This is a genomic window from Bacteroidia bacterium (assembly GCA_023228875.1).
Lineage (GTDB): Bacteria > Bacteroidota > Bacteroidia > NS11-12g > UBA955 > JALOAG01.
In genome coordinates, this window is record JALOAG010000002.1 from 115,344 (window position 1) to 230,686 (window position 115,343).

General features: G+C 36.7%; 97 protein-coding genes and 1 tRNA gene (2 of these 98 cut by a window edge). 54 read left to right on the forward strand and 44 right to left on the reverse strand.

What is annotated here, in order from left to right:
* From M0R38_03535 to M0R38_03545, 3 genes are all read right to left on the reverse strand, one after another.
* A protein-coding gene (locus M0R38_03535) for a CTP synthase (protein MCK9480819.1) crosses the window boundary here: on the reverse strand, nt 1–1,037 show its 5' portion. Its footprint begins 577 nt before the window's first position; only the first 1,037 of its 1,614 coding nucleotides appear in the window; the start codon lies at nt 1,035–1,037; the stop codon falls past the left edge of the window.
* A gap of 55 nt (nt 1,038–1,092) precedes the next feature.
* On the reverse strand, nt 1,093–1,839 hold the full coding sequence (gene kdsB / locus M0R38_03540) for a 3-deoxy-manno-octulosonate cytidylyltransferase (GenBank protein ID MCK9480820.1): 747 nt from the start codon (nt 1,837–1,839) through the stop codon (nt 1,093–1,095).
* 112 nt (nt 1,840–1,951) lie between these two features.
* On the reverse strand, nt 1,952–3,754 hold the full coding sequence (locus M0R38_03545) for a hypothetical protein (GenBank protein ID MCK9480821.1): 1,803 nt from the start codon (nt 3,752–3,754) through the stop codon (nt 1,952–1,954).
* A gap of 138 nt (nt 3,755–3,892) precedes the next feature.
* Between M0R38_03545 and rfaD the strand changes: the two genes are divergently transcribed.
* Nucleotides 3,893–4,855, forward strand: coding sequence for an ADP-glyceromanno-heptose 6-epimerase (gene rfaD / locus M0R38_03550; GenBank protein ID MCK9480822.1), 963 nt, complete (start codon nt 3,893–3,895; stop codon nt 4,853–4,855).
* A 14-nt stretch (nt 4,856–4,869) separates the two neighbouring features.
* Here rfaD and M0R38_03555 read toward each other — a convergent pair whose 3' ends face one another.
* Both M0R38_03555 and M0R38_03560 read right to left on the reverse strand, forming a co-directional pair.
* Nucleotides 4,870–6,411: a sodium:solute symporter gene (locus M0R38_03555; GenBank protein MCK9480823.1), complete on the reverse strand. Its 1,542-nt coding sequence runs from the start codon at nt 6,409–6,411 to the stop codon at nt 4,870–4,872.
* Between the two features lies 1 nt (nt 6,412).
* Nucleotides 6,413–8,848 (reverse strand): hypothetical protein, encoded by a 2,436-nt coding sequence (locus M0R38_03560; GenBank protein ID MCK9480824.1) that lies wholly within the window; start codon nt 8,846–8,848, stop codon nt 6,413–6,415.
* A 115-nt stretch (nt 8,849–8,963) separates the two neighbouring features.
* On the opposite strand from M0R38_03560, the gene M0R38_03565 reads away from it, so the two are divergent.
* Nucleotides 8,964–9,581: a LysE family translocator gene (locus M0R38_03565; GenBank protein MCK9480825.1), complete on the forward strand. Its 618-nt coding sequence runs from the start codon at nt 8,964–8,966 to the stop codon at nt 9,579–9,581.
* A 7-nt stretch (nt 9,582–9,588) separates the two neighbouring features.
* Here the strand turns inward: M0R38_03565 and M0R38_03570 are convergent, their stop codons facing one another.
* Genes M0R38_03570 through rpoN form a run of 3 tightly spaced genes read right to left on the reverse strand, consistent with a single transcriptional unit; the run spans nt 9,589 to nt 12,449 of the window.
* Nucleotides 9,589–10,371 (reverse strand): enoyl-CoA hydratase-related protein, encoded by a 783-nt coding sequence (locus tag M0R38_03570; protein MCK9480826.1) that lies wholly within the window; start codon nt 10,369–10,371, stop codon nt 9,589–9,591.
* On the reverse strand, nt 10,368–10,976 hold the full coding sequence (locus tag M0R38_03575; GenBank protein MCK9480827.1) for a hypothetical protein: 609 nt from the start codon (nt 10,974–10,976) through the stop codon (nt 10,368–10,370). The genes M0R38_03570 and M0R38_03575 overlap by 4 nt, the downstream gene beginning before the upstream one ends.
* Nucleotides 10,977–10,985: 9 nt before the next feature.
* Complete coding sequence (rpoN, locus tag M0R38_03580) at nt 10,986–12,449, reverse strand: RNA polymerase factor sigma-54 (GenBank protein ID MCK9480828.1); 1,464 nt, start codon at nt 12,447–12,449, stop codon at nt 10,986–10,988.
* 74 nt (nt 12,450–12,523) lie between these two features.
* Between rpoN and M0R38_03585 the strand changes: the two genes are divergently transcribed.
* Nucleotides 12,524–14,038 (forward strand): asparagine--tRNA ligase, encoded by a 1,515-nt coding sequence (locus tag M0R38_03585; GenBank protein MCK9480829.1) that lies wholly within the window; start codon nt 12,524–12,526, stop codon nt 14,036–14,038.
* Nucleotides 14,039–14,056: 18 nt separating this feature from the next.
* On the opposite strand, the gene M0R38_03590 is transcribed toward M0R38_03585, so the two are convergent.
* The 4 genes from M0R38_03590 to M0R38_03605 all read right to left on the reverse strand — a co-directional run bounded on the left by M0R38_03590 (nt 14,057) and on the right by M0R38_03605 (nt 17,483).
* A complete protein-coding gene (locus M0R38_03590) occupies nt 14,057–15,028 on the reverse strand; it encodes a chorismate-binding protein (GenBank protein ID MCK9480830.1) in 972 nt (323 codons plus the stop codon).
* A gap of 1 nt (nt 15,029) precedes the next feature.
* Entirely contained in the window at nt 15,030–15,473 is a 444-nt protein-coding gene (locus M0R38_03595) for a PaaI family thioesterase (GenBank protein ID MCK9480831.1), read from the reverse strand.
* Between the two features lie 123 nt (nt 15,474–15,596).
* Nucleotides 15,597–15,893 carry a septum formation initiator family protein gene (locus M0R38_03600; protein MCK9480832.1) on the reverse strand — a complete coding sequence of 99 codons (297 nt, stop codon included), beginning with the start codon at nt 15,891–15,893 and terminating at the stop codon, nt 15,597–15,599.
* Nucleotides 15,894–15,995: 102 nt separating this feature from the next.
* A complete protein-coding gene (locus M0R38_03605) occupies nt 15,996–17,483 on the reverse strand; it encodes a hypothetical protein (GenBank protein ID MCK9480833.1) in 1,488 nt (495 codons plus the stop codon).
* Nucleotides 17,484–17,519: 36 nt separating this feature from the next.
* On the opposite strand from M0R38_03605, the gene M0R38_03610 reads away from it, so the two are divergent.
* The 3 genes from M0R38_03610 to M0R38_03620 are packed head-to-tail and all read left to right on the forward strand — an operon-like array spanning nt 17,520 to nt 19,667.
* Nucleotides 17,520–17,939 carry a DUF423 domain-containing protein gene (locus M0R38_03610; protein MCK9480834.1) on the forward strand — a complete coding sequence of 140 codons (420 nt, stop codon included), beginning with the start codon at nt 17,520–17,522 and terminating at the stop codon, nt 17,937–17,939.
* A gap of 55 nt (nt 17,940–17,994) precedes the next feature.
* Nucleotides 17,995–18,651: a thiamine diphosphokinase gene (locus M0R38_03615; GenBank protein ID MCK9480835.1), complete on the forward strand. Its 657-nt coding sequence runs from the start codon at nt 17,995–17,997 to the stop codon at nt 18,649–18,651.
* Nucleotides 18,651–19,667 (forward strand): class I SAM-dependent methyltransferase, encoded by a 1,017-nt coding sequence (locus M0R38_03620; GenBank protein ID MCK9480836.1) that lies wholly within the window; start codon nt 18,651–18,653, stop codon nt 19,665–19,667. The genes M0R38_03615 and M0R38_03620 overlap by 1 nt, the downstream gene beginning before the upstream one ends.
* Nucleotides 19,668–19,672: 5 nt before the next feature.
* Here M0R38_03620 and M0R38_03625 read toward each other — a convergent pair whose 3' ends face one another.
* A complete protein-coding gene (locus tag M0R38_03625; GenBank protein MCK9480837.1) occupies nt 19,673–20,332 on the reverse strand; it encodes an outer membrane lipoprotein carrier protein LolA in 660 nt (219 codons plus the stop codon).
* A 5-nt stretch (nt 20,333–20,337) separates the two neighbouring features.
* On the reverse strand, nt 20,338–22,878 hold the full coding sequence (locus tag M0R38_03630; GenBank protein MCK9480838.1) for a DNA translocase FtsK: 2,541 nt from the start codon (nt 22,876–22,878) through the stop codon (nt 20,338–20,340).
* 165 nt (nt 22,879–23,043) lie between these two features.
* Here M0R38_03630 and fabD point away from each other — a divergent pair, with 165 nt between their 5' ends.
* The 7 genes from fabD to M0R38_03665 all read left to right on the forward strand — a co-directional run bounded on the left by fabD (nt 23,044) and on the right by M0R38_03665 (nt 29,451).
* Nucleotides 23,044–23,901, forward strand: coding sequence for an ACP S-malonyltransferase (fabD, locus tag M0R38_03635; protein MCK9480839.1), 858 nt, complete (start codon nt 23,044–23,046; stop codon nt 23,899–23,901).
* Between the two features lie 29 nt (nt 23,902–23,930).
* Complete coding sequence (locus M0R38_03640; GenBank protein ID MCK9480840.1) at nt 23,931–24,713, forward strand: glycosyltransferase; 783 nt, start codon at nt 23,931–23,933, stop codon at nt 24,711–24,713.
* An 84-nt stretch (nt 24,714–24,797) separates the two neighbouring features.
* Entirely contained in the window at nt 24,798–25,478 is a 681-nt protein-coding gene (ccsA, locus tag M0R38_03645) for a cytochrome c biogenesis protein CcsA (GenBank protein MCK9480841.1), read from the forward strand.
* Between the two features lie 8 nt (nt 25,479–25,486).
* Nucleotides 25,487–25,702, forward strand: coding sequence for a hypothetical protein (locus M0R38_03650; protein MCK9480842.1), 216 nt, complete (start codon nt 25,487–25,489; stop codon nt 25,700–25,702).
* Nucleotides 25,699–26,091 (forward strand): cytochrome c maturation protein CcmE, encoded by a 393-nt coding sequence (locus tag M0R38_03655; GenBank protein ID MCK9480843.1) that lies wholly within the window; start codon nt 25,699–25,701, stop codon nt 26,089–26,091. Before M0R38_03650 ends, M0R38_03655 begins: the two co-directional genes overlap by 4 nt.
* Before the next feature lie 7 nt (nt 26,092–26,098).
* A complete protein-coding gene (gene ccsA / locus M0R38_03660; GenBank protein ID MCK9480844.1) occupies nt 26,099–28,684 on the forward strand; it encodes a cytochrome c biogenesis protein CcsA in 2,586 nt (861 codons plus the stop codon).
* Complete coding sequence (locus tag M0R38_03665; protein MCK9480845.1) at nt 28,672–29,451, forward strand: F420-dependent NADP oxidoreductase; 780 nt, start codon at nt 28,672–28,674, stop codon at nt 29,449–29,451. The genes ccsA (M0R38_03660) and M0R38_03665 overlap by 13 nt, the downstream gene beginning before the upstream one ends.
* A gap of 8 nt (nt 29,452–29,459) precedes the next feature.
* Here the strand turns inward: M0R38_03665 and M0R38_03670 are convergent, their stop codons facing one another.
* The 4 genes from M0R38_03670 to M0R38_03685 form a co-directional block, all read right to left on the reverse strand.
* Nucleotides 29,460–30,722, reverse strand: coding sequence for an asparagine synthetase B (locus tag M0R38_03670; GenBank protein MCK9480846.1), 1,263 nt, complete (start codon nt 30,720–30,722; stop codon nt 29,460–29,462).
* Between the two features lie 52 nt (nt 30,723–30,774).
* Complete coding sequence (locus tag M0R38_03675; protein ID MCK9480847.1) at nt 30,775–31,968, reverse strand: leucine-rich repeat domain-containing protein; 1,194 nt, start codon at nt 31,966–31,968, stop codon at nt 30,775–30,777.
* 99 nt (nt 31,969–32,067) lie between these two features.
* Nucleotides 32,068–32,778 carry a bacillithiol biosynthesis deacetylase BshB1 gene (bshB1, locus tag M0R38_03680; GenBank protein MCK9480848.1) on the reverse strand — a complete coding sequence of 237 codons (711 nt, stop codon included), beginning with the start codon at nt 32,776–32,778 and terminating at the stop codon, nt 32,068–32,070.
* Entirely contained in the window at nt 32,771–33,592 is an 822-nt protein-coding gene (locus tag M0R38_03685) for a DUF4294 domain-containing protein (protein MCK9480849.1), read from the reverse strand. Before M0R38_03685 ends, bshB1 begins: the two co-directional genes overlap by 8 nt.
* On the opposite strand from M0R38_03685, the gene prfB reads away from it, so the two are divergent.
* The 3 genes from prfB to hutU all read left to right on the forward strand — a co-directional run bounded on the left by prfB (nt 33,536) and on the right by hutU (nt 36,714).
* A protein-coding gene (prfB, locus tag M0R38_03690; GenBank protein MCK9480850.1) for a peptide chain release factor 2 occupies nt 33,536–34,631 on the forward strand; the annotation gives its coding sequence in 2 pieces (ribosomal slippage) (nt 33,536–33,595 and nt 33,597–34,631; 1,095 coding nt in all). The two genes, M0R38_03685 and prfB, sit on opposite strands and share 57 nt — an antisense overlap.
* A 104-nt stretch (nt 34,632–34,735) precedes the next feature.
* Nucleotides 34,736–34,930, forward strand: coding sequence for a hypothetical protein (locus M0R38_03695; GenBank protein MCK9480851.1), 195 nt, complete (start codon nt 34,736–34,738; stop codon nt 34,928–34,930).
* Between the two features lie 140 nt (nt 34,931–35,070).
* Nucleotides 35,071–36,714, forward strand: a complete 1,644-nt coding sequence (gene hutU, locus M0R38_03700) for a urocanate hydratase (GenBank protein ID MCK9480852.1) — start codon at nt 35,071–35,073, stop codon at nt 36,712–36,714.
* A gap of 124 nt (nt 36,715–36,838) precedes the next feature.
* Here hutU and M0R38_03705 read toward each other — a convergent pair whose 3' ends face one another.
* The gene (locus tag M0R38_03705; GenBank protein MCK9480853.1) at nt 36,839–39,565 is read right to left on the reverse strand and encodes a 2-oxoglutarate dehydrogenase E1 component; all 2,727 of its coding nucleotides are present in this window, start codon (nt 39,563–39,565) and stop codon (nt 36,839–36,841) included.
* Between the two features lie 170 nt (nt 39,566–39,735).
* On the opposite strand from M0R38_03705, the gene M0R38_03710 reads away from it, so the two are divergent.
* The 9 genes from M0R38_03710 (at nt 39,736) to rnhA (ending at nt 51,468) form a co-directional block, all read left to right on the forward strand.
* Nucleotides 39,736–42,846 carry a gliding motility-associated C-terminal domain-containing protein gene (locus tag M0R38_03710; protein ID MCK9480854.1) on the forward strand — a complete coding sequence of 1,037 codons (3,111 nt, stop codon included), beginning with the start codon at nt 39,736–39,738 and terminating at the stop codon, nt 42,844–42,846.
* Between the two features lie 502 nt (nt 42,847–43,348).
* The gene (locus M0R38_03715) at nt 43,349–45,235 is read left to right on the forward strand and encodes a tetratricopeptide repeat protein (protein ID MCK9480855.1); all 1,887 of its coding nucleotides are present in this window, start codon (nt 43,349–43,351) and stop codon (nt 45,233–45,235) included.
* Nucleotides 45,236–45,317: 82 nt separating this feature from the next.
* Nucleotides 45,318–46,571, forward strand: a complete 1,254-nt coding sequence (locus tag M0R38_03720; protein ID MCK9480856.1) for a pyridoxal phosphate-dependent aminotransferase family protein — start codon at nt 45,318–45,320, stop codon at nt 46,569–46,571.
* Between the two features lie 34 nt (nt 46,572–46,605).
* The gene (locus tag M0R38_03725; protein MCK9480857.1) at nt 46,606–47,706 is read left to right on the forward strand and encodes an SPOR domain-containing protein; all 1,101 of its coding nucleotides are present in this window, start codon (nt 46,606–46,608) and stop codon (nt 47,704–47,706) included.
* A gap of 3 nt (nt 47,707–47,709) precedes the next feature.
* Nucleotides 47,710–48,420 (forward strand): MotA/TolQ/ExbB proton channel family protein, encoded by a 711-nt coding sequence (locus M0R38_03730; protein ID MCK9480858.1) that lies wholly within the window; start codon nt 47,710–47,712, stop codon nt 48,418–48,420.
* A gap of 27 nt (nt 48,421–48,447) precedes the next feature.
* Complete coding sequence (locus tag M0R38_03735; protein ID MCK9480859.1) at nt 48,448–48,852, forward strand: biopolymer transporter ExbD; 405 nt, start codon at nt 48,448–48,450, stop codon at nt 48,850–48,852.
* A 34-nt stretch (nt 48,853–48,886) separates the two neighbouring features.
* Complete coding sequence (locus M0R38_03740) at nt 48,887–49,714, forward strand: hypothetical protein (protein MCK9480860.1); 828 nt, start codon at nt 48,887–48,889, stop codon at nt 49,712–49,714.
* A gap of 11 nt (nt 49,715–49,725) precedes the next feature.
* Nucleotides 49,726–50,994 carry a Mur ligase family protein gene (locus M0R38_03745; protein MCK9480861.1) on the forward strand — a complete coding sequence of 423 codons (1,269 nt, stop codon included), beginning with the start codon at nt 49,726–49,728 and terminating at the stop codon, nt 50,992–50,994.
* The gene (gene rnhA, locus M0R38_03750; protein ID MCK9480862.1) at nt 50,995–51,468 is read left to right on the forward strand and encodes a ribonuclease HI; all 474 of its coding nucleotides are present in this window, start codon (nt 50,995–50,997) and stop codon (nt 51,466–51,468) included.
* 1 nt (nt 51,469) lies between these two features.
* Here the strand turns inward: rnhA and M0R38_03755 are convergent, their stop codons facing one another.
* The 5 genes from M0R38_03755 to M0R38_03775 all read right to left on the reverse strand — a co-directional run bounded on the left by M0R38_03755 (nt 51,470) and on the right by M0R38_03775 (nt 56,762).
* The gene (locus M0R38_03755) at nt 51,470–52,396 is read right to left on the reverse strand and encodes a GSCFA domain-containing protein (GenBank protein ID MCK9480863.1); all 927 of its coding nucleotides are present in this window, start codon (nt 52,394–52,396) and stop codon (nt 51,470–51,472) included.
* Between the two features lie 5 nt (nt 52,397–52,401).
* Nucleotides 52,402–53,835 carry an Asp-tRNA(Asn)/Glu-tRNA(Gln) amidotransferase subunit GatA gene (gatA, locus tag M0R38_03760; GenBank protein ID MCK9480864.1) on the reverse strand — a complete coding sequence of 478 codons (1,434 nt, stop codon included), beginning with the start codon at nt 53,833–53,835 and terminating at the stop codon, nt 52,402–52,404.
* A gap of 18 nt (nt 53,836–53,853) precedes the next feature.
* Nucleotides 53,854–54,057 (reverse strand): twin-arginine translocase TatA/TatE family subunit, encoded by a 204-nt coding sequence (locus tag M0R38_03765; protein ID MCK9480865.1) that lies wholly within the window; start codon nt 54,055–54,057, stop codon nt 53,854–53,856.
* Between the two features lie 111 nt (nt 54,058–54,168).
* Complete coding sequence (gene uvrC / locus M0R38_03770; GenBank protein MCK9480866.1) at nt 54,169–55,965, reverse strand: excinuclease ABC subunit UvrC; 1,797 nt, start codon at nt 55,963–55,965, stop codon at nt 54,169–54,171.
* A 224-nt stretch (nt 55,966–56,189) separates the two neighbouring features.
* Entirely contained in the window at nt 56,190–56,762 is a 573-nt protein-coding gene (locus M0R38_03775) for a fasciclin domain-containing protein (protein ID MCK9480867.1), read from the reverse strand.
* A gap of 157 nt (nt 56,763–56,919) precedes the next feature.
* Here M0R38_03775 and M0R38_03780 point away from each other — a divergent pair, with 157 nt between their 5' ends.
* The 3 genes from M0R38_03780 to M0R38_03790 are packed head-to-tail and all read left to right on the forward strand — an operon-like array spanning nt 56,920 to nt 59,204.
* Complete coding sequence (locus tag M0R38_03780) at nt 56,920–57,579, forward strand: hypothetical protein (protein MCK9480868.1); 660 nt, start codon at nt 56,920–56,922, stop codon at nt 57,577–57,579.
* Nucleotides 57,576–58,709: a hypothetical protein gene (locus M0R38_03785; GenBank protein ID MCK9480869.1), complete on the forward strand. Its 1,134-nt coding sequence runs from the start codon at nt 57,576–57,578 to the stop codon at nt 58,707–58,709. Before M0R38_03780 ends, M0R38_03785 begins: the two co-directional genes overlap by 4 nt.
* Nucleotides 58,710–58,712: 3 nt before the next feature.
* The gene (locus M0R38_03790; GenBank protein ID MCK9480870.1) at nt 58,713–59,204 is read left to right on the forward strand and encodes a dihydrofolate reductase; all 492 of its coding nucleotides are present in this window, start codon (nt 58,713–58,715) and stop codon (nt 59,202–59,204) included.
* Nucleotides 59,205–59,313: 109 nt separating this feature from the next.
* On the opposite strand, the gene M0R38_03795 is transcribed toward M0R38_03790, so the two are convergent.
* On the reverse strand, nt 59,314–60,084 hold the full coding sequence (locus M0R38_03795; protein ID MCK9480871.1) for an SAM-dependent methyltransferase: 771 nt from the start codon (nt 60,082–60,084) through the stop codon (nt 59,314–59,316).
* 56 nt (nt 60,085–60,140) lie between these two features.
* Between M0R38_03795 and M0R38_03800 the strand changes: the two genes are divergently transcribed.
* The 5 genes from M0R38_03800 to M0R38_03820 all read left to right on the forward strand — a co-directional run bounded on the left by M0R38_03800 (nt 60,141) and on the right by M0R38_03820 (nt 67,787).
* Nucleotides 60,141–65,180, forward strand: coding sequence for a C25 family cysteine peptidase (locus tag M0R38_03800; protein ID MCK9480872.1), 5,040 nt, complete (start codon nt 60,141–60,143; stop codon nt 65,178–65,180).
* Nucleotides 65,181–65,329: 149 nt separating this feature from the next.
* On the forward strand, nt 65,330–65,620 hold the full coding sequence (locus M0R38_03805) for a prolipoprotein diacylglyceryl transferase (GenBank protein MCK9480873.1): 291 nt from the start codon (nt 65,330–65,332) through the stop codon (nt 65,618–65,620).
* 5 nt (nt 65,621–65,625) lie between these two features.
* Nucleotides 65,626–66,702, forward strand: a complete 1,077-nt coding sequence (locus M0R38_03810; GenBank protein ID MCK9480874.1) for an Mrp/NBP35 family ATP-binding protein — start codon at nt 65,626–65,628, stop codon at nt 66,700–66,702.
* A gap of 11 nt (nt 66,703–66,713) precedes the next feature.
* Nucleotides 66,714–66,956 carry a NifU family protein gene (locus M0R38_03815; protein ID MCK9480875.1) on the forward strand — a complete coding sequence of 81 codons (243 nt, stop codon included), beginning with the start codon at nt 66,714–66,716 and terminating at the stop codon, nt 66,954–66,956.
* Nucleotides 66,957–66,959: 3 nt separating this feature from the next.
* On the forward strand, nt 66,960–67,787 hold the full coding sequence (locus tag M0R38_03820) for a hypothetical protein (GenBank protein MCK9480876.1): 828 nt from the start codon (nt 66,960–66,962) through the stop codon (nt 67,785–67,787).
* 66 nt (nt 67,788–67,853) lie between these two features.
* Here the strand turns inward: M0R38_03820 and M0R38_03825 are convergent, their stop codons facing one another.
* Entirely contained in the window at nt 67,854–68,735 is an 882-nt protein-coding gene (locus M0R38_03825; GenBank protein ID MCK9480877.1) for a DUF2911 domain-containing protein, read from the reverse strand.
* A gap of 91 nt (nt 68,736–68,826) precedes the next feature.
* A complete protein-coding gene (locus tag M0R38_03830; protein ID MCK9480878.1) occupies nt 68,827–70,080 on the reverse strand; it encodes a competence/damage-inducible protein A in 1,254 nt (417 codons plus the stop codon).
* 223 nt (nt 70,081–70,303) lie between these two features.
* Between M0R38_03830 and M0R38_03835 the strand changes: the two genes are divergently transcribed.
* Nucleotides 70,304–71,077, forward strand: coding sequence for a TIGR02757 family protein (locus M0R38_03835; protein MCK9480879.1), 774 nt, complete (start codon nt 70,304–70,306; stop codon nt 71,075–71,077).
* On the opposite strand, the gene M0R38_03840 is transcribed toward M0R38_03835, so the two are convergent.
* The 5 genes from M0R38_03840 to M0R38_03860 form a co-directional block, all read right to left on the reverse strand.
* Nucleotides 71,072–72,265, reverse strand: coding sequence for an rRNA pseudouridine synthase (locus M0R38_03840; protein ID MCK9480880.1), 1,194 nt, complete (start codon nt 72,263–72,265; stop codon nt 71,072–71,074). The genes M0R38_03835 and M0R38_03840 overlap by 6 nt on opposite strands.
* Before the next feature lie 79 nt (nt 72,266–72,344).
* Nucleotides 72,345–73,022 carry a (d)CMP kinase gene (cmk, locus tag M0R38_03845; protein ID MCK9480881.1) on the reverse strand — a complete coding sequence of 226 codons (678 nt, stop codon included), beginning with the start codon at nt 73,020–73,022 and terminating at the stop codon, nt 72,345–72,347.
* A 6-nt stretch (nt 73,023–73,028) separates the two neighbouring features.
* Nucleotides 73,029–74,039, reverse strand: coding sequence for a type IX secretion system protein PorQ (gene porQ / locus M0R38_03850; protein MCK9480882.1), 1,011 nt, complete (start codon nt 74,037–74,039; stop codon nt 73,029–73,031).
* Nucleotides 74,040–74,152: 113 nt separating this feature from the next.
* Nucleotides 74,153–76,642: an endopeptidase La gene (gene lon, locus M0R38_03855; protein MCK9480883.1), complete on the reverse strand. Its 2,490-nt coding sequence runs from the start codon at nt 76,640–76,642 to the stop codon at nt 74,153–74,155.
* Between the two features lie 50 nt (nt 76,643–76,692).
* A complete protein-coding gene (locus M0R38_03860) occupies nt 76,693–78,420 on the reverse strand; it encodes a Na+:solute symporter (GenBank protein MCK9480884.1) in 1,728 nt (575 codons plus the stop codon).
* A gap of 101 nt (nt 78,421–78,521) precedes the next feature.
* On the opposite strand from M0R38_03860, the gene M0R38_03865 reads away from it, so the two are divergent.
* The 3 genes from M0R38_03865 (at nt 78,522) to recN (ending at nt 82,154) form a co-directional block, all read left to right on the forward strand.
* Entirely contained in the window at nt 78,522–79,412 is an 891-nt protein-coding gene (locus M0R38_03865) for a hypothetical protein (GenBank protein ID MCK9480885.1), read from the forward strand.
* A gap of 91 nt (nt 79,413–79,503) precedes the next feature.
* Entirely contained in the window at nt 79,504–80,475 is a 972-nt protein-coding gene (pfkA, locus tag M0R38_03870) for a 6-phosphofructokinase (protein MCK9480886.1), read from the forward strand.
* A 2-nt stretch (nt 80,476–80,477) separates the two neighbouring features.
* Nucleotides 80,478–82,154: a DNA repair protein RecN gene (gene recN, locus M0R38_03875; protein MCK9480887.1), complete on the forward strand. Its 1,677-nt coding sequence runs from the start codon at nt 80,478–80,480 to the stop codon at nt 82,152–82,154.
* Here recN and M0R38_03880 read toward each other — a convergent pair.
* The 5 genes from M0R38_03880 to M0R38_03900 all read right to left on the reverse strand — a co-directional run bounded on the left by M0R38_03880 (nt 82,147) and on the right by M0R38_03900 (nt 88,290).
* Nucleotides 82,147–82,515, reverse strand: coding sequence for a T9SS type A sorting domain-containing protein (locus M0R38_03880; GenBank protein ID MCK9480888.1), 369 nt, complete (start codon nt 82,513–82,515; stop codon nt 82,147–82,149). The two genes, recN and M0R38_03880, sit on opposite strands and share 8 nt — an antisense overlap.
* Nucleotides 82,516–82,734: 219 nt before the next feature.
* Nucleotides 82,735–84,231, reverse strand: a complete 1,497-nt coding sequence (locus M0R38_03885) for an NFACT RNA binding domain-containing protein (protein ID MCK9480889.1) — start codon at nt 84,229–84,231, stop codon at nt 82,735–82,737.
* Nucleotides 84,232–84,262: 31 nt separating this feature from the next.
* The gene (locus M0R38_03890; GenBank protein ID MCK9480890.1) at nt 84,263–84,451 is read right to left on the reverse strand and encodes a DUF4834 family protein; all 189 of its coding nucleotides are present in this window, start codon (nt 84,449–84,451) and stop codon (nt 84,263–84,265) included.
* A gap of 2 nt (nt 84,452–84,453) precedes the next feature.
* Entirely contained in the window at nt 84,454–87,279 is a 2,826-nt protein-coding gene (carB, locus tag M0R38_03895) for a carbamoyl-phosphate synthase large subunit (protein MCK9480891.1), read from the reverse strand.
* Between the two features lie 90 nt (nt 87,280–87,369).
* Entirely contained in the window at nt 87,370–88,290 is a 921-nt protein-coding gene (locus M0R38_03900; protein MCK9480892.1) for a J domain-containing protein, read from the reverse strand.
* A gap of 143 nt (nt 88,291–88,433) precedes the next feature.
* Here M0R38_03900 and M0R38_03905 point away from each other — a divergent pair, with 143 nt between their 5' ends.
* From M0R38_03905 to M0R38_03975, 15 genes are all read left to right on the forward strand, one after another.
* Nucleotides 88,434–89,768: a dihydroorotase gene (locus M0R38_03905; protein MCK9480893.1), complete on the forward strand. Its 1,335-nt coding sequence runs from the start codon at nt 88,434–88,436 to the stop codon at nt 89,766–89,768.
* Between the two features lie 3 nt (nt 89,769–89,771).
* Nucleotides 89,772–92,006 carry a S8 family peptidase gene (locus M0R38_03910; protein ID MCK9480894.1) on the forward strand — a complete coding sequence of 745 codons (2,235 nt, stop codon included), beginning with the start codon at nt 89,772–89,774 and terminating at the stop codon, nt 92,004–92,006.
* 116 nt (nt 92,007–92,122) lie between these two features.
* Nucleotides 92,123–92,195, forward strand: a tRNA-Lys gene (locus tag M0R38_03915).
* Nucleotides 92,196–92,824: 629 nt separating this feature from the next.
* A complete protein-coding gene (locus tag M0R38_03920) occupies nt 92,825–94,417 on the forward strand; it encodes a type I restriction-modification system subunit M (GenBank protein MCK9480895.1) in 1,593 nt (530 codons plus the stop codon).
* Nucleotides 94,417–95,649, forward strand: a complete 1,233-nt coding sequence (locus tag M0R38_03925; GenBank protein MCK9480896.1) for a restriction endonuclease subunit S — start codon at nt 94,417–94,419, stop codon at nt 95,647–95,649. Before M0R38_03920 ends, M0R38_03925 begins: the two co-directional genes overlap by 1 nt.
* Entirely contained in the window at nt 95,650–96,249 is a 600-nt protein-coding gene (locus M0R38_03930; GenBank protein MCK9480897.1) for a hypothetical protein, read from the forward strand.
* On the forward strand, nt 96,249–99,161 hold the full coding sequence (locus M0R38_03935) for a type I restriction endonuclease subunit R (protein MCK9480898.1): 2,913 nt from the start codon (nt 96,249–96,251) through the stop codon (nt 99,159–99,161). Before M0R38_03930 ends, M0R38_03935 begins: the two co-directional genes overlap by 1 nt.
* A 10-nt stretch (nt 99,162–99,171) precedes the next feature.
* Nucleotides 99,172–99,513 (forward strand): hypothetical protein, encoded by a 342-nt coding sequence (locus tag M0R38_03940; protein ID MCK9480899.1) that lies wholly within the window; start codon nt 99,172–99,174, stop codon nt 99,511–99,513.
* 55 nt (nt 99,514–99,568) lie between these two features.
* A complete protein-coding gene (locus M0R38_03945) occupies nt 99,569–99,877 on the forward strand; it encodes a transposase (protein ID MCK9480900.1) in 309 nt (102 codons plus the stop codon).
* Nucleotides 99,874–100,773, forward strand: a complete 900-nt coding sequence (locus M0R38_03950; GenBank protein MCK9480901.1) for an integrase core domain-containing protein — start codon at nt 99,874–99,876, stop codon at nt 100,771–100,773. Before M0R38_03945 ends, M0R38_03950 begins: the two co-directional genes overlap by 4 nt.
* An 89-nt stretch (nt 100,774–100,862) precedes the next feature.
* Nucleotides 100,863–101,771, forward strand: a complete 909-nt coding sequence (locus tag M0R38_03955) for a DUF1837 domain-containing protein (GenBank protein MCK9480902.1) — start codon at nt 100,863–100,865, stop codon at nt 101,769–101,771.
* A complete protein-coding gene (locus M0R38_03960) occupies nt 101,768–104,326 on the forward strand; it encodes a DEAD/DEAH box helicase (GenBank protein ID MCK9480903.1) in 2,559 nt (852 codons plus the stop codon). Before M0R38_03955 ends, M0R38_03960 begins: the two co-directional genes overlap by 4 nt.
* Nucleotides 104,327–105,144: 818 nt before the next feature.
* Nucleotides 105,145–106,329, forward strand: coding sequence for a hypothetical protein (locus M0R38_03965; GenBank protein ID MCK9480904.1), 1,185 nt, complete (start codon nt 105,145–105,147; stop codon nt 106,327–106,329).
* Nucleotides 106,330–106,518: 189 nt separating this feature from the next.
* Entirely contained in the window at nt 106,519–106,989 is a 471-nt protein-coding gene (locus M0R38_03970) for a GAF domain-containing protein (GenBank protein MCK9480905.1), read from the forward strand.
* Entirely contained in the window at nt 106,983–107,564 is a 582-nt protein-coding gene (locus tag M0R38_03975; protein MCK9480906.1) for a tRNA-(ms[2]io[6]A)-hydroxylase, read from the forward strand. Before M0R38_03970 ends, M0R38_03975 begins: the two co-directional genes overlap by 7 nt.
* A gap of 17 nt (nt 107,565–107,581) precedes the next feature.
* Here the strand turns inward: M0R38_03975 and M0R38_03980 are convergent, their stop codons facing one another.
* A complete protein-coding gene (locus tag M0R38_03980; GenBank protein ID MCK9480907.1) occupies nt 107,582–108,814 on the reverse strand; it encodes an ABC transporter permease in 1,233 nt (410 codons plus the stop codon).
* A 32-nt stretch (nt 108,815–108,846) separates the two neighbouring features.
* On the opposite strand from M0R38_03980, the gene lipB reads away from it, so the two are divergent.
* The gene (gene lipB, locus M0R38_03985; protein ID MCK9480908.1) at nt 108,847–109,509 is read left to right on the forward strand and encodes a lipoyl(octanoyl) transferase LipB; all 663 of its coding nucleotides are present in this window, start codon (nt 108,847–108,849) and stop codon (nt 109,507–109,509) included.
* Between the two features lie 2 nt (nt 109,510–109,511).
* On the opposite strand, the gene M0R38_03990 is transcribed toward lipB, so the two are convergent.
* The 6 genes from M0R38_03990 to M0R38_04015 are packed head-to-tail and all read right to left on the reverse strand — an operon-like array spanning nt 109,512 to nt 114,685.
* A complete protein-coding gene (locus M0R38_03990) occupies nt 109,512–110,348 on the reverse strand; it encodes a UbiA family prenyltransferase (GenBank protein MCK9480909.1) in 837 nt (278 codons plus the stop codon).
* A 7-nt stretch (nt 110,349–110,355) separates the two neighbouring features.
* On the reverse strand, nt 110,356–110,910 hold the full coding sequence (def, locus tag M0R38_03995) for a peptide deformylase (GenBank protein MCK9480910.1): 555 nt from the start codon (nt 110,908–110,910) through the stop codon (nt 110,356–110,358).
* Nucleotides 110,907–111,323 (reverse strand): Holliday junction resolvase RuvX, encoded by a 417-nt coding sequence (gene ruvX, locus M0R38_04000; protein ID MCK9480911.1) that lies wholly within the window; start codon nt 111,321–111,323, stop codon nt 110,907–110,909. The genes def and ruvX overlap by 4 nt, the downstream gene beginning before the upstream one ends.
* Nucleotides 111,320–111,697: a hypothetical protein gene (locus tag M0R38_04005; GenBank protein ID MCK9480912.1), complete on the reverse strand. Its 378-nt coding sequence runs from the start codon at nt 111,695–111,697 to the stop codon at nt 111,320–111,322. Before M0R38_04005 ends, ruvX begins: the two co-directional genes overlap by 4 nt.
* Nucleotides 111,698–111,712: 15 nt before the next feature.
* Nucleotides 111,713–113,911: a S8 family peptidase gene (locus M0R38_04010; GenBank protein ID MCK9480913.1), complete on the reverse strand. Its 2,199-nt coding sequence runs from the start codon at nt 113,909–113,911 to the stop codon at nt 111,713–111,715.
* 54 nt (nt 113,912–113,965) lie between these two features.
* Nucleotides 113,966–114,685 carry a carboxypeptidase-like regulatory domain-containing protein gene (locus M0R38_04015; GenBank protein MCK9480914.1) on the reverse strand — a complete coding sequence of 240 codons (720 nt, stop codon included), beginning with the start codon at nt 114,683–114,685 and terminating at the stop codon, nt 113,966–113,968.
* A 238-nt stretch (nt 114,686–114,923) separates the two neighbouring features.
* On the opposite strand from M0R38_04015, the gene M0R38_04020 reads away from it, so the two are divergent.
* Nucleotides 114,924–115,343, forward strand: partial view of a gliding motility-associated C-terminal domain-containing protein gene (locus M0R38_04020; protein ID MCK9480915.1) — the beginning only. 2,538 nt of this gene lie beyond the right edge of the window; 420 of the gene's 2,958 nt are visible here — the first part of the coding sequence; it begins with the start codon at nt 114,924–114,926; the stop codon falls past the right edge of the window.

Genomic DNA, 115,343 nt, shown 5'->3' on the forward strand with positions numbered 1-115,343 from the left:
AGTTTTGAAGCGATGTTTTCCATTGTGAGTAATTCTGAATTTAGGTATTGAAAATTTACTTTACACTCATTCGAAACGCCAGCATGTATCATTGCTTCGTTGATAGATTTGTAGGCATCGGGAAGTTCGGTGTATTTGCCAATAAGGGCAATCTTAATCTCTGTTTGTGGATGTTGCAGTTTGAATAAAAACTTTTTCCAATCCTCTAATGCAGGTTCATTTTTTCCGCTAAGCTTTAATTTGCTGAGTACAACTTTGTCCAACTTCTCTTTGTACATCATCATAGGAACTTCGTAGATAGTAGGCACATCAATTGATTCAATTACTGCATTTTGTTTTACATTACAAAATAGAGAAACTTTTCTACGTATGTCATTTCCCAAGGGTTGTTCGGTCCTACAAACTAAGATATCCGGTTGTACACCGGATTCTAACAAGAACCTAACACTGTGTTGAGTAGGTTTTGTTTTAAGCTCTCCGGCAGCAGCCAAATAGGGAATAAGAGTTAAGTGAATTACCACCGCATCATCTTCACCAACATCCATTTTCATTTGACGTATGGCTTCTACAAAGGGCAGGGACTCAATGTCTCCGACAGTACCACCAATTTCTGTAATTACAATGTCATAATCTTCCGAATCGCCTAGCAGGCGCATTCTTCTTTTGATTTCATCTGTAATGTGTGGAATTACTTGAACAGTTTTGCCTAAATAGTCACCTCTACGTTCGTTGTTAATCACCGTTTGATATATCCTGCCGGTGGTAACATTGTTTGCTTGGGATGTATTGACATTCAGAAATCTTTCGTAATGCCCTAAGTCTAAGTCGGTTTCTGCGCCATCTTCGGTTACAAAACATTCTCCATGTTCGTATGGATTGAGTGTGCCTGGATCTATATTGATGTAAGGGTCAAATTTCTGAATCGTTACTTTGTACCCTCTTGCTTGTAGCAATTTGGCTAATGAGGCTGCGATAATTCCTTTGCCCAAAGAAGATGTAACTCCGCCCGTTACAAATACGTATTTATTTTTACTCATGAATTAAAATCGGAAGATATAACGGGCTTCAAAGTTAGCCATAAGATTTCACCACTCATTGAAATTGAGGATAGTCTTTTAAAAAGATTTCAACATATTGTAAATCTGTTGGGCTGTCAATTGCAGGACTCTGAAAATCTGTTTCTGATACCATAATTTTATACCCGTTTTGAAGCCATCTGAGTTGCTCTAATTTCTCAATCTGTTCTAGATTGCCTGGTTGTAATTGTTTTATGCTATCAATAATTGCTTTCTTAAAAGCATATATGCCTAAATGCTTAAAATAAATACAGTTGTCTGTATTGTCTCGGTTATATGGTATTGCACTGCGGCTAAAATAGAGAGCATTGTTGTTGTAGTCACAAACTACTTTTACTGAATTAGGGTTCGAGATTTCTTCAATGGATGAAATTGTTCTTTTGAGTGTGCCAATGGATGCGTCTGAATTCCAAAGATTATTGGCAAGTGTTTCAATTTGCGAAGGCTGAATAAATGGCTCGTCCCCTTGGATATTCACGAGAATATCAAACTCAAATCCGGATTGTGTCGCAGCTTCAAAACAACGATCAGTGCCTGAAGGATGTTTTGGGTCGGTTGCAATTGTTTGTGCTCCAAAACACTGTGCAGCTGTGATAATGCGTTCATCATCTGTTGCTATAACAACTTTAGTTTCAAAACCTGTAACTTTATTTGCTTGTTCCCATACTCTTTGAATCATGGTCTTGCCTGCAATGTCAATTAAGGGTTTACCGGGAAACCTTGTAGAAGCGTATCGTGCCGGAATTACTATCAGAAGCTTTATCATGGGTTTGCAAATATAGAAAACAACTGAACTATATGATGACGCATAGTACTTAACACCCTAACTCTCAAAATTGTTTGGGTGTGTTTTGGTGTTAAATGAGCAAAATTGGCTATGCTGTAATATGAGTAGGGATGTTGAGCAGTTGCAGTCTTTGATTGTAGTGCTCCAACTCGCTCTTCCATTGAGTGTGTGTGTCAAACAAGGGGAGGGTGGTTTTGTAATAATCAATCCCTGCCAATAGATTGTCTCTAAAAGTGTTGAAATGTTTGATTTGCTTGTCGGTCATTTCATTGATTGAACATTCGGCTATCTCTTTTTCTATGTAATCTACATACATTCCAAATTCTTTCATAAACATATTAGGTCTGTATGTGTCATTTAAAATATTGATTCTGCCGTAAATATGCCCCACCATTTCTTCTAATGATGAAATTTTTGAAAAGTATGCAATATTAGGACCGGGGCAAATAGAGACCCCATCCTCGTCAGATGACTTTAAGATTTTATTTTCTGAGTAAGCGGTTCTCACTAACCCTGTGCAAATACAGGTCTTCTCTGTGATTTTGTTATAGCGTTTTTGATATTCACGCACATCTGTAATATGCATAGCATTCAATTCTTGAATTTTTGATTTTTGATATTGAGAAGATGCTTCGCAAATTGGTTTTTCGGTAAATTCTGTATTGTACAGTTTTAGAAACTGGCTTTTGCATGGGCTACCCGGCTTCCCTTTTTTTATTCTTTCATCTCGTTGTTTGTCTTTTGAATTTCCTCTGACTGAGTTAAAAGGAACGCCTAAAGGCGAAATACCGCTTAAGTAGAGGTCTTCTTCTTTTGCATTTGTCAAAAGTGAAAGGTTTTCTTTGTCAATATTCACAACCTCCGGTACTAATAAGAATGGTGTTCCCCAGCCAACACTATCAATTCGGTAATATTCAGACAGAAAACGGTGTTCGTTGAAGTTTCCGACACCGCCTTGTGCAGATATCTTCATCTCCAAAGGAGTATTTAATACCGGTCTTCCTATTGATTTTAAAGCCTCATTCAGTAATTGATGGGTAGTATCAATTAGATCTTGTCTGTTTTGTTTAAACTCTTCTAAGATTAATCCTAAGGTGTATCCCTCACTTGCAAATGCATGTCCTCCGCAGTTTAAGCCGGATTCTATACGATATTCGGATACCCAAATGCCTTTTTTTGCTAACATTTTACCTTGTACCAAAGCAGAGCGATAATCACTCACTTTTAAGATTATTTTTTTTGTCAGATTTCCATTTTTATCAGGAAAGAATGACTCAAATGTGGCTATGTAGCTAAAAAGTCTGGGACTAAGACCTGCTGATAACACCAGACTTGATTGAAGTTCACTGTTTGCAAAACCTCGTACTGCTGCATGCGCATCGTTATATTCGACTGGGTATGCCTCTCCTTTGGAATTGTAATTTATTCTATCCAGTTTTGTCATTACGTTGACATCAATAGAGCCTGGTTGGATACTCTTTTTTATGCTGTCCTGTAATCGTTTTCTTGTTAATGGTTCTTGCTCTTGCAACATTCTATTGTATTCTTGTTTAAGAGATGAAACATCAGGGAGCATTTCCATGTATTTGCGTAGTTCAGTTGCTTTTTCAAAAACGGAATTGCGTAGTTCTTGGAATTTTACATTGACAATTTTGTTGACTAAGTTTAAATACTCTGTAATTCTTTTAGCTCTTTTGTCAATATCTGATTTGCTAATAGGGGTAAAGTCAAAATTAAATTTTTGGGCATAGTGTTCTCGTAACCTCTCAAGAAGCATATCGTCTCCAAGTGATAAAACAGATGAAATTCCAAGGTGAGCAACTTTAATCGGTGTGTCAATTGTATATCCTATTCCCATAACGGGAATATGGAAAGTGTGGGTTAATGTCATAAAAGGGCTAAACTAACAAGTGTTAATATTGCGCAATATTAGGTATATTAATTAATACGTGTTGTGTTTTGTGAGGAATTATCTTTTAGCATGCACACAAAATATTTACATTTGCCTTCTGAATTTATTGCACACGTTATGATTGTTGTTACCGGAGCAGCGGGTTTTATTGGTAGTTGTTTGTTAAAAGAACTGCGCAACAGAGGGTATGTAGATTTGATTGCGGTTGATGATTTTTCTAATATAGATAAGGAACAGAATCTACTTGCTGTTGACAATGCAAAGCGAGTAAATAGAGATGATTTTCATCTCTGGTTAAAAGAAAATCAACAACTTGTGCAGTTTGTTTTTCATATCGGAGCCAGAACCAATACGGCTGAGTTTGATATGCAAGTGTTAAACAAGCTTAACTTAGATTATACAAAAGAGGTATGGAAACTATGCTCAGCATTTTCTATCCCCTTGATTTTTGCTTCCTCGGCTGCAACCTATGGAATGGGTGAACTAGGCTTTGATGACAATACAGCACCTGAAGACCTTATTCCATTGAACCCGTACGGAATTTCAAAGAATGAATTTGACAAGTGGATGTTAAAACAATCCTCAACACCCCCTTTTTGGGCAGGATTTAAGTTTTTTAATGTTTATGGTCCAAATGAATATCACAAAGGAAGGATGGCAAGTGTTATTTTTCATGCTTTTAATCAGATAAATAGCACCGGCAAGGTCAAGCTTTTTCAGAGTCATCATCCACAGTTTAAGGATGGAGAGCAGGAGAGGGATTTTATTTATGTAAAAGATGTGCTCAGTGTCTTGATTTATATGATGGAACAGCGCACTCATTCCGGATTGTATAATTTAGGAACAGGAAAGACAGGCACGTTTTTGGAATTAGCTTGTGCTGTCTTTGATGCACTTGGAAAACCACATAATATTGAATACATACCGACACCAATTGATATTCGTGATAAATACCAATATTATACTTGTGCCAAAATGGATAAATTGAGACAGGCAGGTTATATCGCGCCCTTTACCAGCCTTAGGGAAGGCGCGATGGAGTATGTAGTAAAATATTTAATAGACGGGAAAAGATACTAAAAATTGACAATCGCCTAAGGCGTATTTTGTCTTCTTAACAACATTAAACCTATAAAGGTAATGATTCCGTTTACAATCAGAATCTCAAATCCAAAAACATAACCGTTAAACAGCAGTTTACTGTTTGCGTCTAAGAAATAACAAATGACAGGCGAGGCTATGCAAATCAGTGGAATTAGTTTGTCTTTGACTTGAATGTTGGTGAACAATCCGAATGCAAACATGCCTAACAATGGTCCGTAAGTGTATCCTGCAATTTTGAATAATTCATTGATAACGGCATCATTGTTCCAAATTTTAAAAATTATAATGATAAAGTATGTTACAATAGATACGCCAATGTGGACAAACATTCTAGTTTTTCTTGAACCTTTGGTTGCATCAAATCCCAAAAAGTCAACACAAAAGGAAGTAGTCAATGCAGTTAGCGAAGAATCTGCAGTGGAATATGCAGCAGCAATCAGTCCGATAAAGAAGAACACTGAGGCAATGCCGGGAAGGTTGTTTGCAGCTAACATAGGAAAAAGTTGGTCGGTTTTTATAAATTGGGTGTTGCCATCTGCGAAAACATAGGTCAAATGTTTGCCTTGAGCCATCAATTCCGGGTTTTGAAAGTTCTCAATAATGATCCCTGATTGAGTGCCAAAAACATAGAGCAGACCGCCAAGTAGAACAAAAAGAAAATTAACGGGAATTAACATAGAGCTCATCCAAAACATGTTTTTTTGTGCATCTTTAAGGGTTCTACATGTAAGATTTTTTTGCATCATGTCTTGATCAAGTCCGGTCATTACAATCGTAATAAACATACCGCCTAGAAAATGTTTCCAGAAAAAATTCTTTAGGTTGGAATCCCACACAAACATTTGTGCATAATGAGAGGATTGCAGTTGTTGCCATACGGAGCCATTACTGTTTATCCCAATTTGATTCCAGATGTATATAAAAGAAATACAAAGCGCAATCAGCATGAAAGTAGTTTGGATGGTGTCGGTATATACGATTGTTTTTATTCCACCTTTAAATGAATACAGCCAAATCAATGCAATGGTGATAAAAACTGTGATTTCAAACGGTATGTGTAAATTGTCAAAAATGAAAGTTTGCATTACTACAGCAGCAAGAAACAATCTCAACGCATTGCCGATAGAGCGTGACAGTAAGAAATAAGCTGCACCTGTTTTGTAAGCTACATTGCCAAAACGCTTTTGTAAATATGTGTAAATGGAGGTTAGGTCTAATTTGTAATACATTGGCAATAAAACCCTGGCAATAACTTGATAACCCAGAAAATAACCAAGCACCATTTGCATATATGAAAAACCGTCTCTGCCTACCGCTCCGGGTATTGAGAGAAATGTTACTCCCGACAATGAAGCGCCAATCATGCCAAAAGCCACCAAAAACCAAGGAGAACTTCGATTCCCCCTAAAGAATGTTGAATTGTCGCTATTGCCTTCTGTTAGTTTTCCAATAATTATAAGAATCAGAAAGTACACAGCAAGTATTACCGGGAATACTAAAGGGTGCACTGACGACTGTAAAAGTATGTGCATGTTATTTTATTTTGTCGTACTTGATAAGTTTCTTAAAGTCATCAATACTTCTTGGCGGATGAACCATTGAATTTAATTGCAGAAAATAAATACTTCCATCACTAAAGCCGTACGTTCTAAGTGCGTCTCCCGTTATGTAGTGCAATTGACCTTGATAGTCAACACAGAGAACTAAACTGGTGTTCTTGAGATTGATGTATGTGTTGCCTTTGTTGAATTGATATACATTTCTGTTAAACTTATCAATCATAAATAAGGATTTAACATCGATGGGAATGCCATTTATATCAAGGTAGTTGATAAAACATGAAATTCGCTCGCTTTGTTCGGTTTCTATACTCATAAATCCGTATATGCCGGTGTTCTTTATAAAAACTGTTTTGAAATTAGCCTTCCGTTCCCATGTTGATTGTCTGTTTTGATAAAATAAACTATAGTCGGTTAAACGTTGGTTAAGATAGTTCTCAAAAGACTCCGCTCTTTGTTTCTGCATCTTGTAAAATTTCTCCAACAATTTACGGTTCTTCTTTTCGGAATATGGTTTGCCGTTTTTCTTAAAAAATGAAGGCGCTACTTCAATTACTTTATATCCCTCGTCACTTTTGAGAATGATATTCCATTTGCCGTTTGCTTTATCTTGTTCCAACCTAAAATCAGAGTAACGTTTGTTGCGTGTAAAAGCTGCATTAAATTCTCTATTGGAAAGCGTGTCAGTATATTTGAAAATGGCTTTTTTAATAATTGACAACTCATTAAATAATTCATGCTTATCTTCTAATTGAAAAAACAATTCTCCTTTGTTTTTAATCTTAGGAGTTACTTTGGTGATTTTGAGCAAATTGCGTCCTTCTGTAATTTTGTAGTTAGTGCCAATATTATTATTGCTTTTTTCCCATTGATATTCTTTAGAGGTGAAGAATCGTCCATTTTTAATATACCTTTCCACCTTGTTTCCTTCGTCAAAAAGGAAATATGATTCAGGGTTTCTAAATCTTTCATTGCAATTTCTATTGTCAAGCATATAGACATGCTTAGCAAGATTTTGTCTAATCCATTCGTCATATCTGATGGGTATTTCTTGTGACTCAGAATTGGAAAAAACAGTTTTAAATAATTCATAATCCATAAATCCCTTTGTGTCGTTGTCATAAGTGTAGAACACCGAACTCGTATCAGAAACAGGTACATCTAAGCGAATGTTCATGTTGCCATTAAACTGTAGAGGAAAAACACCGTCAGAAATTTCAATTTCAATCATTATATCTGTTTTATAAAGAGGACTGTTGCGGTATTTGGTAACTCTGAGGTCAAGTCCTCTAAAAGCAGTGTTTACTAAATCCTGTATGTAACGCACAGAAACGTATGCATTCCCATTATAAACAGTACCGTCTTTTTTAATCAAACTTCCTGCAGGTATATAAAGGTTGCAACCGGATTCAGTATGAATGATGGAATTTTCAGCAGCGTTAATGTTAAAGGTTTCAGAACGAGGATATAAATCTTCCAATAATGGCTCTACATTTACATTTGGCAGAAAAATCGGTTTGGGTTTAAGAATGTACAAATTGCGAGTTCCTCTACTGCTCGCCATCAAACCGGCAGGAGGGTCATATACATCTCTTTTGCCATTCCAAATAGAGGCAATCCATCTGTTTTCGCGAGGAGTTAACCCATAATCTTCAGAGTAGAATAGAACAGAAAGACTTGTGGGTTTATCACTGCCTAACACTCCATTGATATTAAATCGCTCAGGTTGTACTTGGGCTTGATGATCATAATTCAGGCGTGTGAGATTGTCATACAGTTTCAATATTTGCAATTCGCCCAGTAAATTCATATTGCTTGGTAGGTCTGTGGCGTAATCTATACTTAATCCAAGTTCTTTGAGATTATTAAAGGTCATTAGTTTCTCTACAATTTCGTAAAAGGTTTCGGATAAGAAAGTGCCATAGATATGTAGGTTCTGTATTTTCCTGTAATAGAATAAGAAATCCCAGTCTTTGGGTTCTTCATTAAAAATCAAAGTGATTTTTTCTAAATTAGGTGTCTTGTAAATGTTTTCAAGAAGATTGGTATCATTAGGATTACATTCAACAATGATGTGTTCAACATTCATTAGTTTTTCAAAGTCAGAACCTAGGAGATTGCTGCCTGAGTTTTTGAGATATAGTTCAGTAATGTCGTTCCATTGGTTGATGAGGTTTAGGATGTTGCCGGGAGATTGAATATTGTCTATTTTAACAGAATAAGCGTCATATAGAATTGAGGGTTGTTTGGCAATAGTAACATAATCCGCTTCTGAAGCGAACAATACTTTGTTAGGTCTGCTACCTTTTTTTATATCCTTGCTTGATGTCCATGTCCCTGAAAACTGACTTAGTCCGGTCATCGGACTAACGATGATAAGCAGTAGCAGGACATTGAGTATTTTTTTCATAAAGTGCTTTGATGAATAAGAGTGTAAATAAAAACGCATTATTATTGATTTTATGAGGGCTTTTATCAACGGGATGTGCAAATTTCCAGCCTAAATTTGATTTTCTTTGCAGCCCATGAATTTTGTAATGCCGGTTGTTGAGGGTTTTGTAACAGGGATAGGTCTAAGTTTGACTTTAGGTACTGTGTTTTTTGCATTAATTCAAAACTCGCTGATTTTTGGATACAAAAAAGGAATATTAATCGCTTCCGGAGTGGCATTCAGTGATATTGTCCTGATTTCTTTAGTGCTGTGGAGTGATTCGTTTATTGGGTTTTTACAAAATTGTGCTAAGGAAGTTACAATAGTAGGCGCGATTTTGTTGATTGTCTTTGGTATAGCTCAGTTTGCTAAAAAGGTTGCCAATAAAGAGGGAATTAAAGACTATTCTGGTTCTCTGTTTGGAGATATTTTTTTTGTGGGCAAAGGGATATTTTTAAATGTAATTAATCCTGTCAATTTCTTTGTTTGGCTTTCTATCTCAGCCATGCTGTCTGCAAAATTTCACTATGTAATTGATGAAAAATTAGCGTTTTTTATTGCTTCCGTCATTGCAATATTTACAGTGGAGTCTTTATTGGCAATATTTGCAGCGCGTGTACGCAAGCTAATGAATGATAAACGCATACGCTGGGTGAACCGAATTTCAGGAACTATCTTTATTGGGATAGGAGTGTATTTACTATGTTCGTAAGAGTATTTTATTCTCCCTTGAAATTGGGTAGTCTTTTCTCATTAAATGCACTCACACCCTCTTTATAATCAGCGGATTTGCCTGCAATCTCTTGGCAGAATGCTTCATACTCTAACATTGTGTTCAAATCTGAATGAAAGGATTTGTTGAGCATTTTTTTCATCAAGCCAATTGCTTTGGTTGGTGCAGCAGCATAGTATGCTACAATTTTTGATACTTCATTATCTAATTCTTCATGTGGGACAACTCGATTGACCATGCCCCATTCTAATGCTTGTTGTGCAGAAACTTTAGACCCCATTGTAGCAAGTTCAAAAGCTCGGTTGCCTCCCACTATTCTTGGTAAAAAGTAAGAAGATCCGCTATCTAAAACCAGCCCGACATTGATGAATACTTCAATTAAAGAGGCTTTTTCGGATGCAACAATAAAGTCGCTTGCTAATGCCAATGAACAACCGGCTCCTGCTGCAACACCATTGAGTTTGCAGATAATGGGTTTAGGCATTTCGCGCATTGCCCTGATGATTGGGTTGTATCTTTTGTATAATGAATCAGACAAAGAACGATTTTCACTTTTTGCAATTGCTTTTAAATCTTGACCCGAACAAAATGCCTTGCCTGCCCCGGTTAAAACAATGACCCTGCAATTATTGTCGCGCGTTACGTCTTTCAGAGCATCTTGTAATTCATAACTCTGTTCGTCATTGAAAGCGTTAAATACATCTTCTCTGTTGAGGGTAATGGTGGCTACGTTGCCATTTTTTTCTAATTTGATTGCATTATAACTCATAGCGCAACACTAAAGAAAATCACACAAAATCCCAACAGAAAACCCCAATAAATTTCCTTGAAACTGTGTGCCTCTAATGCAAGACGTGCTGTCATGCTCAAACCCGCAAAAAATATAAACGGAATGAGCCAATAAATCATCACGCCTTCATTTAGTCCGATGATAGTATATAAAAAGAGGGCAATAACACCGGCTATGGCGGCTGCATGTGAACTTATTTTGAACCAAAAATTAATTAACATGATTAAAAATATCAATGTAGCAATGCCAAAAAGATAGCGATAGCTTAAAGCTCCTAAATCAGTGTCCATAATCTGCCATGCAGTTACGAAACACAGAATTGAACTTATTAAATAGGGGAGAAAGCGTTCTGTTCTTTCTTTGAGATAAATATTTTTAACAAATTTTAATTGTTGGAGAAGGAGCACAAGTATGACTGGGATTAAAAAAGTATTGGCGAAAATAAACAGCAGCAAAAAGGAAATATCTTCGTCATAAAAGCGTGCCTTGTAATAGGGTAGAAAGTAAAAAAGAATAGTAAATGAATAGGAGATTAATATCAGCGGATGAAATAGAAAAGAAATAAGCAGCCAGAAATTTTTCATACAAGTTGATTACAACTGCTTTCTCATTCTAGACACAGGAATATTAAGTTGTTCGCGGTATTTAGCAACGGTTCTGCGGGCAATGTTGTACCCCTTTTTTGTCAATATTTCCATTAACTCTTCATCTGTCAAGGGTTTTGATTTGTTCTCCTTGTCAATTTCGGTTTGCAGTATTTTCTTGATTTCTTTATTAGAAACTTCGTCTCCGCTATCTGTTGTTAAGCCCTCTGAAAAGAAATATTTAAGTGGATATAAACCAAAAGAAGTTTCAACATATTTACTATTGGCAACACGTGAAACAGTGGAGATATCCATTCCGATTGCATCTGCGATGTCTTTCATAACCATAGGCTTGAGCATGGTTTCATCTTCGTCAATAAAGAAATCCCTTTGTTTGGCAACGATGGCTTTCATGGTTTGCAATAAGGTGTTTTGCCTTTGTTTAATGCTATCAATAAACCATTTTGCACTATCAATTTTGTCTTTTGCATATTGTGCTGATTGCTTTAGTTGCTTGTCCTCTGTGTTGGCAGAATACGCTTTCAGGGTTTCTTGAAAATTTCTGCTGATGCGCAATTCAGGAGCATTTTTTGAATTTAATGTTACACTTAAATTTCCTTCGTCATTGATGACTTTAAAATCAGGTATAATATACTGCTCATTATAGTTGGAGTTTGATGTTTGACCGGGCTTGGGATTGAGTTTCTTGATTTCCAATATAGCTTCTTTCAACTCTGTTTCACTGATTTTTAAACTTCGGGTGAGTTTGTCGTAGTGCATTTTAGTGAACGCCTCGAAATGTTCGCTCAGAATATGTATGGCAAGTTCAATAGGCTTTTTATTTGTTCTTTCTGTTAATTTCCTGTTGAGTTGTAAGAGTAAGCATTCTTTTAAGTCTCTGGCTCCTACACCTGCCGGGTCAAATTTTTGTATCTCATGTAAAACTTTTTCAAGTTCTTCTACTGACGTAGAAACATTTGCCGTAAACATCAAATCGTTTACAATGGCTCTGAGTTCTCTTCGCAAATAACCATCGTCTTCAAGGCTTCCAATCAAATGATGGGCGAGTTCGAGTTCGTGGTTGTTGTATATATTGGTATCGGCTTGTTCGATAAGGTATTCATAAAAACTCTGAAAAGTAGGAATAGGGATTTCTTTCCGTTCTTCTTCAGCATAGTCATCATTCAATCTAAATCCGCCATCATCATTAGAATCGGATAAATAGTCAGAGATGTCTTCATCAAATGTGTCTTCTGTATTGCTGATAGTTTCTCCTTCAAAATCATCATTTTTTTCATACTCCTCATTATCTATGTCTCCTTCGGAACTTTTTTCTAATGCCGGATTATCCAATACTTCTTGTTCAATTTTTTCCAAAAAATCAGATGTGCCTAACTGCAACATTTTCATAAATTGAATTTGTTGTGGCGACATTTTCTGTTGTAGTTTCTGACTTAGACTTTGTTTGAGCATAAAAAATAAGATGTTTTTAAAGCTTGTGTACTATTTGTAATTTCGCAACCCGAAAAACATCACAAAAATAGGCAATGCAAATTAAAGATTTAACACAAAGTGAAGGTAAAATTGTTACTTTGAACGGCTGGGTTTCTAACAAGAGAGACAGCAAAGGTTTAGTATTCATTATTTTAAGAGACGGCTCAGGTTATTGCCAATGTGTTATATCGATTGATATTGTTGGGGATGATGTGTATAATCAAGCAATCGGATTGACACAAGAAAGTTCTGTTTCTTTGACAGGCAAGGTGATTAAAGATGAAAAACAAGTGGGAGGTTTTGAATTGCAAGTTGAAAAATTACATGTATTTCAAGTTTCTGAACCATACCCGATTACAAATAAAGAACATGGTGTTGAGTTTCTGATGGATCATAGGCATTTATGGTTGCGCAGTAAAAGACAGTGGGCAATTATGAAGATTAGAAACACCATTATTTTTTCTATTCATAAATTTTTCCAACAACATGACTTTGTGCAAGCGGACGCACCTTTGTTTACAGGAAATGCAGCAGAAGGAACAACCACCTTGTTTGAAACTGATTTTTACGGACAACCAGCATATTTGTCTCAATCAGGACAGCTATATGGAGAAGCTATGGCAATGGCTTTAGGTAAAATTTATACTTTCGGACCTACTTTTAGGGCTGAAAAGTCTAAGACCAGAAGACACTTGTCAGAGTTTTGGATGATTGAACCTGAAATGGCTTTTTATGATAATTTCCAGAACATGGATTTAATTGAAGAGTTTCTTCATTTTGTTGTCAAAGAAGTCATTGATACAAATCAATCTGAATTGGAAATTCTTGGACGTGATGTATCTAAATTAGAAGCCTCTTTAAAACCATATAAAAGATTGACATATACTGATGCGGTGAAGCTTATCAAAGGCGAAGATGCGGTAGAAGGGAAGACCTCGATTCAATTGTTAGAAAATGATTTAGTTGAAGCCAAAGCAAAATATGCTGCAATTCAACAAGAAATTGGCGAACGTGAAGCTAAAATTGCACAACCAGGTATGAAGAAAGGTGAACTCAACTTTAATGTTGCAAAAATTGCAAAACTCAAAGGTGAGTTGAAAGACCTTGAAGAAGATATGCGCAATATTCCACAATGGATTGAGTCTGCAAATAGCTTTGTCTATGGAAATGATTTTGGAGGAAGTGATGAAACAGTTCTTACCCGTCTGTTTGATGTGCCGGTTATGGTATATGACTGGCCCCACGAAGTGAAAGCTTTTTACCTGAAACGCAACCCGGATGATGAGAGATTTGCGAGAGGAGTGGATGTGCTTGCACCGGAGGGTTATGGGGAAATTGTGGGAGGAGGAGAAAGAGAAACAGACATAGAATTGCTCAAAGGAAAAATTATAGAACATCAACTTCCTATGGAAGTTTTTGAATGGTATTTGGATTTGAGACGTTTTGGTTCAGTACCTCATGCAGGGTTTGGACTGGGATTAGAAAGGCTTGTTGCGTGGGTGTGCAAATTACCACACGTACGAGAAACTATTCCGTTCCCAAGAATGTATGGCAGATTGAAGCCATAGACACAGTCTATATTGTTGTTAAAGCAGCTGCTCTAATGTCTGCATTTTTTCCTCTGTTTCTATCCATTCACTTTCAGGATTGCTGTCCAATGTAATGCCTGCTCCTGCTTGTAACAACGCTTTGCGACCGCTAATTAACATGCTGCGTATATTGATGGATAAGATGTTCAATCCTTTTGGGTTTAATATTCCCGAATAGCCGGCATAAAACCCTCTGTTCCAATCCTCATTATTTGTAATAAAATCAATACCTGCATGATGCGGATAAATTCCAACTGCGGGAGTCGGATGAAGAGATGAAATGAGTGAAGGTATATTTGTTTGTTCTATTGTAAAAGAATAGGTGTTTACTAAATGAGCCAAATGTCCTGCTCTTACTATTGTTTGGTCGCTTTCGTTGAAAAGAATTCCTGCATTATGCAGCACTTCTCTGATGTGTTTTGCTGTGATTCCTTGTTCAGCACTCTCTTTGCTGCCTAATTTTTCTTTTTGCTCCCATGGGGCTGTCCCTGCTAATGCCACTGATTCCGCTGTTCCGTTTGCGTTTTTGCTGATAAGTAATTCCGGGCTGGCTGAAATGAATGTGCAATTTTTGTTTTGATAGGCTGAAATATAGGCATTAGGATAGTTGACCTTCAATTTCTGGATGAAGGCATTAATTTCAAAGGATTTCGGTAAGTCAATTTGTTTGCAACGCGCTGCTACTACCTTACTTACCCTGCCTGACTTGATTTCAGATTGAATCTTTTCAATGAAATAAATAAAATGAGCTTTGGAAATAGTCCGGTCAAGATTATGCGATTGTTGAGTGTTGTTTTCAAACTGACAAGGTGTGGTATCAGGCTCTGCTTGTATGAATTGAAATGAGGTTCCTGCAAAATTTGAAATTATGTAACCAGTTTTATGAATGGGCATTTCAGACAGTTTTTCTTCATGTCCATTAAAATAAAACGTCTCACCTCCAGGAATCCTATAACAAGCTTTTGCCATTTCAATCTTTCTTTTTGGGTCTGATTGCCATTGTTAATTGACCGGAGAACACCAATTGCTCTTGTTCATTTTTAATTTTTATATCCCAAATATGACTGGTTGCGCCAATGTGCAGTGCAGAGGCGTATCCATACACAGTTTCACCCTCTTTAGCCGTTTTGATATGGCTTCCAACAAGGCTTTGACCAAATGCAAAAAATGACTCCATATCAATGACAAGATTCGCTGCCACACTGCCAATATGTTCAGCAAGGACAAAAGACGCACCGCCATGCATCATCCTAAATGGGTGAATAGTCTTTGTATTGATTGGCATTTCGGCTTTGATGTATGTGGGTGCAACTTCTGTAATTTTAATACCTAAGAAGTCAGACATCGTACCTGTACAGAATTTGTTTAACTCTTCAATTGAGTGTTGATTCGGAGAAAAAAATTGATCCTTCATTCGGAGTGCGAATGTAAATGTTAATCCTAAACTTGCTTGTATATGAAAGTGTATTTAGTGTTTCAAAAGGTGTAGAAGAGGGCAGAATTATTAAGAATCTAAGCAAGAATCTCTCCTTGCCCTTTATTTCTTATTCTCGACAATGATAAAAACGTCCTCATCATCTTTTTTCATCATGTATTTCTCTCGTGCGAATTTCTCCAGATTGTCAGGATTGGAGAATAAGTATGTTCTTTGTTGTCTTGCTTGTTCAATCTCTTTTTTATAGAATGCAGCTTCTTTTTTCAGTACACGTACATCTTTATTGATTTTGATTAAGGAAGTCAGACTATTGAAATCAAAGAAAGTCATCCATATTCCAAATGCTCCGAAGATGAAGTAGTATCGGTATTTGAGCAAAAAAGCTTTATCTAATTTCACCTTGACAAAATTAGGCTGAATGTGATTGGTACAAATGGTGTTTTACACACAAATATCATTGTGTTCCATTTTCTAAAACAGTATTAGATAACCCCAAGATTCTTAATTGTTCCTATCGTCTTTTTTAGAGTTGCTAAAACCATAGCTCACTCCAAAATAGTAGTTAAAATCTTTGAATGAAGCACGACTGATAGAGGTAACAAGGTTGTCAGTTCCAAAGAAGAAAGGCCCCAATTTGATAAATGCACCCAAGTTGGCATTTTTATAATCGTTGTATAAGGACATCGGTACCGCCACTTCTACGCCTTTCATTTCAAATCTTGGGATAAGCGTAATCGAAGATGGTTTTCTAAAACTCACTGATTCACGGCTTCTTAAACTCTGAATGATTTGTGCACCAATAAAAAACTTTGGAACTATTTTTAAATCACCGTGTAGCATAAGTGTAGTAGGGAGGGATGCTTTGATTTCGTTGAGTTCGGTAACTTGGAACATAGACTTTGTGAGACTGTCCATGTAGTGTAATCCACCTTCCATGCCGGTAGCCCATGCTTGAGCAAATTCGATTCCCGGTACCCAAGTTTTTGGGGTATTGTTTTGGATATGTCTTGCAATTACACCATCGCTATAGGTAATACTACCTATGTCTTGCAACGCAATTCCACCTCTAAAGAAATAATCAACATCAGGAATTTCTACATAACTGCCTATTTTATGATTGGGTTTTTTGAGTTCGATATAAGCAGAAAGGTCAAAGCCGATACCGCTGCCGGTAGGTCTGCCATTCATAAAATTAATCATGTTGAGATTGGAAAAGTATGAAGGCTTTACATATCCATATTCAAAGTCGGCCTTGCCAAAGTTGATAGAGTCATAGCCGTTTACTTTAAATGAAGTACCATTATTTTTTACATAACCGGTACCCATTCCCATTAAATATTTCACGTTAGCTCCTACACTCACAGTCATATATATACTGCGCACCAATGCAACCGCTCCACCCACTCCGATTTCGGAAAATGAATTCATGTTTACACTAAATGAATTGTCAGTTATTTCATCTCCAAATTGAATCTGGTTTGGTGGGTCGAAGATGATATTGTTTGAACTGTCAAGTCCGTGCCTGAATATACGTGCCAAGTCTTCGCTAATTCCAAAACCTTGTAAGCCGATACGGGTACGAGAAAAGAAGCCTATAGCAAATTTTCTGTCATAATTGTAAATGGATGCAGGACCACGATTTTCAATATTCAAATCAAAGTTTTTTGGATTGCCATCCAAATTCTCCTCAAACCATTCATTTTGGAATTTTATTTTTCCATTGTTGTCCTTGTAGTTTGAGGGAACAGTTCCTCGTACCCATTGAGTGATGGTAAAAGGTAGTTTGTAAGTTAAATAATTGTTGTCAAAGTTCATGCCCATGGAAAGTCCATTTGCACTGACCATGAATGGGCTGGAAACAGCCATTGCGGTATTGAAATAAAAAGCGTTTGCTCCGTTGTAATTACTTTGGTTAAGTCCTGTCCAATTTTGCGCTGATGATGTAAGGGTAGAAAGGATAAAAATAATGCTGATATAATGTAATTTCATGAATCTCTTTAATTTTGCGCGAAAGTAATATCATACATGAATGAAAACTCAATAAAATATTCACAGTTTCAAAAATACGCACTTGCTTGTGCCGCATTTGGCTTAGCTATATATGTGATGCTTACAGCCTTAGGAGCACATGCACTTAAGGAAGTATTGGAAAATCCTGATTTGAATAGGGTCTTTGCCGCAGCAACCAAGCATTTAATGCTGGGGTGTATTGGTATTTTTGTTGCTATATTTTTATCCGTATTGTTGTCTATCAATACTCGTATCCCTGTGGTGCTTATGTTGTTGGGGTTGCTTTTGTTTTCGTTGAATCTGTTGGTATATTTCTTTTTAAAAATCAATGATATTCACATTGCTTTTTTGGGAATGTTAGCTCCAATCGGAGGGACTATGTTTGTACTTGCATGGACTTGGTTGGGAATCTTGATAGTCAAGGGGAAAAAATGAGGTTTCAAAGTTTTACATTCTTGCATTTCCATGATAATAATTGAATTTTGCCATCATGTCATCACACCATTTTGTTAGAGAAGGTCAAGAACCCGCATTGGTATTAGCAAACGGATTGCCTTGCAGCACAGAACTTTTAAATCAATTGGTGGCATGGAGTCCCACAATTATGGTGTTGGATGGAGCATATTATAAGGCAATGGAACGCAACATTAATTTTGATATCCTGCTGGGTGATTTTGACAGCATAAAAACCACTTCGATTGAACTACCATTTCCTGCAGAGATTATTCACACACCTGACCAAGAGAAAACAGACTTGCAAAAAGGGCTGGAATTGCTGATAGCCCGAAAAACAGAAGCAGCAAACTTACTTTGGGCGACAGGTGCCAGGGCAGATCATTTTATGAGCAACCTCAATGTTATGGCTAAGTTTAGGAATGACATAACGCTTAAAATGATTGATGATAACTCAGTTATTTATCCTGTCAAAAGTCCTTTTGTGAAATATTTCCATGCAGGTGAAAACTTGTCTTTGATACCGCTGAATGCAGTTAAGAACATTCAGACCAAGAATTTGCAATATGAACTGCATGGAGGTTTGTTAGAGCCTGGTGGGAGATTTGGCTCAAGTAATAGGGTAAAAGAATCAGGGTTAGTTGAAGTTACCTTTGATGATGGAATATTGCTGTTAATGGAATGTAAAGATTAATGAAAGAGCAAGCATTTATTCAACATGTCAAGAATAAACTGGCGGTATTGCCTGATATTTCAGCATATAACAAGGTTTACCTCTCGCGATTAATTGCGGAGTTACCATACAGAACCAAGATTTTTCATGCAGTCATTGCTGAAGTGTGTTTGCAAACTCACAAACCAGTGCAAGATATAGTATTGGTGGACTATGGCGGAGGCACAGGCTTGTTGTCATGTTATGCACGTTGGGTTGGAATTGGTAAAGTGATTTATATTGATATTTTTGATCAATCAGCAAAAGATGCCATGACCATAGCTGCTCAATTGGATTTGTCAGCCGACACTTATTTGGTGGGAGAGGTAAGTGTGTTACAAACAAAACCCCATGCGCTGGTTAGTACTGATGTGATTGAACATATATATTCATTAAATGATTTTTTCGCAACGTGCTATAGATTGAATCCTAAGTTAATACAAGTGCATATTACGGGAGCAAATCCATATAATCCAATCATCAGGAGACGATTGATGGCTTTACAAAAGAGAAATGAAAATGAATATCATGCTCCGGCTGTTGGTGCAAAGCCTTCTGATGATTATAGAGCTTATAAAGAAATAAGGCAGATTTGGTTGCAGGAAAATTATGCTCAGGAGTTGAGTGTAAATGAAATTCAGCAATTGGTCTTGCTATCAAGGGGATGCAATTTTGATGATATCAGAGTCATGGCAGATGATTATCTAAAGAATAAGCAGTTTCCGGTCAGGACATTGCACCCTACAAATACATGCGATCCCAATACAGGAAACTGGTCAGAACGGTTATTGTCACAAGAAGATTTGCAATCATTTTGTACAGAATTTGGTTGGCAATGTACGTATGAGGCATTTGAATTTAATAACCGTCAAGCCAATATGATCAAGAACTTTGTTTGGTACATATTGAATCGAATAGGGAAGATGTTGGGCGGTTCTGCAAAATGTTTGTTGCCCTTACTAAAAATTACAATCAAAGAAAAAGAGTCCTTAAGATAAAGCCTCTATCTTAAATCATCAGTGCTACCGGCAGGATACAACACAGGGTCATACTCAAAGAATTTTGATTCTAACACTTGGGTTGCGGTTTGAGTTGTTATGTCAATAGTTTGGCGAATACCGCTCTTAAAACTGATATCGACTTGTTTGATATTTGATTTTGCCTCATTGACATGCAATGTAATGTAGAAATAAGGTTTTTTCTTATCAGTAGGGTTGAGAGCTACCCTGTCATATGTTATGTTGTCTTTAGTATATGAGCCATCAAATTTTGATAGGAAACCTGTTTTATAAAAACTAAAAATAGTAGCGGGACTGATTTCTACATCCTTAGCGTTATAATTTTCAATGGTCAATTCCTTCGTTTTTGGAAAATATGTCCAAATGGTTTTGCCATTACAGATTATAATCTGTTCGTTAAACTCCAATTTGTATTTATCACCTTTTACCCAAATTTTACCTGTTTCAGAAACCCGTTCCATTTTTTCCGCTTTGTTCTCAGTTGTAATTGTGAACTCTGAGTATAAAGCCTTTTGTGCCTTGTACGTTTTAGTAACCTTTTCGAGGATTTCTTTTGCTTTTTGTTCTAAGTCAATTTGAGTGAAAGCTAAACCGCTAATTCCAAAAATAAGAGTTGCAGTTGTAATTGCTTTAAGGTATTTCATTTCTATTAATTATCAAGATTCATATTATCCAAAAAATGTTCCAAACTCTCTATGTCATGAATCAGTACATCGCGTGCCTTTGAGCCACGACTTCCGCCCACAATGCCTGCTGCTTCGAGTTGGTCTATCAGTCTTCCTGCACGATTGTATCCAATTTTTAATTTACGTTGAATCATCGAAGTGGAGCCTTGTTGTGTTTCTACTACTATGCGTGCAGCTTCGTCAAACATAGGGTCTTTGTCTGATGAGTCAAATTCAGCACCACCTTCTCTTTCTTCACCGGGAGCCTCGGGCAGAATAAATGCATGGCCGAAACCTTTCTGTTGTTCAATAAAATCAGTAACGGCATCCGCCTCGGGAGTGTCAACAAAAGGACATTGCAAACGGATTAAATCACTTCCTGAATAGAACAACATATCTCCTTTACCGATGAGTTGGTCTGCGCCATTGCTGTCAAGAATGGTTCTGCTGTCAATCTTGGATGTTACTCTAAAAGCTAAACGTGCAGGGAAATTTGCTTTGATTGTTCCTGTAATAATATTGACAGAAGGTCTTTGTGTTGCCAAAATAACATGAATACCGACAGCACGTGCTAATTGTGCCAATCTGGCAATAGGCGTTTCTACTTCTCTGCCGGCAGTCATCATTAAGTCTGCGACTTCATCAACTACTACAACGATATAAGGTAAAAATACATGTCCTTTCTCAGGATTAAGTCTTCGTTCCTTAAACTTGTTATTGTATTCAATTATGTTCCTACATCCCGCATCCTTCAATAAGTTATAACGATTATCCATCTCAACACAGAGTGATTTCAGGGTGTCTGTAACTTGTGAAGTATCGGTGATAATGGCATCGCCATCACCGGGTAGTTTTGCCAAAAAGTGTTTTTCAATTTTATTGTAGAGAGAAAGTTCTACTTTCTTTGGGTCAACCATTACAAACTTTAGTTCAGTAGGATGCTTTTTATATAACAGAGAAATAATTAAACAATTAAGCCCAACTGATTTTCCTTGTCCGGTCGCTCCTGCAACCAATAAGTGAGGCATCTTGGCTAAGTCTGCAATATAGAGTTCGTTAGAGATGGTTTTACCTAAAATAACCGGTAATTCAAATTTACTTTCTTTAAATTTCTTGCTCTTAATAACAGAACTCATTGGCACCATTTCAGGTTTTTTATTTGGTACTTCTATACCAATCGTACCTTTGCCGGGTATTGGTGCAATAATCCTGATTCCTAATGCTGCCAAGCTAAGAGCGATATCGTCCTCTAAATTTTTAATCTTAGAAATGCGAACTCCTGTTTCAGGTATAATTTCATACAAAGTTACTGTTGGACCAATGGTGGCGTTTATTTTCTTGATGCCGATATTGTAGTTTTTGAGTGTATCTAAAATGAGGGTTTTGCTACTTTCTAATTCTGCAATATCAATTTCTGCTTTATTTATCTCATATTCTTTTAGTAAATCATCGGTAGGAAACTGATATCCCGGCAAATAGAGCCATGGGTCATACGGTTCGTCAATGCCAAAATGCTCTTTACGTATGGGAGTATTTTCATTGTCCTCAGAAACTTCTAAAATCGGGGTTTCTTCTATCGCAAAAGGAATGTCATCTTTATCTGCATTGTTATTGTCTTTCGGGTTGTCATCCACTTCGTTTGTGAGTTCTAATGGCTGAATAACAGCTTCCGGCTCTTCTTCAATAGGAGTTTCATTTTGAAGGTTTAATTCAACACTGTTGTCCTGTTCTTCTTCCCATGGGACATCTTCAGTAAAAGAAGCTTGTGTGTCGTTGTTCTCTTCATCAGCAATTTCATTAGTAAGAGGTGTGTTTTCTATTGAAGCTGAGTTAGAATTGACACTGGATTCATCGGGTTTTAAAGAAGGGAGTATGTTTAATTTTAGGTAGGTTACCATAAAGATAACGCCAACTAATACTAATAAAATGACTGCACCAAATCCTCCAATAATTCCACTTAGCCACTCACTGCCAAAATACCCGATTCCACCGCCTAAATACAAAGAACCGGTGGGAATTATACCAAGAACCAGTGTGCCCCAGAGTAATATAAATAGGGTGATACGAGACATTTTTTTTTGGGCAAAAAGAAATTTCCCTGTAAAAAACTTGAATCCAAAGTTGAATAGCAGAATGAGGGGAAGTATTGCAAAGATTCCAAACCATTTGTAAACCAACCAATAAGACAAAGCAGCACCCAAAAAACCCATAAAATTATGAGCCATGATAGGCTGATTGATTTTAAACCAACTCCAACTTTTGCCAATCACTAAAGCTTGGTCAGAATTGTTGCTAATTAAATTAATCCAATAAGAAAAATAACTTAGAATAGCATAAACAGCAAAGCCCATGAATACTAACCCTGCCAACTGTCTTGTTTTGGGATCTTTAATAATTTCTGAAAACTTGGGAGTATTACCGTCTTCACCCACTAAATTCTTTTGGTTGGGTGCGGTTTCTACAAAATCATCTAATCTTTTGTTTCCTCTTTTTTCGTTTGTGATATCTTTCTTTTTACCAAACACGATGTGTAGTATAATTCTGCGCAATATTCGGTATTATGGTTGTGCGGTAATGCGAAAAGATTTCCTTATAATGTTTAAAACATTGTGTCAAGTGTAAAATATTGAGTGCATTTTGTTTGATTGGAATTGTACTATTTTCGCAGTTCACAACCAAAAAAAGAATCAATGAGCAAAGCGTATGTTTTTCCCGGTCAAGGGGCACAGTATTCAGGAATGGGTAAGGAGTTATATCATGCTAATCCTGTTGCAAAAAAATGGTTTGATAAAGCCAATGAAATATTGGGATTTGAAATTACCAAGACTATGTTTGAAGGTACAGATGAAGAATTGAAGCAAACCAAAATAACACAGCCGGCAATTTTTTTAGACTCTGTTATTCAGGCACTTACTTTATCTGATTTTTTACCATCAATGACAGCAGGACATTCATTAGGAGAATTTTCTGCATTGGTAGCATCAGGTGCAATGAAGTTTGAAGACGGTTTGAAATTGGTGTCTGAACGAGCGTTGTCTATGCAGGCTGCTTGTGAGGCAAAACCCTCTACAATGGCTGCTGTATTAGGATTGGATGATGCTGTTGTGGAAGAAATATGTGCCGGTGTACGTTCAGGAATAGTAGTACCTGCTAATTACAATTGTCCCGGACAGTTGGTGATTTCAGGAGAAGTAGATGCTGTAAATGAAGCATGTGAGAAATTAAAAGCTGCCGGTGCAAAACGCGCTTTGGTGCTGCAAGTTGGGGGGGCTTTTCACTCTCCTTTAATGCTGCCTGCACAAGAAAGATTGGCAAAGGCAATTGATGCCACTGAGTTTCAGGATCCGGTTTGCCCTGTTTACCAAAATGTAACTGCAATGCCGGCAACCGATCCGGCTGTTATTAAAGACAACCTTTTAAAACAATTGACTGCTCCCGTGAAATGGACTCAAACTGTTCAACAAATGGCAAAAGATGGAGCCGTTGAGTTTATTGAAGTTGGTCCGGGCAAAGTGCTAAGCGGGTTGGTGAAGAAAATTTTAGGGTAATTGCCTTGCTTACTATGCTGAAAGCAAGTGTGATTATAAGTGTTTATAAAAACATGGATGCTTTGGAGTTGATTTTGCAAAGCTTGGCAAATCAACAATTGGAAGGCAGTTTTGAAGTCATCATTGCCGAAGATAATGATAGTCCACAGATGCGTGAAAGGGTGGTGGAGTGGAAATCGCAATTCCCTTTTAGCTTATTACATGTTTCTCATGCAGATAGAGGATTTAGAAAGTGTGTAATTCTCAATCAAGCAGTTTTAGCGAGTAATGCTCCATATTTGATTTTTGTAGATGGTGATTGTATTTGCCATCCCAAATTTATTGCCGCTCATTTGAAGTATCAACAAGGCAAATGTGTTGTGTATGGACGTAGGGCGATGTTGTCAAAGAAGTTTACAGAGTATCTTTATAAAACAAGAAAAATGCCTCCATATTCTTTTGTTAAACTGTGGTTAAGCGGATGCTCACGATTAGATGCTGCTTTGTATTTGCCTTTGGTTAAACCGGAAAACAAAAAAGGTTTTTGGGGGCACAATTGGAGTATTCAGAAAACTGATTTGATGATGGTTCATGGTTTTGATGAACAATATACTCAGCCCGGAATAGGCGAGGATACTGATATTGAATGGCGCTTGGAACAATTTGGTGTTAAATTTCTAAGAGTGAAAAATTTAGCTGTACAATATCATCTTTGGCACAATCTGAATTATCAGAGTACAACAGATATGGAGTCGGTGTTGACGAGCAAAAAACAAGATTGGGAAAAAGAAAAGCGGAATGAAATATTAATGGGTAGTTTGCGCCCTGCATAAATTCGCCCAACGCCTTTATGCATCAGTTTTAAAGTAAAAACAAACCGTCAAAACACAAGATTAAATTTTAACTTTGCGCCCGTTATGTCAAAACTCAACTGGTGGAAGTATTTAACTATAGGGCTAATGTTATATACATTGGTAGGAGGGATTTTAATCAAAGTACCCGTCAATGTTGGGATGTTAGACCAGACAATTCGTAATTTGTTTTATCATGTGCCTATGTGGTTTTCAATGTTTTTATTGTTATTGGGTTCGTGGGTTTACAGTATTAAATATTTGAACACAATGAAGGTTGAGTATCACAGATGGGCGTATGCGCTTGGAGTAGCCGGTACTTTGGCAGGTTTTAGCGGAATATTTACCGGCATGTTATGGGCAAGTTCGACTTGGGGAACTCCTTGGACTCGTGACCCCAAACTGAATGGTGCAGCCGTTGGATTACTAATTTACATTGCATATTGGCTGTTGAATAGGTCAATCACAGACCCCGTTAAACTGAGAAAAATTGCAGCTATTTATAACATATTTGTCTATCCTGTTTTTATTGCTTTGATTTGGATTATTCCTAAATTATCAGATTTCTCTATTCACCCCGGAAGTGGTGATACCGTTGGGTTTAATGAATATGATTTAAACCATAATATGAGATTTGTGTTTTATCCTGCAATTATTGCCTGGTCAATGTTGTTTGTGTGGATAGCAAGTCTTAAAGTAAGAATAGATAAAATCGAATCAGAACAGATTAATAAACCAATAGAATAAAATTTTACATGAAATCAATATCAAAATTCGTCCTATCTTTATTTATGATGCTTGTAATAAGTCAAGAAATCTTTGCTCAAACTGCCGAAGAACATCCACAATCAAAAATTGAAATAGTGATTGGTGTTATAGTGATTATCTTTACTTTGATTGTGCTGTATTTATTAAGACTAGAGAAGAAAATAAAAGCATTAGAGAAAAAGCATAAGGAGGTGTCACAATGAAATTAGGACATATCATCACCATCATTGTGTTGGGTGTGGTTTTGGCTGTTGTACTAAGTTTTTATGGAGACCGAAGTTACTATGTAACATTTGAGCAAGCTGAAGTTTATGCTTCGAAAAATTCACAGAAGGATTATCATGTTGTGGTTAAAATTGACAAAGAAAAACCTCAAGAGTACGATCCCATCAAAGACCCTAATTATTTTTCATTCTATGCCTCAGATACATTAGGGGTAGAGCGAAAGATTGTATATAATGGTGCAAAACCAACTGACCTTGACAGAACAGATAAAATTGTAGTAATTGGCAAGGCGGAGAAAGATTATTTTCATGCTGTTGATATATTAAAAAAATGTCCTTCTAAGTACGAAGCAGAAGGAATAAAGTAATGTAAATATGTACGAGACCATCCAATTTAAGGGAGAACATTTATTATATGGCAATTTAGGCAACATTGCGGTTGTATTGTCTTTTGTGTTCTCAATTCTGGCGTTTATAGGCTTTTATTTTAAGGAAAAGAACAACGATGAATTTTGGGGTAGAATAGGGAAGATTTCTCTCTGGATTCATGCAGTGTCTGTGCTTTCAATTTTTGTTATTTTATATTGGCTTATTCACGGACACTATTATGAATATCAATATGTTTGGAAACATTCTTCGAATAGCTTGCCGAGCTATTATATGATTTCCTGTTTTTGGGAAGGTCAAGAGGGCAGCTTTTTACTGTGGATGTTTTGGCATGTCTTACTCTCATTGATTATTTTCTTTAGACCGACCACACTCAGCTTTGGTGCAATAGCGGTCATTATGCTTGCGCAAGCTGTTTTGGCTTCTATGTTGTTAGGAATAAATTTTTTGGGTATGAAGATAGGCAGCAGCCCTTTTGCTTTGTTGCGCGATGCTCAACCTGATATTCTTGACATTCCACGCTTGCAAATGATTGGCAAGGAAAACTACCTCTCTTTGATTGAAGATGGTTCAGGATTGAATCCTTTATTGCAAAATTATTGGATGGTGATTCATCCTCCAACTTTGTTTTTGGGATTTGCTGCCATGGTGGTTCCGTTTGCTTATATGATTTCATCATTTTGGAAAAAAGACCATACTTCATGGATTAAACCAATGATTCCATGGGCATTGTTTTCTGTGATGATTCTTGGTGCAGGCATTATTATGGGAGGTTTCTGGGCTTATGAATCATTAAGTTTTGGAGGTTATTGGGCTTGGGACCCGGTTGAAAATGCATCATTAATGCCTTGGATTTTAATGATTGCAGTAATACATCTGTTGTTAATTCTAAAGAACACAGGAGAATACAAAGTGTTAACCATCATGCTGATTTGTTTCTCTTTCTTTTTGGTTTTGTATGCTACTTTCCTAACCCGCAGTGGAGTGTTAGGTGAAGCCAGTGTTCATTCTTTCACTGACTTAGGGCTTTCAGGACAACTTCTGTTGTTCATCTTTATGTTTATTTTCCTTGCTGTGTATGCTTCAATAAACAGTAAGCGCAAGGCACTCATTTTCCTTGGATTATGTGTTCTTCTGCTTGCAGTCAATGTGGTTTCTGTGAAATACAAATTACTCTCTAATCCGGTAATGAACATTGTAAATCTGATAGCATTAATTGGATTTATTTATTGGTGGGCAAAGGAGTTAATGGAAGTTTATCCATCCAAGAAAGTGGAAGAAAATATCTGGAGCAGAGAATTCTGGATGTTTATAGGTTCTTTGGTATTATTGCTCTCAGCATTTCAAATTATCTTTTATACTTCAGCACCTGTTTTCAATAAGCTTTTTAACCTGAATTTAGCTGTTAACAAGCCTGAATTCTATAATAAATTTCAATTGCCATTTGTTATTATCATTACCTTGTTGTCTGGGTTAGGACAGTTCTACAATTATAGATTCACTGATAAACGTACTTTCTGGAAAAGTCAATTATTGCCAATTGGGGTTTCAATTTTGATTGGACTCATTCTTTTCTTTGCATGGCGCATGTACTATTTTAATTATGCACTGATGTTGTTCCTTGGAGTCTATACAATTGTGGCAAATGTGTTTTTCCTTGTTCAAAAATTGAGAGGTAAAATCAAAATCGGTGGAGCTTCTATTGCCCATGCAGGGTTTGGATTGATGATGGTGGGGGTGCTCGCTTCTTCAATCAATAAAGAAGTGTTGACTTATAATAATATCAACAGGGATTTTGTTGATGGCAGTGCCGGTGAAAAAGCCCAAGAGTTCAACAGAGATAATATGTTGCTCAAAAAAGGCGATACGGTTAGAATTGCCAATTATTTGGTGTATTATGACACGATTTCTAATGAGCCTCCCGATAAATATTTTCATGTTCATTGGTTGAGAACAAATGAACGTGGTGAGATTATCGAGAAATTTACCCTCAAACCCAATGCCCAAAATAATCCTAAAATGGGTGGTTTGATTTCAAGTCCTGATACAAGACATTATATTAGCCATGATATTTATACTCATGTGAACCATGAAAGCGGTTTAGAAACGGTAGAAGAGTTCAAAAATTTTAAAAGGGATACGGTGCTTGTTGGACAATCATTCACCACAAGTTCCGGAACCATTAGTGTAAAGGTCGCTAATCTTGAGAATTTTAAAAGCGAAGATGACAAACAAATTCGTTTGGTTGCAAATTTAGAAGTGCAATCTTTGGGTAAGGTACACACTGTGCCTGCAAGTTTGATTATCAATACGGAAACTAATCAGATTGAATATGAAGATGCACAGTCCAATGAAGATGGCTTCCTGGGAAGATTGCTTTCGATAATCCCTTCTGAAAAGATGGAACTGGTTATTTCTACTGCTGAACGCAAACCGATGTTTGATTATATCATTATGAAAGCGGTTAAATTTCCTTGGGTAAATTTGTTGTGGAGTGGTACAATCATTTTAACAATCGGCTTTTCTTTGAGTATTGCTCAACGTATAAAAGAGATGAGAAAGTGGAAGCCCTAAGCAGCCATATCACTTTTTTGATGATTGGTTCGGGAAATATGGCTTTTTCCTTAGGAAAAGCGCTTGTGCGGCATGGGCACAAACCGTCAGGTGTTTTTTCTCGCAATGCAACGACCGGCACAGAACTCGCTAAAATTTTAGAAACTACTTTTTATCCAGACTTACATCAAGTAAAAGAACCTGACATGGTTTTCTTATGTGTATCTGATACACAAATTGCAAGCGTATCAGAATTGCTAAAAGATTGGAAAGATTGTATAATCTGCCATTGCAGCGGAGCGATGCCTTTGTCTGTGTTGGTAAAATCTGTATCTCAATGTGGGGTGTTTTATCCTTTGCAGACTGTGCAAAAGAATGTTCCAATGAATTGGAACTCAGTACCAATCCTGATTGAAGGCAAAGCAAAGGAAATTGAAATTAAACTGCTCACACTTGCTAATACATTAAGTGGGAATGTTGCAGTTTGTGATTCTAAGATGCGCGCTCAGTATCATTTAGCTGCGGTGGTAGTCAATAATTTTACTACACATTTGATTGCTCTTGCTCAAGATTACTGTTCAAATCATCAATTAGATTTTAAGATTCTATTGCCTTTGCTCAACGAAACCATGTTGCGTTTACAAACCGGCAATGCAAAAGACCGTCAGACCGGACCGGCTGTGCGCAATGATAATGTTACGATAGAAAGACATTTGCAGTTGCTAAAAGAACAGCCCGCATTAGAAAAACTGTACCGCTTGTTTACAGATTCTATTCAACAGAAATAGGGTAGAGCTTATGTTTTAATCTCTTTTTTCTTGGCAGAAGGAAACAGAATGTTATTCAAAATCAGTCTATAGCCGGGTGAATTTGGGTGTAATGCTAATTCAGTAGGAGGTTCTCCAACAAAATGTTGATAGTCTTCCGGGTCGTGACCTCCAAAAAAAGTCCATGTGCCTTTGCCCATTGTGCCGTGAATATATCTTGCTTCACCAAGCGAAGCATTTTCTCCTAATATAATGACATTTGGTTTCAGGTATTTCTTTTTAAAAGCAGTAGTTTGCCCATAAAATCCTTTGATTGTTGTAGTGTGGTCTTGGGTTAATATGGTTGGAATAACATCGTATTTCGCAGAAAACTCAAATAAGGTAAAAAAATCATTAGCTTCAGTAATTCCGCGCCTTTCATTGGGTTGAACATCTATTGAACTAAATTCATAAATGTATGGATTTGTAATCAAATCAAAATTTTCAAAAGCAAAGGTGTTATCAAAATCTAATTTACTTTGTGCCGAAGGGTCAATAGCATCGCCATCAAACATGCTTTCGCAAATATCTACTCCTTCAGCAGCGAGCGCAATGTCATAGCTGTCTGTGGCAGAACACATGGCGAACAAAAAGCCACCGCCTAAAACGTAGTCTCTAATCTTTTTGGCAACAGCAAGTTTGAGCTGAGAAACTTTTTGGAAACCATACTTGGCTGCAGTAGCTTCATTGACCCGTACTTCCTCTTTGTACCAAGGCATGTTGCGATAATTAGCCCAAAATTTACCATATTGTCCGGTAAAATCTTCATGATGCAGGTGTAGCCAGTCATAGAGTGCGAGCTTGTCATTCATTACCTCATCGTCATAAATCACATCATAAGGAATTTCTGCATAAGTAAGTACCAATGTTACTGCGTCATCCCAAGGTTTCTTTTCTTTTGGAGAATAAACCGCGATTTTGGGTGCTTTCAGCAGTTTCAACCTCTCCATGTTGATTTCTGGATTTGCAATGGTGGCATAAATGGCATTTGCCGTAGCATCAGGTACAATCTCATAGGTTACACCTCTAATCAGACATTCTTTTTCAATGTTTTTCAGATAATCAAACATAAAACTGCCTCCTCTGTAGTTGAGCAACCATTCGCCTTCTCCACCTTGCGCCAGCACCCAATATGTAATGCCATAAGCTTTCAGGTGTTCTTTTTGTACGTCATCCATTGGGATTAACAGCTTGGCAGCATGTATGTTCAGCTGCAAGAGTATGAGACAGATTAAACCTAATGCGCGTTTCATTGCAACAAAGATAAACTTTTCAAAAGTTTAGAAACGTAAAACACGATTAAACTTAAAATGTGATGGAGCATTTAGGGTCGTTATCTTTCAACCATTCTTGAATGAGTTCTTTGTTCTTTTGGTCAAATTGGTTGTTGTATAAACTCAATATTTCTAACCACTTTAACTCTTTTATTTCGCTTGGAAGGGATTTGAGCGAATTATCGCCAAGCCACAATTTGGACATAAAACGAATTTTACCTATTTCTTTAGGAACAATGCTGATGTTGTTTCCCCGCAAATCCAAGTAGTTTAACTTGTTGAGTTTGGCTATTTCAGAAGGGATTTCGCTAATTTCATTATAGCTCAAATCTAAGTAGGAAATAGCAAAAATTGAGAACAGTTCTTTTGGAATAGCGGTGAATTTGTTGCCCTCAAGTTCAAGATGTTGGAGTTGACGCAGTTTGGGAAAGCTCTTAGGTAATTCTGAAATCTTGTTTTTATTGAGTTGAAGACTGGAAAGTTGATAGATGTCGCCAAAGTTTGCGGGTAGATATGTCAGTAAATTATCGTTTGCTTCAATTTCTCTGAGTTGTCTTAAGTTGCCAAAGTTATCCGGTAGTTTAATGATTTGATTTTGTGAAATCTTAATTTCAATGAGCGTAGTGATGTTACAAACTTCATTTGGAAGTGAAGATAGTCTGTTGTTCGCGAAGCGTAAATAATAAAGTGTTTGCAAAGAGCCAATGGAAGCCGGTATTTTGCTAATCTGATTGCCGCTAAAGTCAATCAGTGTGAGTTTTGGTGTGTTGCCGAAATTGTCAGGAATTTCAGTAAGCTTGTTGTTTCTAAACCAAATTTCTTTGAGTTGTTTGAGTTGGAAAATTTGTTCAGGTACAACAGTGAATTTGTTGTTAGACAGTTCAAGTATTTCTAAGTTTTTGAGTTTGTATAACTTTTTGTGTACTTCAGAGAGTTTGTTGGTGTTCAAATTCAGTTTCTCTAAATGCTTCATCTTGGTAAGAAATCCCGGCATTTTTGTGATGAGATTTTCAGAAAGGTCTAAGTGCTTGAGGTTCTTGAATTTTTTGATTTTTCTTGGAACTTTTCTAAGCTCCTGACCTGATAAATCTAAATATTGAACATCCTTTTTGTTTTTTAGTGCTTCTTTGATTGATGTGTAAACCGTTGCACTCTGTCCAACACTATGGTGTGAAATTGCAAGTGCTCCAAGGAATATGAATAATTTGAAATATACTGATTTCATGCTGCTATACTATTAAATATTAGTGATTTGAAATAATGTTTCAGAAAGGCAATGATAATTTTCGACAAAGACAATTTTCATTTAGTAAAAAATAATTACTTATTTCATCATGTCTTTGACCTCAAAAGGTTGGGCACTCAAAAAGCCTTCTCCATATTTTGAACCTATATAACGACCCATCAATAAGTCTTTGCCATATAAAATATCCCAAAACTCTTTGGTTGAGATAGGTGTTTCTGGCTCTTGCGAAGTTGGGTCATAGAATTGTGTTTTAAATGCAGCGATAGCTTCCATTTTTTTGTCGTGCCATTGAGTAATGTCAATGACAAACTCGGGTTTCATAAAATTATCTTGAATATAATGAAATACATGCACAGGTCGCCAAGGTTGCAAATCATCAGTTTCTATCTTTTTGAGACCGGACAAAAAACAAGCACGTGTAACAAGTCGAGAACCTGCACCGTGGTCAGGATGTCTGTCTGAAATAGCATTGGTTAACACAGTGTGAGGCTTGTATTTTCGAATCGCATGCACCACCCTAAGCAATGCCTCGCGACTTTCTTCAAAAAAACCATCGGCAAGATGTAGGTTTTCACGAACATCTAAACGTAAAATTTTTGCAGATGCAGCTGCTTCCTTGTCGCGTGTTTCAGCTGTACCTCTTGTGCCAAGCTCTCCACGTGTCAAATCAATGATGCCGGTTGTGTAGCCAAGTTCTTTGTGTTTTATAAGTGTTCCACCTGCTGATAATTCAACATCGTCAGGATGTGACCCAAAGGCAAGTAAATGGATTTTGTGTTCGTTATTCAAGGTCTAATTTCTTAATTATTTCTTCAATCTCCCTGTCAATAACAGGGTCAAATGTATCCTTTGTTGAAGCACCATAAAGATTTGCCATAGTACTCCAGAAAATGGGTTCAAAGGTGCCTGAGTATTGGTTTAGAATTTGCCAAGTTGTTCTTCCTGTCTCTCTATGAATCAGTTTGAGAAGTATTTTTCCTTGAGTAACAGTCAAATTCTTGAGGTCATTCATGAATTCAGCTTTGATTGCCTTCTCACATTCGCTGGTATATTTCTTTCTGGCGCGTTTGGATTTAATCATGCTGAGGTTGTCTTCCATCATTTGCAATCTGAAAGCAGCAAGTTTTGCATAGGGCAAAGCAATTTTTACATCACGAACAAGTTTCTTATATCGTTTAATCTCTTCTTCGCTTTGAAGCGTTTTAAGATAAACATCATTATATAGATAGACAGGGATAGTATCTCCATCTACAACTTCAAAACCAATGCGCACCGCATCATGATGAGGTATGCCGCCTTTCGTACTGTCATGATTGGTGGTTTTTACAACAATTGCAGAGTCAATTTTACTCAACTTAATTTTAGATGTAGTATCTGTATGTTGAGCTTGTGCATCTATAGAAATAAAATAACAGAACAAGAGGACAAAAATGCTTTTGATTATCTGTAAGTGTTTCATTGTGTGAGAATATTGCAACTGTTGTGCCGTATAAATGGTTGCAAAATTACAAAAAGTCGGAGTATCTTTGCACGCTTTAATTTCATTATGAATATAGAACAATATAGAGATTTGAGAGGCCGCGTAGAGGCTTTGAGGAGGTATCTTTAACATCGAAGAGAAATTAGCTCTAATTGCAGATGAGCAAAGTCAGACCTTAGATCCCAATTTTTGGAATGACCCTGAAAAAGCAGAAAAATTCTTAAAAACAATTCGCGACAAGCAGATTTGGACTGATGCATATCAAGAAGTTGAAAGTGCGGTCAATGATTTGGATGTGATGAAAGAGTTTGAAGAAGCCGGTGAAATGACCTCGGATGATCTGGATGTTGCATTTCAGCATGCGTTACAACTCGTAGAATCATTAGAATTAAAGAACATGTTGCAAAGCGAAGAAGATTCTTTGCCGGCAATTTTAACCATAAATTCAGGAGCCGGTGGTACCGAAAGTTGTGATTGGGCGGAGATGTTAATGAGGATGTATATAATGTGGGGAGAGAACCAGAAAATGAAGATAACCGAAATGGATATTCAACAAGGAGATGTTGCCGGCATTAAGTCAGTTACACTCAAGTTTGAAGGAGCATTTGCTTTTGGATATCTTAAAAGTGAGAGTGGAGTGCATAGGATGGTTCGCATTTCTCCATTTGACTCTAACGCTCGCAGACATACTTCGTTTGCTTCGGTTTATGCTTATCCTTTAGTTGACGAAAATATCAATATCGAAATCAAAGACAGCGATATAGAATTTCATACCTCGCGTTCAGGTGGTGCAGGCGGTCAAAATGTAAACAAGGTAGAGACCAAAGTTCAAATTACGCACAAGCCTACGGGTATTGTAGTTGTCTGTCAGCAAGCGCGTTCTCAATTGGAAAATAGAGAATTGGCAATGCAAATGCTTAAATCTCAACTTTATGAGATGGAATTGCGCAAGCGCAATGAAGCCAAGCAGTCTATTGAGGATTCTAAACTCAAGATAGAATGGGGTTCCCAAATCAGAAACTATGTGTTTCATCCATATAAATTAGTCAAAGACGTACGCACCCAAACAGAAACGTCCGATATTCAGTCGGTAATGGATGGAGAAATTGATATTTTCATAAAATCCTATTTGATGATGTTTGCCGGTAAAAAAGTAAAGTAAGCTATTTCCGACATTCTTAGACACGGTAAAAAGTTTGAGGAAAAAAGAAAAACGAAATCAATAAAATATCTATTGAATTACTTGAAGAACTGAAAAAGGACAAATTGAAAGTTGAACAATGGTCGGACAAATCGGTAACAGCAGCAGCCGTTTTTAATACTGTGAGCAAAACACTATATGAAACCTTACTGTACCCAACATATCAAACAGACGACATTGACTTAAATACTAATTTAGTATATGAACATTTAAAGAATCAATGTTTTGGAGGAGGAATGAGCATTTACGGACAGTATTAATCTGGCTTAAGCATTGATATAGCATATTGTTTTGTATTTTAATGCTTTCATTAGTTTTCACCTTTCCAAAATATTCCTTTTAAACACAAGGTATTTTAACTAAAAAATGAAACCTTTGCAATCATATTAAGGATACAGACATGAGTAAAAGTAGAATAATCAGAGCACCCAGAGGTACAGAATTGACTTGTAAAGGGTGGGTGCAAGAAGCAGCATACCGTATGATTCAAAATAACTTAGATCCGGACGTGGCAGAAAGACCGGATGAACTCATTGTATATGGTGGACTGGGTAAAGCTGCACGAAATTGGGATGCTTTTGATAAGATTCTTGAGGCACTCAAGAACTTAGAAGAAGATGAAACCTTGTTGGTTCAATCAGGCAAACCGGTTGGGGTGCTTCCTTCGCACAAAAATGCTCCAAGAGTGTTGATTTCTAACTCCCAATTGGTGCCTAAATGGGCAACATGGGAACATTTTAGAGAATTAGAAGCTAAAGGCTTGATGATGTATGGTCAAATGACTGCCGGCTCTTGGATTTATATTGGTTCGCAGGGAATTTTACAAGGAACTTATGAAACTTTTTTAGCATTAGCCAATAAGCATTATGGGGGTACGTTGAAAGGAAAGTTGAATGTTACAGCCGGACTTGGGGGAATGGGTGGAGCGCAACCTTTGGCAATCACGATGAACGAAGGAGTTGCATTGGTAGCAGAAGTAGAAGAGTGGCGAATCAAAAAGCGTTTGGATACACGCTATATTGATAAACTGTCTAAAGATGTTGATGAGGCAATTGATATGGCACTTGATGCAAAAGCAAAAGGAGAGGCTGTTTCAATCGGAGTTATGTGTAATGCAGTTGACCTATTGGGCAGATTGATTGAAAGGAATATCACTCCGGATACACTGACAGATCAAACCTCTGCGCACGATCCGTTGATTGGATATTTTCCTCAAAATCTTTCGATAGATGAGGCAAATAAACTACGTGTCGCAAATCCTGAAAAGTATTTAGAACTGTCTTACAAGACTATGTATCAACATGTAGAGCAAATGTTAGAACTGCAAAAACGTGGAGCTGTTACATTTGACTATGGAAATAATCTGCGAGCACGTGCATTTGAAAAAGGGTTAAAAAACGCATTTGATTTTCCCGGTTTTGTACCGGCATATATCCGTCCGTTGTTTTGTGAAGGCAAAGGTCCTTTTCGCTGGGTTGCACTCAGTGGTGACCCTCAAGATATTTATGAGACAGATAAGGTTATATTAGAATTGTTTCCTGAAAACGAAGGCTTAAAACGCTGGATTACGATGGCGCAAGAAAGGGTGGAGTTTCAAGGGCTTCCGGCAAGAATTTGTTGGTTAGGTCAAGGAGAGAGGGAAAAAGCAGGTTTAGCATTTAATGAATTAGTAAAAACAGGCAGTGTAAAAGCTCCGATTGTAATTGGACGCGACCATTTGGACACCGGTTCTGTTGCATCACCGAACAGAGAGACAGAAGCCATGAAAGATGGTAGTGATGCTGTGGCAGATTGGCCCATACTCAATGCTTTAATTAATACAGCAGGTGGCGCCAGCTGGGTAAGTCTTCATCATGGAGGTGGAGTAGGAATGGGGTATTCTATACATGCCGGCATGGTCATAGTTGCTGACGGAACTGAAGATGCATCAGTACGATTGAAGCGTGTATTACACAATGACCCTGCTATGGGTGTTATTCGCCATGCGGATGCGGGTTACGAAATTGCACAAGAAACAGCCAAGAAATTTAATATAGGATTGTAACTATTGTTACTTCCCAAAAGGTTTAGTCAAAATAAACAGAGTCAAGTATTTTATAATTCTTGACTCTGTGTGTAATATAAAGTGTTTGAAAGAAGACTTTGGGTTGTGTAAACACACAATCAATCTAAAGCTTGAACGATTGCTCTACAATGTCGTGTTGTTCTTTTTCATGAACTGATTTAAGTCCGGTAGAAGGACTTGCACTTGATTTACGTCCGATGTAGGAAATAGGTTTGTCAAAATCGTATCTCATCAAGTGTAGCCAAGCACCCATGTTTTTAGGCTCTTCTTGTACCCAGAAGAAAGAAGCATTTTTGTAAGATTTAATAACCTCATTAATATGTTTCTCAGGTAAAGGATACAATTGTTCTACACGAACGATTGCCACATCATTTCGTTTTTCTTCAATTTGTTTAGCAAGTAAATCATAATACACTTTGCCTGTACAGAACAACACTTTTTTTGCGGTTTTTTCAGTAGCAAAATTGTCAGGAATAAGTTCTTGAAAATGACCGTTTACAAAGTCGTCCAATTTGCTGACACATAAGGGATGACGCAATAGACTCTTAGGAGTGAACACAATTAAAGGCATTCTAAAATTGCGTTTCATTTGTTTTCTCAATACATGATAGAAATTAGCCGGAGTGGAACAATTCACAACATTCATGTTGTAATTTGCACACATTTGCAAAAAGCGTTCAGGTCTGGCAGAAGAGTGCTCAGGACCTTGTCCTTCATATCCATGTGGCAAGAGCATCACAAGTCCATTTTGGCGACCCCATTTAGCAAGACCGGCAGAAATGTATTGGTCAGTAATAATCTGACCACCGTTAGAGAAATCTCCAAATTGAGCTTCCCACAACGTAAGCGTTTTTGGGGTTGCAGATGCGTACCCAAATTCATATCCCAGCGCAGCATACTCACTTAATAATGTATTGTAAACAAAGAATTTTCCTTGTTTTTCGCTCACATGGCGTAAAGGAACATATTCTTCCTCTGAATCTACTTTTTTGACAACAGCATGTCTGTGAGAAAAGGTTCCTCGTTCAGAATCTTGACCGGCTAACCTGACGGAGTTCCCTTCATCTAACAAAGTCGCATACGCCATAAGTTCGCCCATTGCCCAGTCATAACTGTCAATCTTAATCATTTCGCGTCTGTGGGCATATACTTGTTCTATCTTTTTGAATAAAGGATGATCCTCAGGAATGAAAGTGATGTTTTTGGCAACTTCAAGCCATTTTTTCTTGTTAAAAGTAGTATCAGTAGGATTGTCAAATGTTTTCTCACTCGGGATAATAAAGTGCTCCCATTGATTTACAATACCCTCTTCTTTATGGCGAACAGGTTTGTCATTGGTTCTCACCAAGTCAAGTTTTTCTTGTAAAAGACTTTTGAATTTTACTTCCATGTCTTTTGCTAACTGTGCATCAATCTCACCACGTTCCAATAGTTTAGCTTTATAGATTTCTCTTGGATTCGGGTGTTTAGCAATGATTTGGTAAAGCAACGGCTGTGTGAACCTTGGCTCATCCCCTTCATTGTGTCCATATTTTCTATATCCTAACAAATCAATGAAAATATCAGAATTGAAATGGTTGCGATAAGCCATTGCGATTTTGATTGCGTGCACAACCGCTTCTACATCATCACCGTTTACATGCATTACGGGACAGTGCGTAACTTTTGCAACGTCTGTACAATAAGTACTCGTTCTGCCATCAAGATAATTGGTGGTAAATCCAACTTGATTATTTGTTACAATGTGAATTGTTCCTCCAATCTTATTTGCTTCTAATCCGCTCATTTGTACTGTTTCGTACACAATGCCTTGTCCGGCCAATGCAGCATCTCCATGAATGATGATAGGGCATATTTTGTCAAAATTGCCATTAAATCTATTGTCTAACTTAGCACGCACCATTCCGCTGACAACAGGTCCAACTGATTCAAGGTGTGAAGGATTTGGAGACATGCTCAAGTGTACTTTCTTGCCACCTTCAGTGGTGATATTAGATGAATAGCCTAAATGGTATTTTACATCACCTTCTATAAACTCTTGATTTTTATCTTCTTCAAATACTTTGCCTTCAAATTCAAAGAAAATTTCTTGGTAGGTTTTTTGGAAAATATTAGCTAGTACATTGAGTCTGCCTCTATGCGCCATTCCAATAATGAACTCTTCCACACCCATTTCAGAACCGTAGTGAATAACAGAGTCAAGAGCAGGAATTAGGCATTCGAGCCCTTCGATTGAAAATCGTTTTTGACCTATGTATTTTGTGTGTAAGAAATTCTCAAAAACAACCGCTTGATTGAGCTTTTCAAGTAATCGTGTTTTTTCTTTGATTGTAAGTTTAGGTTGATTCTTGGTGTTTTCAAAAATATCCTTTAACCAATTGTGTTTTTCAGTGTTTCTGATATAAGAATATTCAACGCCAATAGATTCGCAATAAGTTGTTTGTAAAAAGGCGATTATATCTTTCAGCTTTGCAGGTCCTATTCCAATATCTACACCGACATTAAATACTTTTTCTAAGTCACTTTCTTCAAGACCATAGTTGTGGATATCCAACGTAGGGGTATATTTTCTACGTTCTCTCACAGGGTTGGTGCGAGTAAACAAATGTCCGCGTTTGCGGTAGTCGTTTATTAAATTTAGAACATTAATTTCTTTTAGCGCATTTTCGGAAATGCCTTGTGAAGCAAGGTCTTTGCTTTGTCCAAGCTCAAATCCTTCAAAAAACTTTTGCCATCCAAAATCAACTGAAGTCTTGTCGCTTTGGTATTGCTTGTAAAGATCGTCAATGTAATTAACATCTGCGTTGTGTAAATAACTTTTTACGTTCATGCCTTTTAAATATGCGTGGCAAATATAGCCAAACAATCAATGCGTTGAATAGGTGTTGTAAAAGGAAAATTAAGGGTTACTCGTTATTTTTTTTCGTTTGGTTGCTTATCAATAGGCAACTTCTATTCGATTTGATATGTCTTAATTAATGTAACTTTGAACCCTTGTCAATGCTGACTTTCAATTTCAATATAAGGATTGTAATCCTAATTACTTTGCTTGTTGGAAGTAGCTATGTTGCTAAGTCAAGTTGTTTGAATGTAAACCCGGATTCGGTCAACACCTTACATTCCCTTCCAAGTGAATCATTTCCAAAACAGGATGCGCAAAATTGGTTTTTAGTGAAAAATGAGGGACAATGGAAGCAGCCTTTCCTTTTTAGGGCTGAGCTATTTGGCTCATGGTTTTATTTGGAGAAAAATGGATATACACTTAAAATCAACCAACAAGAGGGCTTAGAAAGTGTAAGAAGTCAAATTCATCGCAAACACTATGATATTGACACACCTTTTACAATAAAACACCATGCTTTGAGAGTAATATGGTTAAATACGCACGGTAGCCTTGAGGTTGAATACGATAAACATCCTTTTTATCACAACTATTTTGTAGGCAATGAATCGGCTCGGTGGAGAAGTAAAGTGCCGGTGGTTAAAAGTGTGTTAATGAAATCCCTCTATCAAGGCGTGGATTGGAAAGTGTATGCACCCAATTTTCATCCTAAACATGAATTGATTGTACATCCAAATACTGATTTGAGTTTGGTTGCATTTAAGATAGAAGGAGCAGAAAAGATTACGATTAATCATTACGGAGAACTTGTAATCAAAACTTCGCTGGGAGATGTAAAAGAAAGCAAGCCTGAGGTTTGGCAAATCATTGAAGGGAAAAAAGTATTTGTCAACTGTAACTATCAGTTGGATATTCAAAATTCTACTGTGAGATATGCACTTGGAGCTTATCGTAGAGATTTAGAGTTAATCATAGATCCGGTGCTTGTATTTTCAACGTATAGCGGCTCTTTGGGTGATAATTTTGGTTTCACAGCTACCTATGATTTATATGGAAACTTGTATGCAGGTGGTATTGTAGATGGTGATGATGGAGAATATCCTTGGACAGTAGGTGCATTTCAAACTCATTATGGGGGCAGTACAGGTGGGCAGCCTCCCATTAATCTTGCTTGTGATATTGCAATCAGTAAATATGCTGCTGACGGTAAGACTCTTTTGTATGCAACCTACTTGGGAGGCAGGCGGAATGAGCATCCGCACAGTCTTGTTGTAGATAATCAAGATAATCTGATAGTATTTGGAACAACTAATTCTGATGATTTTCCCGTGGACAGTTTTGGTTTTGATACTACGTATAACGGAGGCTATGATTTAATTTTAGTGAAATTTTCTGAGGATGGTTCTCAGATGTTGGGAGGGACTTTCATTGGCGGCAATACAAATGACGGAATCAATAATGGACTGCTCAGGTTTAATTATGCAGATGACTTTAGAGGAGATGTGTATGTAGATTCATCCAATATGGTGTATTTGGCTACTTGTACGAGTTCGTGGGATTTTCCAATCACTGCCGGAACAACCCAAACTGCCTTTGGCGGAGCAATTGACGGGGTTGTACTTAAGATTGATTCTTTATTTCGAAAATTAACTTGGTCCACTTTTCTTGGTTCTTCAGGACATGATGCCGTTTACTCAATCAAGGTGATTGATTCATTGGTGTTAGTTTCGGGAGGCACTTCAAGTACGGGATTAAGTATGTATGCTAGCGGTGCTATTAATTCATATCAAGGTGGAGTTGCCGATGGTTTTTTAGCAAGTTTTTATAAAGATACGGGGATTATTAAGGATTTTACATTTTTTGGTACAGATGATTATGATCAAGTCTATTTCATTGATTTTGACTCTGAGAAGAAAATATATTTTACAGGTCAAACAAGAGGAAATTTAACCCGAACACCTAATACTTATGGGCAGAATAATACAGGGCAATTTATAGGAAGGATTAACCTGAGTTTGAATAGTATAGATATTCTTACTACATTTGGGAATAGAACAAACTGGCTAAAACCGGATATATCGCCTTCGGCTTTTCTGGTTGATAAGTGCGATAATGTCTATGTCTCGGGTTGGGGTGCAGATATTGACTTGAATGCAGGTTCCACAAAAGACTTACCCATTACATCAAATACAATCCAAGCCACAACAGATGACAATGATTTTTATTTAATTGTATTTAGCAAAGAATTAAAGTCGATTATCCATGCTACATATTTTGGAGGTTATATGACCTTTGACCATGTTGACGGAGGTACAAGCAGATTTGATAAAAATGGAGTGGTTTATCAGTCTGTTTGTTCCAGTTGTCCAAACAACTTTTCACAGTCATTTTTGAGTGATTTTCCGGTAACCTCTGATGCTGTTTTTACTCAAAATTTTAGTCGTAGATGCAGCAATGCGGCATTCAAAATAGATTTTCAGGTTACATATAATATTGATGCAGAGTTTGAAGCAGACCCCATGAATGGTTGCAGCCCATTAACAGTGAATTTTACGAACAAATCCAAAGGAGGCGCAAGTTTTCTTTGGGATTTTGGGGATGGTACACAAGATACATCACAAAACCCATCGCATGTGTTTGAAACGCAAGGGCAGTATAAGGTCAAGTTAGAGATCTTGGATAACGCCAGTTGTAATCAAACAGATACAGCTTTTGCTGTGATTGAGGTACTGCAAGGTCCCAAACCCGAATTTGAATATAGTCTCGAATATTGCTCTTTGGAAGCAAGGTTTGTAAATAAGACTACAGAAGCACATAAAATCTTAGCATGGGAATTTGGCGACAGTACTACATCTCAAGAAGAACATCCAGCCCATCTTTTTCCTCACGGAGGAAAATTCAGAACGGTTCTTAGATTAGAACATCCTGACAATGGCTGCATTGATTCATTGGATACGGTTTTGGTTTTTGCCGAACATCCTTTCACCAAACTTCAAATACCCAATGTTTTTACACCAAATGAAGATGGAATCAATGATTGTTATCAGGTATTGGGGCTTGCAGAAGATTGTGAACAGGGAGAATTAAGGGTGTATAATCGTTGGGGCGATTTAATTTACAAAGGAAATTTAGCTACAGAATGTTGGAATGGACGTGTGTTTAACACAGGAGAGGAATTGCCGACAGGTGTATATTATTACCTTATCACAACAGAACGCGACAAGGTGCAAATGGTAAATACGCATGGCGTCATTCATTTAATAAGGTAAAACAATATTGGGGGATTAGTGTTGAAAATATTGCCCAACGAAGTAATAAATTAAAAGCAGTATTACAACAATCATTGGTACAAAAAGGAGAATGCTGCAACAACCACCCATTGTTTTTTCATGCGGATGATAAAAGTGCTCTTCATTGTGTCTGGGGGGTGTGAATTTGTCTTTCTCCGCTTCCATAAAAAAAGGCAAGCAAAGAATCGCACCGCTACAACCGTCTGCCCTTGCTCAGTTCCCTGCCTGGGGGAGTGAGACAGGAGCTGGTCGTTCCCGCTTGCCGCTGCAAAAGTATGATTTCAATTTGCCCTTTCCAAGTCCTGACGAACCTTTTTGTTGATTATTTTTTTAGAAAACATCGAGTCTCCTTGTTGTCTGACTAAAGGCTCGTATTAGGATTGTTTGAGAGAACGGAAAAGTATCCTGTTTCATTCTTACTTTTTTTGTAATCTTGCAGTGGGAGAGGATGATTCATAGATTGCAGGTCAAATACCGAGTCGTGGCAGTTATTGTTTTTATTGTCATTGTAATGGTTCAATGCAATCAACAAGGCAGTCAGCAAGTTCAAGATGCTCATACTGCTATCAATAGTCCTTATCTTAATCTCCATGATTCCGTTAAATATGTTGGTAGTAATGTCTGTAGAGCTTGTCATGCAGACAAATTTGAGAGTTTTTCACATACTGAAATGGGGATGTCTTTTGGAAAGGCGACCAAGCAAAAGAGCAGCAGTTTTGGACACGGAAATGGATATGTTTATGACACACTCAAAGATTTGCATTACCTTTCATTTTGGGAAGGAGATGATTTCTTTATAAAGGAATTTAGGATTGTGAATCAAGATACCGTCTATCAACGCAAAGAAAGGATTGATTATATAATAGGTTCGGGTCATCATACCAATTCACACATGATACAGCGAAACGGGTTTGTGTTTCAGGCTCCAATGACATTTTACACTCAAAATGAAATTTGGGATTTGCCACCCGGATTTAGAGGTAATAATTCAAGATTTGAAAGAAGGATTGAATCGGAATGTATGACGTGTCATAACGCATACCCTAAGCCGGATGCCTTGTCCTATAACAGATTTTTTGAAATTCCGGAAGGTATCAATTGTGAAAGGTGTCATGGACCGGGCGAATTGCATGTTGCACGCAGACAGTCAGCAGAATTTATTAATAACCCTCATCAATTTGACTCTTCTATTGTAAACCCAAAACGGTTGCCGTACAATCTTCAGACAGATGTTTGTCAGCGTTGTCATTTACAAGGAAATAATGTGTTGAAACCGGGAAAAACCTTTTATGATTTTAAGCCGGGTATGTCATTAAGCTCTGTTTTTACAGTATTTGCACCCAACTATAGCGAAGCAGAAGAGTTTCGTATGGGGGCACATTCAGAAAGACTGCAAATGAGTCAATGTTTTATTGTTTCTAACAAGGGTAATACCGAATCATATAATCCGGAATTGAGTTTTACTTGTATTACCTGTCACGACCCGCATGTGAGTGTACGCACTATGCAAGATGACCATTTTAATCAAACTTGTAAATCTTGCCACACGACACCCAAGACTGTTTGTTCCGAAATGGTTGAAAATATTCGGTTAAAAAACAATAATTGTGTGTCATGTCACATGCCCAGAACAGGGGCTGTCGATATTCCTCACGTTACGGTGCATGACCATTACATACGTAAAAATTATGACAATAAAGGTGCTGCCGGAAAAGGTAAGTTGTTGGGGTTAAGACCTATAAATACAAAGCAAGCAGATGTTGCTTCAACTTTTGTGGGTTATGTGTCATATTATGAAAAATTTGAACAAAATCCTTTGTATCTAGCTAAAGCAAAAGAACTTTATGACCAGTTAGGAAACTCTCAATATGCGTTGGTGTTAAAGATTTATTACCACTACACATCCAATGAATTCACTGCAATTACCCTACTTGCAGGAAAAATTCAGGAGGATTCAGTAAAAGATGGATGGACTTATTATAGGGTTGCAAAAGCATTTGAGAACACCCATAATCCAAAGACCGCTATCCAATGGATGGATAGAGCTGTTAAGCTCAAATCCACTTTTTCACCTTTTTGGGATGCTCTAATTTCATTAGAAATTGATACACGTCAATATGCCAAAGCACAACAAAGTCTCTACAACGTCTTGGAACTTGATTCTCGCGATGATGTAGCCATGGGGTTGCAGGCAAAATTGTATTATCTGACGGGTGATATCAAGAATGCTAATCAAACTGCACTCAGAACACTTAAACTCAACCCTGATAATTTTGTTGCGCTTGAAATTCTAATAAGAATTGCTGATGCAAGCGGTACGAAACCACCGTTATATGATTATTGGAAGCAAAGATTATCAAAAGGATAGCACCGTGTTTTTTATCCGTATGTGCATTTCAAAATGCAATTTAATATTGTTACTTTTGCGGCACAAAATTTAACACAAAGCAATGGCAGATATATTTAAAAAATTTCAAGAGAATATGGGTCCTTTGGGAACATATCATAAAGAGGCACACGGATATTTTACTTTCCCAAAATTGGAAGGAGAGATTTCAAATAGAATGGTGTTTAGAGGGAAAAAATTATTGATTTGGAGTTTGAACAACTACCTTGGATTGGCAAATTTACCTGAGGTAAGAAAAGTAGATGCAGACTCTGCTAAAGAATTTGGACTTGCCTTGCCTATGGGGGCGAGAATGATGAGCGGTAACTCAGATAATCATGAACTCCTTGAAAAAAATCTTGCAGACTTTGTAAAAAAAGAAGATTGTTTTCTGTTGAATTATGGATATCAAGGTGTGGTGTCTATTATTGATGCGATTGTAGGTCGTCATGATGTCATTGTGTATGATGCTGAATCACATGCTTGTATTATTGATGGAGTGCGTTTACATGCAGGAAAGAGATTTGTATATACACACAACAACATAGAAAGTCTTGAAAAGCAATTAGGACATGCTCAAAAAGTTGTTGAGCAGACCGGAGGTGGTATATTAGTAATTACAGAAGGTGTATTTGGAATGACAGGCAGCCAAGGAAAGCTAAAAGAAATCACGGCATTGAAAAAGAAATATGAGTTTAGATTGTTTGTTGATGATGCTCACGGTTTTGGAACCATGGGATCAAGTGGGGCAGGAACAGGAGAAGAACAAGGAGTGCAAGATGAAATTGATTTATACTTCTCAACATTTGCCAAGTCTATTGCATTAATTGGTGCGTTTGTAGCAGGTAAAAAGCCTGTGATTGACTATTTAAGATATAATATGCGTTCTCAGATTTTTGCAAAATCACTGCCTATGCCTATTGTCGTTTCTGCTATCAAACGTCTTGAATTGCTTAGAACACAGCCGGAGCATAAGGAAAAACTTTGGACTATTGTGCGTGCATTGCAGAATGGATTAAAACAAGCAGGGTTCAACATAGGAAATACTAACACCCCTGTTACTCCTGTGATGCTTAATGGGACAGTAGAAGAAGCAACATATCTTACATTAGATTTAAGAGAGAATTTTAACATCTTCTGTTCTATTGTGGTTTATCCTGTTGTACCCAAAGGTGTAATCCTCCTCAGATTGATACCAACTGCTGCGCATACTTTGGATGATGTGAATGAGACTATTGCTGCATTTACTGAAGTTCAAAAGAGATTAAAAGCAGGTCAATATTCAGGTAAAAGTAAAATTGCACAAGTAACACAGTAATTTTTTATTTTTGTTTGCTCTAAGACACTCGCTCATGATAAATCCGGAAAATAATATTCAGAGTCTTTTATATGATAACGACTGTGTTATCATTCCTGACTTTGGAGGTTTTATCAAGAGAGAGAATCCTACTGTGCTTGATAAGTATGCGAACTCTATTAAGCCACAGGGAACTACTTTGTTTTTTAATGTTGCCTTACAGCAAAATGATGGCTTATTGGCAAACCATATTGCATCCGAAAAGTCTATTTCATATCAAAATGCAATTGATTTATTAACCCAATGGGTGAAAGATACTGAAAGACAAATTACGTTAGACGGTAGATTTACTTTTGGAATTTTGGGAACATTTTTCGTCAATGCAGAAGGTAAGAAATGGTTTTCACCGAATCCATCCTTAAATTTTTCAAGAAAAACTTTTGGACTTGAAACAATAATTGCAAAGGCAATAATCAAAGATGTTTCGCAAACACATAAAAAAGAAGAAGCATTAAGTGCACAGTATGAAAAGGAAGTTGTTCAACCCACATTGCAACTTGCACAACAGAACAAGAAAAAACGCTTGCCTTTAAAAATAGCAGCTTCTTTGCTTCTCCTTATCGGAGTAGGAGCTGCATTGTATATTACTGTTTTTAATAACAATAGTTTTGAGTTGTTTCAACAAGCAAGGATTATCCCAATGGCAGATACGGCTCCCGTTGTAATAAATGAAGAAACAAATCAACAGGAAGAAAACATTTTTCTTGAAGATTCTGCTGATATGCCTGATGAAAGTGAAGTTATTGAAGACACAACTACAATAGAATCTCCGATTCAAGAAGAAACAATAAATGAAATAAATACTGAGCAGGGTGTGCAAAATTTTGTACAACCTGCGACAAATGATGTAGATGAAAATCTTGGCGAAGAAGGTATTTACACTATTTTGGCAGGTGCATTTCTGCATGAAGATAACGCACAAAGAAGAGTGGAAGTTTTAAAACAAAACGGATTTGATGTTTTTCCTGTTAAGCCTGAAGATAGTAGGCTGACAAGAATTCAGTGCGGAAAATTCTCTTCAATAGAAGCAGCAGAAATGTACTTGCAAGCAGTTCAAAAAGTAATACCTCAAGCACACATCACATCATTTAAATAATACATGAATCAACTATTCTTATTCACATTACTGCAAATCCAACAAGCGGAAGGAACAGTAGAAGCGGTTGTAAACACCGCACCCCAAGACGAAGAACTTAGACTTTGGGATTTAATGCTCACCGGTGGTCCTATAATGATTCCAATCGGGTTGATGCTCATTTTCGCCATTTATTTAATGACCGAACGATATCTAAATATCAAAAGAGCGGGTAAGTTAGACCCTAATTTTATGGCTACCATAAAGGATATGGTGTTGAATGACAATATAGCCGGAGCTCAAAAGTTATGTGAAAAAACAGATTCACCGGCTGCACGAATGGTTGCAAAAGGTATTTCTCGCATTGGCAGACCCTTGAACGATATTAGTGCGGCTGTTGAAAATACAGGTAAGTTAGAAATTTACAAATTAGAAAAGAGGATGCCTTTCCTCGCTACCATCGCAGGAGCAGCGCCAATGCTTGGTTTCTTAGGTACTGTTACAGGAATGATTCTTACTTTCCATTCATTAGCACTTGCAGGAGATTCTGTAACTCCCGGTGATTTAAGTTCCGGGTTATATCAAGCAATGGTTACTACAGTTGCGGGGCTTATTGTGGGTATTTTAGCTTATTTAGGATATAACTTGCTAACAGGTATGATTGAAAAGGTAATTTACAAAATGGAAGTTGCTTCAGTAGAATTTCTCGACCTGCTTCAGCAACCGGCTGAATAATATTTGCTGACTTAATTTTATTGCATTATGTCCTTAAAGAGAAAATCAAAAATCAGTACAGAATTCAGTATGTCGTCCATGACGGATATTGTATTCTTGTTGCTCATTTTCTTTATTTTGACTTCTTCGGTTGTTCGCGAACCAGTACTGAGAGTGTTGCTGCCCAAAGCAAATCCAGATAAAAAATTGACAACTAAAAGTATTAAAGTAGCTGTTACTGATGATGGCAGGTATTCAGTGGATGATAAAATTTTATCTTATGACAATTTACCTTCTGCCATACAAGCAGCATTAAGCAGTAACCCTGAAGCGGTTGTTGCTGTCTATGGTGATAAACGAGTGCAATACGAGAGAGTAATGGAATTGGTGAAAATGGCGGATGATATGGGAGCAAAAGTTGTACTTGCATTGGAAAAGGATACGAAAAAGTAGATAGCTTACGTTTCAACTAAAAACATGTTCAATTATGCAAGTATTTTCAAGTAAAAACGAAAAAGAAGATAAAGTCAAAGCTGGTTTTTTTACCGGTATTATGACGTTGTTACTGATCTTACTTTTGATTTTTGCAGGATTTCGCAATGCCCTAAATGAGGACAGTGAAGAAGGTGGCGGTGGAGTTGAAGTACAAATGGGAGACCCCAATCACGGTGGACCTGATAATAGTCCTGCCAGTGAAAGAGTTGTACCTGTGCAACCACAGCAAATTGAACCGGATGATAATTTTACCACCAATCAAAATGATGGTGTTACCCTGAATAATAAAAAAGATAAACCGCGTCAGACACAAACGACACCACAAACACAAGAACAACCTAAGCAGCCTGAACCACAAATATCAAATGATTTAGATAATTTATTTAAGTCATCAAAAGACAGCAAAGGTCAAGGAAACGGTCAAAATACCGGTACACAAGGTAATCCCGATGGTAAAGGTAATTCGCCAACGGGAGGCAGCGGAGGAGGAGGTGATGGTGTAGGTTCCGGTTCAGGTTCGGGAACTGGAGATGGGTTCAAATTGGGACAAGGGTTTGGAAATCGTAGAATAAGTTTTGCGCCTACTATCAGAAGTGCATGCACCAATGCCAAAGGTGGTCGTGTAGTTTTTAAAGTAGAAGTAGCACCGAATGGCACAGTAGTAAATGTGCTTAATCCCACTACAGGTGAAAGAGGTACTAATGTTTCCGATCCCTGCTTAATGGCTGAAGCGGTTGCCTTAGTGAAGAAGGTAAAACTGTCCTCTTCTAATGAAAATATGAATACCATTGGTGAAATCACCATTACCATTAAAAATTAACCGTATTCTTTGTGAACAATCTTAAACAGGAAGAGTTTAACCAAACTGTTGAGTATCTGTTCTCAAAATTGCCGATTTTCTCTCGTGATGGAAGTAAAGCATTAAAATATTCGCTTGAAAATATAACTAAACTTTCAGCAGCGCTTGAAAATCCGCATGAGCACTTCAAATCGGTACATATTGCCGGTACAAACGGCAAAGGATCAGTTAGTCATTCAGTTGCAGCAGTTTTACAGGCTAATGGCTATAAAACAGGATTGTACACTTCGCCTCATCTAACCGACTTTAGAGAAAGAATGAGGGTTGATGGTGTAATGGCGTCACAAGAGTTTGTAGTGAATTTTGTAAAGCAGCACAAAACGATGATTGAAGAGCTGCGACCATCTTTTTTTGAGATTACGCAGGTAATCGCTTTTTCTTGGTTTGCCGAACAAAAAATCGATGTGGCAGTAATCGAGACAGGGCTTGGCGGCAGATTAGATTCAACCAATATTATTTGTCCGCAACTGTCCGTTATTACGAATATTTCTTTTGACCATACGGACATATTGGGTGATACACTTGAAAAAATAGCTACTGAGAAAGCCGGAATAATCAAAAACCGTGTCCCTGTAGTAATAGGCAGGTATCAACCGGATATTCATTTTATTTTTGAAAATAAAGCCAAACAAACCAACAGCAGATTGTATTTATCAAAGGATATTGTGAAAGAGGAAAGCAATTTTGAGTTTCAATTAAAAGGCAATTATCAAAAGGAAAATATCAAAACAATTTTAGCAACCATCCAAATCTTAGAGTCGGATTGCGGATTTGAATTTAAAAATGAAAATATTCTATATGCACTTACACATGTAAAAGAACTGACTGGGCTGAGAGGTAGGTGGGATATTTTGGGTGAGAACCCTAAAATTATTGCGGATACAGGTCATAACGAAGATGGACTTAAATTTGTGGTTGAACAGTTAATGGCAGAACGATTTTCCAAACTTCACTTTGTAATAGGAATGATGCAGGATAAAAAGAGAGATAAAATATGGAATATTTTACCCCTAAATGCAACCTATTATTATTGTAAACCTAATGTGCCGAGAGGGCTGAATGAAATTGAATTGAGAAAAGAAGGAGTGGAGCATGGATTAAACGGTAATGCATATTCGAGTTGCCATGAAGCATTAGAACAGGCAATAAAAATGGCAGCAAACACAGATTTGATTTTTATAGGAGGAAGTACATTTGTGGTTGCAGAGTTAATTGAGTCTCCATTATTAAAAAGAGCATAGATGAATAAGCCAGAAAAGACCAAACTTATTGTTTATACCGATGGTGCTGCGCGAGGCAATCCCGGACCCGGAGGATATGGCGCAGTATTAATTTATGGAGATAAACAGCTTGAAATTTCTGAAGGATTCCGAAATACTACCAATAATCGCATGGAATTAATGGCAGTGATTGAGGCACTTAAGAAACTCAAAAGAATTAATATGGATATTGCTGTTTATACAGATAGCAAATATGTGTGTGATGCTGTCAACAAAGGGTGGTTAAAATCATGGATTAAGACCGGTTTTAAAGACAAGAAGAATGTGGACTTGTGGAAGCAATTTTTAGAATTAGCGCAATTACACCACATTTCATTTCATTGGGTAAAAGGACATGATGGGAATGTTTATAATGAACGTTGCGATGTGTTGGCAACTACTGCTGCTGATAATTATCCAACAAAAATTGATATAGGGTATGAAAGTGGAAAATAATCTAATGCCACTTCTTATTAAAACTCTCTAAAGCATTTTTGCGTTTTATTTCAAATTCTCGCCATTGAGGTGATTCAGGTTGTAATGCTTTATGTTTAAACATGGCATCTATTTTTCTCCATTCAGTAACATACTGTTTGGTTTGCTCAGCAAACAATTTACTGTGAAAAAAATCATATACGAACTCAATTGCTTGTGCATTGGGATGTACCAAGTCTGAATGATAGAACCGATAATCTCTTAACACATCTGTAATCAGTTCAAACGCGGGGAAATAATATACGTTTGGATGTTTAGCAATCAATTGTTGTATTGCTATTCTCAGTATTGCTTTGCTATGATTTGACTCTATTAATCCTTCTCTGACATACCTAACAGGGCTTATGCTAAGGTAAAATTCTTTGTCTGGACATTGAGTGATTAGGTTGTCCCATTGGTTCATAATGGTTGCTACATCTAACATTGATGTTTCAAAGTCAGATAAAGGTCTTTTATGGCAGTTGCCTACAATTTTACCCGTAGCCTTTGATTTATATACTTTGGCTGTCCCAAATGTTAAAAATATAAAATCACTATTGTTCAGTTGTTCAGCGGCATTTATAATTTCGTTGTTGATTTTTTGTAATGTGTTTTCTTGCGTAGTGTCTGAAAATGCTACATGATGCATTTCGCTATGCCAGAGATTATTGTGAAAAAACAAATCCTCTTTTAACAGTGTGCTTCCATTAAGACAATGGGCAAAAACATGTGCCATGCTGATTGGATTGTATAAAATGCCAAAAGGATTCTTAGTTACATTTAATCTGTTGAGTGATACTTGTTCTGCAATATTTTCAGCAAAACAAGAACCGAGAAAAAAGAGAGTACTCTTGGATTCTATCCTTTTGTTGGATTGAGGGTCCCAGTCGAAAGGCAGCACCCATTTCATAGAGTTTAGATTTGTTTACAGGTTTGAAAAAAGGCAGCACCGGTCTTAATCAACTCCGGATCATGACCTTGAGGTCCCATTAATTGCATTCCAAAAGGAAGTCCTGCTTGAGTATTAGCGACCGGGATAGATAGGGCAGGGATGCCGGCTAAATTTGCATGCACAGTAAATATGTCCGCCAAATACATTGCCAGCGGGTCTTTGTCTTTCTCTCCGATTTTAAATGCAGGAGTTGTAGTGGTAGGCGTTAGGATGAAATCATTGGTTTCAAAGATGTTATCAGTAAACGTCTTAATAAGCCTGCGTACTTGTAAAGCTTTAGTATAAAACGTATCCACTTTTTCAGAAGTAAGCATATAAGTGCCCAACATGATTCTTCTCTTCACTTCTTTACCGAACCCCTCTGAACGTGATTTCTTATACATTGAATCTAGGTCTGTGCTGTTTTTACTTCTAAAACCGTACAACAAACCGCTAAACCGGGACAAGTTTGAACTGGCTTCGGCTGTAGAAAGGGCGTAATAACAAGGGACTACAAAGTTAATCAAAGGGAAATCAATGATATTGATAGTATGACCTTGACTTCTGAGCAATTCAATTACCTTCAAAGTGTATTCTTTTACTTCCTTATCAATAGAATTATTTTCAATACATTCTTTCAGCACAGCGAAAGAGAGTTTTTTTCCGGATTGGTTTTGCTCCAAGTAACAATCAGAACATTCTTCTAACATAGTTGCATCATGGTTGTCTTTACCGGAGATGATTTCCATTATCAATGCCAAGTCTTCAGCGGATTTTGTAAGTGGACCAATCTGGTCAAATGAAGATGCATACGCAATCAAGCCATATCGTGACACAGTGCCATAACTAGGCTTGTAGCCCCACAGTCCGCAAAAAGAAGCCGGTTGTCGAATAGAGCCTCCTGTATCCGAGCCAAGACTTGCATGACACATACCCGCTTGTACTGCAACAGCAGGTCCTCCGGATGAGCCTCCTGAAACACGAGTGGTGTCGGCAAAATTCTTGACTGGACCATACACTGAGTTTTCGTTTGATGCACCCATAGCAAATTCATCACAATTCAAACTGCCTATAATGATTGCGTCTTCTGCCAATAGGCGCTCGACAACTGTTGCATTATAAACAGATTCGAATCCTTTTAAGATATTTGACGAAGCAGAAACAGGATGATTTTTGTAACAGATATTGTCTTTAATGCCAATAAATAAGCCTGCTAAACGTCCTGCTTTACCTGTTTTAATCTTTAAATCTAAATCTTTTGCTTGTTGTAGTGTTTCATCTTCAAATACCTTTACAAAGGCATTAAGATCTGCGTGTTGCTTAATTTTATGCAAATACTCTTGTGCTAACGCTTCGCAAGTCGTTTTGCCGGAAAATAGGGAAGATCGTATTTCCGAGAGGGAATTGGAATCCGAAATCATTTCTTGAAATGAATGCTATTCTTTGTCTTTTGGCTTTTCTTTCATGCCTTCGTTAATCTCTTTCTTAACGTTATTCTTTGCGTCATTGAATTCTCTGATTCCTTGACCAAGACCACGCATAAGTTCAGGGATTTTTCTACCACCGAAAAATAAGAGAATAGCAAGAATAATCATTATCCATTCTGAACCTCCGATTGAACCTAGAAATAAAAGTGTCATAGTGCTTATTTTAGAATTGCAAAGGTAAATGATAAAGTCATTTAACCAATAGAATAATAAAATAGTTTCTATGTGGTCATTCTTGGTGTTTACAGATTTATTCTCTCTTTTCTATGAATGAAAAAAGGAGTGTACAATATGTGCTTTTTGTAATCCGATTTGGCGTTCAATTTCTTTCAACTCAGCATTTTTGATGTTTTCTACTGATTTAAAATACTGTAACAAGGCAGATTTAGTTTTATCGCCTATCCCTTTAATGCCGTCAAGTTCTGATTTAAGAGATGTTTTACTCCTCCTGTTCCTGTGATGGGTAATGCCAAAACGATGCGCTTCATCTCTCATTTGCTGAATGATTTTCAATGTCTCGGACTTCTTGTCTAAATAAAGTGGAATAGGGTCTTCGGGATAATAGAGTTCTTCTAATCTTTTTGCAATTCCCAAAACGGCAATTTTCCCGTATAAATCCAAAGCCTTTAATGCCTCAACTGCAGAACTTAATTGTCCCTTCCCTCCATCGACTATGATAAGTTGAGGCAATGCTTGGTTCTCTTCTAATAATCTTTTGTATCTCCGTGTTATAACCTCTTGCATTGTTGCAAAGTCATTAGGACCCACAACAGTTTTTACTAAGAAATGCCTGTAATCTGATTTTGAGGGTTTACCATCTTTAAATACTACGCAAGCAGATACTGCATCAGTTCCTTGAAAATTTGAATTGTCAAAACATTCAATGTGTCTGGGTTGTTCTGTCAGACGCAGGTCATCTCGCATTGTATCCATAATACGATTCATGCGTTGTTCAGGGTCGAGAATCTCAGCCATTTTAATACGCTCTTTTTTGTAATAGAACGCATTCTTTATACTCAAATCAAGCAGCATTTTTTTATCTCCGCGCTGAGGAATAGTAATTTTTACACCGGCAATTTTTAGTTCTAAATTCATAGGGAGAATTAACTCAGGAGCATGTTTGATATCAAGAGTGCGTACTTCTGCAAATGCAGCAAGCAAAAGGTCTTCGTCTGTTTCATTTAATATTTTCTTGATTTCCAAATTACGTGCTCGTGTAATAATTCCGTTTGTAACCCTCAGATAGTTTACAAAACCTTTGTTAGAATCACTAACCACGCTTAACACTTCTACATCTTGGATGGTAGGGGGAACAATAGTGGACTTTGCTTGAAATTTTTCTACAATATCCAAGTGCATCTTGTATTTATGAGCGTCTTCAAAAGCTAAGTTTTTGGCAGCCTCATGCATCTGTTTCTTTAAATGCACTTTCACTTCATTGAGGTTTCCTTTAAGCAGCAGCTCAATTTGGGCGATATTCTGTATGTAATCATTTTCCGATTGAAGTCCAACACATGGTCCTTTGCAGTTGCCGATATAATATTCTAAACACAGTCTGAATTTCCCTTTTTTGATATTCTCTTCGCTCAGGTTCAAATTACAGTTACGTAAGGGATATAGTTCCTTGATGAGGTCGAGCATAATATTCATCATTTTTACTGAAGAATAGGGTCCAAAATATTTGCTACCGTCATCAATCGGATTTCTAATAGGAAAAACGCGAGGAAAACGCTCGTTGGTGATTTTAATATAAGGATACGATTTGTCGTCCTTGAGATTAATGTTGTAGCGCGGTTTGTATTGTTTGATTAATGAATTTTCGAGCAATAAAGCATCATACTCAGTTTCTACAACAACATATTCAATACGTTTGATTTTTGATACAAGAACTTTGGTTTTATGATTTTCAAAGTGGTGTTTATTAAAGTAGCTGCTAACACGTTTCTTTAAGTTCTTAGCTTTGCCAATGTAAATGATTTTATTTTCCTCATCATAGTATTTATAGACACCCGGATTGTGTGGGATGTTTGCAATTAAATCTTTTAATGCAGGTGAGGTCATTGCTGCGCAAAGATAGTGTAAAGCGTAAGTCGAAAAGAATAATATCTTATCCTAAAATCGGTGTCACCTCAACTTGTAAAAGAGTTTCTCAAAGTTTCGCCCCAACGGTCCTGAAATATGAATCATAATTCACACATGAAGTGTTAAGGTTTTTCAGAGTAGGTCATAGAACAAAAAAAAACGCACCGAAGTGCGTTTTTCCTAAACTAAATCAAAAAAACAAATTATTGGTTTGGCGGTAATAAAACAGCATCAATCACATGAATCATCCCATTTGTTGCCGGAATGCTTGTGATGATGTTAGCACCGTTTATTTGCACTTTGTTATCTTTTACAGTCATTTTTGCATTGCCTCCGTTTACCATGCCAACGTTTTGACCATCCTTAAAACTTTCAATCTTCAAAGAACTTGTAGTTACATGGTATTCAAGAATATCAATCAATTGGTCGCTGTTTTCCGGTTTGAGAAGATTGTCTAAAGTGCCGGCAGGAAGTGCGTCAAAGGCAGCATTGGTGGGAGCAAATACAGTAAAAGGACCTGCATTTGAAAGAACATCTAAATAGTTCACGGCCTTGATGGCTGCAACCAATGTTGTATGGTCTTTGGATGAAGCAGCTACTTTGACAATATCATTAGCAGATTGATCATCTACAACTGCGGATTGTCCTTGAATAGGTTGAGATGAGGTTTGTGATGCGTTTGATTCTTTGTTACTTGTATTGGTGTTTGAGCTACAAGAGGCTAACACAAAAGCGAAGATTGCAAATGCAATACATAAATTAATTGTCTTTTTCATAATGGTTATAATTGTGTTTGTTTCACTACAAAGCTGAGTTTTATTATGTTGTCCTTCAATGATTTATGTCAAATCAAAACATGATTTATATCATATATTCATTCAAGCATTGAATCTCTTACTTTTGTCGGTTTGGATATTGGCAATTTAAAGTAGGATGAATTTTTTTGGTCATTATTTTACAGATTCACAAGAAGGGAGGCCGTGGTTTAATTTGGGTTTGGTTTACCCTGATTTGTTCAGAGATTTATATAGGAAACAGATTCCCAACCGGATTGTTAAGCGAGATACACAAAGTAGTATTGATTTTGTGGATGGGATGAGAGCCCATATTGCAAGAGATAAAATGTTTCATCAGAGTAGTTTTTTTCTGCATGCAGAAAAAATGCTAAAGGTGGTTTATGATGAATATCGAATTCAAAACAAGTTACCAAGGACTTGGTTTATGTTTCATATTCTCTCTGAATTACTTATAGATAGACAGTTGGTTCAAGCTTATTCGGAGGTTGCAAATCGTCTTTATCTAGATATGGCAAACACTATGTTAGATACACTCATTGTTGATGAATTATTTGAAGATGTTGTAATTAAAACTGTTTTTTTGTCTCGTATGGGTCTTATACATCAAGATAAGTTTATTTTTGCCTACGCAAACAATGAAAAATTGATTGCTGCGTTGTGGATGCTATATAAACGCGCAGGAATTGAGTTATCTATGGAATTAAAAGAAACACATACGCCTATTTTACATTCGATTATCAATAAATTAGAGGGAGATTCCCATTTTGATTGGGCGTATTACACAAAACAATTATGATAAAACGCGGATTATTAGCCATAGGACTTTTAGTTTTTTATCAGCAAGTTGTTGCCCAAAATGCAACAAAATACAGCAATGAATTCTTGAATCTTGGATTAGGAGCCAGATCAATGGGTATGAGCAATGTTGCGGTGTCTTTGATTGATGATGTTACTGCCGGCTATTGGAATCCTGCCGGGATGGTTGATATTCAAGACAAAGTGCAAGCATCGTTTATGCACTCAGCTTATTTTGCAGGAATTGCAAATTATGATTATCTCGGAATAGCAACAAAACCTACCGAAAACAGTGCTTTGGGATTGACAATCCTAAGGTTTGGTGTTGATGGAATATTGAATACGTTAGACTTAATCAAGAATGGTGAAATTAATTATGACCGTATCACTCAGTTTTCGGCAGTAGATTATGCCTTCATGGCGCATTATGCCCAAACTGTGCAATTGCCCGGCTCACATCGGTATTCCTTCCTTGAGGATTCAAAGTTAAGTTGGGGCGTCAATACGAAAGTCATCAACAGGAAAGCGGGTCCTTTTGCTACTGCCTGGGGTTTTGGATTTGACGCAGGAGCAAGATTAACAGGATTGAAATATGGATGGAGTTTTGGTGTGATGGCTAAAGATATTACTACAACTTTTAATACTTGGAGATATAGTTTTTCTGAGAGGGATAAAGAAGTTTTTGCTCAAACAGGGAATGACATTCCGATTCATACTCTCGAACTGACTTTGCCTAGACTAATTTTAGGTGCAGGGAAGAAGTGGGATTTAGATAAGTTTGAAATTGTTACTTCTACTGATTTTGAAATTACTACAGATGGAAAAAGAAATACGCTCATCAAGAGTAATCCATTTAGTATTGATCCCAGATTAGGAGCGGAGTTTAGTTATAAATTAAAGGATAAAGAGGATAAAATCTCACTTAGAGTGGGCTTGGGAAATATTCAAAAAGAAATGAATAAAAAAGGCAAAAGGATTACGTCCATGATGCCTACAGTTGGAGTGGGAATAAAAATCAAAAGTTTTTGTATTGACTACGCCCTTACGGAAATTGGTGATATGAGCGCAGGGCTTTATTCAAATGTGTTTTCTGTTCGTTTTGGATTTGATGCAGCTAAGTTAAAAAAGTAAAGTGTGATAGCGTTAATTGTTGCAGTTGGGAATCATAATGAAATTGGATTAAATAACCAATTACTGTGGCATTTACCGGATGATTTCAAATGGTTTAAGAAGAATACATTAGGGTATCCGGTAGTGATGGGAAGAAAAACTTTTGACTCTATTGGCAAAGCCTTGCCGGGCAGGTTAAATGTTGTCATTAGCAAAACCCCGCAAAACTATCCCAATGTTGAATGGGCAGACAGTATTGACAATGCACTAAGTATTGCTTCAAAAGAAAATAGTAAGGTCTTTATTTTGGGTGGAGAATCTATTTTTAAAGCCTTGTTGCCGAGTGCTGACATACTTTATCTCACAAAGGTTTATCACAGTTTTGATGCCGATGTGTTTTTCCCTGAAATTAACCCTCAAGAGTGGAAATTAGTGTATTCTCAATATCACCCAAAAGATGAAAAGCATCTTTACAATTTTGAATTTCAAATTTTAGAACGTATTCCTCATCCCTAATCTGTTTGCCTACAAGTGTTCTTCAATAGCTGCACAAGCGAGTTATTCTCATGAAGAGCGGTGATAAATACTGAGAGCATAAACAATACTAAGGTCAAGCCAAGTTGTATCAGTTTTCTTGTTTATGATACACAGATTGTAAATTATCTGCCCAATATGAAAACCGTTGGAATTTTGCCGATTGTAGGCTAGATGCAGACCATTCAGCGATTGTGCGTGTTTGAATCTGTTGGTCATTTTGCAATAAATTACTTGCCAAGCATAGTCGAATCTGTGGTGCTAAATGTTCTATTAAAGAGTCAAGAAGTTTGTCATTTCTATAAGGAGTTTCAATAAATAGTTGTGTATAACCTGATTTGAGCACTTCGCTTTCCATGCCTTTCAGCGCTTTTTTTAATTCTTTGGGTTGCACCGGTAAATAGCCATGAAACACAAACTGTTGTCCGTTCATACCGGAGCCCATAAGCCCTAACATAAGCGAAGAAGCACCGACCAGAGGGATAATCTCATAACCTGATTTGAGTGCGGCATTAACCAGTAGGGCTCCGGGGTCTGCAATGCAAGGTAGTCCGGCATCTGACATAAAACCCACAGATGTACCCGATTTGAAACAGTTGTTGATTTCATCCATATCCAACAAGTTGAAATCATTTTTGGGAATTTGCCTTATATCAAAGTCCTGAATAGGACGGTTGAGGTTACAGGCTTTTAAGAAAGCACGAGCAGGTTTTTCATTCTCTACCCAAATGGTTACGATAACTTCTAAAATGGACTTGTTAAATGGTGTAAGTTCCTTGATAGCACTGTCATTGCCAAGCAAGGTAGGAATTAAGTAGAATTTTTTCTCAGACATAGGATGTTTCTTGTTCAATATATTCAAAATGTGCGCACTCTATCTTTTCAATCTTTTGTTTATTTTTGAAAGGTTTTAAATCAATGAGAAAAGGGTTTATATTGTCTCTCATCTGCATGATGGGTTTTTTGCTTTTGTCCATTGACTCCGTTGGGCAAATCTATGGAAACGAGTGGATTAAAAAAGACCAAAGATATTTTAAAATTAAGATTGCAAAAGAAGGAGTTTATCGTGTGGACTATACTACACTTTCTACAATCTTGTTTCAAAATGGTATTGATTTATCTACAATCAACCCCAAAAAGATCCAAGTTTTTAATAATGGCGTAGAAATAGCCATCCATCTTAGAGGTGAGGAAGACGGGGTTTTTAATTTCAATGATTTTATTGAGTTTTATGCCAAACCGAATGACGGAAAATTAGATAGAGAACTTTTTTATACCGACCCTGTCAAAGATCCATTGCATGATATGTCCAGCATGTATGCAGATACATCAGCATATTTTATCACTTATCTCGCTAATTCAGCACCACAAAATGGTAAAAGATATTCATTAGAACGCACTCAGAATCTTGGGGTCTATCCGGTAGAATCTTATTTTAAGTTTACCAATGCTCAGTATTTGAGCGAAACTTATTATTATGGTCATCCGATTATTATTTCTCATGTGGCTCTCTATTATCCGGAATTTACAGAAGCAGAAGGTTGGGTAGGGAGTAGGTTTGGTTATGCGCCATCTGTGGCTACATTTAGGACTTTGGCGTTGTCAGCACCGGCTCAAAGTGCAGTGGGATTTAATCCTATACTTGAGTTCAAAGTAATTTCATCGTCAGAAAATATCGCAATACCAGACCACCATTTGGCTGTGAGTGTTAGTCCTAATAATTTAAGTTTCTCCAATGTGTATGATACGCTTACCGATGGTTTTGGTGTGATTCATAAGAATTTAAGTTTTTCAAAATCATTGATTAGCGGCTCAAATACGGCTTATATCAAAATGGAAGCTATTAATGTTCCGGGTGTTTCATTACAAGCATTTAACCCTTCTTATGCCAGTTTGCAATATGCCAGAGAGTTTAATATGGTAGGCTTTTCCTTTCTGAAAGGAGTAATGGAGCCTTCGTTATCAGCCAAGCAGGTTGATTGGTATAATTATGGATTAGCGCAAAAAAATCCTATTGTCTATGATTTGACCAACAACCGCAGAATCAATCCTGTCATGGGAGTAGGGCAGACTTTTAGCTATGTCAATCCGCCTCTTGCAACCGAGTCAGATTTTATAGTTTTTGATAGTACAGAGGTCTCATCAATTACTCAAATTGAGGCGGTGAATTTTGCTGATTTTGATCTTGCAATCAACAATACTACTTTTCTGATAATCACAAGCCAGAAATTAATGGGCAGCGAAGCCACTGCGTATTTGAATTATCGAAAAACAAGTTATGCTTCCAATATGTACACTGTTCAGCAGTTGTATAATGGATTCAGCTTTGGTATAGAACATCCGATTGCAATTCGCAGGTTTTTAAAATTTTTGATTGACAAATCTACTTCAACTCATCCTGAATATTTGCTTTTCTTAGGGAGAGGTATTCAACCGGATTTGTTAAAAAATGCCTCAATGAAACAACTCAATGTTGTGCCTATTATTGGAAGTCCGGCATCTGATATTTTATACTCTTCGGGATTGGGAGGAAAGAGTTTTACCATACCATATCTTGCCACAGGCAGAATCTCTGTTGATAAACCTGCAGATATTGGTCTTTATTTAGAGAAATTAATCGGACAAGAACAGTCGCCTAATGCGCAATGGAAAAAGCGAGTCATGCATCTTGGCGGAGGTAATGATGGATCAGAAAGTAAAATCATTAGAAATTACCTTGAATATATTTCAGTATATCCTTTGCAGCCGCCCTTTGGAGGTAATGTGCAAGGATATTACAGGAGTGCTGCAGATGTAGCTGTTGAGATTAATATCCGCAATAATTCTATTAAGAATATTAATGATGGTATGAGTCTCATTACATTCTTGGGACACGGTTCTGCAACTGTTTTAGATGTAGATATTGGAGACACTACGGATTATAACAACAAAGGAAGGTTGCCTGTTATGTATTTTAATGGTTGCAGGGCAGGAAATCCAGCGATTGGGTTTAACAATGGCGGTTTGTTCTATGGTGAAAAAATGGTTAGAGCTAAAGAAAAAGGTGCTATCATTTTTATTGGACAAAGTTCTGTTTCTGAGCTTGGTACACTTGGAGGACAAATGCGTGCTTTTTATGAAAATATTTTTAATAAAAACTTTGGTAAGTCAGTGGGGCAGGTATTAAACAAGACGATTGAAGATAATCTCAATTATAACAGCCCTTTATCTCGAATGCATAATACGTTTATCTTCTTTCAAGGAGATCCTGCATATACTATTTATAACCCGCCTTTGCCTGATTATTTTGTTACCCCTTCCAGTTTGTTTCTTGACCCTGTTAATACAAATGCATTAAGTGATTCTTTTAGATTGGGCATTGCAGTAGGTAACATAGGCAGATATAACCCTGCGGACTCTTTTAATATTGCCATCAAAAGGACTTGGCCCTCAAATGCTAAAATTGAGAACTATATCATACGTGTACCGGCTGTTGCATTTATGGATACCATTTATTTTACTTTTAAGACTAAAGATATTGCAACAACCGGAAACAATATTTTTGAAGTAGAATTAAATCCTGAGAAGATCATCATTGAAAGTGACTACTCAAATAATAAAGTCAGTTGGGAGAAATATATAGAGGGTAATGGGATTAGTCTTATTTATCCTCGAAGATTTGCTATTCACAATCAAGATGATTCCGTTACATTGGTTGCCCAATCACTGAATTTACTCAAGGTGAATAATCAATTTATTTTTGAAATTGATACTACTCCTGAATTTAACAGTCCTTGGCTAAAACGCACCCAACCTGCCATTAATACAGGCAATTTAGCTTCATGGACAGTCCCAATTTTACCTAATGATAGTCAAGTCTATTATTGGCGCGGCAGATTAAACCTGCCAACAAATCAAGGAGGGTTTTGGGAAGAACGTTCCTTTATCTATATCAAGAATGGACACTCAGGGTGGTCGCAATCTGATTTTCCTCAATTCTACCCCTCATCTCAAACAAACAGAATTATTCTTAATAAAATCAAACAACAATTTGAGTTTGGCAATACAGAGCGTTTTGTATGGGTGGATACTCGTGTAAATTCACATGCTAATTTAGGAGTGAAGTTTGCCGGATTTTTGTCTCAAGATGTAAACCCAAAAGCAGACGGAAGTTTTATTGCCGTTTTATTGGATGGGAATACCTTAGAGCAATTTTTGGATGGAAATTTTTACCCCAAATGTTGGATGGGTGCAACTTGGCCCCCATTCCAAGCTGCAAAGGAATATGCTTATTATTGTTTTGCCAATAACAGTAGCGGAATAGCAGATTTTAATGCTTTGATTAATGATATCCCTGCGGGTACGTATGTTGCACTTTTTACCAGATATGATGCACAAATGAACACATGGGGAACCCAACTCAAACAAACGCTCAATATTTTGGGTGCAAACTCATTTGAAGGGTATCCTAAAAACCAGGCTTCTTATGTTATGATAGGATGCAAAGGCTGGACTCCAGGAACTGCTTATGAAAATATTTCGCACTTGACAGATAGTGCAACCATGGGATATGCAGCTATTGAAGGGAAAATTTTAGGTAGATATGACCAGGGTTCATTAACTTCGGAATTGATTGGTCCGGCTACAGAATGGAATACTGCGTATTTTGATTGGAGACCAATGGAAGGGACATCAGGCAGTGCAGATGATATTAAATTCTCAATTTATGGGGTGGATTCAAGCAAAAATACTTTTTTATTGATGCAAAATATTTCACCGTCAACCGTTGATATTTCTTCAATCAATGCTAATATGTATCCTTATTTGCAACTCAAAGCAGATTTTAAGGATTTGACAGATAGAACTGCACCTCAAATCAGACATTGGCTGGTTACTTTTGAAGAAAGACCGGAGGGAACTATTAATACAGCACAACAGTTTACTTTCCATAAAGATACGTTGCAAGAGGGAGATTCTTTTAGAATCAATATTGGATTCCAAAATATCTCATTAAAGGATATGGACAGTGTTCTTTATAACTTCCAAATTGTTGATTTATCTAATCAGAATGTGTTAATGCAAGTTAGTCAAAAGGGAAACCCGATGAAGCCAACGGAGTTTGTGTTTTTAAATCAAACAATGAGTACAAAAGGGTTATCAGGACGCTATGCGGCTAATATTTTCTTTAACCCCGAAATGGCGCAACCGGAAGTTTCATTACTGAATAATTATTTAAGTATCCCATTCTTGGTAGTAACCGATAACCTTAATCCTTTATTAGATGTTACTTTTGATGGAAGACATATCATGAATGGCGAGATTGTGTCGCCTAATCCGCTCATATTAATTACCTCTAAAGATGAGAATAAATTCTTGTTACAAACCGATACAGCCGGATTTGAGGTGTTGTTAAAGGTGCCGGGTTCACAAGTGTTTGCTCCGATTGATTTTACTTCGGGTGAGTTGACATTTAAACCTGCTCAAGATATTAATAATGTTGCCGCAATTGAGTATAGACCGGTGGATTTAAAAGACGGCAAATACACCATTAAGATCCAATCGAAAGACATGACGGGCAATCATGCAGGGAAGGAGTATTATGTAATTGATTTTACGGTGGTGAATGAAAGTACTGTAACAAATTTCTACCCTTATCCTAATCCTTTTACAACCCAAATGAGATTTGTGTTCACTTTGACAGGTAAAGAAGTGCCGGATGATATCAGAATCAAAATCATGACTGTGTCAGGCAGGGTAGTTAGAGAAATCAATAAAGATGAATTGGGAAATATCAGAATAGGAAATAATATTTCGGAATTTGCTTGGGATGGTACCGACCAGTTTGGTGACAGGTTGTCCAATGGCGTATATTTGTATCAAGTAACGGTGAAGAATAGGCATGAAGATGTCAAACACCGAGATTCTGCAGGAGACAACAGTTTTATAAAAGGGACAGGTAAAATCTATCTGTTGCGTTAGAGTTAGGTGTGTTCAACGAGCAATTGCCCTCGTCTATTACTTTTTTGCTTGTGTCATTGATACTAAACTCATGAAAATGAGTTGCGTATTTTTCTTATTTATATTTATTACAAATAATCAAATTCAATCCCTAACTTTGTCCGCTGTAAATGCGTTGGTACGAGAAACTTCAGCAGCGATGGAAAGTAGATACATTGTGGGATGTAATTGCAATTTTGATAGTGTTTACGTTGACGGGATTTAGTGTAGTTTATTTAAAACATTTGTTTGGAATAGGTGCTATTTCTCCCATGTATTACAGGATTGCATTTTATATATTGATTCTCTTTTTATACCAGATTGTTCTGCTTTTTTGGGGTTTTATTTTTGGAAAGTTCAGGTTTTTCTTGGAGTTTGAGAAAAAGATGTTCAGACGCATATTTAAAATGTTTAAGAAATAATGACAATGGAGATAACACCTAAAGAAGTTTTGCAGGCTTTGTCAGTAGTTATTGACCCTGATTTTAAAAAAGATATTGTAACACTTGGTATGGTTCGCCATATTAATATTGAAGGAAATAAGCTTTCTTTTGATTTGGTCTTAACCACACCTGCTTGTCCGCTTAAGGATATGCTCGAAAAAGGTTGTAGAGATGCAATCAGAGACAGGCTTTCACCTGATTTTATTGTTGATATCAATGTTACTTCAGAAGTACGGAAAAATATATTCATGCAAGGAACATTAGATGGCGTAAAGAATGTGATTGCTGTGGCTTCAGGCAAAGGAGGAGTAGGGAAGTCAACCGTTTCTTTGTCCTTGGCAAAAGTGCTTGCTGAATCCGGTGCTAAAGTAGGGTTGATGGATGCAGATATCTACGGACCCTCTCAGCCTACACTCACAGGAACAGAATCGTATAAACCCACTGGAGTTCAAGGCAAAGATAAAAACCTGATGAAAGCCGCAGAAGTCGGAGGTTTGAAAGTGTTTTCAATTGGATATTTGGTAGAGCCCGGTGTTGCGGTCGCTTGGCGTGGACCAATGATGTCAACTGCATTAAGACAATTTGTGAGCGATGTGGCATGGGGTGAGCTGGATTATTTAATAATTGACTTGCCTCCTGGTACAGGTGATGCACAATTGACTCTTTGTGCAGCACTGAAAATTACCGGAGTGGTTATCGTTACTACTCCTCAAAAAGTGGCAATGGTAGATGCAGATAGGGCATTGCAAATGTTTAGAATGAAAGGACTAACTGTACCTATTTTAGGGATTATCGAAAATATGGCATGGTTTGAAACACCTGAATTACCAAATCGTAAATTCTATATTTTTGGTGACAGCGCGGCAAAACAGTTGTCTGAACAGTCCGGTGTGCCATTGTTAGGTTCGGTTCCTATTATTGAGAATCTTTCGTCAGACCAAAACAAAGGTAGTATTATAGAGAACAATCCTGTATTACCTTACTTTAAAGAGATTGTCGGCAATTTGGTTAGAAATTTGGCAATCCAAACTCAACATATTCAAGAAGCACAAACATCTTAAATTTATTCACTATGAACAATACAGAACTAATAGCAAAAGTTCAAGAAGCATTAGAATCTATCAGACCATTTTTACAAATGGATGGAGGTGATGTCGAATTGGTCAATATTGATACTGATAATAATGCCAACATTAAACTTGTTGGTAATTGTGTGTCGTGCTCTATGAGTGCTATGACAATGAAAGCAGGTATTGAAGGCGCTATTCGCAAAGTTGCTCCCGAAATTAACAAAGTGGTTGCTGTAAATTTATAGCCTTTGCTTATTAAGATTAGCAATATATTGCTGGCGTTATCTGATTTAAGTTTGCCGGTAGTTTTTGGTGGAGCGGTTTGTTTTTCTTTTTTTGCTAATCTACATCAGATTGAATATTACTATCCCATTATCTGGATATGCTGTAGCGGCATTTTTGCTATTTATCTGTATGATCATTTAGCAGACCTGAAATCAACTTCCCAAATAGAGATAGGAGCACCTTTTTGGATTCTATACAGGTTTAAAAAAATTTGGATTGTTGTTTCTGTTTTATCCTTGTTAATCGCATTCTATATTCTACTCACTAAAATGCGCTTGGAGTATCTTATGCCTGGCGGTATTGTTGCTTTGTTGGTATTAGGGTATTATCTGTTTAGAAAATTTGCTCCCAAGAAAATTCAAGGTCAGTTAAAGGAGCTTTGGATTTCATTGGTTGCAACCATGGCATTGGGTGGGATTTCTGCGTGGATTACAACTTCGCAAATTCATTGGATTTTGCTGATAAGTTTCTTCTTAATCTGTTTCCAAAATATGTTATTGTTTTCGTGGATTGACTTTGAACATGATGTCATCAATCAAAATTTGACATTGGCGGTCAGTTCAGGGATTTCGTACTTGGTTTGGATTTTAGATATTGTGTCATTGGTTAATTTGGCAATGTTGGCTGATTTGTGGCATTCAGAAGGATTTTCTTTTGCCATTGTGATATTCTTGCTGATGCAACTGCAACTTTTTATTATTAGAATTCTCTGTGAATATAAGGGTACAAAGCGCGTTTATCGCTTCTGGACAGACATGGTTTTTGTATTACCCTTACTCAGCTTTATTTGAAAAGTCAATAAAAACCCTTCACAATGCTTGATTATGAAGGGCTTAAAAAGATTGATTTGCGTTAAATTATTTTTTCTTCTTTTTAGGTGCTTTGTAAATAGGTTGGCGCTTAATGTTTTCAATAAAAGTATTTAATTCTGCTACGGCATTGGCTGCGCCCATTTTTTCTGCATTTGTTTTAGCTGATTCGGCAGTTTCAACTGCTTCGGTGTATAGTTGGTTTTCTGCTTGAATTTTAGCTTTCATGGTTTGAATCCAATATCTGTTTGGGGTTAACTCATCTGCTTTGTTTATCCATTCAAGCGCTTTTTTCATGTCTTTTTTATTGTTGTAATAATATGAAGCAGCTGAATAATAGGGTCTTGAATCATTTGACATTACTTTTTCAATCTGAGCGGTAAGTTCTTTGTCGTAGTCAACATTCACTTGTACACCTACTTTTGTTTTTTCCCAAACAAGGTTTAATTGGAATGAATTGTCAGTGATATTATTGATTTCAATAGAAAAAGTTTCGTGTGTTTCTGCAAGGGTTGATACCGGTGCTTTTACTCTAATAATATCATTTGCTTGTTTGTAATTGCTTGCTCCGGTTACATTTAAATCTTTAGTAATGATAATAGTCCATTCTTTTTCACCGGGAATAGCTAAGAATCCGTATTTGCCTTTGGTTACAGGTTGTTCATTAATAGTAACATCTTGACCGAATTCAATGGTAGTAGCTCCATTGGCACCAGTTCTCCATACTTCTCCATAAGGCACAAGACCGCCAAAAATTACTCTGTTTTTGACACTGGGTCTTGAATACGATAGTTCTACAAATGAGGTTGCAAAGTTTTGTTTAACGGTTGCAGTAGGGCTGGGTTGTGGAAAGCTGATTTGTTGTGCAGTTGCTGTCTGTCCTAAAGATAGCATGGCTGCGCTTAACATACTGAATACAAATTTTTTCATCGGTTTTTAAATTTTAATTAGGGCAAATAAAATCAATGTTACCGAATTAATCGCAACATTAAGACGAAACTCTTGAACACAAGGACGTGCGTTATGAGTTTTCTATATTTCTAATGATGAATGCTAAAGCAGCATACAATGTACTTTCTTGAATATGCTTTCTTTCTCTGGTAAATAAGAATTTTTTTGTAATGGTGCTCTTTTGACTACTATAACCGATATACACTGTTCCAACGGGTTTGTCATCAGTTCCGCCATCAGGACCGGCAATCCCTGTTACAGATACTGCAATATCGCTTTGAAATACAGTCCTGCAATTCTCTGCCATAGCGGCAGCCACTTCTTCACTCACAGCTCCGTGTTGTTCAATAAGACCTGCAGGAATTTTTAAGATGTTTGTTTTGCTCTCATTTGAATAAACAACTGCACCTCCTTTGTAAATTGCAGAAATACCCGGTATTTGTGTAAAATGTTGTGATATTAAACCTCCTGTACAACTTTCAGCCAATGAGAAACTTGTTTGTGTGTTATGTAATAATAAAGCAGTATAAGCTGCTAAAGGGATGTCTTCTTCCATCAATAAATCATTACCTAAGGTCTGTTTGAATTGCTGACTAAATTCTTGAAAAAGCAAACCGTCATTTTGTTGGTTTTGAATGTTACATGTAAGTCGTAACCTTACAACATTTAAGTGTGGAAGGTATGCAAGACTAAAATGAGCGGGGAGATTATCTTCAATAGAGGATAACCTCTCTGCAAGTAATGATTCCGGCACTCCGATAGTAAAGAAATGGTGTCTTAGTGTGGGAGCTGATTGAAATTCTTTCCTTAGAAGCGGTAAAACAACATTATTCATCATTTCTATCATTTCAAAAGGTACACCAGGTAATGAAATTACTATTTTGTGTTCTTTTCTAAATAACATTCCCGGAGCTGTTCCTAACTTATTAAAAATAGTTGTGCAGTTGTCGGGGACGTATGCCTGTATCTTGTTGATTTCTTGGAGATGCTTTCCTCTGTTTGCAAATATTTTTTCAAGGTTTTGCAATGTGTCTTCGTCCCAACGCCAAGAACTGTTAAAGTATGTTGCCAATACATCTTTGGTTAAATCATCTTTAGTAGGTCCTAACCCTCCGGTAATAATTACAAGATCTGTATCGTTGATTGCTTTGTCAACTGCTTCTAATATAAGGTCATGTTTGTCGGGTACTGTAACCATGCGATTGACAACAAAGTTTTCTTCGCTGAGTTTGCTTGCGAGCCATTGGCTGTTGGTATTTAATATTTGCCCAATCAAAATTTCATCTCCAATAGATAGAATTTCTGCGGTAAATGCCTTTTTCATTTGCATGGATAATATTTGCAAATGTAGGTAAGATAGAGAAGTAACATTTGTTTTTCATGTAGGAATGCAGGTATTTTGCACCAATGAACAGAAAGTATATAGCATGGGTGTTCATCTTGATTTTTATCGCTCTGGCTACTTTTACATCTTGTAGAGCAACCAAAAGAGTTGTGAAAAAGTTCAATAAAGATTGCAATTGTGAATTCTGAGCAAAGGCGGAGTAATGAAAGTTGCACTTCTCCAAGAATATCTGGATAAAGCTTTTGAAACTTATCACAAAAAGGGGTTTATAGCGCATGACCCTATTTCTATACCTCATTCATTTTCTGTAAAACAAGATATTGAAATCATGGGATTCTTTGCTGCTATTCTTGCATGGGGACAGCGTAAAACAATCATTGCTAAATGCAAAACGATTGCTGAATTGTTTGATCATCGTCCTTATGATTTTATATTGAATCACCAAGATACGGACTTAGCATCTCTGACATCGTTTGTGCACAGGACTTTTAATGGCACTGATTTGCTGTATGTTGTACATTTCTTACAACAAGTGTATCGGGAGTATGATAGTTTAGAGAATGCCTTTTTTCCTGTCCCAACTTCCTCCTTTAATGCAGTTGAAGAAGGGTTAAACAATTTTAAATTCAAATTTGTAGCTTCAGAATGGTGTCCAGTAAGAACACGGAAACATATTGCTTCACCGGCACAAGGCAGTGCATGCAAAAGGCTAAACATGTTTTTGCGATGGATGGTGAGAAAGGATTTTGAAGGAATTGATTTTGGTATTTGGACGCATATTCAACCGGCACAGCTAAAATGTCCTTTAGATGTTCATGTGCTTAGAGTGGCAATGCAATTAGGACTTTTAAATGATTCAAAATCACATTGGCAAAATGTGCTCAAGTTGACTGATGCATTAAGAAAGTTTGATGCTGCTGACCCGGTCAAATATGATTTTGCGCTTTTCGGAATAGGAGAGGCGGGCGCATTATGAGAGCTTTTTCTTTGCTCTTTTGAGTTGTGCTATTTCAGAGTTTTTAAGAAAGCGAAATTTTCCTCTTTCAACACCTTTTTTGGTAAAAGGACCAAAGGAAACTCTGTCCAATTTTTCAACTGTGTGCCCCAATGCTTCAAACATTCTTCGGACAATACGATTTTTACCACTATGAATCTCAATACCTACAATGGTCTTGTTGTTTGCATCCGGAAAAGCAATCAAATCAGCATACGCAACCCCGTCTTCAAGCTCTATTCCTGTTGCCAATTTTTCTAATTCTTCTAATGTAGCTTTACTTTTTAAGGTTACTTCATAAATTTTTTTAACATCAAATGAAGGATGTGTAAGTTTTTGTGCCAATTCTCCGTCATTGGTAAGCAAGAGTACGCCTGTTGTTTTTCTATCGAGTCTGCCTACCGGGTAAACCCTCACATCAATTTCGTCTTTGATTAAGTCCATTACAGTTTGCCTGTCAGACTCGTCCTTGGTTGTAGTGATATAATTCTTGGGTTTATTCATCAAAATATAGATTGGTTTCTCAGGGAGAATTTTATTTCCGCGATATTTCACTTCATCTCTTTTTTCAACTTTAGTTCCTAGTTCTGTTACTATTTGTCCATTTACGGTAATGTACCCATCTAAAATTAATTTATCAGCATCTCTTCTTCCGCATATACCCGCATTTGAAATATAGCGGTTCAAACGTATTGGCCACTCAAATTTCATGTGCTCATCAGGGTAGGCTTCTTCTTGGTATCGCTTGCCTTTGTTAGCTTTAGAGTATGGCTTGCGTTTGTCAAATGATTTGTTGTGCCCGCTTGATTTTCTGTTGTTTGGTCTGTCGCCTCTGTTAGCATATATTGAATATAATTTTTTTGACGGAGTTGACTCTCTTTCATTGTTCCCAAACTTTGCAGTTTGCTTTCTTGTAGAAGGTTTTCTGTATTCTCTTTCTTCTTGATTTCTGTTTTCAAAAGAAGATGAACGCTTTCTTGTATATGACTTCTTATCTTCTTTTTGAATATCGGAGTGGGTATCGGATTGGCGAGAGTTGAACCTTTTCTTTGAGAATTCTTTAACGTTAGTATCCGTAGATCGTTTTTCGGATTTGGGTTTAGAGAATGAATTTTCTGATTGAGTTCTTCTGCTTTTGGTTGGTAAACTCTTTTTAGGCTTGTTGTTCATCTGAGTTGATGGATAAGGTTACAAAGATATTCAGAATAGTTGTTTATTTTCCGAATCTATAAGCAGAACAAAGGTGAAATTAAAGCAGCTCGGATACCCATTGCAACGCTAATTCTAATTGCTCCTCACGGGTTAAATTGCTATTGTCAAGCACTCTGGCATCATCTGCTTGTCTGAGAGGACTATCTTCTCGGGTTGAGTCAATGAAGTCACGTTCTTGTAAATTCTTTGCGATTTCTTCAATGGTGATATTAGGCATAAACTGTTTCATTTCATGAAACCGTCTTTGTGCTCTGATTTCAGGAGAGGCGGTCATGAAAATTTTGAGTTCCGCATCAGGTAGTACAACTGTTCCTATATCACGCCCATCCATAACAACACCTTTGCTCAATGCAATTTGTTGTTGTTGTTTCACTAAAAATCTTCTTACCGGAGTCAGTGCACTGAATTGGCTGACATTTGCATTAATTTCCGGTGTACGAATGAAGTTTGCTACATTTTTTCCATTGAGGTATATTTCAAAAGAGTTGTTTGCAGTGTTTTGTTGAAATGAAATGGTAGTATTCTCAATGAGTTTTGCAATTTGTTGCTCATCATGTGCCGTAATATTTTGTTGTAAAGCAGCCAATGTAAATGCTCTATACATTGCACCAGTATCGATACAAAGATATCCCAAACTATCTGCGAGACTTTTTGCTAATGTGCCTTTGCCACATGACGACCATCCGTCAATTGCGATATTGATTTTGTTAGCCAATGTTTTTTAATGATAGAATTCGTTAAGGTCTAAGTTTACAGAAAATATATTTGAATTATGTCCCGGAAAGAATCCGGCACTTCCATATTCTATTCTGATTTTTTTAATTTTTAATGCCAGTCCCCAAGAAAAACCGGCAACACCTTTTTTTACCACTGTTCCCAACTCTTGTCTTCGTTGATGATTGTAGCCAAAACGAATGTTGAAATTTTCACTCAGAAGTATTTCACCGCCAATATTGATATGTCTAATGATTTTCTCTCCCAAAGAATACTTGGTATTAATAATCTGATTGTTTTCGTCAATTCTCCTGTTGAAAGGGTCGGTATAATCGTATGTTAAATCCGGTTTTTGCAGGTTGTGCAACAAAATGGTTACTCTGAATGGGGCATGACGAGGCTTTAAGGTAGTACCTAAAGCAATATCAAAAGGCAGCATTTCACGCTCAGTTCCTCTGTATGAGAGTAATTGATAGCCGAAATTTCTTGCAACTAATCCCATAGACAAACCGATAGCAGTATCATGGTAATAACTGCCAATATCAAGAGCAACACCTGTTCCTGTATAAGTTTCTAAGGTTGAATAAATGAATTTGAAGGAACCTCCAACACTGAATTTTTCGTTAAGAGGTTTAGCCGCACTCACCCCAAACATCATATCATTGGCTCTGAATGTTCCCGTGCTTTCTCCGGTTTTATCGTATCCATCAAACTTTCCGTAGTTGAGATATAAGATTTGAGAGGCAAAAGTCCATGTGTTATCTTGGTTGTTCAATCGCTTTGCATAAGATACATGACCGTAGTTTATGTCCTTGAAATAGTTGTTGTAATTGAGTGCCAAATTATTGTCGTGAGAAGAGTTTAAGGTAGCGGGGTTGGTAAGGGTCGTAGATAAATCAGAGTTGGGCACAGAAATAATGGTGCCACCCATTGAAGCTGATTTTGCACTCGGATCAAGTTTTAAAAAGGGAAATACCGCATTGCCTGCTAATTGTGCATGTACTTGAACGCCAAGCATAAGGTTTATGCACACCAAGAATATTTGTAAATAAACAGGCTTTTTTAGCACACTTCAAACTTAGTATATTCTACAACAACATCTGCAATCAGATATTGTATAAACTTGGAACTTTAGAATGATTTTTTTGTGTTTTTTTCTTTGCTGCCAGCTTCTTTTACCGGTGCGAACAGGTTCTTAGGATTTTTTACTTTTTCGGTTGTCAAGCCAATTTCTAATACTTCATGCATTTTCTTCACGTAGTGGAATGTCAATCCTTCTAAGTAGTTTTGAGGGATGGAGTCAATATCCTTTTTGTTGCCTTTGCACATGATGATTTCGGTGATACCGGCACGTTTGGCAGCTAATATTTTTTCTTTAATTCCACCTACAGGCAATACAGCACCTCTTAACGTAATTTCTCCTGTCATTGCAAGTTGTGCTTTGACTTTCCGTTGTGTAAACAAAGAAGCAAGCGCGGTTAAAATGGTAATACCTGCGCTGGGGCCATCTTTCGGTATTGCGCCTGCCGGAAAATGAATGTGGATATCCCAGTATGAGAAAATCCTATAATCGATACCCAACATTTCGCTGTTTGACTTTAAATAGGTGAGTGCAGTAGTAGCAGACTCCTTCATCACATCTCCCAATTGTCCTGTGAGCGTGATTTTTCCTGTTCCTCTTGCCAGTGCTGTTTCTACAAATAAAATTGAACCACCCACGGGTGACCATGCCAAGCCTGTTGCTAACCCTGCTGTATCATTGTTTTCGTAGGTCTCTTTTTCTAGTTTTTCAGTTTCTAAAATCGTGTCAATATCTTCTGAAGTTATATTGGCATTAAAAGGCTCTTCCATAGCGATACTTTTGGCATTATGACGTGCTAAAGAAGCAATTTTTCTATCTAATCCTCTCACTCCTGATTCGCGAGTGTATTCTTCAATTAGTTTTTCCAACACTTTGCCATTAATCTTAAACTCGGTTGCTTTGATACCGTGCAACTGTCTTTGTTTAGGAATTAAATATTTTTTGGCAATTTCTACTTTCTCTTCTACAGTATAGCCATTAATGTCAATGATTTCCATTCTATCTAACAAAGCAGATTGTATGGTGTCTAATGAGTTTGCGGTAGCAATAAACATCACCTTAGACAAATCATAATCTAACTCGAGATAATTGTCATGAAATGCATTGTTTTGTTCAGGGTCAAGGACTTCCAATAATGCAGATGATGGGTCACCTTTAAAGTCTCTGCCTACTTTGTCAATTTCGTCTAATACAAAAACCGGGTTAGAAGTTTTTGCTTTTTTGATATTTTGGATAATGCGCCCCGGCATTGCTCCTATGTATGTTTTTCTATGACCTCGGATTTCCGATTCGTCATGCAAACCTCCCAAAGACATACGAACATATTTACGCCCAATAGCTTTGGCTATACTTTTACCCAATGATGTTTTGCCGACACCGGGAGGTCCTACTAAACAAAGGATTGGACTTTTCATGTCGCCTTTGAGTTTGAGCACTGCCAAATATTCTAAAATACGTTTTTTTACTCTTTCTAAACCAAAGTGATCTTTGTCTAATTGCTCTTTTGCAGATTTGAGGTTGAATTTATCTTCGCTGTATTCATCCCAAGGTAAGTCCAGCATAAGTTGAACATAATTGAGAGAAACAGAGTAGTCCGGTGCCGCAGGGTTGATTCTGAGTAATTTTTCTAATTCTTTTTCAAAAGCATCTGCTGTCTCTTTGCTCCATTTTTTCTTTTTTCCTCTTGCTCTGAGATTCTCTACTTCCTTGTCAGGTGAGTCGCTGCCTAATTCTTCATGTATGGCTCGAATCTGTTGTTGCAGAAAATATTCTTTTTGCTGTTTATCAATATCAAATTTGACTTTAGATTGGATTTTATCTTTGAGTTCCAGCATTTGCATCTCTTTGGTTAAATGCTCTAACACAAGAGTTGCTCTGTCAATCAGGATGTGTTTTTCAAGCAGTGCTTGTTTTTCGGCAATTGAGATATTGAGATTGCTTGCAATAAAATTAACCAAAAATTGATTGCTATCTATGTTCTTTATAGCAAATGCGGCTTCTGATGGAATATTAGGAGAAAGCTCAATGATTTTAAGTGCAATATCTTTTGTAGAAGATATCAAAGCTTTGAGTTCACGAGTTTCTTTGGTAATCTCATCTTCAATGGCTTCAACTTTTGCAACAAAATATGGCTCAGATTTAACTTCTTCTTTTACACGAAAGCGTCTTTTTCCTTGAATAATGACTGTGGTATTTCCATCGGGCATTCGTAACACACGCATAATCTGTGCTACCGTACCGATATTATATAATTCTGATAATGAAGGGTCTTCTTGATTCGGATCTTTTTGACCACAAACACCAATAGTCTTATTGCCTCGATTAGCATCTTTAATCAGTTTTATTGATTTATCTCTGCCTACGGTAATTGGGAAGATTACACCCGGAAAAAGTATTGTATTTCTAATCGGTAATATTGGCAGAGAGTCGGGAATGGATTGTTTGTTCATTTCATCTTCTTCTTGTTGGGAAAGAAGTGGTAGAAACTCTTGATTATCAGCCTCCTCGTTAATAAATGATATTGGATTTTTGTCAAACATACGCTTCGTTCTTTCAAGTGCGAGTAATAGATTCAATCAATATGCCAAAACTATTTAAAGAATGCTTTTCTGCCAAATACTACTAAACAAGTAGTTGAGATAAACAGAATCAGGGCATAGACTATGGTCTCTTGAGCAGTCTTGAGCATTAGACTGCCAATGGTAAACAAAAATGAGTATGACATTATGACTGCCGAAACCCATGAAATAACCAAATAGTAAAATGTAGCATTGTTGTTTTTTTCGGTTCTGAACTTTTTCCAGCCAAGTGGCGGTTGCACTTTTTCAAAGAAATTTTGTAAAGTACCTGTATCCTCGGGTTTAGTTATGAAGGTTACAATCAGCCATGCGATTGTTGTAAAGCAAAAAGTAATAAAAAATGTGTTAGGAAACAGAATGTTGAAACCGGCTGTTCTATTTAGGACTGTGATAACTATCATTACAACAAAGGGCGAAAAGGTTGCGGTAATTTCAGACCAAACATTAATTCTGTGCCAAAACCAGCGGAGAATTAGAACAGTTCCAAGTCCTGCACCACATTCCATCAAGAAAATCCAAGCACCTGCAATGGAATCCATAAATAAAGTAATAATAGAAGATGCAATCATAAAGAAGAGAATAATTAGCTTGCCGTAAGAAACCTTTTGTTTCTCCGAAATGTTCTTTTTAAGCGCAGGCAATACGTCATTCACTAAATAACCTGAACCCCAGTTTAGATGTGTGCTGATGGTACTCATGTATGCAGAAAAAAATGCTGCTAACATTAAACCTTTCATGCCGGCAGGCATATAATCCTTCATTGCCATTACATACCCCTCTTTGCCACTTCCGGGATAGAGAATATATGCACAAAGCGCAACAATAATCCAAGGCCATGGACGCAAACAAAGGTTGAGCAATTGAAAAATAAAAACAGACAGCCCGGCATCTTTTTGACTTTTGGTGCTTAAAATCCTTTGTGCAACATATCCGCCACCTCCTGGTTCATTGCCCGGATACCAAGTTGCCCACCATGCAAAACCCAGAAAAGTGATGAATGACAATAATGGTAGGGAAGGATTGTTGTTTTGCTTTGAAAAGTCAGGAAAAAAAGCCAAAGTTTCTGCCGGAATTTTCTCTCTTAATCCGGCTAATCCGCCTATCTCAGGAGATTGAACAACTACAAAAGCAAGCACTATACAACCAATCATGGCTGTAATAAACTGAAAGTTGTCTGAAATAATTACTCCTTTCAAACCTACATAAGTACTATAAATGGCAATAAGTCCCATCAGTATGAAAGAAATCAACAATGCCTGTGAATCGTCAACATCAAAAAATACTTTGAGTATGCTCACAAATGCAAGGTTGACCCAGCCCATAATAAAGACATTGATAAATAAACCTAAAAATGCTGATTTGAATATTCTTAGTCCTTTGGCATTTTTACCGGAATAGCGTAATTCAATAAGCTCAGCTTCTGTCTTAACACCCGAACGATACCAAAGTTTTGCAAAGAAAAAAGCAGTGAGCATCCCCCCAATAACAAAGTTCCACCATTGCCAATTACCGGCAATTCCATAACTTGAAACCATTTCTGTTACAGCGAGTGGGGTATCCACTGCAAAAGTTGTGGCAACCATAGAAATCCCGGCTGCTAACCATCCCATGTTTTTGCCTCCAAGGAAAAAACTATCATAGTTTTTTCCCGAGCCTCTACCGTACAGAATACCAATGCCTATCGTTCCAATAATAACGATGGCTATAAACAGCCAGTCAATAAGTGTGATGTCTTCCATAGATTTAAATTGATTGAATTTTAGGGGGTGAATTTGATTTTTGTGTTGTACAAATTGTATAAACAATTACATTTGCAAACTAATCAAAACAGAAACATATTATGAAATTAAAGAAACTAACATTAGTCGTATTTGCGTTAGCAACTGCTGTTGCTTTATCAGTTACTGGTTGTAAAAAAGATAAAGGCGGGGATGATAAAGATGGGAAAGGTACTACAAAGCCTCAAAATGGACCTATTATCGAATTTTATTCTACCGGTGTTGTCGGTGATTTGTATTGGACATATCAAAACAGAACCTTGGATCTTGGTGTGAAAGTAAATATTGGTATTTATATAACATCAAAAAATAACAAGAAGGTGAGTAAGTTGCAAGTAATCAGAGAAAATATTTCAGGACCAGGTAAAGGGGATAAAACTACTGTTTTTGATACTACTCTCAATGAAGTATATGCAACCAAAACTTTAGTGAAAGAACAACTAAGAACAGACGGTGTAGTTGCTGCACAAATTGCGGTGTTCACAATTATTGCAACAGATGAAGACGGAAATACTTCAGAAAAGTCAGTGGAAGTAAGCCCTGCTATCAGCGTTGACCAAAGAACAGGAACTGTTTGGAACAGAGATGAAGATATGGCTTTTGATTTATTACAAGCTGTTGCAGTTGCCAAAACAGTGGCAAAAGCTACACATGATATTGAGCTTGCTACTTCAGGTAATGGATTCAAATTTGTTTCAGGTAACGGAAGTAAATTTAAACTTTATACCGGTACTGCTGTAGGACTTGACAGATTTGGTAAATATGAAGATATAGACAATGCTTGGTCAACAAGTGGCAAAGAACTTACCGAAACTCCACTTTTAGAAGAGGAATCATCAAGCTATAAGTTTATTTTAATCAAATCAAGCCAAAACCAAAGAGTCTATATACTGCAATTATACATTGTAGAAGATGACCATATTGAGTTTGATTATATCGGTGAGATTAACTAAATTCAACCATTTAATAAATAAAGAGGCGACCCATTGGGTCGCCTTTTTTTGTTTTTATTAAAACTGATTAATAAATATTTTTGTAGCGAATATGAAAAGGATTGGGGTTATTACAAGCGGTGGTGATGCACCCGGAATGAATGCGTGTATTAGAGCGGTTGTGAGAGCTGCTTGTCAACAACAAATACAGGTTTTTGGTATTTTTGGTGGATTACAAGGGTTGATTGATGGTAATATTTCTTTGCTTCAAACAGGTGATGTGGCAAATATTATACAACGCGGTGGAACTATTTTGCAAAGTTCGCGTAGTGAGGAGTTTAAAACAAAAGAAGGGAGAGCAAAAGCATATTCTATTATTCTAAAACATGAAATAGATGGATTGGTATGTATTGGTGGTGATGGCAGTTATAGTGCGATGAAAGTTTTCTATGATGAATTTGCAGTACCTTCTGTCGGATGCCCCGGAACCATTGATAATGACATTTTTGGTACTGATTTTACTATTGGATTTGATTCAGCAATTAATACGGTTGTGCAAGCCGTTGATAAAATCAGGGATACTGCTGAATCTCATAATAATGTTTTTTTTGTTGAGGTAATGGGAAGACATTCCGGCTATATTGCTTTGTTTTCAGGTATTGCCAGTGGTGCAGAGTCAATTTTAATGCCTGAAGTGCAGAATGATTTTGAGTTATTGGTGAACAAGTTTAAGAATACCTCCAAACGGAAAAAGAAATTTTCCATAGTGATTGTTGCAGAAGGCGATGAAGAGGGAAATGCATTGCAAATAGCTGCAAAATTTAAACATATCTTTCCTACGCTTGCACCTAAGGTATCAGTACTTGGTCATATCCAACGCGGTGGAGCTCCCAGTGCATACGACAGAATTTTAGCCTCCAGAATGGGTGAAGCAGCAGTTACTTCGTTAATTAAAGGTAAACATAATGTGGCAGTAGGAGTGATGGCAAACGAAATTGTATTGTCTAATTATTCGGACGCAATCGGAAAGAAAAAAGAACTTGATACTGAATTTGTCAAACTTGCTGAAAAACTTAGCCTATAACTATGATAACACTCAAAAAACTTACTTTTAGGAGTTTTTTTCTCTTTGAACAGATGGAACTTGAGCCTTCGCAAGGTCTAAATATTATTACCGGAGAGTCAGGAGCAGGGAAATCCCTTTTTCTTGAAGGAATTAACTTGTTGTTAGGAGGACGGTTGGATGCCAGTTTGGTTGCCGGTTTGCAAGATAAAGCAGTACTTGAAGCTGTTTTTGAATGTGATCAAAATGAAAATGTCAAAGAAATTCTTGAAGAAAATGAGTTGGATGATGCAAGCGAACTCATTATCAGAAGGGAGTTTAGCCCGGCAGGAAAAAACCGGTGCTTTATCAATGACACTCCTGTTACTGTACAATCTTTAAAATCTTTAGGCGAAAAACTCTGTGAAGTTCATAGTCAACATGAAACGTACTTCATTAAATCTAATGAATACCAAATTGGAATTTTGGATGTTTTTGCTAAGTCAAATCTGCTTAGAATTGAGTTTAAAGAGTTATTAAATGAAATTAAAAAAATCAAGAATCAGGTGCAAGATATTGAGGCACGAAAGGCTAATGCAATCAAAGAGCAAGAGTTTAATAACTACTTAATTAACGAACTCAAAGCTGCAAACTTAGTAGATGTTGCTGAGGAAGAAATGTTGGAAGAAGAACAGAAATTACTCGCAAATGCAGCTGATATAGTTAAGTTGACAGAAGCAGTATCCTATGGAGTAGAAGGTAGTGAGCATAGTTTAGATTCTTTTGTTGCTGAACTAAGAGCAAAATTCAAGTCTTTGACTCAAATTAGTCATTTGTTTGAAGATGATTATCAGCGATTTGAAAGTGCTTGGATAGAATTAAAAGAGGTTGCAAGGGACATTAATAGGAAAGGTGGAAATATTTCTGTTGACTCTGGTCGTTTACAAGAAGTAGAAGATAGGCTTGGAATGATTCAAAACCTCAAACGAAAACATGGTGTAACATCAATTCAGGAGTTAGTGGAAATAAAAACTAAACTCACTCAAAATGCACTTGATTTCGAAAGTTTGGAAAGTAAGTTACACGAGCTGTTGAATCAACTGGAAGTATTGGAAGCTAACTTATTGAAAAAGGCCTCAGAAATTACAGCACTTAGAAGAAAACACGCACCTTTGGTTTCAAATAGTGTAAAGAAGATTCTTGCAGAGTTAGAGATTCCATCTGCTGAATTTATTATCAAAATTGAAGATTTAAACAGAAGTGAATGGACACACTTGGGACCCAATGAAGTTACATTCTTGTTTTCTGCAAATGCCGGTGTTGAACCTCAAAAATTGGAAAGTGTGGCATCAGGAGGTGAATTGTCAAGGTTGATGTTGAGCTTTAAAACAGTTGCAGAAGGAGAGGAATATGTTACAATCTTTGATGAAATTGATACCGGAGTCTCAGGTGAAACTGCAATGAAAGTTGGAAAATTAATTGCGAAAATGGGGCAATATTCTCAATTGTTTGTGATTACTCATCTTCCTCAAGTAGCATCAAAAGGCAATAGTCATTTTTTAATTAAGAAAAGTGCTCACAATGACAAGTCAGTTTCAGCAATAGAAAATCTGCAAGGACAAAGCAGGGTGTTGGAAGTTGCAAGACTATTAAGTGGAAAAGAGCCTGGCGAAAAAGCCATTAAGAATGCAGAGGAATTACTGAAAACTGCTCTTAGTTAGCTCTTACAATGATTCTTTGCGTAGTTTGCTTATACCCTTTGGTAACTCTCACAATGTAAATACCACTGGAAAGGTCTTCCATTTCAACACGAAATTTACCGTCCATAGTTTTTTGAACTGTATAAGCAATATTGCTACCAATCAGGTTAACTATCTTAATGTTAATTTCATTTATTTCAGTAGCCTCAGGTATTGCAATAAAAAAATAACCTTCTTTGATTTCAGAAGGATATATTTTAGCTTTCAAATCCTCGTTTGAATTTGTAATTACATCGGGTTGTTGAGCGTAAATACTTGGTAGTGAAGCACTCATCATAAAGGTTAATGAAAGCAAAAATTGAAAAAGTATTCTTTTGTTCATACGCAATAATTGTTTCAAATATTATACCACAAAATTAAGTTAATTTTTTTATGCTATTGACCATTTTTTATCTACCATCTTGAAGAGGAAAAAGTATAAATCCTATTGCATGATATGTAGTAATCAGTAAATCAATCAGATGCGAAATGAGTGAGTATATTGTATATTAGACAATATGTCTAAAGTCAAAGATGTACAACGTGTTGAAATAGTGTTTTTCTATAAAGGTGCTTTAGGTTGAACCATCACCGTTCTTTCTTTTTCAATAATTACTTGCCCGGCTTTTAGATTTTTCCCTTTTCTGACATATTTTCTTTCGGTAACTATGACAGGCAGCAATGCTTGATTCTTTCCTTTAGAATACCACGCAGCCCAAGAAGCAGCAGTTATAACCACATTTTCAGGAATAATTTCTTGTGGATTGCTGCGCTTAATAAGGACATGTGAACCGGAATAATCTTTTGCATGGAGCCAATAATCATTTTTGTTTGAGTATTGTGCCAGCATCTGATCGTTGGATTTATCATTTTTACCAATCCTGATAATATACTTGCCAATTTTGAATTCGCGGAAGGGTAGGTGTAGCGCATCTTCTTGTTTATCGGATATTTTCAAGAATCCCTTCAGTTCCTTGTAGGTTTGGAGAGAATTTATGTGTTCAATCTCGCTCTGTAATACTTTAATTTGCTTTGTGAGGCTTTCTATTTTTTCTTGAGTGATTGCTATTTCTTGTTTAATGCCGCTATTTTTTTTGTATAATTTCTCTGCGTATTTGGTAGGATTTTGAATGTTTTCAGGTAAGCGAATTGTAATTGATTGATTTGTATAGAAATCAAATGCTACTATTGTTGTTTTTCCATCCGAAAACAAATGCAAATGAGCCATGATAATGTCTGCAATTTCCTTTGGAGAGCGTTGTGTTTGTAGCTGTTTAAGATAGTTGGAGGCAGCTTCTATAGTTTTTGTTTTCTTTTTCAAAACATGTTCCTTTGACTGTAAGAGACTTGTTTTGAGTTGCTCTATTCTGTTTATACGTACTGAATTGACATAAAATGACCTGAGTTCCTCAAGCAACTCGGATGAATTTTGAGTGTTTTGAGTTGGAATGAGTCTGTTTTGATTGTCATTAAAATGCCATGCAATAATTATTGACGAGGTAAAATGTACTAGTTCTTCACCGTAATTCAACTCTTTAGTAGGAAACCATGCAGCAATCTCGGCAGGGATGAACTGCAATGACTGAATAGGAATAGTTGTATTTATTGCAATAGCTCTGTCAGCAAGTATTTGAGCAATCGTGATTTGTTTATCTGCTTCTAGGTTAAATCTGAAAATTTCTTTTGGTAAAGTTTCATGTGTAGCATAAAAGAAGATATTGGAGTGTCGCCCGAAGAACCTGAATACGAGTTTTGAGGTATCTTCAAATTCCAGAAAGAAAACCCTTTCATACAAAACAGTCTGAACATTTACCACTCTCTGTCCCCACAAATGTTTGAATCGAACCTGTGCTTCTTTGTGATGTTCCGCTTGGTTTTGGAATAGGGCATAATAGCAATTGCCTTTGATAAACGTAAGTTTTAATGCAGTCGAGCCTTCAAAATTCAGTACAAGCTCATCGCTCTTGACACCGTAAGCTGATTGAAGTTTTGCTTTTAACAGTAATGCCTTGATTGCATTTGTAAAATCCTTTAAAAAAAAATAGTTGTGAATCAGCATAGGAGTCAGAAAGATTATGGAGAAACCGGGATTACTTTATCTCTTCATAATCAACGTATTCTCCATCTTTGTTGCGGTCGTTTGAGTGGTCATTGTCATGATTGGTTTCAGTATCTTTTTGCTCATCATGCTGCTGTTTATTGATTGTAAACATGTTTTTGAGCAATTTCCAGCCATAATAAAGAATGACTGCATATAATAATGTTCTGAATATTCCCATGATTATCGACTTAAATACATACTCTTTTTCTTATCAAGTTCTCTGAAATAAGGGTCTTTCAAATGTTTGATAAAATAGATGGATTCTCCGGTGGACTTCATTTCCGGTCCTAATTCCATATTGACATTTGGAAATTTATTAAATGAAAATACAGGCAGTTTGATTGCATACCCTTCCATTTCCGGATTGATGTCAAATTCCTTCAATTTATGAGTGCCTAACATCACTTTCGTAGCAATATTTACATAAGGGATTTTGTATGCTTTGCAAATAAAAGGAACCGTTCTTGATGCTCGCGGATTTGCTTCAATAACATAAACATTTTCATTTTTGATTGCGAATTGAATATTTAGCAAGCCTTTTACGTGCAATGCTTTAGCGAGTTTAATTGCGTAATCTTGCATGTCTGCTTGCACTTTTTGTGATAGACTATAACAAGGCAGTACCGCGCAGGAATCCCCTGAATGTATGCCGGCAGGTTCAATGTGTTCCATCATGCCAATCACAATACTGTCTTCGCCATCACATATTACATCACATTCAGCTTCTTCTGCTCTGTCTAAGAAATGGTCTATCAATACTCTATTACCGGGGAGGTCGCCTAAGAGATGAATTACTGCACTTTCTAATTCTTCATCATTGATGACAATCTTCATGCCTTGTCCTCCCAAAACATACGATGGTCGAACTAATACAGGGTAGCCCACTTGATTTGCAATTACAATCGCTTCGTCTGCTGTCTCTGCCACTCCATATTTGGGATAAGGAATATCCAAGTCTTTTAATAAATCAGAAAAACTGCCTCTGTCTTCTGCCAGATCCATGTCATGGAATGACGTACCAATGATTTTAATGCCTTCCTCATTTAGCTTTTCAGCTAATTTTAATGCTGTTTGACCGCCTAACTGAACAATTACCCCTTCAGGTTTTTCAAACTCAATGATTTCTTTAATGTTTTCCCAGAAAACGGGTTCAAAATAAAGTTTGTCGGCTGTGTTAAAATCTGTTGAAACGGTTTCAGGGTTACAGTTAATCATGATTGCTTCATAGCCCATTTCTTGACAAGCATAAATCCCATGTACGCAGGAGTAATCAAATTCTATCCCTTGACCGATTCTATTTGGACCGGAACCCAAGATGATAATTTTCTTTTTGTCTGACTTCACACTATCATTATATCCTCCTTCTTCAAATGTTGAATAAAAATAATTTGTTGGCGAAGTGAATTCAGCTGCGCATGTATCAACCATCTTAAAGACTCTCTTAATACCCAACTGATGACGTTTTGCATACACATCATCTTCGGTGCAATTTTTCAATATATAAGCTAATTGGTAATCTGAATATCCCTTTTGTTTTGCTTCCAACATCATCTCATAAGGGATATTTTCTAAGGTATAACGCTTAATCTCCTTTTCTGTATCAACCAAATCCTTAATTTGTTCGAGATACCATTTGTCAATTTTTGTAATCTTATAAATGGTGGACAAAGGAACGCCAAGGGCAATCGCTTCTTTTATGAGGAATATCCTGTCCCAAGAAGGGTTTTCCAGTCCGGCAATAATTTTCTCTAAATTTACATTGCCAAAAGTGCCGTCTGCACCTAAGCCGTATTTGCGAATCTCTAATGATTGACAAGCCTTTTGTAAAGCTTCTTGGAAAGTTCTGCCAATACTCATAACCTCTCCAACTGCTTTCATTTGCAGTCCGAGGGTAGTGTCAGCGCCTTTAAATTTGTCAAAATTCCAACGTGGTATTTTTACTATTACATAGTCTTGTACAGGCTCAAAGAAAGCAGAAGTAGTCTGGGTTACAGGATTTTTAAGTTCATCCAAAGAGTATCCAATGGCTAATTTAGCTGCAATTTTGGCAATTGGGTATCCTGTTGCTTTGGATGCAAGTGCAGACGAACGACTTACCCTAGGATTGATTTCAATAGCAATAATTTCTTCAGTCTCAGGATTAAGTGCAAATTGTACATTACAACCACCGGCAAAGTTTCCTATACTTTTTAACATCTTAAATGCAGTATCACGCATCCTTTGATATGCTACTTCGCTCAAGGTTAATGCAGGGGCTATGGTAATGGAATCTCCTGTATGAATACCCATAGGGTCAAGGTTCTCAATGGTACAAACAACAATCATGTTGTCTTTTGGGTCTCTTATTACTTCCAATTCATACTCAAGCCAACCCAAAACAGCTTGTTCTACTAACACTTCATGTGTAGGAGAGGCTTCAAGTCCGCGTTTGAGTGCTTCATCTAACTCTTCTTTATTGTGTACAAATCCGCCACCATAACCTCCCAGCGTATAAGAAGGGCGGATAACCAAAGGAAACCCCACACGTTGTGCAATATCTTTACCTTCTAAAAAAGAATTTGCGGTTTCTGCCTTTGCAACTCCCACACCTAATTCTATCATTAACTGTCTGAATTCTTCTCTGTCTTCAGTTTTGTCTATTGCAGCAAGGTCAACGCCAATGATTTTGATATCGTATTTTTCCCATATTCCTAAGTCTCCCGCTTCTTTACATAAATTCAATGCGGTCTGCCCTCCCATAGTAGGAAGCACCGCATCAATAGGTACTTCAGTTAAAATTTTCTCAATTGACTCAACTGTAAGTGGTAATAAATAAATATTATCGGCAGTACTTGGGTCAGTCATAATGGTTGCAGGGTTAGAATTGATCAGTGTTACGGTAATGCCTTCTTCGCGAAGACTGCGTGCTGCTTGGCTTCCTGAATAGTCGAATTCGCAAGCTTGTCCAATGATAATGGGTCCTGAACCTATGATGAGTACTGATTTTATCGAGTTGTTTTTTGGCATTTAATATTGTATTTAAAAATCGTGCAAAGTTACGAAAACATGAGTTTTATCCGGTCATGTTTATATCTTGTTGATGTTGTCCTCTATTGTTTAGATTGTAGGGTATTTCTTGAAGCTTCCAATCTCTACAAATTCTAATCGCGAAATTTTAGGATTGTACTTGGAAACCCTGATGATAGGTTGCTTGTGTGTCATCAAATACACCACTTTTTCTTCTGAATATTCATTGGTTGACTTATAGATTAATTCTCCGTTGCCATAATATGAATAGACAATTTTATTGTGGGAATACTGTACATTTAAGGGTTGGATTAATACGCTGTAGTGGGAGAGGTGGTATTGCTTTTTGAATGTGTTTAACCCAAAAATACTAATCGGTGCGGTAATGATGATAATAATAAAAAGCGAAACGGTTGTTTTTTCATAAGGGTATTTGAGTGCTTTGCCTATGATATTCAATGCTCTTAGATGAATAAAAAGGTGATTGAAGAAGAAGAAAGTTGAAATTCCGAAAATAAAAAAGCCAATAATGATCATGAAATAGTCAATTCTGGCTTCGTTTACAAACCAGTTGTTAAATACATATAAGTACCCTGAAAGAGCCGCTAAAACCAGTATGGAATAACGTATTTTGTGATTCAGTACTTTCTGGCGGTTTTTAAATAATCGCAAATATCCCAAGCGTTTTATACGCAGGTCGTTTTCAATCTTTTGGCGTATTTCTTCAACAGACATTTGCGCTCTGCGTCCATATTTTCTTTCTTCAACCTTGTTTTTCTTTTGTTCTTCAATAACAGCAGATAGCAGTAAGTCGTATTTCATCCGTTCTCTGGGGTTGCTCAAAATATTGTACCCTTTGGTAACAATTTTAAAATACTCTTCAGCATTTTCTTCTTGTGGCATTTTGTCGGGATGGTATTTCAAAGCAATCTTGCGATAGGCTTGTTGAATCTCTTTGAGTCCTGCCTTCTCAGAAATCTGCAATAGCTTATAGTAGTTGTGAAATGACAAAAGTGGTGCTTGTTTGTGAGGCAAATGTAGTTTTTATGATAACAGAATTTGCGGTTAGATTATTTGACTTATAGAGAAATATGTGATAAAAACTGTTGTTTGTCTATCTGTATGCAATTGTAAACTGATACCTTTGCCTCATGATGTCAGGTATGATAATTTCAAATGCAATTGCAATAAACGAAGGAAAGAAAACAGAAGTAGATATATTGATTCAAGAGGGAAGAATAGCCCGTATTGAAAGAGCAGGCACATTGTCAAATGCAGAAAGAATAATAGATGCTCTGGGTATGTGGCTGTTGCCGGGAGTGATTGACGACCAAGTGCATTTTAGAGAACCCGGTTTTATGCATAAAGCAGAAATAGCTACGGAATCGATGGCAGCAGTAGCCGGAGGAGTTACCTCGTTTATGGAAATGCCTAATACTCAACCTCAAACTATCAATAAGGAAGAGCTAGAAAAGAAATTTGCGAAAGCAGCACAAGTAAGCCCTGCAAATTATTCTTTCTTCTTTGGTGCTACCAATAAAAATGCAGATGAAGTATTGTCGCTAAATGACAGCAGGGTTTGTGGAGTGAAAATCTTTATGGGCTCTTCTACAGGAGATATGTTGGTAGATAATGAAAATACGTTGGAGAAAATCTTTGCAAACTGCAATATGCTTATCGCAACCCATTGTGAAGATGAGCCAACCATTCGCAGCAATATGGAATTGGCAAAAGAACGATTTTATGGCAATATACCGATTGAGCAACACCCTCTGATCAGAAGCAGAGAAGCATGTATTTTGTCAAGTCAAAAAGCAATTGCATTGGCAAAAAGACACAATACAAGATTGCATATTTTACATATTACAACTGCTGAAGAAGCCATGAATTTTGAAGCAGGAAATGTTGAACACAAGCGAATTACCGCTGAAGCTTGTGTACATCATTTGTGGTTTTCTGATGAAGATTATCAAACTTTAGGCAGTAAAATCCAATGCAATCCTGCTGTCAAAACCAAGCATGACCGAGAGGCAATTTGGCAAGCATTGATAGAAAACAGAATCGATATCATAGCAACAGACCATGCACCCCATTTATTGGTAGAGAAGGCTAAACCATATCCTCAAAGCCCAAGCGGACTGCCACTTGTGCAACATTCTTTAAACATGATGATGCAGAAAGCCATAGAGGGCAAGGTGTCGCCTGAATGGGTGGTAGAAAAAATGTCTCATGCCCCTGCAAAATGCTTTAAATTAAAAGAGAGAGGCTTTATAAGAGAAGGCTATTTTGCTGACCTTGTGCTCTTTGATTCAAACCAACACTATACCATTACCCCTCAAAATATTTTATACAAATGTGCTTGGAGTCCGCTGGAAGGCTTTGCTTTTAAAGGTAAAGTCATGCAAACTTTTGTCAATGGAGTGAGTGTATTTGAAAATGATACAATTACAGGTCTCAAAGCCGGTATGGCTTTGCAATTTAACAGATAGAAAATGATGAAAGACACAGTTTTACATACAGTTGAAATGAAAATAGTTAAACAATTTTACATGCTATTTTTGATTTGCTCTTTTATGGGTAAAGTAAACGGGCAAGCAATAGAAACCTATCAACATAGTGTCAAAATGCCGTTGATTCTAACAAATGCTATGGGCGAAGTGCCGGTTCTGATACTTGTTGATGAAAATATTGATATTGCAGCATTGAATCAATACGATGTGCGTATAGAAACAAAAGCCGGCAATGTTTGGAGCGTACTTGTGCCACAAAGTAATTTATCTGTTTTATCCTCAATTCAAGGTGTTAAGGCAATTGAACCTGCACTCAGGATTAATGCTGCACAAATGAAAATGGATTCAGTGCGAAAGGTGATGAACGTTGATAAGGTGCACAACGGGCTTTTAAATGACTTGCCTGATAATTTTAAAGGAAAGGGAGTGATTGTTGGAATTGTTGATATCGGTTTCAATTATCAACATCCTGCATTTTACGCATCAGATAGCACAACCTACCGAGTGAGTAGAGTGTGGCAACAAAATCACGATGAAGGCACTCCTCCACAAGGATATGACTATGGTTCAGAGCTTATAGGCAAGGATGCCATATTCAAAGATATAGACTTAAACGGGACGCACGGTACACACGTTGCCGGAATTGCAGCAGGTAGCGGGATTGGATCGCCAAACCTTAAATATCAAGGACATGCACCGGAAGCTGAATTGGTTTTTGTGAGTTTAAAATATTTTAATGACGAATTGCCGGGCAGCGCAATGAGCGATTATTTAGTTGCAAATCCTGCTATTATTGATGCTTACAATTACATTTTTAGTTATGCTAAATCTCAAGGGAAGCCCGCTGTTATTAACCTCAGTTGGGGTATGCACACGGGTCCGCATGACGGAACCTCTCTTTTTGATTTGGCTACCAATAACTTGATTGGAGAAGGGCTGATTCTAGTTGGAGCGGCAGGAAATGAAGGAACAAATGCGATGCACTTTGATGCGCAATTACGTGGTGATACGGTGAAAACGATGGTTATAGAAAACCAGCGCTTTGAATACCCCAAAGAGGAAGTATATGTTGATATGTGGGGGAGTGGCAATTCGGTTTTCTCTGTATCTGCCCATTTAATTGATACAAGCGGAAGTATTGTATATGAAAGTCCTTTCTTAGCTTCAAGTAAAACAGGTGCAAACTCACACTCATACGATACTGACTCAGGCAAATTCACTGTGATTTCTTTTATCACTGCATATTATGTTCCCAATGGTAAACCCAATATCAGACTATTGTTAACCAACCCTAATCCGGCAAAATACAATATAGGTCTGAAAATCACTTCGCCTTATTCAGATGTACATGCATGGAATTCCGGTGGTATTTATAGATATACTTCCGGTCGCTTTGTGAACAAGCACAACACAATTGACTTTTCGTCCACCTACAAAGCCGGAAATACTGCTTATACAGTAGGGGAGAATGGAGGAACCTCTAAAAGCGTGATTACTGTTGGTTCTATGACTGCTAAAAACTTATATTATGGCATTTACAACGACACACTCAATGATCAGTCCTATTCGCAAATTGGCACTATCACACCATTTAGTAGCAGAGGTCCTACTGCTGACGGAAGAATTAAACCCGATATTTTAGCTCCCGGTATGGATGTGGCTGCTCCTATTTTTTTGAGAGAATATCCGGGCTGGGCGTGGAATAAGATTGTTGCTTTCTCAACTTTTAATTCAGATTCTTTTGCTTATGCGGTTTTTTCCGGCACATCCATGGCCTCTCCTCAAGTTACAGGAACAGTTGCCTTAATGTTACAAGCAAACCCAAAATTAACCTCATTCCAGATTAAACAAATATTAGCTAAAACTGCCTTGGTAGATGACAACACAGGCGCGGTTCCTAATAATAATGCCGGATGGGGAAAGGTGAATACATTTGAAGCCGTAAAGGAATCATATAGAATTTTGAGTGCCGGCAGTCTTACATTCAATCAACAAACAATCATTGCCTTTCCTAATCCGACTTCAAACGCAGTAACAATACAATCAGAGCACAAAACAATCTCTCAAATAGAAATTTATTCTATCAACGGGGTTTTAATACAACGCAATTCATATACACAACCCACAAATATTGTAGAATTGTCGCTTGCCGAAATGAAGCAGGGACTTTACATTATCAAGGTAGATGGACAAGTGATAAGGTTGTTGGTGGACTAATTGTCGGATATTTTAAAAAAAATATTTCATGGTCTTGTTTTCAAAAGATAAAAAACTATTTTTGCACCCACGTTTTCAAAAGGGGTAGTTCCCTAATTGAAAGAAAATAAAAAAAAGATCCTGTAGCTCAGCCGGTAGAGCATTACACTTTTAATGTAGGGGTCCTGGGTTCGAATCCCAGCGGGATCACAAAACAAAAAAAGGTCGTCTAAAAGGCGACCTTTTTTTGTTTGCTGCTTACGCAATCCAATTTTCAACCATATCAGACTTTACTCAAACCGTAACCGGATTACTTGCTTGTCCCGATGTGTTCCTAAGAAAATATTAAAAAGTTGCATGGTTAAATTCAATCTTTGTATTTTGAGTATCAATACAGTTTCGCATTTTGAATATCTGCAAAGGTTTATAATTATCAATGGTTGATAAGTTGAGAGATATAATATTTGGGAGAATGGAATTACTTCGCATATTTGTGAGTTGGCAGCAAGTGTAAAGGACGACACGACAACAACAAACAGACGACTAAAAACAGAGAAAAAGTAAACCATTTTGACAGGTGAACACAGACATAAAAACGATACAACAAACGGACAACGAGTAAGCCGACACTCATTTCCTACCCTTCTGTGTTTTAATTTTTTCCCCACCGCACAAAAAAAATTGAATTTCTATTGCCACCCACAAATGGCATATTTGGTTTTTCCGACACACAAGCCAACGCTCAAAAAACCAAAAGAGCCATTTTTTAGCCAACGCACGGACAGAAAGACCGACAATAAAAAGTAATTTAGCGAACTAATAAATAAAGAGAATTTTAAATGAGTGAAGACCAAAAACGAATATTAGAACAACAACTTTGGAATATAGCCAATACGCTGAGAGGCAAAATGAATGCGGACGAGTTTCGTGACTATATTTTAGGCTTCATTTTCTATAAATACCTGAGCGAGAAAATGGAAATTTTCGCAAACGACATCTTGAAGCAAGACAAAATCAAGTTTCGGGAAATAACGCCAAAAACAGCACAAGCCAACGACTTTTTGGAAGCAATCAAAGAAGAAGCCTTGGAAAAGTTAGGTTACTTCCTTAGACCCGAAGAACTCTTTACCGAAGTGGCTAAAAGAGGAATGGGCAACAATGAAGACATTGACCTTTTTGACGAAAGCAAAACAAACTTCATATTGGAAGACCTTCAAAAAATACTGACCAACATACAGCTGAGTACAATGGGTACTGACAGCGAAGAGGACTTTGACAACCTCTTTGAAGATATGGATTTGAACAGTACCAAATTGGGCAAGACACCCGAAGCAAGAAATACAATTATTGCAAAGGTGCTAACGCACCTTGACAAGATTGATTTCAAGTTGGAAAATACGGAATTAGATGTTTTGGGTGATGCTTACGAATATTTGATTGGTCAATTTGCCAGCGGAGCAGGTAAAAAAGCAGGTGAATTTTACACCCCACAGGAAGTTTCTAAAATATTGGCAAAGATTGTTACTACAGGAAAGCAAAAACTAAAATCAGTTTACGACCCTACTTGTGGTTCAGGCTCTTTGTTGTTGCGTGTAGCCCGAGAAGTTAAAGACGTGGCAATGTTTTACGGACAAGAGATGAACCGTACAACATACAACCTTGCCCGAATGAATATGATTTTGCACGGTGTGCATTATCGCCAGTTTGACATTAAGCAAGAAGATACACTTGAATATCCTCAACATATAGAACATTTACCTTTTGAAGCCATTGTTGCCAATCCGCCTTTTTCTGCCAAATGGAGTGCGAACCCTATTTTTACAAGTGATGACCGTTTTAGCCAATACGGAAAATTAGCACCTGCAAGCAAAGCAGATTTTGCCTTTGTGCAACATATGATTTACCATTTGGCTGAAAATGGAACTATGGCCATTGTATTACCACACGGTGCACTGTTCAGAGGTGGAGCAGAACAACACATTCGTAAATTTTTGATTGAAAACAAAAACTACTTAGATGCGGTGATTGGCTTACCCGAAAAGATATTTTTTGGAACGGACATTCCGACTTGTATAATGGTTTTCAAGAAATGCAGAGAAAATCCAAATGATGTAGTTTTTATTGATGCCAGCCAACACTATGCAAAAGGAACTCAGAATTATTTGAGACAAGAGGACATTGATAAAATCATAAACACCTATCAAAACAGGATAACAGAAGACAAGTATAGTTTTGTGGCTTCTCTTGAACAGATACGTGAAAACGATTACAACTTGAACATACCTCGCTATGTAGATACATTTGAGGAAGAAGAGGAAATTGATTTAGATGCAGTTTCTGCCAAATTGGTTGACTTGGAGAAAGCCATCAAAACTACTGAAAGCGAGATAGCTAAATTTTGTAAAGAATTGAACATTTCAACGCCTTTTTAATGATGAGAAATACCAATACAAAACCAGTTTTGCGATTTCCTGAATTTAAAGAGGATTGGAAACCTGTACAACTCAAGGAAATTTTAAAAGAACATAAATCAAGAAACACGAAAAACCAAGTTGAGGAAGTGTTTTCTGTCGCCAAAGAAAAAGGTGTTATTAACCAAATAGAACATTTAGGAAGGTCTTATGCTTCTGAAGATATTTCAAATTACAAAGTAATTTATCCAAATGATGTCGTTTACACAAAAAGCCCAACAGCAGGATTTCCTTTTGGTATTATCAAACAAAATAAATTAGACCGTACTGGAGTAGTTTCTGTACTGTATGCAGTATTTAAACCAAAAAATGTTGAATTGGGTTTATTGCTTGATATTTATTTTTCTTCTTGGGTAAACACTTACAATTATCTTGTGCCCTTGGTTCATAAAGGTGCTAAAAACACAATGAACATTGGAAATGAAGATTTTTTAAATGGTGCTAAAATTTACCTTCCAACTCAAAAAGATGAACAGAAAAAAATCACAGATTTTTTAATTCAGATAGACAACCGCATTGCTCAACTCACAGAGAAAAAAGAGAATTTAGAGCTATACAAGAAAGGAATTACGCAAAAAATATTCTCCCAAAAACTTCGCTTTAAAGATGAAAATGGCAAGGGATTTCCTGAATGGAAAAAACATTCTATAAAGAAAGTTCTAGACAGATATTCTAAACCTGTAGATGTTAACCCAAGTCAATTATACACTCAAATCGGAATCAGGTCACACGGAAAAGGAATTTTTCATAAAGAAGCTGTTTCAGGTAAAAGTCTCGGAAATAAGAGAGTATTTTGGATTGAAGAAGACAAGCTAATTCTAAATATTGTTTTTGCTTGGGAAAGAGCAATTACAAAGACAACATCATCAGAAAAAGGAATGGTAGCATCTCATAGGTTTCCTATGTATCAACCAAAACAAGGATTGTTAAACCTTGATTATATCCTTTTATTTTTCCTTACACCAAGAGGTAAAACATACCTTGAATTAGCTTCACCAGGAGGAGCAGGAAGAAATAAAACACTCGGGCAATCAGAATTTGAAAAATTGAAGATTTATCTTCCATCAATTGAAGAGCAAGAAAAAATTGTTTCATTTCTAAATGAAATAAGCAAACAAATTGAATTAGTCAATGAGCAGTTGGAAGAAACCCGAACCTTTAAAAGGGCATTGTTAAGTAAATTATTTTGCTAAATGAAAGAGGATAAAGACAATATAGACAAATGGCTAAAATTCCTTGACCCAGAAAATCTGAAAGGGAACTTGATGTTTTCATCTCTTTACATTGCTTCGTTTGAAGCATTCAAGGACTATGTCGTTGATGAAGTGAAGTTTTTCTTCAATACAGGCTTTTCAGAAGGCGAGTTTACTTTTTCAGAAGAATACATTACCAAAGTAAAGGCATTAGACAAGAGTATTTTAAAAGCAACATTAATTTGGCTTAAAGACTTAGAAGCAATTGAAGACAAGGACATTGAAACCTATGATGAATTAAGGCAATACAGAAACAAGTTATCACACGAGTTAATGACATTGCTCTTTGATGGGTTACCACAAGAACTTCCAGAAAAATTTGCTCAACTGATAGCATTAAGAGTAAAAATTGAAAAGTGGTGGATAATGAATATCGAAATCCCTACTAATCCCGATTTTGATGAAAGTCCCGAAGTAAAAGAAGAGGATATAATGACTTCTTCTCAAATATTCAATCAACTTATTTTTGATATGTTGTCGGGTGATGAAAAGAAAGCATCCTATTATCAAAATGAATTTAAGCAGAGATTTAATAAGTAATGGCTAAACAAAGCGAACAAATATTAGAAGAACAGTTGATTGCCCAGTTACAAAAATTGGGTTACGGTTATATATCGCTCAATAGTGAAGCGGCTTTGTTGGGCAACCTTAAAAACCAATTAGAAAAGCACAACAATATTTCTCTTTCAGATGCTGAATTTGACAAAGTGCTAAACCTTTTGAACAAAGGTTCAGTTTTTGAAAAATCAAAAACACTTCGACAAAAACAACACATTGTAAGAGACAACGGAGATAATCTCTATTTTGAATTTTTGAATACAGAACATTGGTGTCAAAACCAATATCAGGTAACCAACCAAGTAAGCCAAGAAGGGAAATACAAAAACCGTTATGATGTTACCATTCTAATCAACGGTTTGCCCTTGGTTCAAATAGAACTAAAACGCAGAGGTTTAGAACTGAAAGAAGCGTTTAACCAAGTAAATCGCTATCAACGCCATTCATTTGGTGCAAATTCTGCTTTGTATCAATATGTTCAAATTTTCATTATCAGCAACGGAGTAAACACAAAGTATTACGCCAATAACCGCAACCAAAGTTTTAAGCAAACTTTTTATTGGACAGATGTTGAGAACAAGCGATTGACCAATATTCTCAACGGTTTTACAGATGCTTTTCTAGAACCTTGCCACATCAGTAAAATGATTTGCAAGTACATTGTTTTGAATGAGGCTTACAAAATACCAATGGTGCTTCGTCCGTATCAATTCTATGCAGTAGAAGCATTGATTGACAGAGTAAAAAACTCCAACAAAAACGGTTATATATGGCATACGACAGGTTCGGGCAAGACTTTAACCAGTTTTAAAGCCAGTCAAATTTTGATGAATTTGCCAGAAGTTCACAAAGTTGTTTTTGTGGTGGACAGAAAAGATTTGGATTATCAAACCACCAAAGAGTTCAACAGTTTTAGTGACGGTTGCATTGACGGAACAGACAACACCGCCAATTTGGTAAAGCAGTTTATCGGTACATACAAAGACAAAAAAGGCGAAGCCAAAAACACAAAACTGATTGTTACCACCATTCAGAAACTCAATACTGCCATCAGTAAATTGAAGTACGAAAAGAAAATGACAGACTTGAAAGACAAGCGAATTATTTTCATTTTTGACGAGTGCCACCGAAGCCAATTTGGAGAAACACACAACAGAATAAAAGAGTATTTCAACAATGCTCAAATGTTCGGATTTACAGGAACTCCCATTTTTGCCGACAATGCCAACAAAAACGAATTGGGCAAACGCACAACCAAAGACCTTTTTGAAGACTGTTTGCACAAATACGTAATTACAGATGCCATCAAAGATGAAAACGTATTGAAGTTTTCAGTTGAGTATGTAGGCAGATACAAGCAAAAAGACACAGCAACCGAAATTGATATTGAGGTTGAAGACATTGACACGCAAGAGTTGATGGAAGATGAAAAGCGATTAGAAAAAATTGCTGATTACATCATCAACAATCATAACCGAAAAACGCACAGTAGAGATTTTTCGGCAATGTTTTGCGTGGACAGCGTAAAGTCATTGATTCGCTATTACGATATTTTCAAACGCAAAAAATTAGCAGGAGAACACAATCTAAATATTGCAACCATTTTCAGCTATGCAGCCAACGAAGATGATGCAGATGCCAATGGCTTTATTCCCGAAGAAGTTTCTGTAGTTGAAGAACCGAGAGCATTATATGGCTTGCAAGCCCACAGCCGTGAGAAGTTGGATGAATTTATTGAAGACTACAATCAATTGTATGATGTAAAGTATTCCACCAAAACCAGTGAGGATTTTTACAACTACTACAACGATATTTCAAAGAAACTGAAAGACCGTGAACGCCAACCCGAAAATGTAAATAATCGCATAGATGTTTTATTGGTGGTGAATATGTTCCTAACAGGTTTTGATGCCAAAAAAGTGAACACACTTTACGTTGACAAGAACTTAAAATATCACGGATTGATTCAAGCATTCAGCCGAACCAATCGTATTTTAAACGAGCAGAAATCGCAGGGTAATATTGTTGTTTTCAGAAATCTGAAAAACAGAACAGACGAAGCCATTACCCTATTCAGCAACAAAGAAGCGATTGAGGTTATTATAATGAAACCTTATGAAGATTATGTTGCCAAGTTTGATGAAGCCTTTGAAAAGTTGTTGGAAGTTACACCGACAACAGATGCAGTTAACGACCTTGAAAGCGAAGATGACGAACTGAATTTCATTAAGGCATTTCGTGACTTGATGAGAATTAAAAACATTCTCACTGCCTTTTCAGACTTCAAATGGGAAGACCTGCAAATGAACGAGCAACTTTTTGAGGACTTCAAAAGCAAATACCTTGACTTATACGACAAAGTAAAAAGCAACCACCAAAAAGAGAAAGTTTCCATTTTGGAAGATGTTGACTTTGAATTGGAGTTGATACACCGTGATGAAATCAATGTTGCTTATATCATTCAGCTTTTAATCAAACTGAAATCTCAAACACAGAAAGACACGACAAAAGCAGAAAAGGAAATTTTCAATTTATTGAGTACAGAAGCTACTCTAAGAAGCAAACGAGAGCTCATAGAGAAATTTATTTTAGAGAATCTTCCAGTCATAAGCGACCCCGACAACATTACAACTGCCTTTGAGGAGTTTTGGAACGAAGAACAACAAAAGGAATTTTCTAAAATTGTACAAGAAGAAAATCTATCTGCCGAGAAAACCGAAAAACTCATTGAAGATTATCTTTTTGCAGAAAGAGAACCACTCCGTGACGAAGTTTTGGAACTCATTGAAGGCGAAAAACCAAGCTTACTGCAACGTAAAAAATTAGGAGACCGAATTTTGAAACGGATTGTTGATTTTGTAGAGACATTTATTAACGGAATGAATTTGAATTGATTTATAAAATATGGAAGCTAAATATATTAATCTTAGTGCACTGAAAGAATTTGTTGAACATCACAAGTTGACCAATAGAAAGTCAATTACTCAATTTAGTGCTTTAGTAACTATCCAGACAGCTAAGAATAAAATTACAAAACAAGAGATGAATGTAGGTGTAACTTTTGATGGATATGAAAACTACGGTACAGTTACTATACTAGAAAGTGATATTGACCCATATTTATATCCTACAGTATTTTTAGCCCAATGGCAAAAAATGGAACATATCGAAAACGAGTTTTTAAGAATTACAGATACCCACACTAAGAATCCAGATATAGGTAAGTATGAAGTAAGAATTTTGTAATAGGTCGATAAAAACTTGGACACAAAACTAAGTTAATAATTAATTAGATTTGTGTATGTCAAAGCATAGGAAAACGTGGTCTTCAGAAGAAAAGGAGAAGATAGTACTTTACTCAATTGAGCATGGGGTTAGTGTTGCTTCAAGGGAATTTGGGGTGTCGTCTGTAAGTATTTATAGTTGGAAAGAGAAGTTTGACCAACTGGGTAAAACAGGTTTACCTCCAGGGTCGATGTCAGATTCTGAGCGTGAGTTAAAACAATTGCGTCGAGAAAACGAAGCTCTTAAACGGATCGTGGCCGAAAAAGAGTTAGCTATTCAGATTAAAGATTCCCTTTTAAAAAAAAGTCAATCCCTAAAGAAATGAAAATCATGGTTGTTGACGAGTTTTTAGAGCAAGGGAAGCCAAAATCAATAGTGTTGAAGCATGTAGGGTTAGCTAGAAGTAGCTATTATTATACATCTACTGGCACAAAACCCGGTAAAAAGACCTCTCAGTTTGTCTATGATTTAGAAAACAACAGGCATGATTTGGAGTATGTTTTGCAAGAAACCAAGAAACTTTTGGAGGGAGAATTTGTGGATTACGGTTATTATAAAACCTATCGCTATTTAAACCAAGAAAAGGGGTTAAAGATAGGTGCTTATAGAACCTACAAACTCATGAAAGAGCATAATTTACTGAAATTTCAACGCAATAATACCAAAAGAACTAGCCGAAATTGGGTAAAAGACCTCGTCCCTAATGTACAAAGCGAATTTAGTTTCCTTGAATTTGACATTAAGTATGTTTATATCCAAGGAACACGCTCAAATGCACAAGTACTGACCGTTTTAGATGTTTTTTCAAGATGGCAACTTGGACAATACATCGCAAATTCTATTAAATCAGAAGATGTAATTAGACTTTTTGAGCAAATTTTTGAAACTTATCCTATGCCTAAGCAATTTATCGTAAGAAATGATAATGGTTCTCAATTTGAAGCAACAATAGTTCAGGAATATTTAAGACAAAAAGGAGTTAATCAGGAATTTACGAAGCCTGCTACTCCGCAACAGAATGCACATATTGAGTCCTATCATTCAATCTTAGAGAGTGCTGTTTGTCAGAGATTTGAGTTTGAAGATTTGCAAGATTTCAAACAAGTGATGCATAGATGGAAAAAATTTTATAACTTCGAAAGAATACATGGAGGTTTACAATATATGTCTCCTCGAAAATTCCTCGAATCAATACAAGTAGAAATAGACCCTACGTGGTAAAATAAAGTAAATAAACTGTCCAAGTATTTGCGTTTAAGACAATTTTTCCCCTTCAAAGATTGAGGGAATAGGTACATAAATAAATTAAGATGAAAATAAGTATAACAGATAAAGCTTTTTTAGATGCATTTGACCACCTAAATTCTTATTATTTAGATGAACACAAAAAGAATGCTCTTGACTTATTCATCTTAAAGACGAATGCTAATGAATTTGACATAAGCCATTTACAAAACTGTTTATTAGAACCGCTTGCAAGCTATTCTTTATCTCGAAAAGTTAAAGAAAAGTATAAAAACAAACCAATGGAGCTTTCTACAAAAGCCAGAGAAAAATTCATAGATTACTTAAAAAACAAAGGAGAATTAGGAGAGCTATTATTGTACTGCTTTTTGGAATCACATTTGAATGCTCCTAAAATCTTATCTAAATTAGAATTGAAGACTTCAACCAGCCTTTATGTAAACGGGGCTGATGGTGTTCATTATCTTAAACTATCGGACGGAAATTATCAGTTAATTTTCGGTGAATCAAAAAGCATAGCGGATTTAACTTCCGCAATTTCTGAATCCTTTAAGTCAATATATGAGTTCAAGAATGAAATAAATTCGAAAGGCAATTCAAAAAGTGGTCTTCGTTATGAAAAAAGTTTAATAAGCGACCACCTTGAAAAAGAAACCTTTTCAGAGGAGGAGAAAGAATTTATCGAAAAAATTATTTATCCAGTCCGTACAAATACATTTGAGGTTGATGACGCTTTTGGCATCTTCATTGGCTATGAAATAAAAGTCTCCTCTGAAATGAAGCGGCTAACTCAAATCGATTTCCGTAAAGAAGTAAAGAACCAAATTGAAAACGAGATTAATGGCAAGTTAGATTTCATTAAAAAGAAAATAGAAGATTACGAATTATTTGGTCATAATTTTTATATCTACATTCTGCCTTTCACAAACCTAGCTAAGTCAAATAGTACCATTCTTATAAGTATAACCAAATGAGTATTATAGAGGAATTAGCGGGCAAGACACTTAGTGACGACTATTTTAAGGAGTTGTTCTTAAAAGCTGAAATTAAATCAGCTTACAACTTTTTTCAAATGCAAAAAGAAAAGTTAAATGCAAAGGAATTTACTGATATTTTACGGTTTGCAGATATTTTATCACGTTCAGAAGATTCAGAATCAAAAAATAAGGCATACAAAATTGTAAGTTTACTCATTGATGATTATAAAGACGACCCTATATTTAGGGCTTTTTCTAGTTCTATTTTACTGAAGTTAGGGAATTTTCCAGCTCTAAGCTTTCTTGAAAATTCCAATAACGATTTGGATAAACACTCATCAGAAATGTTATTTGAGAGAGCTATTAAAGAAACATTTCAACAGATTCCAAACAGTAACTTTATTTTCACAGATTCACAATATGCAATATTTGAAGAACTTAAAAACAACAACCACTTTAGTTTTTCAGGTCCGACTTCTCTTGGTAAATCTTTTATTATTAAAGCGTTTGTTCGATTTCTAATATCAGAGCATAAGGGTACAGACAATATCATAATTCTTGTACCAACAAGAGCACTTATCAATCAAACAGTTCTATATCTTAAAGAAGAGTTTAAAGATGTCGAGAATTACAGAGTTTTAGCACATCCACTCGTTCCTGCATTCTATAGACAAGAAAATTCAAGGTATATTTTTGTATTTACACCTGAAAGATTACTTGCTTATTTGTCTGAACCTAAGAATCCTAAAATTGACTATTTATTTGTTGATGAAGCCCAGAAAATAATCTCTGAGAAAGACACTAGAAGCCCATTATATTACTACTCGATTTTACAAGCTGAAAGAAAAAGCATCAAGTTGTTTTTTGCATCACCCAATATACCTAACCCTGAAATTTTTCTTCAATTATTTGAAAAAAACACAGATGAAAAACTAAGTATTAAAAATTCCCCTGTTTCACAAAATCGGTATTTCTTAGATTTGACAGAGAAGAAATGTTTACTATTAAGTGAATTTAATACAGAACAATCAATTCCAATAAAATTAGAAAATACTAACTTTTTCTATTGGCTCAAAACTCTAACAGGTGAACAAAAAAGCATTGTTTACTGTAATACAAAAGAAGACACTATTAATTTTGCACTTCAATTTGCTTCTACTCTTCCTGATAAGGACAATGAGCGAATTAATGAGGTAATTGATTTAATAAAAGATTACCTGCACAAGAAATATTTCTTGATTGATTGCTTAAAAAAGGGGGTTGCATTTCATTTTGGTAGCTTACCACAACGTATTAGAGAAAAAGTTGAAAAGCTTTTTGAAGATAGGGACATTGATTATGTTTTTTGCACTTCAACACTTTTAGAGGGAGTTAATTTACCTGCAAAGAATATATTTATTTTAAGCAACGCTATTGGATTGACAAAGTTTTCGGATATAGATTTTTGGAATCTAGCAGGAAGAGCCGGTAGGTTGACAAAAGAGTTGTCAGGCAATATTATTTGTACACGAATTGAAAATAAAAAAAACAGATGGGACAAACCTGAAACTGATTTATCTGTTGTTAAAGATAAAACGATTAAAGAAATAAATCCATTAATTATTTCAGGAAGAAAGAATTTTTTTGAAAATATAGGAGCTTCACTATCGGGAGAAAAATTCACAAAGAAAAATCCTTCAAATAATGAAATTAGTGTTTGGAATCAATATGCAAATATTGCTTTGATACACGAACTTCGCTCTGATGATTCTGTTCTTCGCTCTAATTTTATTTCAAAGAATGATCGGGCAAAAAAATTATTGCAAGACGAAAAGAAAAAAAATTCAGTTCCAGAAAGGATTTTAGCCATTTCCCCTATGATAAAGGCAAAATATCAAAATGGGATTTTCAACTCAAATAATTTAGAAGATGAAGTGCTACCAATAGAAATAAATTACCAAACGGTACTTGACAAACTCAAAAAGCTTAGTTCTTATTATAGGTGGGACATAGAAGAAAGCGGAGGACGTAGTCCAATGTATAAATCAGAGAATAGCTTAAATTACTATGCTACAATAATGAATAATTGGCTTAATTCTACACCACTTAACTTGATGATTACCAATGCAATTGTATTCTATACAAAACAAGGGGTTTACTATAATCAAAATCAAGAACAACCTTTTGATGCTTCTAATCCGTACCATATAAATTTTGTGATAAATGAGCTGATAACCAACATTGATAACATTTTACGATTTAAGTTTAAAAATTATTTTGAGAATTTTTATTTACTACTTGATAAAAAATTAGGGAGCAAAAATGCAGGAGTTAATTGGTCTGAATATCTTGAATATGGGACAACGGATTATAAAGTTATTGAATTACAGAATATTGGTATTCCAAGACACCTCTCAATGTTTATACTCAAAAAACATTCAGATTGCTTGACTTTTGAGGAACGATATTTAGTAGCCTTTAATCACAAAAAACTTCTTGATTCGGTAGACAAAAAGTCCGCTGAATTTAAAGAGTTAAATGAAATATTTGCTTATGAGAAAGATAAGGAATAACAAATCCCAACACACAAAATCACACACATTGCCAAGTCGCACCAGCCAACACACAAACCAAAACTTGGCAAAGAGTGTGATTTTCCCAACGCAGAAAGAAATTCAATTTTTTTTCTCCTTCCCTCTTGAAAAAATTAAAACACTCGACACACTAACCTACACGACAAAGACCGTTAAACTCAACAATGACAATGGTTTACAGACACGGACGACAAGAACGCCAGCACACAACAGGCGGTTTGCCGTCATTGGCGGTTAAGTGCTTAATTTGGTCATTTGTGCTTTCCATTTGCTTTTGTATTAAAGTGAAACATTTGTGCTTTCTATCGCCACCGAACGGCAAGCCGCTGGGACGTTGCCGGCAAGTGTATGACGACAGTGCAAACATGAAACGGACGTCCAAAAATTAAACATTAACACAAGGACAAACCATTTTGACAAGTGACAAACATACTGACCACATTTCAAGCGTTGAACGAGTCAGCCGATCCCCATGGCTATCGGGACACAAGCCAATTATTCTCAGGAAAAGCAAAAGTGCCGTTTCTGCTATCGCACCGACAAACAATCACTTCGGAAACGATAAATTTCCGTATTTTGACCAATTAAAAATATTTACAAGACAATAGAACATGACTGACAATTTAGAGCTGGAAAAAACCCTTTGGGCAGCAGCCGACAAACTCCGCAACAACATTGACGCTGCGGGTTGGGAGTATAATGAATGTTTCAAAAAAATACATAAACAATAAATAGACTAATGGCTTATGTACAATAACTATATTCATTCTAATTTTGCACTTTCAATTCAATAATATATGAAAGTACTTTCTGGTTTAACACTAACCATTCTATTTACTTTGGTTCTATTGTCCTCTTGCAAAAAAAACGAAGATGAATCTACAAATACTGCAAATAACATTACCATACTCAATACCAATGAATGGAAAGTAGTTTCGCATCACGCACAACCTAAAACACAAGGAAATTTAGGTGGTGGATTTGAAACTCAGGCATTTAGTTTACAATCGCCCAACGAATTGCGTTGGTATTTGTGGTTTAAACATATGTCCGGTTATCAAGATCCAATTGAAATCATTTTAAACAACCTAAATACTGTTGTAGTAAATAAACCAACAGGGAATACCGGAACTGATTTCAGACCTTTCAAAACAATTTATGGTGGAGATACATGGGAAACACATATTCCATTTTCAAATACTTATAGTTTAGCGGTTTTTAAGAATAATCAAAACATTAATATAAAACTTGATAGCAATGCTACCAACATAAGAAGACTGCAAGCATCGGAAGACGGATTGTTGAATAATTCAGAGGTGAATGGCGGAACAAATACGGTGTCGCACTTTCACTTTGGCACAAATAAATGGAAAACAAATGCTTTTTTCGCCTCCCAATTTGTATCTGTACGTTTTGATAACCGGACTTACGTAATCAATTTAAATAAAAATACCAGCCAAGACGGCTTAGGAATACATTCTGAAACAGATAATAAAGTAACGGGTTCTCAAGGAAATATTGTTTATACGATGCAAGAAGAAAATCATCTTACTATGTCTTCCGTTGGCTTTATTTTACACAGTTCACAACATGGAGATAATGTTTTTGTAGCGATTGATGCCAATGGAAATAAGTTTGAAGTCTATAAAATAAACTTAACCAATTTTACCATTCAAAAGGTTCTTGATGAAACTAAAGTAGGCACTTACACACAATATGCGAATGAAATTGATGATGAGGGAAATTTGTATATTGTAGAAAATAGAGTTGAAAATCAAACTTCACATTTTAGCATTAGAAAATATAAAACAACAGGTGGAAACGAGGTGATATTGAAAGAAACAGGTTTGAAGGAGCATACTCAGATACATGCACTCAAGTATTTTAACGATAAGTTACATGCAGCGGTGGTTTACAGACAAGAAAATCCGGATAATTGGATGGATAATACTTACCACATGCAGATTATTGCTAAAAAATAAAGTTGGATGTATCCAAATCCAATTAAACCAAGTTAGTTGGTAAATAAAGTGTTGGTTTATTTGTTTTATTGGCTTTCCCAAATCTTGCTTGTTTGATTGTAACTTAAAATCGATATAAGAAGATAATTGAGGTCAACATGTTTTCCTTTTTGTTTTATCAATTTTTTAAACTGAATTTTGCGCTGTAACATGAACAAGAAAGCGCAATATAATCAATCACTAAAGGAAATCCAATCTATATGGGATGAACAAATCAGTTTAACCGGAAACCTTGCAAATGTGTGTGCGGTACTTAAAAGTACTTTTGATTTTTGGTGGGTAGGTTTTTATCGTGTAGAATCTGACGTATTACAATTACATGTTTTTCAGGGTCCGACAGCTTGCACCAGAATTGGTAAGGGAAAAGGTGTTTGTGGAGCAGCATGGGAGAGAGGGTCGGGTATTGTTGTTCCCAATGTACATGAGTTTGATGGGCATATTGCATGCAATTCGGAATCAAATTCGGAGATTGTGATTCCGGTAAAATATTATGATTCAGTATGGGGTGTGTTAGATATTGACAGTAAGCAGTTTAATATTTTTGATGAAGTGGACAAAATATGTCTTGAAGAGATTGTTGGGTTTTTAGAAGATAAAATAACTTCCAACATACCATGTTAGGACTAAAATTAGCTACAGACCCTCGTTGGGTGGACATTGCCGGTATGAGCATAGAAGAGATTTTAACCGACCATGCTTGGTGTGAACAAAAGGCTGCTACCAATGGAATTACCGTTATTTCCAAATTCTCTGAGTTTGAAAACATGGTGGACAAGGTTGCCCCTGTCATTGCGGAGGAGTGGGGGCATTTTCGCAAGGTATTAAAGGAGTTGAAAAAGAGAAAATTGAAACTTGGAGCCCAGAGAAAGGATGAATATGTAAATGAGTTGTTTAAGTTGGAAAAGAAAGGAGGCAGCAGAGCGCAGGCATTGGTTGAGAAATTGCTCATTTGTGCCATGATTGAAGCGCGCAGTTGTGAGCGATTTCGCTTGTTGTCATTGCACATACAAGATGATTTGTTAAAGGAATTCTATCATGAGTTTATGGTGTCTGAGGCAGGTCATTATACGCTTTTTATAAAACTCGCTAAGGAAATCCTACCAGACGAATATGTTGAAAAACGTTGGCAGCATTATTTGGAAGGAGAAGCCGAAATCATGAAAAAATTTGAGTACAGAAAAGGGCGGATACACTAATTGTGTGTATTTGCATATTATTCATATCGCAATGCGTCAATAGGGTTCAATTTAGCAGCCTTGCGAGCCGGATAAATTCCTGCTAACAACCCTACAACGATGCAGATTGTTAATGCAATCAAAATCCACAACCAAGGGACAATGAATCCGGTGGACATCATCATACCTACAATGTTCCCTATGGCTATTCCTAATACAATGCCGGCAAGCCCTCCGATTATACATATTACAATGGCTTCTGTGAGAAACTGAGATAGAATCGTTTTGGGTCGAGCACCAAGCGCCATGCGCGTTCCTATTTCTCTTGTTCTTTCTGTAACAGAAACCAACATAATATTCATCAATCCAATAGCTGCACCAATAAGTGTAATGAGCGAAATGATGGTGGCAGATAGTGTTAGGGCTTTGAGGTTTTGAAGTAAATCTTCGGTTGCTGAATTGCTCTTGAATATCTCAAAATTATCTTCCTCTCCGGGGTGTAGTTTTCTGATTTTTCTTAATGTTATTTTGGCTTCATCTATTGCAACATCAATCAAATTGCCATTGCTCACACCAACTAAAATTACATAGTTTGTATTGTTGCTTAAGTATAAAGAACGAGCGCGATTGATAGGGATGTACATCATTCTGTCTTCACCTCCGAACCCAATACTACCTCCTTTCTTTTCAAGTATGCCAACGACTTTGAATTTCACACCATTATAGCTCACAAAGCTGTCAATCGCTTTTCCCTTTGGAAAAAGCCCTGTTGCAATATCATAGCCAATTACCGCAACAGGACTGCCTTCAGAAATTTCAAATTGAGAAAAATTCCGTCCTTTATAAATGTCAGATGCAGAAAGTTCTAAATAATCTTCATCTATTGCTAATATACGGTTGTTAGGATTAGTCTTAGCAAAATTGGATTTGAGAATTCCTTGAAATGAGACAACTGCCGATACAGCAACGGTTGCGGGAAATTCGAAATTTTCTTTGAATTGTCTTGTTTGCAAATATTTGATTGATTCGTATTTGGTCTGTTTTTGTGTTCCAAACACTTCCATTTTTCCACTTTTGTCTTTGATAGTAAATGTGTTTGCGCCCATACGAGAGAAGTTTTTGTTAATCGCAACTTCTAAACCTTCAATAGCGGTTAACATACCCACCAAAGCAGTAATACCGATTGCAATAATGGTTGCTGTAATAATGGTGCGTAGCAAAGTGCCTCGAATCGAGCGTAAGGCAATTTTTATGTTTTCTGATATTCTCAATGAGGATGTCAAAAGTAATGTAATTTTGCCTCATGGATGTTTTTGAATTTGAAGATTGGGGGGTAATAGAATATGATGTGGCTCGCCAAAAACAGCTGGAGAGATTTGAACGAAATTTAGCAGACAAAATCGCAGGTAAGGCTATCAAATCGTGTCTTATTATGTGTGAACATAATCCCGTTATTACTTTTGGTAAAAGTGCAGACAAAACCAATGTTTTGTTTAATGCAACATGGTTACAAACACACGGTATAGCTGTCTGTCAAACAGAAAGAGGCGGAGATGTTACGTTTCATGGACCGGAACAATTGGTGGTTTATCCGCATTTTGACATAGAACAAATGGGGAAGGGGGTGCGTGATTACATTCACTCTATTGAAGAAGTAATCATTAGAACAATCCGACATTACGGAATAAAAGGAGAGCGTTCACAAGGGTTTACCGGTGTTTGGTTGGAGGTTGGTTCCACTAAAGAAAGGAAAATTGCAGCAATCGGTGTAAAATGCAGCAGAGGAGTAACCATGCACGGGTTGGCGTTGAATGTCAATACTGACTTACATTTTTTTGATTATATTATCCCATGTGGTATTACAGGAAAAGGGGTTACGTCTATTGAAAAGGAACTTGGACACAAGGTTTCTATGAAAGATGTTAAGGCAATTATGAAAAGTAAATTTGAAGAAGTGTTTGCTTGAGTTTAGAGCAGGAAAATAAGCATTATCACAATCAACATGACAAATTTTGTTATCAAAGATAGTTTCTTAGCTGTAACAATATCAGGATTTCTCAATGCCATTATTCCAATCAAAAAAAACGCACTGCCACCGATAATGGCAATCAAAGCCCAAGCTATGGTTGAAACTTCGGGTGTTATTGGATAAATAGCCCTGTACAATAGAATACCTCCGAAAACTAAGCTGATAAATCCCGTTGCTATCATTGCATTTTTACTTCCAATCAAAACAGGCAGCGTTCTAAAACTTGCTATTTTATCACCGGCAAAATCCTCTATACTTTTAAAGTTTTCTCTAATGAAATTGGCAGCAGTTGCAAAAATTCCAATGCCTGATGCAAGGATTGAGGGTGTTTCTGCTAGTAAATTACAAACAATAAAAACCATACCAACACAAACGCTCACAAGAAGATTCCCAACAATTGCAGTTCTTTTTACAAATAATGCATAGAAAAATAAAGCAATATTGATAAAAACTACTACCGCCAACAATCCCGGAATTGCAGCATAATAGGCAATGAATAATGAAGATAGCAGTAGCGTGAGATAGAATACTATTGCATTTGTTTTAGAAATTTTTCCTGAGACTAATGGTCTTGTCGGGCGATTGACAAAATCTGCTTTTATATCAAAAATATCATTAATCACATAGCCGGCTGCAGCACTGAGTATTGTACTGAAAATCAAGAAAAATCCTTGAATTGCAGCATTTGACTCAATCAAATGCATCAGCAACGCACATTGCCCCAAAATAATAAAGAGTAAATTGAGCGGTCTTATTAATTGAAATCGGGCAAACATGAGGAGATTATTTGCGAGAGGGTTTAATAGGATAGTCTGCACGAACTTTACCCTTGCTCATTTCTTTCAGTTTGTTTTGTAAGAATTTCTTTCTTAACGGATTAATCTTGTCAGTAAATAGAATCCCCTCTATATGGTCATATTCATGTTGTATGACACGTGCAGCAATACCGGAAAATTCTTTGAGGTGAGCATTAAAATGTTCGTCTAAGTATTGAATTTTTATTTTTCCTTTTCTGCTCACATTTTCTCTGATTCCTGGAATACTTAAACATCCTTCTTCAAATTTCCAAGGTTCATCCCATTCCTCAATGATTTCGGCATTGATAAATGCTTGTTTGAATTTCTCTGCGTTTTTTGCTTCTTCCCATTTTGTAGTGTCAATAACAAAAAGCCTGATAGGCAGTCCTATCTGGGGTGCAGCAAGTCCCACACCATTGGCAGCATACATGGTCTCAAACATGTTTTCTATCAATGTGTTTAATTCGGGGTAGTCTTGTGCAATCTCAGTCCCTTTTTTTCGCAGAACTTCTTGTCCAAATGTGTATATGGGTAAAATCATGGATGCTTCTCTAAATAAGTTTGCAAAATTAGGGCAGCACTCACTGTATCCAATAGCTTTTTATCTTTTCTTTTAGATTTTTTCATACCCATTTCGACCAAACTGCGTTGTGCAATGCGCGAAGTATAGCGTTCATCTTCAAAGACAATAGAAAGTTGAGGAAATAAGGCTTGCAGTTTCTTCGCAAATTTGTGCACTTCAATTTGCATTTGTTGAAGTTCGCCACTTTCGGAATATGGTTCACCTAAAACAATGACGCTTACATTTTCTTTAGCAATATATTCTTTCAAAAAGCGCTCAATTTCACTATTTTCAACAGTTGTAAGTGGTTTGGCAATGATTCTGAGAGGGTCTGTTACAGCAATGCCTACTCTTTTTAACCCATAATCGATGGCAATTACTCTTCCGCTCACTTTATTCTTCGAGATATCACTAAATTACGGTCTGCAATTTCAGCATACACCGGTTGATTATTAAAAATTTCAATACTTGCTTTGTTGGCAAGGTTTCTAAATGTGTAGTCATACGAAGTGTCGGTTTGATACTGCTTGTCCACCACAATTATCAAAAAGAGCGTGTCTTTATTTTTGTCTAAAACAATGCTGGTTTTTGCATCATCGGTAAAAAACTTTTCATCCGCTAAGAAATTTCCGGTACGTTCAACTAATTCACTTGCGATTGTAGGATTGTAGAGTAATTCACCTTGTTTGAATGTCTTACTTGGTAAATTCTGTTTACATCCAATCAATGTAACAAATATAACCGGAATTAAAGCAAGTCTTTTCATGTTACTTGGGTTGTGTTATCGTTGGTTTGAAATTATGATTTTATGCGTTTTCCATTCCTTGTCAAGAATATGAGCCACATACATTCCATTCAGGAAATTAGAAATATCAATAGGAAGTAAAGCCCCGATTTTGCCTTCAAACACCAATTCTCCTAACATATTATAAATCTTGATTTCATATTCACCTTCATACACAGAACCTTGATAAAACAAGGAGTTAGTTGCAGGGTTAGGATAGGGGAGTAAATTACCATTTTTATAAATAATACCTTTTGTATCCAAAGCGAGCATAATACCAGCATACGCATCCACCTTGCCTACACCCCAAGTCATATTACCAAAAGGGGCTTGCAGCGCTCCGGTTTTACTGTCTTGATATGCAGTCTTCATTAGGATTTCTTTGATTTGGGCGGGTGATAGTTCCGGGTTAGCTTCTAAAAGCAATGCAGCCACTCCCGTTACGGCAGGTCCGGACATGGATGTTCCGCTAAAACGAGCAAAAGGGTAGGTTTTGCTATTAAACTCAATAGTTCTTACCACAGTATATGGTTGCGTGGTAAAAGTGGAAACAGACGACAATATTTGCACACCCGGTGCGCTGATATTCGGTTTAGGTAAATTATCAATGGTGGGTCCGTGACTGCTAAAATCAGCAATCGCGCCAGGTGTTGTTGTGTTTCCTGAACGGATTTCTGCGGTGTGTGCTGCAACGGAAATGATATAGGGAGTAGTTGCAGGATCACTAACACAAAAGGAGTCATTACCTTTTTCCCAATCAGGTTTAAATGAAATGAAATTCAAACCCGTATTGCTGGTATTGCCTGTTGTTTGAATAATATTCCAATAATGTACAGTGCCGTTATCTGCTTTTGTACGCAGTACTACTTTCCACAAATCATTTGTTTTCCGTATTGTAAAAGTCAATCTGGGCTTATTGTTGAGCGGATGCGACTTCTCTCCTTGAACTTTGAAGTACATAGAATTATTGGCAATTTTTATATTGTCTTCATAAGTATTCGTATTGTCAGTATTGAAATACTCTCCTGAATAAATCTTGCTGCTTCCATTATAAATATCCAATGCACACGAAAATGATTTACCGGGTTCTCCCCATGCTAACACATATTGTCCCCAATAATTAGGAAAAGAAGTAGTTAATGGATACATGTTAATTTGCGTTTGCATCTCATCATAGTTAAAGGTATGTTTGATGTGCATTTTGCTGTTGCCATTATTGCCGGCAGAAGCCACCATGACCACACCTTTTTTTGTATATTCTTTGGCAACCGTGTGGTAAATTCCAAAAGTGTCGAGTGTAGCTTTGTTATAACTACCAAAACTCATATTAATCACCAAACGTTTGCCTCTTTGCTTTGCCATTTCATAAAGCCAATCAACACAGTCCAAAAAATTTCCTTTTTGCCAATCCGGTTGCACCAACAAAAATTCACAATTATAAGCCACTCCAAACAACCCGATTCCGGCACCGCCACCTCCGGCAATTCCGGCTACGTGCGTACCATGAGTTTCATAAATGCTGCCATAAGCGGTATCAGACTGAGCGGCAAGTAGTTCGTCTGTGCCAATATATACAGTTCCATAGCCATATTTGGAGGGTGCAGGTCCTGATTTTTTATAGTGATCCCATGCGGCTATGATTCTGTTGCGTTGCAAAAAACTGTCATAAAAAATAGGATGTGTATAGTCAAAGCCCCAATCTATAATACCGATAATGACATCTTTGCCGGAATATCCTTGTGGTAAGCTAATGCCTTGATGCACAGAGTCTGCTCTGATATCGCCAATTGCTCTATCCAAAAATGGAGTCATGTTAGGCGGTGTTTCTAAGTATTCAATGCCTTGAAGTGATTCTATCCGTGTAATTAATCTGATAGGAACTTTTAGACTCACCACATTGCCAATGTGCACTGAGATTAATATTCCTTGTTTCTCAAGATAATCAGCATTGAAATCATTTGAAATAAACCCTTGCAGATTTATATACATGGTATTGTTTATTGTGAGAAAACTATGAAGTGTGTCTTGAAGCTGTTGTGAAATAGTATTCCCGTAAGATTCTAAGTAAGCTGCATCCGTACTAATCTTGTGAAAACATTCTCTTGTTTCGTTTGTCAGTTTGACTTGTGCATGCACAGGAGTAATATCTACCAATGCAAAAAAGGAAACTATATAAATTGCAATTCGGATTTTCACTGTGTAATTTAATTATGAATATAAAGCAAGCAGACAAAGATTAGACTGTGGTTATTACTTCTTTTCATCTTTCTTATTGTCAGGTTTCTGATTTTTGTTTTCAGTAGTTTTATGACGTTTGTAATCTCCTCTATTCCATGCTTCAAAAAATTGAGCCCATGCAAAGGGGTTCATTAATGTGATAGATGGTACTGTTCCTTTGTAGTATTGCTTTTGGTTCTGATAGCGGATATATGCCTGATAGTTTTCCTTTTCATCCATTCCCATTCTAAATGCAGCATCTTTATATGCTTCTCTTTCAAGATTCTTTTTGGCAATATCTAATTTATCTTGAGGAATATCAGCGGTAAGGAAAAATTGGTCAAAAGTATTTCTGTTAGGAACCGGGCTGACAACAATACCATCAAGGTATATAGTATCTGCTGTGAGCGATTGAATGATATGATATTTGAAATCAGTTAATGAATCAGGTATTACGAAATACGATTTCTTGTATTCAATATGTGAGAACACAACTGTATCACCTTTTTCTGCAACAAAAGAAAATTTTCCTGAGAAATCGCTGTAGTCACCATAGGGCTTATTTTGTACAATGATATGCACAAATGGAATAGGGAGGATGCTGTCTGATGTAACAACAATCCCTGTAAATTGGATATAATCGTGTTTTGTTACCGAATCTTTGTGGTGTTGCGCAAAACAAGAAACTGAGAAAAGGAATGAAAGTAATAGCAAGATAGTATGTTTAGTTCGGTCAAAAATCATAGGTTTCAAAATTACGGTTTTTTCATGGTTTTGATGAAGAGGAAAGTTTTTTGAGTGTATTACGTTTAAAATGCCTTCAATTGTCTAGTCCAAAATAGGTTTTCACCAAAACGTGTAATAATGAACAAAAAGTAAAGTCATTTCAGGACTAAAAAACAACTGTAAACTAATAATAGGATTTAACCTATAGCCTGTAAACTTTTTTTAGGACGAGACAGTTTTTATACATTTGCTCCCGACAAAGCCAATGAAAAAAAGCTACCTCATATCAGCAGCCGTTTTGTTGCTCCTTAGCCTAGGCGCATATGCTCAACCCATCTATAAATTGCCGACAGGCTGGCGACAAGCGGTCTATTATCATGGTAATTATTATCAATCACCACCTGATTCACCTGTGCCAATACAATATGTGGGAGATACTGTATTGTGTGGCAAAACATATTGCAAAATCAATGAATTAAGTTTCTTTTGGAGTGCTGATACGAGTACAAGATATGTTAGAATTGACAGCGGTAAGTATTTCGAACTTCGCCATGTAGGTTCTTGTAAAGAAGTGTTGTTGTATGATTTCAGTTTAAATGAGCAAGACACGTTTTTCCCGTTCAGGCTAAATGGCGACTATGTGGATGATTGGATTTTTTCAGATTACTATATTGTGGATAGTATA

Excerpts from the sequence above, each read along its gene's own strand:
- hutU (MCK9480852.1), top strand. The coding sequence starts at position 35,071 with ATGAGTAAAAGTAGAATAATCAGAGCACCCAGAGGTACAGAATTGACT.
- M0R38_03545 (MCK9480821.1), bottom strand. The coding sequence starts at position 3,754 with ATGACATTAACCCACACTTTCCATATTCCCGTTATGGGAATAGGATAT.
- lon (MCK9480883.1), bottom strand. The coding sequence starts at position 76,642 with ATGTTTGACAAAAATCCAATATCATTTATTAACGAGGAGGCTGATAAT.
- M0R38_03675 (MCK9480847.1), bottom strand. The coding sequence starts at position 31,968 with ATGAAATCAGTATATTTCAAATTATTCATATTCCTTGGAGCACTTGCA.
- M0R38_03610 (MCK9480834.1), top strand. The coding sequence starts at position 17,520 with ATGAATGAAAACTCAATAAAATATTCACAGTTTCAAAAATACGCACTT.
- M0R38_03940 (MCK9480899.1), top strand. The coding sequence starts at position 99,172 with ATGGAAGCTAAATATATTAATCTTAGTGCACTGAAAGAATTTGTTGAA.
- M0R38_03840 (MCK9480880.1), bottom strand. The coding sequence starts at position 72,265 with ATGAACAACAAGCCTAAAAAGAGTTTACCAACCAAAAGCAGAAGAACT.
- rfaD (MCK9480822.1), top strand. The coding sequence starts at position 3,893 with ATGATTGTTGTTACCGGAGCAGCGGGTTTTATTGGTAGTTGTTTGTTA.
- M0R38_03880 (MCK9480888.1), bottom strand. The coding sequence starts at position 82,515 with ATGAACAAAAGAATACTTTTTCAATTTTTGCTTTCATTAACCTTTATG.
- M0R38_03965 (MCK9480904.1), top strand. The coding sequence starts at position 105,145 with ATGAAAGTACTTTCTGGTTTAACACTAACCATTCTATTTACTTTGGTT.
- M0R38_03590 (MCK9480830.1), bottom strand. The coding sequence starts at position 15,028 with ATGGCAAAAGCTTGTTATAGGATTCCTGGAGGTGAGACGTTTTATTTT.
- M0R38_03885 (MCK9480889.1), bottom strand. The coding sequence starts at position 84,231 with ATGCTGATTCACAACTATTTTTTTTTAAAGGATTTTACAAATGCAATC.
- M0R38_03615 (MCK9480835.1), top strand. The coding sequence starts at position 17,995 with ATGTCATCACACCATTTTGTTAGAGAAGGTCAAGAACCCGCATTGGTA.
- M0R38_03785 (MCK9480869.1), top strand. The coding sequence starts at position 57,576 with ATGATAAAACGCGGATTATTAGCCATAGGACTTTTAGTTTTTTATCAG.
- M0R38_03905 (MCK9480893.1), top strand. The coding sequence starts at position 88,434 with ATGTCAGGTATGATAATTTCAAATGCAATTGCAATAAACGAAGGAAAG.
- M0R38_03945 (MCK9480900.1), top strand. The coding sequence starts at position 99,569 with ATGTCAAAGCATAGGAAAACGTGGTCTTCAGAAGAAAAGGAGAAGATA.
- M0R38_03565 (MCK9480825.1), top strand. The coding sequence starts at position 8,964 with ATGAATTTTGTAATGCCGGTTGTTGAGGGTTTTGTAACAGGGATAGGT.
- recN (MCK9480887.1), top strand. The coding sequence starts at position 80,478 with ATGATAACACTCAAAAAACTTACTTTTAGGAGTTTTTTTCTCTTTGAA.
- M0R38_03925 (MCK9480896.1), top strand. The coding sequence starts at position 94,417 with ATGATGAGAAATACCAATACAAAACCAGTTTTGCGATTTCCTGAATTT.
- M0R38_03620 (MCK9480836.1), top strand. The coding sequence starts at position 18,651 with ATGAAAGAGCAAGCATTTATTCAACATGTCAAGAATAAACTGGCGGTA.
- M0R38_03650 (MCK9480842.1), top strand. The coding sequence starts at position 25,487 with ATGAAATCAATATCAAAATTCGTCCTATCTTTATTTATGATGCTTGTA.
- rnhA (MCK9480862.1), top strand. The coding sequence starts at position 50,995 with ATGAATAAGCCAGAAAAGACCAAACTTATTGTTTATACCGATGGTGCT.
- M0R38_03865 (MCK9480885.1), top strand. The coding sequence starts at position 78,522 with ATGAAATTAAAGAAACTAACATTAGTCGTATTTGCGTTAGCAACTGCT.
- M0R38_03860 (MCK9480884.1), bottom strand. The coding sequence starts at position 78,420 with ATGGAAGACATCACACTTATTGACTGGCTGTTTATAGCCATCGTTATT.
- M0R38_03920 (MCK9480895.1), top strand. The coding sequence starts at position 92,825 with ATGAGTGAAGACCAAAAACGAATATTAGAACAACAACTTTGGAATATA.
- M0R38_04005 (MCK9480912.1), bottom strand. The coding sequence starts at position 111,697 with ATGAAAAGACTTGCTTTAATTCCGGTTATATTTGTTACATTGATTGGA.
- M0R38_03890 (MCK9480890.1), bottom strand. The coding sequence starts at position 84,451 with ATGGGAATATTCAGAACATTATTATATGCAGTCATTCTTTATTATGGC.
- M0R38_03740 (MCK9480860.1), top strand. The coding sequence starts at position 48,887 with ATGCAAGTATTTTCAAGTAAAAACGAAAAAGAAGATAAAGTCAAAGCT.
- M0R38_03835 (MCK9480879.1), top strand. The coding sequence starts at position 70,304 with ATGAAAGTTGCACTTCTCCAAGAATATCTGGATAAAGCTTTTGAAACT.
- M0R38_03595 (MCK9480831.1), bottom strand. The coding sequence starts at position 15,473 with ATGAAGGATCAATTTTTTTCTCCGAATCAACACTCAATTGAAGAGTTA.
- M0R38_03975 (MCK9480906.1), top strand. The coding sequence starts at position 106,983 with ATGTTAGGACTAAAATTAGCTACAGACCCTCGTTGGGTGGACATTGCC.
- M0R38_03735 (MCK9480859.1), top strand. The coding sequence starts at position 48,448 with ATGTCCTTAAAGAGAAAATCAAAAATCAGTACAGAATTCAGTATGTCG.
- M0R38_03950 (MCK9480901.1), top strand. The coding sequence starts at position 99,874 with ATGAAAATCATGGTTGTTGACGAGTTTTTAGAGCAAGGGAAGCCAAAA.
- carB (MCK9480891.1), bottom strand. The coding sequence starts at position 87,279 with ATGCCAAAAAACAACTCGATAAAATCAGTACTCATCATAGGTTCAGGA.
- M0R38_03725 (MCK9480857.1), top strand. The coding sequence starts at position 46,606 with ATGATAAATCCGGAAAATAATATTCAGAGTCTTTTATATGATAACGAC.
- M0R38_03705 (MCK9480853.1), bottom strand. The coding sequence starts at position 39,565 with ATGAACGTAAAAAGTTATTTACACAACGCAGATGTTAATTACATTGAC.
- M0R38_03710 (MCK9480854.1), top strand. The coding sequence starts at position 39,736 with ATGCTGACTTTCAATTTCAATATAAGGATTGTAATCCTAATTACTTTG.
- porQ (MCK9480882.1), bottom strand. The coding sequence starts at position 74,039 with ATGCTTGGCGTTCAAGTACATGCACAATTAGCAGGCAATGCGGTATTT.
- rpoN (MCK9480828.1), bottom strand. The coding sequence starts at position 12,449 with ATGCTCAAACAAAGTCTAAGTCAGAAACTACAACAGAAAATGTCGCCA.
- M0R38_03815 (MCK9480875.1), top strand. The coding sequence starts at position 66,714 with ATGAACAATACAGAACTAATAGCAAAAGTTCAAGAAGCATTAGAATCT.
- lipB (MCK9480908.1), top strand. The coding sequence starts at position 108,847 with ATGGATGTTTTTGAATTTGAAGATTGGGGGGTAATAGAATATGATGTG.
- M0R38_03825 (MCK9480877.1), bottom strand. The coding sequence starts at position 68,735 with ATGAAAAAATTTGTATTCAGTATGTTAAGCGCAGCCATGCTATCTTTA.
- M0R38_03605 (MCK9480833.1), bottom strand. The coding sequence starts at position 17,483 with ATGAAATTACATTATATCAGCATTATTTTTATCCTTTCTACCCTTACA.
- M0R38_03800 (MCK9480872.1), top strand. The coding sequence starts at position 60,141 with ATGAGAAAAGGGTTTATATTGTCTCTCATCTGCATGATGGGTTTTTTG.
- ccsA (MCK9480841.1), top strand. The coding sequence starts at position 24,798 with ATGTCAAAACTCAACTGGTGGAAGTATTTAACTATAGGGCTAATGTTA.
- M0R38_03755 (MCK9480863.1), bottom strand. The coding sequence starts at position 52,396 with ATGAAATGGGTGCTGCCTTTCGACTGGGACCCTCAATCCAACAAAAGG.
- pfkA (MCK9480886.1), top strand. The coding sequence starts at position 79,504 with ATGAAAAGGATTGGGGTTATTACAAGCGGTGGTGATGCACCCGGAATG.
- M0R38_03970 (MCK9480905.1), top strand. The coding sequence starts at position 106,519 with ATGAACAAGAAAGCGCAATATAATCAATCACTAAAGGAAATCCAATCT.
- M0R38_03805 (MCK9480873.1), top strand. The coding sequence starts at position 65,330 with ATGCGTTGGTACGAGAAACTTCAGCAGCGATGGAAAGTAGATACATTG.
- M0R38_03910 (MCK9480894.1), top strand. The coding sequence starts at position 89,772 with ATGATGAAAGACACAGTTTTACATACAGTTGAAATGAAAATAGTTAAA.
- uvrC (MCK9480866.1), bottom strand. The coding sequence starts at position 55,965 with ATGACCTCACCTGCATTAAAAGATTTAATTGCAAACATCCCACACAAT.
- ccsA (MCK9480844.1), top strand. The coding sequence starts at position 26,099 with ATGTACGAGACCATCCAATTTAAGGGAGAACATTTATTATATGGCAAT.
- M0R38_03990 (MCK9480909.1), bottom strand. The coding sequence starts at position 110,348 with ATGTTTGCCCGATTTCAATTAATAAGACCGCTCAATTTACTCTTTATT.
- M0R38_03780 (MCK9480868.1), top strand. The coding sequence starts at position 56,920 with ATGAATTTTTTTGGTCATTATTTTACAGATTCACAAGAAGGGAGGCCG.
- M0R38_03830 (MCK9480878.1), bottom strand. The coding sequence starts at position 70,080 with ATGAAAAAGGCATTTACCGCAGAAATTCTATCTATTGGAGATGAAATT.
- M0R38_03625 (MCK9480837.1), bottom strand. The coding sequence starts at position 20,332 with ATGAAATACCTTAAAGCAATTACAACTGCAACTCTTATTTTTGGAATT.
- M0R38_03730 (MCK9480858.1), top strand. The coding sequence starts at position 47,710 with ATGAATCAACTATTCTTATTCACATTACTGCAAATCCAACAAGCGGAA.
- M0R38_03765 (MCK9480865.1), bottom strand. The coding sequence starts at position 54,057 with ATGACACTTTTATTTCTAGGTTCAATCGGAGGTTCAGAATGGATAATG.
- M0R38_03575 (MCK9480827.1), bottom strand. The coding sequence starts at position 10,976 with ATGAAAAATTTCTGGCTGCTTATTTCTTTTCTATTTCATCCGCTGATA.
- M0R38_03720 (MCK9480856.1), top strand. The coding sequence starts at position 45,318 with ATGGCAGATATATTTAAAAAATTTCAAGAGAATATGGGTCCTTTGGGA.
- M0R38_03555 (MCK9480823.1), bottom strand. The coding sequence starts at position 6,411 with ATGCACATACTTTTACAGTCGTCAGTGCACCCTTTAGTATTCCCGGTA.
- M0R38_03810 (MCK9480874.1), top strand. The coding sequence starts at position 65,626 with ATGGAGATAACACCTAAAGAAGTTTTGCAGGCTTTGTCAGTAGTTATT.
- M0R38_03655 (MCK9480843.1), top strand. The coding sequence starts at position 25,699 with ATGAAATTAGGACATATCATCACCATCATTGTGTTGGGTGTGGTTTTG.
- M0R38_03955 (MCK9480902.1), top strand. The coding sequence starts at position 100,863 with ATGAAAATAAGTATAACAGATAAAGCTTTTTTAGATGCATTTGACCAC.
- M0R38_03570 (MCK9480826.1), bottom strand. The coding sequence starts at position 10,371 with ATGAGTTATAATGCAATCAAATTAGAAAAAAATGGCAACGTAGCCACC.
- M0R38_03585 (MCK9480829.1), top strand. The coding sequence starts at position 12,524 with ATGCAAATTAAAGATTTAACACAAAGTGAAGGTAAAATTGTTACTTTG.
- M0R38_03960 (MCK9480903.1), top strand. The coding sequence starts at position 101,768 with ATGAGTATTATAGAGGAATTAGCGGGCAAGACACTTAGTGACGACTAT.
- M0R38_03935 (MCK9480898.1), top strand. The coding sequence starts at position 96,249 with ATGGCTAAACAAAGCGAACAAATATTAGAAGAACAGTTGATTGCCCAG.
- M0R38_03670 (MCK9480846.1), bottom strand. The coding sequence starts at position 30,722 with ATGAAACGCGCATTAGGTTTAATCTGTCTCATACTCTTGCAGCTGAAC.
- M0R38_03930 (MCK9480897.1), top strand. The coding sequence starts at position 95,650 with ATGAAAGAGGATAAAGACAATATAGACAAATGGCTAAAATTCCTTGAC.
- M0R38_03775 (MCK9480867.1), bottom strand. The coding sequence starts at position 56,762 with ATGAAAAAGACAATTAATTTATGTATTGCATTTGCAATCTTCGCTTTT.
- fabD (MCK9480839.1), top strand. The coding sequence starts at position 23,044 with ATGAGCAAAGCGTATGTTTTTCCCGGTCAAGGGGCACAGTATTCAGGA.
- def (MCK9480910.1), bottom strand. The coding sequence starts at position 110,910 with ATGATTTTACCCATATACACATTTGGACAAGAAGTTCTGCGAAAAAAA.
- M0R38_03560 (MCK9480824.1), bottom strand. The coding sequence starts at position 8,848 with ATGAAAAAAATACTCAATGTCCTGCTACTGCTTATCATCGTTAGTCCG.